The sequence below is a fragment of the Synechococcus sp. CCAP 1479/10 genome (assembly GCF_019038515.1).
Taxonomy (GTDB): Bacteria; Cyanobacteriota; Cyanobacteriia; order PCC-6307; family Cyanobiaceae; genus Cyanobium.
The window spans coordinates 1-111568 of record NZ_JAFKRJ010000007.1; the positions used below are offsets into that span (position 1 = coordinate 1).

Consider the following 111568-nt stretch of genomic DNA (forward strand, 5'->3'; position numbering starts at 1 on the left):
CCCCCCCCCCCCCCCCCCCCCCCCCCCCCCCCCCCCCCCCCCCCCCCCCCCCCCCCCCCCCCCCCCCCCCCCCCCCCCCCCCCCCGCGCTCAGTCCTTCTCCAGGACGGCCCGGGCCGCATCCAGCTGGGCGCGGGCTTCCGGGCTCACCTCGGGATAACGCAGGTGCAGGGAATCGAGGGTTTCGATGATGGCGGCCGCCACGGCGATGCGGGTGAACCACTTGTTGTCGGCGGGCACCACATACCAGGGGGCGTGACGGCTGGCGGTGTGCCGGATGGTTTCGTTGTAGGCGTCCATGTAGTCATCCCAGAAGGCCCGTTCCTTGATGTCGTTGGCGGAGAACTTCCAGTTCTTCTCGGGGCGGTCGAGGCGCGCGAGGAAGCGCTTGCGCTGCTCCTTCCTGGAGACGTTCAGGAAGAACTTCCGGACGATGATGCCATTGTTGTTCAGGTAGGTCTCGTAGTTTCTGATGTCCTGAAAACGCTCGTCCCAGATGCTCCTGGTGATGCGCTCCGCCGGAAGCGTCTGTCGGGCCAGCATCTCCGGATGCACCCGGACCACCAGCGTTTCTTCGTAATAGCTGCGGTTGAAGATGCCGATCCGGCCCCGTTCAGGCAGGGCATTGTTGGATCGCCACAGGAAATCATGGTCCAGATCCACCGATGAAGGCGCCTTGAAGGAGGTCACCTGGCATCCCTGGGGATTGACCCCGCTCATCACATGCTTGATGGTGCCGTCCTTGCCCGCCGCATCCATCGCCTGGAAGATCAGCAGCAGGGCGTAGCGATCCTGGGCATAGAGAAGATCCTGGAAGTGCGCCAGCATCTGTACGCCCATGGAGAGTGCCTCCTGGGCGCGGGGTTTGTCTTCCTGATCCAGATGCAACGTATCGCCGGGATCAAAGTTCTTGAGATGGAAATCCTTCCCATCCTCAATCCGGAAGGGCCTGGCGAATGTTCTGGCGCGCTCGAGGAAGTCCTGTTTCTCCATTCCCTTCTCTCCTTGCCTCGTTTCCAGTGCTAAGTCGTCTGCATGCGGTCCCGGATCCGGTCGCCATCATTCGTAAACCATTCGCGGACCATTCACATCCCATCCGCAAACAGGCAGCGATCTGCCAGGCCCGATCCTTCACCCTAGCCACGGTGTGTGGAGCCGTCAGCCGTGAAGAACAAACCTTATCCCGATGGTTTTTCAGGGTCGCTGATTACACTGAAGGCGGAGAACAGACCGGCGTTCTGACGGCCCTTTCCCTGATACTTCGGTCGACCGCCCATGCCCGCTTCGCTGGTCAGTTATTCGAAGATCCTGGAGATCGTCGGCGATATTCTCCGGGTCGAGGTGCCGGCCGACGCCAGCCACCGCGAAGGGGCGCCCCGGTTCAACGATCTGGCCGTGGTGCAGAACCGCAATGGCACTTCCTCGCTGGCCCAGGTGATCGCCCTGAAGCAGGATTCTGTGTCGCTGCAGGTGTTCCGTGGCACCAAAGGGGTGGCCACCGACTCGGCGGTGCATTTCCTCGGCCATCCGATGCAGGCCACCTACTCCGGCAACATCCTCGGGCGGGTGTTTCGGGGCACCGGTGAGCCGATCGATGGGGGGCCTGGCCTTGAGGAGGATCCCAAGGTCCCGATCGGAGGTCCATCCGTCAACCCGATGTGCCGGATTCTGGCCTCCAAGATGATCCGCACCAACGTGCCGATGATCGACGTATTCAACTGTCTGGTGGAGAGCCAGAAGATTCCGATCTTTTCGGTGTCGGGGGAGCCTTTCAACGCCTTTCTGGCCCGCATCGGGATCCAGGCCGACGCCGATGTGGTCGTGTTCGGCGGCCTGGGGCTGATCTTCGACGATTACTACGCCTTCCGGAAGACCTTCGAGGATGCCGGCGTCTTCGCCCGCACGGTGATGTTCGTCAACCTGGCCTCCGATCCGATCGTTGAGCGCCTGCTGATTCCGGACATGGCCCTGGCGGTGGCCGAACGGTTCGCCGTGGAAGAGGGCAAGCGGGTGCTGGTGCTGCTCACCGACATGACCTCCTTCGCCGATGCCCTCAAGGAGATCAGCATCGCCATGGATCAGGTCCCGGCCAACCGGGGCTATCCGGGTGATCTCTATTCCCAGCTGGCCCGCCGTTACGAGAAAGCGGCCGACTATGCCAAGGGCGGATCGGTGACCCTGCTCACGGTCACCACCATGCCAGGGGATGACATCACCCACCCCGTGCCGGACAACACGGGTTACATCACCGAAGGCCAGTTCTATCTGCATGACGGCGTCCTCGATCCTTTCGGCTCCCTGTCCCGCCTCAAGCAGAACGTGATCGGCAAGGTCACCCGCGAGGACCACAACCAGATCATGAACACCTGCATCCGCCTCTACTCGGGGGCACGGGATGCGGAGCAGAAGCAGGCCATGGCGTTCGAGCTGTCCGAGTACGACCAGCGGCTGATCCGATTCGGAGGACTGTTCAAGGCCAGGTTCATGGACATCAACGTGGATATCCCCCTGGAGGAGGCCCTGGACCTGGCCTGGACCACCCTGGCCGAGTGCTTCCAGCCCAGTGAACTGTTGATGAAGCAGGACCTGCTGGACAAGTACTTCCCAGGCAACAGGCCGACGCCCCCTCCCACCGCGTAAGTCCCATGGCCAGGCTCTCGCTCACCAAGGCCTCCCTGACCAAGGAGAAGTCCCTGCTGCGGACCTTTCAGGACGTCCTGCCGTCCCTGGACATGAAGCGCCGCCAGATCGGCGCGGAACGGGAGAAGGCCCGCCGCCTGCTGGCCGAGGCCCTGGCGAAGGCGGCGGCGCTCGAGCCGGACGTGGCAGCCCGGCTGCCGATGGTCGCCAACACGGCGATCGATCTCTCCAATCTGGTGACCATCGCCGCGCTGGAGATCGGCGAAGAGAACCTGATGGGTACCCGGCTGCCGGTCCTCCAGAGCCTTTCGTTCAAGGTCAGCCCCTATGGCCTGCTCACCAAGCCGTTCTGGGTCGACGCGCTGGTGGTTGTTCTCCAGCAGGCCATGGAGCAGACGATTCGCATCCAGGTGGCCCATCGCCGCGTCGAACGTCTTGAGCGGGCCGAGCGGATCGTGACACAACGCTATAACTTGTTTGACAAGGTGCTGATTCCAAGGGCCAAAAGGACGATTCGCAACATCTCAATTTATCTGGCGGATGCGGAACGGGCGGGTGTGGTCAATTCCAAGATTGCCAAACGCAAGAAGGAGCGCCAGACACCATGACGATCGTTGCCCTGGCCAAGGTTTCTGTCTTCGGTCTTGCGGCCCAGAAGCAGGTGGTGCTGGAAGGACTGCAGGCCCTTGGATGTCTGCATCTGATTGATCTGGGACCAACGGCGGCCCCGGCTGAGTTCACCTCGTCCCAACCGGCCGTTGAGGCCCGCGAAGCCCTGCGCTACCTGATGGATGTGCGCCAGCGCCGCTACCCGTTGAAGGTGGATCCCACGTTCCGGCTCGATGCCGTGGTGGCGAAGGCACTGGAGAACCGCTCCCGCAAGCGGGCTGCCGAGGACAGAATTCTTGCCCTGCGCCACCATCTCGCCGAACTGGCCCCGTGGGGGAACTTCCGGCTGCCCGAACTGGCGGACCTCGGCGGCCAGCGGCTGTGGTTCTATCGGGTCCCCCATGGCAAGCTCGCGGCCTTCCAGCAGGCGCTCGATGGGCTGGCACTGCCGTGGCAGCGGGTCCACGCCAGCCCCCGGCACGGTTATGTCGTGCTCATCGCCGAACAGGAGCCCGACCAGAACCTCCTGCCGGTGGGGCGGGCCCATGTGGGTTCCGAGTCTCCCGAGGCGTTGAGGGCCGAACTGGACCAGGCCCATGTCGCTCTCGATGACATCGAAGCGGAGCATGTGGCCCTCAGCCGCTGGATCTTCCTGCTCTCCAGGCACCTGGTCCGGGCCGATGAACAGGTGGCCCTGGGTCAGGCCGGCCAGAAGACCGCTGATCTGGGCCATATCTTTCAGGTGCAGGGCTGGATGCCGCGCCAGGACCTTCCCCGGCTCACCTGCTTCGCCGAGGGGATGGGGCTGGCCACCTGGGCGGAAAGTCCGACCTCAGAGGACTCCCCTCCCACCTTGATGACGAATCCGGATGTGCTGGCGGGCGGCGAAGATCTCGTCACGTTCTACGAAACACCGGGGTATCGCGACTGGGATCCGTCGGTGGTGGTGTTCTTCTCCTTCGCCATCTTCTTCGCCATGATCCTGGCGGATGCGGGCTATGCCCTGGTGCTGGGTGTGCTGCTTGCCGTCTTCTGGAAAGGCATGGGGTCCAGGCCGTCCTCGCGCCGTTTCCGCGTCCTGGCGGCGGTCGGTCTGCTGTTCTCGCTCCTCTACGGGATCCTGGCCGGAAGTTATTTCGGAGCGTCCCCTCCCGCCGGTTCCCTTCTGGCCCATCTTCATGTGTTGAATCTGGACGATTTCGACACGATGATGAAGGTCTCGCTGGTGGTGGGTGCCCTGCACTTGATCCTGGCCAATGGAATCGTGGCGGTCCGTGGTGCTTCCATCGCTGAGCGGGCCAAGCCCATCGGCTGGATCGCGATCATTCTTGCGGGCCTCAGTCTCTACCTGGGGGCGGGCACACCTTTGGGCCGGGATCTGGGCCTGGGCCTCGGCAGCGGCGGGCTGCTCACCATTCTGTTGCTGAGCAGCGAGCTGCCCCTGGATTCCTTCGGTTCTGTGCTGCTGCGATTGTTTGATGGGCTGTCCTCACTGGCGGAACTCTCCAAACTTTTCGGCGACGTGATGAGTTACCTGCGGTTGTTTGCCCTAGGCTTGGCCAGTGCCTCTCTGGCCCTGACGTTCAATCAGCTGGCGGCTGAAGTTTATCGCTCCGATGTGCCCCTTGGGGTCGTCATTGCGCTGCTGATCCTGCTTCTGGGTCATGGCATCAATCTGTTGCTTGCCATCATCAGCGGCTTCGTCCACGGTCTGCGGCTCAACTTCATCGAGTTCTTCAACTGGAGCCTTGACGAGGAAGGCTACCCCTTCGCACCCTTCAGTAAAAAGGAGACGGCCTTATGAACAACGACACATCCATTCTGGTCCTTGGCTGGATCGGTATCTATGCGCCGGTTGCGTTGGCGGCGATCGGTGCCTCCATCGGTTGCACCACGGCAGGGCAGGCGGCGATCGGCGCCATGATGGAGGTCAGCAGCGGCTACGGACGTTTCGTCGGTCTGTCGGCGCTGCCTTCATCGATGTCGATCTACGGCATCGTCGTGATGTTCATCCTCAACCGACCGGTGACTCCGGCCAATTCCGGTGGCCTTTTCGGCATCGGCCTGCTGTCGGGTCTGGCGTTCCTGATGGCGGCGATCTACCAGGGACTGTGCTGCGCTTCCGCCATTTCCGGGTCCAAGGCCAAGCCCGAGATCTTCGGCCTGTCCCTGGCGCCGGCCGCCATCGTGGAGGGCTTCGCCGTCTTTGCCTTCGTCTTCGCCCTGGTGGCGGCCGGGGGCATTCCCAAATAGGGCCTCTGCGGCGCCTCTCTGGCGCTGGCGCCTGGGTTCCTTTCCTTTCTCCGCTCTCCTTTCCCTTCTCCGTTCTTCCTCCCCAGCCGGGCAGTTCCCATGGCCAACCCGAAGAAGCTCCGGCACGACACACCCCTGGCGGTGGCCTCCGGCGTGGAAGACCTGATCACGCGCCTGCGGGACCAGGGCGTCGAGCAGGGCCGCACGGAGGCCGACGCCCTGTTGAAGGAGGCCCAGGCCAAGGCCGCAGCCCTGCTGGCCCAGGCGGAGGAGCAGGCCCGGCAGATCGTCGATCGGGCCAGGACCGAGGCCGCCTCCCTCCAGACCGCGGGGCAGCAGGCCCTGGAACTGGCTTTCCGCGACGCCAACCTGGCCCTCAAGGCCCAGCTCAGTGACCGTTTCACCGGTGAGGTGCGCCAGCTCGTCGGGGAGGAGCAGGAGAAGCAGGAGACCCTGGAGCGGATGATCCTGGAGATCGTCGGCACGCTCCGCCCGGAAGCCGACCAATCCCAGCAGGTGGAGGTGCTGCTGCCTCGGCGGATCGCCGGCCTGGCCGAACTCAGCCAGCATCCCGAGGAGCTGGAGCAGGGCATCCTCAGCCGCTTCGTGCGCCTCACCGCCCGGGGCCTGCTGCGGGAGGGGGTCAGCTTCGGCGTTTCGAAGGGCCCCCAGGCCGGACTGAAGCTGAAGCTGGTCGACCGGGATGTGGTGCTGGATCTGACCGATGCGGCGATCGCCCAGACCCTGCTGGCCCACCTGCAGCCCCGGTTCCGGGCCCTGCTGGAGGGGGTGGTGAAGTGAGCGCCCGATGAAGTACGTCGTCCTGATGGCCAGCCTGCCGCCCCTGGGGTCGCTGTTTGAGGCCGCGACGCCACCGATTTCCAGGCTCAAGCTGGAACACCGCCTGGGACTGCTGGAGGCCCCTGATCGCCACACCCTCGAGCAGATCGCCAATCTGATCGCCTGGTCGTCCCAGCCCCTGGAGCGCAGTGATGCGGCGTTCATCCAGGAGGCCCATGGCTTCCTGACCTCCAACCGCAACCCCACCCTGCGGAGCCTGGTGACGCAGCGCCTGGACATGCGCACGATCGTGGCGGCCCTGCGCCGCCGTCGCCACGGCGAAGCCCAGCCGCCCAGCGGTGAGATCTGGGGGTTCGGTGAATGGGTGGGAATGATCGAGCGCAACTGGAGTGCCCCGACATTCCAAATGGAGGCGATCTTTCCCTGGCTCAGGCAGGCTCACGACCTGTTGGAGAAGGACGACCTGATCGGCTTTGAGAAGTTGCAGTTCTCCGTCGTCTGGGCGATGTTGAATCGCCTTGCCGCGGGCCATGAGTTTGATTTTGAAGCCTTGATCATCTATCTGGCGCGCTGGAGTCTGGTCAGCCGTTGGTCATGCTACAAAGGAGAAGCGGCCGTCGCCCGTTTTCGTGAGCTGGTGGATGCGGGGCTCGGAAATCACAAAGAACTCTTTTCAGGTGCATCTCAATGAACAGCAGCCCTGAGAGCAACATTGAGTCTTTCCCTGACTACAACCCTGCCAGCGTTGTGGCCGTTCAGGATGATCTCGTCACGATCCAGATGGCCGAGGACAAGCCACGGCCCCTGCTCAAGAATGAGGTGATCTATATCTGCCTGCAGAACCGTGGTGGCGAACGCCAGGAAAAGCTGAAGGCTGAGGTGCTGCGGGTGCGGGGCCGCCTGGCCGATGCCCAGGTGTTCGAGAGCACCAAGGGGGTCGGCATCGGCGATCCGGTCGAGCAGACGGGCGAGCAGCTCTCCGTCACCCTTGGCCCCGGTCTGCTGGGCCAGGTCTATGACGGGCTGCAGAATCCGCTGGCCCAGCTCGCCGCCGGCTACGGCACGTTTCTGCCCCGGGGGGCTGAGGTGTCGCCGCTCGACACCGAGAGGAAGTGGACGTTCCAGCCGGCGGCCCGGATCGGGGACACCCTCCACGCCGGGGATGGGATCGGCACCGTCCAGGAAGGCCGGTTCACCCACAAGATCATGGTTCCCTTCGACCAGCAGGGGACCGTCACCCTCGACTGGATCCAACAGGGAAGTTTCACGATCGACACCGCCGTGGCCCGGATCACCGAGGCCTCCGGGGCGACGCGGTCGCTGACGTTGACGCAGCCGTGGCCGGTGCGCCGCCCCCTGCCCCAGGCGCTGCTGGAGGCCCACCGCTGCGAGCGGCTCTACCCCCAGGAGCCGATGATCACCACCCAGCGCATCATCGACACGTTTCTGCCCATCGCCCGGGGCGGCACCGGCTGCATTCCGGGGCCCTTCGGCGCCGGCAAGACCGTGCTCCAGAACCTGATTTCGCGCCACTCCGATGTGGACATCGTGCTGGTGGTGGCCTGCGGGGAGCGGGCCGGGGAGGTGGTGGAAACGATCACCGAATTCCCCAAGCTGTCCGATCCAAAAACCGGCGGTTCGCTGATGGACCGCACCATCATCATCTGCAACACCTCATCGATGCCGGTGGCGGCCAGGGAGGCCTCGATCTACACCGGGCTCACCCTGGGCGAGTACTACCGCCAGATGGGCTACAACGTGCTGCTGATCGCCGACTCCACCTCCCGCTGGGCCCAGGCGATGCGAGAAACCTCCGGGCGGCTGGAGGAGATTCCCGGCGAAGAGGCCTTCCCCGCCTATCTCGATTCCTCGATCAAAAGTGTCTATGAGCGGGCCGGCATCATCCGCACCAACGACGGCTCCATCGGCAGCCTCACCATGATCGGAACGGTGTCGCCGGCGGGGGGAAACTTCGAGGAGCCGGTCACCCAGTGCACCCTGGGAACGGTGAAGGCCTTCCTGGGGCTGAGTGCGGAGCGGGCCTACAAGCGTTTCTATCCGGCCGTCGACATCCTGCTCTCCTGGTCGCGCTATTTCCAGCAGCTCGAGGGCTGGTTCTCCCAGCATCTCTCCCCGGACTGGGTGGGGCGCGTCGCCGCCATGAACGCCCTGCTCAAGGAGGGCGACCGGGTCAGCCAGATGATCCAGGTGACGGGGGAAGAGGGGGTGAGTCTGGAGGATTTCGTCGTCTTCCAGAAGGCCCAGTTCCTCGACATGGTGTACCTCCAGCAGGATGCCTTCGATGCCGTCGACTCCACCACGCCCCTGGAGCGCCAGAAGACCTCCTTCGATCTGGTCTTCGACCTGCTGCACCGTGACCGCGCCTTCCCCGACAAGACAGCCGCCCGGGACCACTACACCCGGCTCACGGGTCTGTACCGCAACCTGAACTACGCCGCCACCGGCTCCCCCACCTACGCCGGCTATCTGCAGCAGATCCAGGCCCTCGCCGCTCTGCCCGCAGTGGCGGCCGCTCAGCCCGGGGAGGCTGCCGTCCCGGCTGGTCCATCAGCCTGAGCCGGGCCCCGGCGTGAAGCCTTGAGGGTCAGGGGCCAGTGGATGCGCCGCCCCAGCGCCGTCTCCCCCCAGGCGGCCGCCAGGGCCGGACGTAACCGCTCCAGGGGATCGTGGCCCAGGGCGGCCCGATAGCGGGCGCTGGCCGACCAGCTTGCGCCGTAGCCGAGCAACTGCTCCAGGGTCCAGGTGGCTTCCATGGCGAAGGGCGGGGTCTCCAGGCTCTCGAAGGGCAGCACCAGGTCGCGGTAGCCGCTCTCCACCAGCGCCTTCTCGGGGGGCCAGTAGGGACCGACGATGTCGGCGTAGAAGTGCTGCAGGAGCGCATCGGGCCCTTCCCCCTCCAGCTCGGGGATGCCGTAGCTCCAGACGGCCAGCACGCCGCCGGGGCGCAGCACCCGCTCCACCTCACTGAAGAACCGGGGCCGATCGAACCAGTGCGCCGCCTGGGCCACGGTGACCAGATCGAGGCTGTCCGCCTCCAGGCCGGAGTTCTCCGCCTCCGCCAGCCGGTAGTGCACACCGGGATGGGGACGGGCGGCGGCCAGCTGGGAGGCGCTGGCATCGGTGGCCACCACCTCGGTGAAGTGGGCGGCCAGGCCGATGGCGGCCTGGCCCGTTCCGGTGGCGCAGTCCCAGGCCCGCTGGCGGGCGGGGGTCATCCCGGCCAGCCAGGCGAACAGGGGCGCCGGATAGGTGGGCCGGTAGTGGGCGTAGGCCCCGGCCACCGAGCCGAAGTGATCGGTGAAGCCCCCGCTCATGCCACCCCCCGGCGATGCCGCCTCGCCAGCAGCAGGCAGCCCACCAGGGCGGTGACGGTGCTGGCCGCCAGCAGGACCAGCACCCGTCCGGATCCGACCGGCCCGGCCGCGCCGAATCCCAGCCGCACGAGGCTGCCGGCGAGTCCGGTTCCCCCCAGCGCCAGCCCTGCCCCCAGCCCGCTCCGTCCCATCGGCAGGACCGTCAGGGAGGTGGCCGTCAGGCTGGTGACCACGAGGCTGTGGAGCACCCCGAGCAGGGCGAGCTGCGGCAGGCCGGGCCCCCGGGGCAGCAGGAGGCCCACCACCAGGACCCCGGCCAGCAGCAGGATCCCCCCCGCCAGGGAGGGCAGCCGCCCCCATCGGCCCACGGCCCGGGCGGTGAGCGGCGCGCCGATTGCCGAGCACAGCAGCAGCACCGATCCCGGGCCCCAGGTTTCCGGTCCGGGCGCAGCCGATCGGGCCAGGCGGGGGAGCAGGTCGAGCAGGATCTGGCCCAGGCCACCCACCGCCAGGGCGAGGCCCAGCAGCAGGGCGGCCTGGACCAGGTCGGCGGGGCCGAGGGGGGTGGCGAGCCGTTGGCGGCCGCCGGGGCCCTGGCCGTTGCGGAAGCTCAGGGAGGCAGATGACCGGCCCGACCGCAGCACCGTCAGGCCCAGGGCCAGCACCAGAGCGCCCAACAGGAAGGTGGCAGCGGGGCCCAGCCGCAGGGCCAGGCGGGCCAGGTCGCCGGAGAAGGCACCGATCAGCCCCTGGCTCACGGTCAGAACCGCCACGGCCAGCGGCAGGGAGCGCAGCGGAACCGCTTCGTTCAGCTGGGCCAGATTGGGACTGGAGGCCCACTGCACGGCCACCACCCAGAGCACCATCAGCCAGGGCAGGCCTGGGCTGAACCAGGGGGATCCCTGCTGGAGCAGGGCCGCCGTGGTGAGGAAGATCAGGCCGGCCAAGGTCACCGCCACGGTGATCGGCAGCAGCCGGCCGCGGGCCTGGCCGCCGTGGCGATCGGAGAGGGCCCCGCTGAGCGGTTCGACCACCAAGCCGAGGAAGCCGCCCAGCAGGGCGAAGACCGCCAGCAGGTCGGTGAAGCCGAAGCGCTGCAGCAGCACGGGCTGGTAGGTGCTGTAGACGATCCACCCCAGCTGCAGGCAGGCCTGCAGGGCCACCACACCCCCGACGAGGCCCCAGGGGATCGGGGGAGCCTCAGGCCGGGCCGAAGCCCCGGGCTTGAATGGCTGCACAGGTGTCAACAGCAAGGCCGTCTGCGCCCATACCTAGCGGCAGCGGAGGCGGATGGCCGCGGGCGTCAACGCCTGCCTGATGCGACTCCCTGCTTGAGGCGACGGGCGACGGACTTCAGATCCTGCATCAGGCAGGAGATCCTGGTCTTCGTCGTCAAGGCGATGGGGTCGTCATAGCCGAGGGCCTCGCGCAATCTGTGCAGCGATTGTGAGTGCGTGGCTTCCCGAAAGATCGCTGTGGTGAAGGGGTGGCGCTTCATGAGCCGTGGGCGTTCGGCTTTGCGGCCACTGGCCCCGGAGCCCATCTCGGCGCGTGAAATCTGGATCGGATGTTCCGCCGCTTCCAGGCGGGATGCGGCGGCGTCACCAAGTACAGCGGAACGGATCCGGTCCCTTTCGCGCTGCTCATGCAGGGCGAGGGTCTCGATGTGCAGGTTGATGAGGGGGTGGCTGTGGTGGCTCCACGCCAGCCAGCTGTTGAAGTAAAAGTCTGCGTAGTCATCGAGGCGTTCAAAGGCGTTCGCCATCGAGGAGAAGGAGCGGCGCATGGCGAGCCATGTGTCGAAAGGGTCGCGATGGGTGAAAAAACAGGTATGGGGAATCTGGCGGTCGTCAAGCATCTCAACCAGGCTTGGCGCGGCTGAGCCATCAGGGAAATGCTGGAATCTCCAGCCCTCGCCAAAGCTGTGGTCGCGGATCATCAGGACGGAAGCCTCCTGATGGGCGAGGAAGCTGTCGACGAGCAAGTTAAGTCGTCGTTTGTACTCCTGAAGGGCCTCTTCTCTGGTGAACAACTCCAGGGCGCGAACCCGATGCAAGGGGTCTTCTGGGAAATACGTTGTCGGTGAATTGTAGGAATAGGGGTTGGTTTCGCCGGTGAGCCAGGCGTTCTCATCCAGGGCTTTGGCGATGTAGTGAAAGAGGTAGGTGCCTGCGGAACAGGGAAGATTGGCGACCAGGACAATCCGTTTGTCCATGCTCTCTTTCTGATGGCTCGCGATCATAGGCCGCAAAAAGCCCCCGCTGATGGGCGGGGGCTGGGAAGGGTTCGGATGGGGAAGCGGCTCAGACCTTGCGGCTGTAGAACTCCACCACCAGCAGTTCGTTGATCTCAAGGGCGACCCATTCGCGCTCGATGCGGCCGCCCACCTTGGCGGTCATCTTGGCCTTGTCGAACTCGAGGTGGGGCGGGATGTTGGCCAGGCCGGGGAAGGCCAGGTTGGCTTCGGCCAGGGCCTTGCTGCACTTGCGCTCGCGGATGGCGACCACGTCGCCGGCCCTGCACTGGTAGCTGGGGATGTCCACCACCCGGCCGTTCACGGTGACGTGGCCATGGTTCACCAGCTGGCGGGCGCCGGGGACGGTCGGGCCGAGGCCGAGGCGGAAACAGATGTTGTCGAGGCGGTTCTCGAGCAGCTTGAGCAGGTTGGTTCCGGTGGAACCCTCCTGGGCACGGGCTTTCTTCACGTAGCGCACCAGCTGACGTTCGGAAATGCCGTAGTTGAAACGCAGTTTCTGCTTTTCTTCGAGACGGATCGCGTATTCGGAGCGCTTGCGACGGGCTTGGCCGTGCTGACCGGGGGGATAAGACCGTTTAGCGGCCTTACGGGTGAGACCGGGAAGGTCCCCCAAGCGCCGCGTGATCCTCAGGCGAGGGCCGCGGTAGCGAGACATAAGGGAAGGTGACGGAGGTGGATGGTGCGACCCGGAGGCCGGATGGCGTGGTTCACGCTTGCGGCATGCTGGGGAAACCCGGATGCACGCGCGTGCTGCGCCAACCACCCACCCTAGGCGGCGACGGTCCCGGCCTCCTCCAGGGCGCCCTACCGGCTCCTCCGGCCTCACCCCTGTCGGCCGCCGTGGCTGCCCTGCTGCTGGCCCTGATCGGCGCCTACCGGCGCTGGATCTCCCCCCTGCTGGGCCCCCGCTGCCGCTTCATCCCCAGCTGCAGCGCCTATGGGCTGGAGGCGATCGGCCGCCACGGGCCCTGGCGCGGCGGCTGGCTGACCGTCAAGCGAGTCTGCCGCTGCCATCCCTTCACCCCCTGCGGCTGCGACCCGGTCCCGGACTGATGCAGGAGCTGCTGCTGTTCACGCGCCAGGGTTGCTGCCTGTGCGAAGGCCTGGAGGAGAAGCTGGGGGCCCTGGACCCCCCCCAGCCCCTGCAGCTGATCGACGTGGACACCGATCCGGCCCTGCAGGGTCGCTATGGGCTGGCCGTGCCCGTACTTGCGGTGGCGGCCGCTGACGACGGCCCCCTGCGGGAGCTTCCCCGGGTGTCCCCCCGGCTGGCAGGAGCCCAGCTGCAGGCCTGGCTGATCAAGCAGGGGGTCCGCTGAGGGCCACGCTATGACAGGCGCCAGCTTCGTCCCGCCGGACGCCGCCGGCGCCGCCATGTCCCCGCTGCTTCAGCCGCTCCTGCATCAGGTGGGCCTGCCGCCGCTGCCTGACCCCACCGGCGCCCTGGCCCAGGCGGTGGTCAGCGGCGTCAGCTGCGATTCCCGCCGCGTCGGCCCCGGCACCCTGTTCGTGGGCCTGCCCGGCACGGCGGTGGATGGCGGCAGCTTCTGGCCCGAGGTGCTGGCCGCCGGCGCGGTGGCGGCGGTGATCGGTCCGGCGGCGGCTGCTGTCCAGCCCCCGGCCCCCGGCGATCCGGTGCTGGTGGTGGAGCCGCCCCTGGCCCTCTGGGCCGGCCGGCTGGCGGCGGAATTCTGGGGCCAGCCCAGCCGGCGCCTGGCCCTGATCGGTGTCACCGGCACGAACGGCAAGACCACCACCACGTACCTGATCGAGCATCTGGCGGCGGCGTCGGGCCACCCGTCCGCCCTGTTCGGCACCCTGCAGAACCGCTGGCCGGGGTACAGCGCTACAGCCACCCACACCACCGCCTTCGCCGATCTGCTGCAGGCCGATCTGGCCCAGGCCGCGGCGGCAGGCAGCAGCATCGCCGCCATGGAGGTGAGCTCCCACGCCCTCGATCAGCGGCGGGTGGCCGGTTGCCGCTTCGCCGGGGCGGTGTTCACCAACCTCACCCAGGACCACCTCGACTACCACCCGTCGATGGAGGCCTACTTCGAGGCGAAGGCGCAGCTGTTCGCCTCGGATCTGCTCGACGGCGGCGCCGTGGTCAACGTCGATGACCCCTGGGGGGGCCGCCTGGCCGAGCGTCTGGTGACGGCCGACCGGGGATCCGGCGCCGGCCCCTGCTGGCGCAGTTCCCTGGAGGATCCGGCGGTGGAGCTGCACATCAGCGATCTGGTGATGGGCGCCGACGGGGTGAGCGGCCGCCTGCACAGCCCGCTCGGGGACGGGACCTTCCGCTCGCCCCTGGTGGGACGCTTCAACCTGATGAACCTGCTGGAGGCGGTGGGGGCCCTGCTGCAGCAGGGTCTGGCCCTGCCGCCGCTGCTCGACGGCCTGGCCAGCTTCCGGGGTGTGCCGGGACGCATGGAGCGGGTCGGCGGGCCGGCGGGGGTGCCCCTGCCATCGGTGCTGGTGGATTACGCCCACACCCCCGACGGCCTCGCCAATGCCCTGGCGGCCTGCCGGCCCTTCATCCAGGGGCGACTGATCTGCGTGTTCGGCTGCGGCGGTGACCGGGACCGCACCAAGCGGCCCCTGATGGCGGCGATCGCCGCCCGCCTGGCCGACGCGGTGGTGGTGACCTCGGACAACCCCCGCACCGAGGACCCCCAGCGGATTCTCGATGACGTGGTGGCGGGGATCCCAGCCGGCACCGAGCTGGTGGTGGAAGGGGACCGGGCCGCGGCGATCGCCGCCGCCATCGCCGCGGCGGCGCCGGAGGACCTGGTGCTGATCGCCGGCAAGGGGCACGAGGACTACCAGATCCTTGGCACCACCAAGGTGCATTTCGATGATAGGGAGGAGGCCGCCCGGGCCCTGATGGCCCGCGCCGGCGGCTGAGCCGGGGGGACGGCGGGGGATAGTGAGGCGTCCTCAGGCCATTCCCAGCCATGTCTGCTCCCGTTCCGATGCCGAAGCGGTTCCTGGCGGAACTGCTCGGCACCTTCTGGCTCGTGTTCGGCGGCTGCGGCAGTGCGGTCCTGGCGGCCGTGTTCCCCTACGGCCAGGGGGACACCAATCCGCTGGGTCTGGGATTCGTCGGGGTGGCGCTGGCCTTCGGCCTGACCCTGCTGACGATGGCCTACGCCATCGGCCATGTCTCTGGGTGCCATATCAATCCGGCGGTGAGCTTCGGCCTCTGGGCCAGCGGCCGCTTCCCCAGCTCGGCCCTGTTGCCCTATGTCGTCGCCCAGGTGCTCGGCGGTGTCCTGGCCGGCGGGCTCCTCTACGGCATCGCCAGCGGCCGCAAGGGGTTTGAGCTGATCGGCAGCAACCCCCTCGCCACCAACGGCTTCGGTGCCCATTCCCCGGGGGGCTACGGCTTCTGGGCGGCCCTGATCATCGAGGTGCTGCTGACCTTCTTCTTCCTGCTGGTGATCCTGGGCGCCACCCACCGGGACGCGATCAAGGACTTCGCCGGGGTCCCGATCGGCCTGTCACTGGTGCTCATCCACCTGATCAGCATTCCCGTCACCAACACGTCGGTGAATCCGGCCCGCAGCACCGGCGTGGCCCTCTGGGTGGGGGGTGAGGCCATCGGTCAGCTGTGGCTGTTCTGGGTCGCCCCGATCGTGGGCGCGCTCCTGGCGGGCTGGGTGCAGCGCCATCTGCTCGAGGCGGGCGAGCACTGATCGGCGTCCGCTTCCCGGCGCCCTCGCCTCGGCGCCCTCCCCCTTGGCGCCGGGATGGACCCTGTCAGGAAAAGGGGATCGATGGTGTGGGGGATGTCGGAAGATTTCCGGAGGAATCAATGCCGCTCTGCAACGGCGTTGATACCTTGATCCGGAATCGAGCGCCGTCTCTAGTCTGATGCCGACAAATCTGGCTCTGGTGGCGAGTGTCGTCATCCCCTTTCTGTTCAAGTTCGCCGGTGCCGTTGCCCTCTGGATTGCCGGTGGCTGGTGCATCAGATTTGCCCTTCGCATCCTCAAGAGAGGGCTGTCCGCCGGCACCCTTGACCCCACGGTCATCGGCTATCTGATCAACATTCTTGGGGCGGTCCTCCGGGTCATCCTGGTGGTCGCGATCCTGGGCTTCTTCGGCATCCAGACCGCCAGTTTCGCCGCCCTTCTGGCCGGTGCCGGTGTGGCCATCGGCGCCGCCTGGAGCGGCATGCTGAGCAACTTCGCGGCAGGGGTGTTCCTGCAGGTCTTCCGTCCGTTCAGTGTCGGCGACTTCATCACCGCCGGCGGCGTGACAGGAACGGTGGAGGAGATCGGCATGTTCGTCACCACCATCCAGGCGTTGGATTGCGTACGTAACATTGTCCCCAACGGCAAGCTGTTCTCCGACACCATCCAGAACTTCTCCTCCCACCCCTACCGGAGGGTCGATCTGGTCGCCCAGCTCGACAACAGCGCCGACGTGGGCAAGGCCATCGCCCTGCTGAAGGAAGGGATCAAGGCCGTTCCCAACCAGGATCCCAACACCCCGGCCGACATCGAAGTGCTCGAGTTCAGCGAGCGGGGCCCCCGGCTGGCAGTGCGTCCCTACACCCACACCGACCACTACTGGCAGGTTTACTTCGATACCAACCGCATGATCGTGGAGGTCCTTGGCAAACATGGATTCCCGGTGCCGCGGATCCCTGTCGGCATGGCCCAGGGCGGGAACTGAGTTCCCACGCCCGGGACTCTCCAGAGCTGAACTTCCGTAGGGCCGCCTTTCAGCCCACCGAAAGCTGAGCCAGCTGATCCAGCAGCCGCTCCACCTCGTCAGCGGTGCTGACCAGGTGGGTGCAGGCCCGCACGCAGCGGGGGGATTCCAGGGTTCGCAGCCAGGTACCCCGATCCCCCAGCCGCTTCACGACGGCGGCCGGATCCAGGGGTCCTCCCCCGGGATCGGCCATCGTGAAGCTCACCAGCCCCGCCGGCGGAGGCACCGTCAGCAGGGTGCGGACCCCGCCAATCCGCTGCAGGCCTTCCCAGAGCTGGCGGCTGCGCTCCCGGATTGCACCCAGTCGCTCGTCGGCATCGCCCTCGGCCTCCAGCAGCTTCAACGAGCTGTCCAGCCCGGCGAACAGGGGGGTGCAGGAGGTGGCCACCTCGAAGCGGCGGGCGTCGCGGTGGTAGCCGCCGGCGCCGGGGCCGTCGTGCTCCAGGGTGCGCCAGCCGATGAGGGTGGGGCTGCTCGCCTCCAGCAGCCGCTCGGAGACCGCCACCGCACCCAGCCCTTCCGGGCCGCAGCACCACTTGTGGCCGGTGCAGGCATAAATGTCGGCGGCGGCCGCCGCCTCGGCCACCGGCAGGCTTCCCAGGGACTGGGCCGCATCCACCAGCAGCCAGGGATGTCGGGTATGGCCGGCCAGCTGGGACGCCACCGCCGCGATCGGCATCGTCTGGCCGGTGTTCCAGAGCAGGTGGGAGAGCACCACCAGCCGGGTGCGGGGGGTGAGGGCCGCCTCCAGCCGCTCGCCCACCGCCGCGGCTGTGGCGGCGGCGTCACCGGTGAGATCGGCCACCGCCAGGGAGGTGATCCGCAGCTGGTGGCGCCGGGCCAGCTCCTCGAGGGCGGCCACCACGCCGTAGTGCTCGGCATCGCTGACGAGCAGCTCATCACCCGGCTCCCAGGGCAGGCCCCAGAGGGGCAGCACGCACCCCGAGGTGACGTTCTCGGTGAAGGCCACCCGCTCCGGCACCACGCCGAACCAGGCCGCCAGACGCTGCCGCAGCCCCGCCACCGTGCGGTTCACGTAGGGCCAGACGCTGTCGCTGAAGGGGCCCAGCTCCTGGATGGTGGCGAAGGCCTCGCTGATCGCCGCCAGCGACGGGGTGGGCAGGGGGCCCTGGCCGCCGTAGTTGAAGTAGGTCTTGTTGGCCAGGGCGGGCATCAGGGCCCGCAGGGGCATGGCGGTCTCGGCGGGCAAGGGCAGGGGTGGAGGCGCCGGTGAAGCATGGCAGTGGACGCTTCACGCTGGAAGCTCCAGCGAACCCATCGGAGGCTCACCCTTGGGCTGCTTGTCGGCCTTCCAACGCCCGGCGATCGACTTCTCAACGTTGAAAAATTCAACGCTGAATTGATTTACGCAGAAAGGTTCAACGCTGACAGCTCCAGAGGAAACAATCAGCGGAACGATTCAGCCCGGAGAGACTTCCGTTCTTCGTCTCAGTTGCTGGAGATCACCTGGCCCACCACCACGGCTGCCACGGCCGAGAACAGGGTGATGCCGAGGGCCGTCAGGGGGCTCTGGCCCTGGGCCACCGCCAGGGTGGTGATCACGCCGGCACCGAGGCTGGCCACGGCGAGCTGGGAGGTGAGTTCGCTGCCGGAGCGGGGGCTGGGGCTCGGGGTCACGGCGGCTTCGTCACGATTGATGGCCTGACGCTACGGGCGATGAATCGTTCATCACCGCCAGCACGGCGAAGCTGTTACCAGGCGTGGTTGTTCTTCATGAAGCCGTTACATCGGGCCCCATCGATGCATTGAAAGTCTTCCACTTTCGTGGTGATTCGCCTCAGGAAGCCCGCCCGGCCCCTGAGGCCGGCCGTGCCCGGCCGCTGCTGGCCCAGCTGCGCAGGGCCTCCAGCTGCTCCCGGGCCGTGCGCGAGAGGGGCACCACCTGACTGGCCGCCGCGATCAGGTCGGCTTCCCCGAGCTCGCGGCCCTCGCCGAAGGCCAGGTGCATGGCCTCGATCACGGTCTGCTCCAGTTCGGCGCCGGAGAAATCGGCGGTGCGGTCCACCAGCACCTCCAGGGGGATGGCATGGCGGGGCCGCCGCCGCCGCAGCTGCAGGTCCAGGATCGCCCGGCGTTCCTCGGCATCGGGCAGCTCCAGCAGGAAGATCTCGTCGAAGCGGCCCTTGCGCAGCAGTTCCGCCGGCAGCCGCTCCACGGCGTTGGCGGTGGCCACCACGAACACGGCGCTGCTTTTCTCCGCCATCCAGGTGAGCAGGCTGGCCAGCACCCGCTGGCTGGTGCCGCCGTCGCTGCGGCCATCGCCACCGCCGAAGCCCTTGTCGATCTCGTCGATCCAGAGCACACAGGGGGCCATGGCCTCGGCCCGCTGGATCATCTCCCGGGTGCGCGCCTCGCTGGCCCCCACCAGGCCCGCGAAGAGGCGGCCCACATCGAGCCGCAGCAGGGGCATGGCCCAGCTGTGGGCGATCGCCTTGGCGGTGAGCGACTTGCCGGTGCCCTGGGGGCCGATCAGCAGCACCCCCCGGGGCAGGGGCAGGCCGTAGCGCTGGGCCTCCTCGCTGAAGGCGCGGTGGCGCTGCTCCAGCCAGTGCTTCAGGGTCTCCAGCCCGCCGATGTCGGCCGGGGTGGCTTCGGTGGGGCAGTACTCCAGCAGTTCGCTGCGGGCGATGGCCTGGCGCTTCTCCTCCAGCACCTCCGCCAGATCCTCGATGCCCAGCTGCCCCCGCCGGGCCAGGGCCCGGGCCGCCAGCTGGCGCACCCGCTGCTCGCTCAGCCCGTGGCAGGCGGCGGTGAGCTGCTCGAGCACCCCCGGCTGCAGGGGCTGACCGCTGGCCTCGGCGATGGCCCGCAGCAGGCGGCCGATCTCCCCGGCCTCGGGCAGGGGCAGCTCCAGCAGGGTGACGCTGTCCTCCAGCTCCCGCGGCAGCTGCCATTCCGGGGCGCTGATCACCAGGGTGTGGGGCACCTGGCGCAGGTCCGCGGCCAGGTTGCGCAGGCGCCGGCAGACGCCGGGATCGTCGGCGTAGCGGTGGAAGTCCTTCAGCAGCAGGATCGCCCCCTGCTCGGCCGGCAGCCCGTCGAGGGCGCCGAGGGCCGCCATCGGCTGACGCACGGCCTGCCCCTCCAGGCCCGGGCTCCCGCTCAGCCCGCCGATGAAGTCCCAGCGCAGCAGGGTGCGGCCCCCCAGCCGCTGGGCGGCCCGCTCCAGCAGACCCTCCACCCGCTCCTCTTCGAGGCTGCGGATCCAGAGGATCGGCGTGCGGGAGCGGATCAGAAGATCCAGCTGATCGCCCAGGTCGTGGACCATGGCTCAGCGCAGGGAGCGGAGCGCCGCCCAGCGGGGGTCACCGTCCCCCTCGCCGCTGGCGTCGCCGGTGGGCAGCGGCGGGCCGGGGCAGTCGGGGCCGCAGCGGTTCACCAGGGGCAGCTGCAGGCTGAGCTGCTCGAACAGCCAGCGCTCCGGATCGAAGCTGCCCCCCGGATCGAGGCACTCCACCGGATCCTCGGCCGCGAACACCACCTCCTCCTCCTCGGGGCCGGCCACGGCGATCTCCAGCAGCTCCCGGGTGGTCGCGCTCAAGGCGTGGTTGTAGGTCTGCAGGCAGCGGTCGCAGCAGAGGGTGACGATCGTCTCGGCCGTGCCCTCCACCTCCAGCACCGTGCCGTGGTGAAGGGCACGCACCCGGCCGCGCACGGGGGTGAGGCTGGCCAGGCCGGCGATGGCCTGGTCGACCGGCCAGGTGCGGCCCTCGCCCAGCAGCCGCAACTCCTGCAGGGGCAGCGGCTGCACCCGGGTCATTTCTTGGTCTTGGGCTCGAAGGGCAGGCGGCCGCCAGCGCTGCCGCCGCCGGCCGTGGCGGTGGCCGGCTGCTGGGCGAGCTGCTTGTCGAGGATCGCCTGCAGGTTGTCGGGCAGGGCCTCACGGGTGAGCAGGAAGGTCTGGACCCCCTGGAACACGTTGGCCACCACCATGTAAAGCAACACGCCGGCGGGCAGCGGGAAGAACAGGAACATGGCCGTGATCATCACCGGCGTGATCTTGTTGGCCGTCGCCTGCTGGGGGTTGGCGGGCATGCCCATGCCCGAGAGCAGCTGGGAGGCGAACAGGGTGGCGCCGAAGGCCCCCACCAGGATGGCGATGTCCCAGTTGACGGCGCCATCGGTGTAGAAGCCCACCTGGCCCAGGGCCTTGATGAACAGGAAGCCGCTGCGGGCCGCCAGGCCGGGGATCCGGGCCTCGACGGTGGCGTCGCCGGGGGCCAGGGCCGTGATCCTGCCCTGGTCGTCCACCGTCACCACGCTCTCGCCCTTGGTCACCACCCAGCTGGGGGTGAAGCTGTCGCCGTGCTCCACGGTGCCCAGCAGGGAGGCGAAGCTGGTGCCGTCCTTGCCGTGCAGCTCCACCTGGGTGCTGTCACCGACACCGAGCTTGGTGCCGCCCTCGAGGCTGGCGATCACCGGCACGTGCTCGGTCTCGCTGATGAAGATCGAGTGGCTGGCGCTGTTGAAGGGCTTGGCCTCCACCGCGGCGATCTCCTCGGCCGGGAGCACCTTGAGGTTGATCGCGTAGGGGACGTCTGCGAAGGGGGACCCCCGCAGGGTGGCGAACAGGGCGAAGAGGATCGGCATCTGCACCAGCAGGGGCAGACAGCCCGAGAGGGGGCTGCCGAACTCCTTCATCAGACCGCCCAGCTCCTCCTGCTGCTTCTGGGGGTTGTTGGCGTACTTGGCCTTGATCTCCGCCTGGCGCTGCTGCATCACGGGCTGGGCGATGCGCATGCGCCGGGCGCTGCGGATCGAGCCGGCGCTCAACGGGAACAGGGCGAGGCGGATGACCACGGTGAGGGCCACGATCGCGAGCCCATAGCTCGGAACCAATCCGTAGAAGAAATCGAGGATCGGGAGCAGCAGGTTGTCGGAGATGTAGCCGATCACGGCAGGGGTGCGCTGGGGTGGTGGATCTCGGCTGCCAGTGTGCCCGACCGGGGCGACCGGATGGGGGTCCGGTGGTCAGGCGCTTTCACGGGCCGGGGGGGCGAAGCCGGCGGCACCGGTGGCTCCGGAGGCGCGGGAGGCGGCCTTGCCGCGGCTCTCGCGCTGCTCCTCGATGAAGGCCTCGAGCTCCCGGAAGCGCGGCACCGCACGCATTTCGAGCTTGGCGCCGTCGTTGAGCACCACCACCATGTCGCCCCAGGCGCCGAAGCCCCGTGGCACCGAGCGCACCTCGCGGATCTGGCTGTAGACCACCTGGGTGCGGTCACGGCCGAGCCAGCCGCCGCTGACGCTGATGCGGCGGCTGGTGATGCGGAAGCGCAGCCACAGGGCCCGGACGATGGCTCCCACGGCAAAGGGGATGCCGATCAGGGTGAGGCCGAACAGCAGGTTGATGATCAGGTCGCCCCTGGCGGGGCCGCCCTCGTAGAAGACCGTCTCATTGATCTCGAGTTTGTTCTCCACCCTGTCCTCCGGGGTCATCGAGCAATCCTGCCTGGCGCAGCAGCTGGGCGCATTCTCCCAGCAGCTGGTCCTCGCTGCGCTCGAGGCAGCCGGGCTTGAGGGTGATCAGCAGCCACAGGGGCTGGCTCGGGGCCGGCGGATGACGCCGCAGATGGTCGTGGAAGAGGCGCCGCAGGCGGTTGCGACGCACCGCCAGCTTGCTCACCTTGCTGCTGACCACGATCCCGCAGCGCCAGGGGCTGGCGGTGGGGGGCGTGCTGGAGGTCCCGGAGAGGGGCGTACCGGGGGGCAACAGGGACGGCTCCGCCGCCAGGACCCGGAGCAGCAGCCCCGGTCCCTGGTAACGACGTCCCTGGCGGTACAGACGATCGAAGACCCGTCGGCCCTTCAGCCGGTGCTGCTGCGGCAGGGCCACGGACCTTCCCGGCCGGCCTCAGACCGCCAGGCGGGCGCGGCCGCGGCGACGGCGGGTGCGGATCACGCGACGGCCCGTGTGGGTGCGCATCCGCACCCGGAAGCCGGACACGCGCTTGCGCTTGCGGCTCGTTCCTTCAAGGGTGCGCTTCGTCATGCTGCTGCTTGCTCAGTGGGTCACCCTATCAGTTGGTGTTGTTGGGCACGATCTGGATCAGCCAGCTGCCCAGGTAGCCCGAGACCGGGATGTCGCCGGGGGCCTGGGCCAGGGCGTTGAACTGATACATGCCGGCGTTGAACGGGTTGAAGACGTTCATGTAGACACCGATCGTGTCCTTGTCGGACACGGGGGTTTCCGGAAAGATCTCGATGGATCGGCCGTTCTCCGACACCTCGATCGTGGCGGGGATCGTTTCCAGGCAGCGGGTTCTCTTGAGCATCCCGCCCTCACTCATCCGGCACAGCTTCACCTGCTTCGGATCGATCTTGGTGTCGAAGTGGCTGGGAACACTGATGCTCAGCTTGAGGATGGCCGTCTTGCGATCCTTCGGCCGCAGCATCAGGTAGTACTCCGCCCGCTGCATGCGGACAGTGTCGGTGGTGAAGAAGTAGAGCTTGCGGTAATCCTTGTTGTTCTCCCAGCGGAACTCCATCAGGCCGGGCGTGCCCTGGGCGATGGACGGGGAGGTGGCGACAGGGGAGAGGACGGTGGCGGTGGCGACGGCCAGCGCTCCGAGGCCGGCGGTGCCCAGACGGCCGATCAAGGCCAGGGGCTGGGACCGCTCGCGCGGGAAGGACGGCATGGCTGGGAGGAACTTCATGCTGAAAGTCTCAACACGCCCGTGCGTCTGCCGCGCCTTCAGTGGTCGGCGGGGGAGCTGGCTGGGGCCGAAGGCTGGCCCGCATCAGCCCGGTCGGGCCTCAGCCGCGCCGCCTCCCGCAGATAGGGGTGGACCTCCTCCCGGCCTGCATCCAGCCAGGCGTGGGCCAGGAGCCGGATACAGCGGGGCAGGTCTCCGGCCACCGCCATCTGCTGGCAATCCAGCAGGGCGACCCGGCCCCAGTCGGCCCGGCGCCGGGCGATGGCGGCCGGGAAGCAGGCGTCCAGATCGGCGGTGACGGAGAAGGTCACCGACAGCACCCGGTCCCCCGCCAGGTCGTTGCGCTGCAGCAACTCCTCGATCAGCTCCGCCACGGCCTCCGCGATCGCTTCGCCGGTGTTGGCGCTGGCGGTGGTGGCTCCCCGCAGGGCCCTCAGCTCGAGACCAGGCTTCATGACGTCAGGGGCGATGGAGCCAGAGGGGCTGGCCGCTCCAGGCCAGTTCCAGGCTCAGGGACTGGGAGAGCTGCTGCATCAGTGTGCTGCCCGGCAGCAGCCCGAGCAGCTTCCTGGGCGGTTTGCCGAAGCTGACCGTCCGGGCCTTCTCCGGATCCAGCCCCGCCAGCTCTGCCGCCAGGCGGCGGGCGCTCTCCTCGTCCCCCAGGACATCCACCAGGCCGAGCTCCAGGGCCTGGGCGCCGCTGAACACCCGCCCGTCGGCGAAGGCGCGCACCGTGTCCGGCTCCAGGCCCCGGCCGGCGGCGACCGCGGCCACGAACTGGCCGTAGCTGGCGTCGATCAGCTCCTGCAGCAGCTGCCGTTCCGCCTCGGAGAGGGCGCGGTCGGGAGAAAGGATGTCCTTGTAGAGGCCGCTCTTGACGGTTTCAAAGCGGATGCCGATCCGCTTCAGCAGCCGCGACAGATCATTGCCCCGCAGGATCACGCCGATCGAGCCGGTGATGGTGCCGGGATTGGCGACGATCTTCTCCGCCGCCACACCCACATAGACGCCGCCGGAGGCGGAGATGTTGCCGAAGCTGGCCACCACCCGGCAGCCCTTCTCCCGCAGCCGCATCAGGGCCGCATGGATCTCCTGGCTGTCGCCGACGGTGCCGCCGGGAGTGTCGATGCGCAGCAGCAGGGCGGGGCACTCCCGCTGCTGCACCTGCTCGATGGCCTTCAACACCCGGACACGGGTGCCCCCGGCGATCGGCCCCTCGATGGCGATGCGCGCCAGGGTTCGTCGGGACTTGCGGCACCAGGGCCAGGGCATTGTGGAGATGCGCGGTGGCTGGATCTTAAAAAGAAGGCCCGGACGGGCCTGTTCGCCGCCCTCCGCCCCTCCACCGCCGCCCCAGGACTCACGCCCCATGCCCCGGACCCTGCGCTGGGTGTTGATGCTCCTGCCCTTCGCCCTCTGGGGCACCGCGATGGCGGCGATGAAGCCGCTGCTGGGTGGGGCATCGCCGGCGATGCTGGCCAGTCTGCGGCTGCTGCCGGCCGGGGTGGTGCTGCTGCTGGCGGCCCGCCTGCTGGGGCGTTCCTGGCGGGTCGATCCCGTGGATTGGCCCTGGCTGCTGCTGTTCGCCGCCGTCGACGGCAGCCTGTTCCAGGGGCTCCTGGCCCGGGGGCTGGGCGAGACCGGGGCGGGCCTGGGTTCGGTGCTGATCGACTCCCAGCCCCTGCTGGTGGCCCTGCTGGCCCGCACCCTGTTCGGCGAGGCGATCAACCCGGTGGGCTGGCTGGGCCTGCTGATCGGCCTGCTGGGGATCCTCTGCCTGGGACTGCCGGGGGAGGTGCTGCGCCACTGGTGGCTGCAGGGGCCCCCGGCCCTGCATGGGCAGGCCTGGAGCCACGGCGAGGCCTGGATGCTGGGGGCGGCGGCGGCGATGGCGCTGGGCACCGTGCTCTGCCGCTTTGCCACCCGCCGCAGCGATCCGGTCGCCGTCACCGGCTGGCACATGCTCCTGGGCGGTGTGCCCCTGCTGCTGGTGGCCGGCGGGGAGGCGCTGCTCCGCCCGGAGACGGTGAGCTTCTGGCCCCACTGGAGCCCGCTGGAGTGGGGCCTGATGGCCTACGCGGCCCTGCTCGGCAGTGCCCTGGCCTATGGCCTGTTTTTCTGGTTCGCCAGCAGCGGCGACCTCACCGGCTTCACCGCCCTCACCTTCCTGACGCCGGTGTTCGCGGTGCTCTGCGGGGTGCTGCTGCTGGACGAGCGGCTGGGGCCGCTGCAGTGGCTGGGGGCGTCCCTGGCCCTGCTTTCGGTGCTGCTGATCAACCAGCGCGGCCGGCTCTGGCAGCCGGGCGGGCGGACGGAGCCGGTGCCGCCATGACCCGCACGGTTCTCTTCGTTCACCAGAACTTCCCCGGCCAGTACCGGCACCTGGCGCCGGCCCTGCAGGCCCGCGGCGACCGGGTGGTGGCCATCGGCGGCCCCACCAGCCAGCCCCTGCCCGCCATCCCCCTGCACCGCTACGACCCCCTGCCCGCCGGGGGGGTGCCGCCCTGCCACCCCTGGTCGGCCGATTTCCAGACCAAGATCCTGCGGGCCGAGGCGGTGGCCCGTTGCCTGGAGTCGCTGCTGAAGGACGGTCTGCGGCCCGATCTGGTGGTGGGCCATCCGGGCTGGGGGGAGCTGCTGGTGGTGAAGGACCTGCTGCCGGCCGTGCCGGTCCTGCACCAGGTGGAGTTCATCTATCAGCTGGCGGGCGGCGATGTGGGATTCGACCCGGAGTTCGCCGACGCCGACTGGCGCCCCCGGGCCCGCCTGCGCCTGCGGCGGGCCACCCAGCTCCTGGCCCTCCAGGACCTGGACTGGGGTCTGGCTCCGACCCCCTGGCAGGCCAGCACCGTGCCGGCCCCGTACCGCCAGCGGCTGAGCGTGATCCATGAGGGCATCGACACCGCCGCGATCGCCCCCCAGGGCCCCGCCCGCCTGCAGCTGCAGCGCGCCGGCCTGAGCTTCGGGCCCGGCGATGAGGTGGTGAGCTTCGTGGCCCGCAATCTGGAGCCCTACCGGGGCTTCCACATCTTCATGCGCATGCTGCCCCGGCTCCAGCAACTCAGGCCCGGGGCCCATGTGGTGATCGTGGGCGGCGATGGGGTGAGCTACGGCGCCGCGCCCCCCGGCGGCGGCAGCTGGAAGGAGGCGATGCTGCGGGAGCTGGGCGATGCCCTCGACCGGCGCCGGGTCCATTTCGTCGGCCGCGTGCCCCACCCGGTGCTGCACGAGCTGTTCCGGGTCACGGCCTGCCACGTCTATCTCACCGTTCCCTTCGTGCTCAGCTGGAGCCTGCTGGAAGCGATGAGCTGTGGTGCCCTGGTGATCGGCTCGGCCACCGCCCCGGTGCAGGACGTGATCGAGGACGGCCGCAACGGTCTGCTGGTGGATTTCTTCGATCACCGGGCCCTGGCCGAGCGGCTGGCGGCGGTGCTGGCCGACCCCGCCGGCCACGCCGGGCTGCGCAGGGAGGCCCGGCGGACGGTGGTGGAAGGGTTCGATCTGCGCCGGGTCTGTCTGCCCCGGCAGCTGGAGCTCGTGGATCGGCTGATGGCCGGATCGGCGACACAGGACGGAACGGCTGGGGAGCGATAGGTTCCCTCCGATTCGCCCAGCCTGTTTGCCCGCCCTGCCCCGCCGCCAGCGCCGCCGGTTGCTGCTGATCACCCTGGTCCTTGGCCTGGCGCTGTTCGCCTGGCAGCTGGGGACGACGGGGCTGGTGGATGAGACGCCGCCGCTGTTCGCGGCCTCGGCGCGGGCGATGGCGGAGACGGGCGACTGGCTGATTCCCCGCGTCAACGGCCTGCCCCGCTACGACAAGCCGCCGCTGGTGTACTGGCTGATGGGGCTCGTCTATGCCCTGCCCGGCCAGGAGCAGTGGAACCCCCTCGGGACCTGGGCCGCCCGTTTCCCCTCCGCCCTGGCCGCCATCGGCGTGATGCTGGCCCTGGCGCACACCCTGCTGCGCTGGCCCCAGCCCCCGTTCCAGGCCGCCCCAGAGGCCGCCCCGGCCGCCGCCCCCGACGACGCCTCCCCTCCGGCGACGGAGCGTCCGGGCCTGACGGCCCTCACCGCCGCCCTGGCCTTCGGCCTCTCGCCCCTGGCGCTCGCCTGGGGGCGCACGGCGGTGAGCGATTCCCTGTTCAGCGGCCTGGTGGCCCTGGCCCTGCTGCTCTGCTGGCAGGCCTACGCCGACCCCGGCCGGCCCTGGTGGCTGCCGTGGCCCGTGCTCGGGCTGGCCGTGCTGGCCAAGGGGCCGGTGGCGGTGGTGCTCCTCGGCCTCACCCTGCTGCTGTTCGGCTGGCTTCAGGCCGACATCACCGGGCTGTGGCGGCGGCTGCGGCCGCTGCGGGGCCTGGCGCTCACGGCCCTGGTGGCGGCGCCCTGGTACCTGCTGGCGCTGTACAGCGAAGGGCAGCCCTTCTGGGACAGCTTCTTCGGTTACCACAACCTGCAGCGCTTCACCGAGGTGGTGAACCGCCACCTGCAGCCCTGGTGGTTCTTCGTGCCGGTGATGCTGGTGGCCAGCCTGCCCGTCTCGCCGCTGCTGCTCGTCGGCCTGGCCCGGGCCATCGGACCGCTGCGCCGCTCCTGGTGCCCCACCTGGCCCCAGCCCCCGGCGGCCTCCCTGGCCCGCTTCGCCGCCTGCTGGCTTCTGGCGGTGCTGCTGTTCTTCACCGCCGCCGCCACCAAGCTGCCCAGCTACTGGCTGCCGGCGACGCCCGCCGCTGCCCTGCTGATCGCCCTGGCGGCCCAGACGGGCTGGTCCGTCGATGGCGGAGAGGCTGGCGGCCGGCCCTGGGAGCGCTGGGCCTGGGGCCTCAGCCTGCTGCTGGTGAGCGGGTTGGGACTGGCGTTCCTGGCGGCTCCCCTCTGGCTGCCGCTGATCCAGGATCCGGAGATGCCGACGCTGGCGACGGAGCTCCGGGGCAGTCCCCTGGTGCCCGTGGTGGCCGCCTGCTGGCTGCTGGCCGCCCTGCTGGGCTGGATCACCCGGCGCCGCCGCCCACCCCTTCGCCTGCTGGCCCTGCAGCTGCCCCTGGTGCTGTTCGTGCCCGCGGCCCTGCTGCCGCTGTGGAGCGTGGGCGATCGCCTGCGGGGTGAGCCCGTGCGCCGCATGGCGGCGGCCCTGCAGCGCGAGGGCCGTCCGGGGGAACCCGTGGCGATGGTGGGCGTGCTCAAGCCCTCCCTGCATTACTACAGCCGGCGGGTGGTGATCTACGAGGGCATCGGCGTGGAGGGTCCCCTCAACCTGGCGGACCGGCTGCGCCGCGAGCGCCGGGTGGGCCAGCGGCCCAGCACGCCGGAGGACCAGCCCACCGTGCTGGTGGTGATCGATCAGACCACCGCCCGTGCCCCCTTCTGGCGCCATCTCGGCGCCAGCGAACTGGACAGCGCCGGCGTCTACCGGCTGTGGCGCCTGGATCGACGCCGCCTGGAGGACTCCGTCGCCATGCTGCGCCTGAAGGGGTTCGCCCCCGACTGGCAGGACCCCCGGCCGGAGCGTTACTGAGCCGCCGGCAGGTGGATGTGGAAACGGCTCCCCACCGCGATCTCGCTGTCGACGTCGATGGAGCCCCCCATCGCCTCCACCAGCAGCTTCACCACCGACAGCCCAAGGCCCGAGCCCCGTTCATGCTCGATGGCGTTGCGGCCGCGGTGGAAGCGATCGAACACCTTGGGGATGTCCTCCGGGGGGATGCCGATGCCCTGGTCCCGGACGCTGATGCACAGTTCCGCGTCGTTCCTCGTGAGCTCCAGGCAGATCGGTCGACCCGGCGGGGAGTACTTGTCGGCGTTCTCGATCAGGTTGAGCAGCACCTGCTGGAGGCGATCGGTCTCGGCCACCGCCCGGATCGGCCCCTCGGCGGCCTCCTCGGGAAGGGTGAGCAGCAGCGGGCGTGACAGCTGGCTGCGGGCGAGGTCGCAGGCGGTGGTGAGCACCTCATCCACCGCCACCGGGGTCAGCACCATCTGCAGCTGGCCGGACTCGCTGCGGGAGAGATCCAGCAGGTCGTTGAGCATGCGGGTGATGCGATGGGTCTCGGCCTCGGTGGTGGCGAGGGCGCGCATCTGCTCCGGATCCAGGTTCTGGCCGCGGCGCTGCAGCCGGCGTAGGTAGCCGCCGATGATCATCAGGGGGTTGCGCAGCTCATGGGAGACGAGTCCCACGAAGTGCCGCTGCTGGCTCCAGGCCAGGGCCAGCCGGTCGAGCAGTCCATTGAAGGACTGGGCCAGCTCCTCCACCTCCAGGGGAGCCTTCTCGAGCTTGAGATGGCTGCTGGCCAGGCTTTCGGTGGTGACACCGGCCGCCATGCGGTTGAGATCCCGCAGCGGCTGGAGCAGCCGGCGGGTGAGCACGGAGATCGCCACCAGGGTCAGCACCAGGCACAGGATCCACACCACGGCCAGCCCCAGCAGCATGTTGCGCAGGCTGGACACGTTGTCGCTGATGTCCTCGGCGACCCAGAGCTGGCTGCCGCCGGGGGACTGGTGCAGGGTGTAGGTGAGAAAACTGTTGCCCTCCGGATCCTTCACCAGGCGGCGATCCGTGCCGACCAGCAGGGGCGTGAACGATCGGACCGACCAGGTGCCGCCCTGCGCCGCCATCGCCTGCCCGACCAGGCCGGGCAGGGCCACCAGTTCAGCGGCAAGCGGCCTGGGCAGCAGCAGGGAGCCATCCCCGTGCCGCACCCAGAAGAAACGCTCTCGCGAACTGCGGCGCTCCAGCTCCCCGCCCAGGAGAGCGGCGTGGCTGGCGGACGGATCGGCGACGAGCCGGTCGAGCGCGTCGGCCAGGGAACCCGCCTCCTGCCGTTGGTCATGGTGCTGGTGATGCAGCAGACAGTCCCGGTTGATCAGGAGGGTGAAGGCGGAGGCGGCGCTGAAGCCCAGGAAGACGGACGTGAAGGCCGCCAGCCGGAGCTGGCCCAGCAGGCTTCCGAACATCCGGTGACGCCAGCCACGGGGAGGGGCCCCGGTCGGGGGGGCCATCGGTGGGTTGCTCGTCACAGGTGGCGGTTCTCGCTCCTCCTGGGCAGGAGCCGTTCCAGCAGGGCGGGCAGCCTGTCGAGAAGTTCGTGCTTGAGCACGTAGTCGTCGGCTCCGGCCTCCTGGGCCTGGCGGCGCCGTTCCGGGTCATTCAGGGAGGTGAAGATGACCACCGGCACGGTGCAGCCCCGGCTGCGCAGGTCCCCCAGGCATTCGATGCCGTCGCAGTCGTGCATCTGCACGTCGAGGAAGACGAGATCGATCCCCCCCTCGGCCAGCCTCGTCTCAAGGTCATGGCCGTTGGTCAGTGCCACCACCTCGCAGCCGGAGTCCGCCAGCTCCTCGGCCACCATGGCCCGGATGTTGGGGTCATCGTCGACGATCGAGACGGTGGGCCGAGCGGCGACTGCATCGTCGGAGGCTGTCCCGACCTGGGTGGCGATCGGGACGATCGCCTGCTGTACCGAACGTCCCTGGAGGGGGAGGGGGGAGTTCATCGCACCTGGAACCTCGCCTCATCTTGCCGCGATCCGGGCCGATCGGCAGCGCCGGGACCGGGCCGGAGCCTGCGGTCAGACCGCCACCGGCTGGGGACAGAGTTCGCCGTAGAGCCGCTCCAGCGCGTCGATGTTGCCGGTGAGGGTGTAGCGCTCCAGGGCCCTCTGGCGGGCCCGGCGCCCCAGCTCCGCCGTGAGCACGGGTTGGTCGCGCAGCACCGGCAGCAGGGTGCGCAGCTGGGTGGTGACGCCCTGGGTGCTGATCACGATGCCGGCCCCCCCCTCCAGCACCTCTCCGTCGGCTCCGGCATCGGTGGCCACGCAGGCGGTGCCGCAGGCCATGGCCTCCAGCAGGGCCAGGGAGAGCCCCTCCACCAGGGAGGGCAGCAGGAACACCTCGGCGAGCTGCAGGAGCGCCACCCGGCGGGCCCGGCTGGCCTCGTAGCCCCACCAGATCACATCAGGCTCCGTGCCGCTCTGCAGCGAGGAGCGCAGCGGCCCGTCCCCCACGATCACCAGCACGCATCCCTGGGGGCGCACCAGCCGCCAGGCCTTCAGCAGCGCCTCGACGTTCTTCTCGGTGGCCACCCGCCCCATGTAGAGGAAGACGCGGCGGCCGCCCACCCTGAGCCGCAGCTGGGCCAGGTCGGATTCGCCGCCTGGGGCGGCCGGCGCCCAGGTGTCGGTGTCGACCCCGTTGGGGATCACCGCCAGCCGCTCGCGCCGCACCCCCAGGCGCACCAGCACCTCGGCCTGCAGCTCGGAGAACACGATCACCCGGTCGAACTTCGCCAGGGAGGGGGCGTAGAGCTGGTAGGTGAGCTGCTGGGTGCCGGCGGTGAGGTTGCGCAGGCCGGCGTCGAAGGGGGGATGGAAGGTGGCGACCAGGGGCAGACCCAGCTGCTGGCAGAGGTCGGGCAGGCGGAAGTCGAGGGGGGAGAGGGTGAGGCTGGCGTGCACAAGATCGGGTCGCAGCCGCTCCAGGGACTCCCGCAACTCCCGCTGGGCCCCCGGGGAGGGGATCGTGTACATCTGCGACTTCACCAGGTAGGGCAGGGCCACCTCGGGGTTGGCCTCCGGCCCGTCCGGGGGATCGAGCTCGCCTGCCCCCGCTTCCGGCCGTCCCAGGGAGGGGGTGGGGGTGTCGAAGTGAATGAAGCTCACCGCGTGGCCCCGCTGCCGCAGGGCTTCGGTGGTGCTGAGGCCGTAGGTGACGTTGCCGCAGAACGGAGACTTCTTGCCCAGCCAGGCAATGTGCATCACCTGTATGGCCCCACGCAACAGCGGAATTTAGCAGCGCTGCGAAGGCCCTCAGCTGCTGCGACAGGGGCGGGCGCTCAGCTGCTGCGCCAGGGGCGTTCGCTCAGGGCGGCGACGGCGGCGATGGCCGCCAGCCCCCAGAGCACAGGCAGCAGCCCGTAGCGGCTCACCACGGTGCCCGCCAGCACCAGGGGCAGGCTGAGGGCGATGTTGATCAGGTTGTTCTGCAGGCCGAACACCCGGCCGCGCTGGTTTTCCGGGGTGTCCTCCTGGATCGTGGTCTGGGCGGGGATCGCCAGCAGGGCCGCACCCACCCCCAGCAGGCCGCAGAGCAGCAGGGTGAAGACGAGGTTGCCCCGCAGCTGGCCCAGCAGCACCAGGCACCAGGCGATGGTCCCGAGCCCCGCACTGGCCAGCCCCCGGCGGCTGAAGCGTTCCCCCAGCTGGGCCATGGCCAGGGCCCCCAGGGCCAGTCCCACCCCGCTCATCGCCAGCAGCACGCCGAAGCGGGTGGGACCCAGCCCGCCGATCGCCGCCGCCAGGCTGATCGCCAGCACGTAGAGGGCCGCCAGCAGGCTGTAGAGCAGCACCAGCTGGATCATGGCGCTGCGCACCTTGGGTCGCTCCCGCAGCACCTGCACCCCTTCGCCGATCTCCTCCCAGACGGAGATGGAGCGAGGCTCCCGCGGCGGTTCCTGGATCTCGATCCCGGCGATGGCCAAGGCCGCGGCGCCGTAGCAGAGCGGTAGCAACACGAATTCTCCGCCCGGGATGCCCACCTGGGCCAGCAGGGTGCGCAGCAGCCGCAGGATCGGGTCGCCGAGGGCGAAACCGACGATGGTGGCGGCCATGCTGGTGGCCTGGTACACCGAATTCGCGGCGAGCAGCTGCGGATAGCTCACCAGCAGGGGAATGGCCGCCTGCTCGGCCGGCGCGAAGAACTGGGTGAGCACCGACTCGAAGAAGGTCATGGCCACCAGGGCCCAGTAGCCCCAGCTCAGCCCCAGCCACATCGGCCCCGGCAGCAGGCACAGGGGGGCCAGCATCACCAGGCCGGCGCGCAGGCCGTTGGAGGCCACCATCACGGTGCGCTTCGGCCAGCGGTCGGCCCAGACGCCCGCCACCGTCCCCAGCAGCATCGCCGGCACGGTGTTGGCCACGTAGATGCCGGTGGCCAGCAGGGTGATCATCTGGGCCCGGGTCTCGAAGCTCATCCGGAAGGCGGCGGCCGCCTCGGCGAGGGCCGCGTTGTTCTGCGGCGTGTCCGTCACCCAGTACTGGGCGATCAGGAACACCATCAGCACGATGTAGAACTTGTCCGCCAGCTGGGAGAACACCTGGCCGATCCAGAGGCGCCGGAATCCCGGCAGGGCCAGGACGGCGGCCAGTCCCCTCTCGGTCTTGCCGCTCGGGCTCATGCTGGCTCGGACGGATGGGAGGGCATGGGGTCGCAGGCGGTCCGCAGCAGTCTGAAGGCTCGCGGTCGCTGACCGAGATGCTCGCCGCACCAGGCCTCCACCAGATCCAGCAGGTGCAGCCACACCGCTTCCGGTCCCATCAGCTGGCCGTCACGGCGGCGCGGTGGGGCGGGGCGTGTCAGCCGCTGCAGCAGGGCCAGTTCGGAAGGGTTGAGCATCACCCTGGCCCCCGGGATCGCGCCGATCGCCAGCCCCTCGCTGGGCAGCAGGCTGCAGCGCCAGGACCAGTCCCCGATCGGCGGCACCAGCGCGGCGCCGCTGCGGACGCAGTGCTGCAGGGGCAGGGCGAAGCCCCCCAGGGCCAGCAGGTGGATGCTGCCCTGCACGGCCACCGCCAGGGCCTCCACCCGCTCGGACCGTTCCGTCACCACCGCCTCCAGGCGCCCCAGCTGGAGCAGCAGGTCGGCGAGCACCCCCGGGGCGGGCGTCTCGGCGGGCACGAGCTTGAGGCAGAGCTCGGCCAGGGCCTGGGCCGCGGCCAGGGTCTCCAGGCGCTGGGCCAGGCCGCTGTAGTTGCGAAGCACCCGCAGCTGCCGCACCCGCCGCAGGCCGCCGCGGCCCCCCACCTGCAGGACCAGATGGGCCAGGGGCACCGCCGCCGCCAGGCTGCTCTTCGGCCGTCGCGCCCCCGGCACCGCCAGCCGGGTGAGCCCTTCGGCCTCGCTCAGCAGGGTGAGCAGCCGGTCGTGCTCCCCCAGGGGGCGGCAGGTGAGGGCGAGGCCCTCCAGGTGCTGTTCAGGCACCGGCGCGCAGCGCCTGCATCAGGGCCACGCCCCGGCTCGTGCCCAGCCGACCGGCTCCTGCCGCCACCAGGGCGAGGGCCTGGTCGAGATCGGCGATGCCACCGGCGGCCTTCACCGCCGCCCGGCCCCTGGCCAGGGCCACCAGCCGGGCCACCTGCTCCGGGGTCACCGCTGGGCCGAAGCCGCTGCCGGTCTTGAGATGGCGCACCCCGGCATCGATGCTGATCTCCACCAGCAGCTCAAGGGCCTCGGGGTCGAGACGGCCCATCTCCAGGATCACCTTGACCGGCAGGCCCAGGTCGGTGATGGCCGCCAGGTCGTCGAGCACGGCGGTGCCGTCGCCATCGGCCAGGGCCCCGAAATCGGGCACCACGTCCAGCTCGTCGGCACCGGCGGCGGCGGCCCACTCCGCCTCGGCCCGCTTGATCGCCGCCGGGATGGCCCCGAAGGGGAAACCCACCACGGCGACCAGCTTCACCGCCCCGTCGACCGGCAGCCGCTCACGGGCCACCGGCAGCCAGCGGGAGGCCAGGCACACCCCGGCGAAGCCGAAGTGGCGGGCCTCATCGCAGCAGCGGAGGATGGCCTCCCGGCCCTGGTGGGGGTCCAGGAGGGCGTGGTCGATCAGGGGGGCGAGGTCGGGCCGTTCGGGCTCCCGCTCAGGTGTCACGGGCCTGGATGACGCCGAAGCCGCCATGGTTGCGGCGGTAGACCACCTGGATCTGGCCCGTGGCCGCGTCCCGGAACACGTAGAAATCGTGATCGATCACATCCAGCTGATGCAGGGCCTCCTCCAGGTCCATCGCCGGCATGGCGAAGTACTTGCGGCGTACGCCGCGGTGGGGCACGGCGGGCTCGAGGCCATCGGTGAGGGAGCCCCCGGGGTCGGGCAGCGTGGCAGCCCCGGCTTCCTCGGCCGCGGCGGAGCGGTGCACCGGACCCTGGGTGCGCTCCTGGAGACGGTCCTTGTAGCGGGTCAGCTGGCGGCTCAGCTTGGTGGCCACCAGATCGATGCTGGCGTAGAGGTTCTCGCTGCGTTCCTGGGCCCGGATCACCACCCCGTTGGCGAAGACCGTGACTTCCGCCGTCTGCTGCGGCACACGGGGATTGCGGGCCACCGACAGATGCACGTCGGCTTCCTTGACGATGCCATCGAAGTGGCTGATGGCGCGATTGAGCTTGGCTTCGGTGTACTCCCTGATCGCCGGTGTGACGTCGAGATTGCGGCCGTGGATCAGCAGTTTCATTCGGGTGCCTGCCTCCAGAGGAATTCTGGCTCTGGGACAACCTCAAGCTAGGAACGCCGTTGCATGGCCCCCAACACTCCCGCAATTCTTTTTGAAGCCCCGGCTCCGGTGCCCTTCCCGCTGGCCTGGGAGTGGCAGCGCCAACTGCAGCGGCGCCGGCTCGACGATCCCGCCGTGCCCGACGCCCTGCTGCTGCTCCAGCACACCCCCTGCTACACCCTGGGCCGGGGGGCCAGCCTGGAGCACCTCGGCTTCGATCCGGCCGATCCGCCCCTGCCGCTGCACCGCATCGACCGTGGCGGCGAGGTGACCCACCACCTGCCCGGCCAGCTGGTGCTCTACCCGGTGCTCGATCTCCAGCGCCACGGCGGCGACCTGCACCTCTATCTGCGGGCCCTCGAGGACGTGGTGCTGGCGGTGCTGCAGGAGCTGGGGCTGGAGGGGGAGCGCATCGAGGGGCTCACCGGGGTCTGGCTGGAGGGCCGCAAGCTGGCGGCGATCGGGGTCGGCGCCCGCCGCTGGATCAGCCAGCACGGCCTGGCCCTGAATGTCGACTGCTCCCTGGAGGGCTTCGGCGCGATCGTCCCCTGCGGGCTCAGCGACCGGCCGGTGGGACGGCTGGTGGACTGGCGGCCTTCCCTCACCCCCGAACGGGTGGCGCCGCTGCTGCTGGCGGCCTTTTCCCGCCGCTTCGCACTGGACCTGCGACCGCCGGGGCCACAGGAGGGACTGGCTGGCCTGGGGGAGGGGGGAGACCGGTCGGGACTGGGAGAATCCTGATTTCCCGTTGCTCCACACCGGCCGCCCATGAACGCCAGAGCCGAGATCCACTGGGGCGGCAGCCCACGGGACCGCCGTGCCCTTGAAGGTCGCGCTGACTGGAGCTGGCTCGAGGGGCTCGAGGGCCTCTGGCCGGAACTGGAGCGGCTGCATGGCCCCCGGGTGGCCCTGGAAGCCCCCCACGGCCGCCATCCGGAGACGCTCCGCTACGACGAGCTGCGCCAGGCGATCGACCGGGCGGCGGCGGCCTTTGCCGATCTGGGGGTGGGGCCCGGCGATGTGGTGGCCCTGTTCGCGGAGAACGGTCCCCGCTGGCTGGTGGCCGACCAGGGGCTGATGCGGGCCGGGGCGGCCGATGCCGTGCGCGGCAGCGCGGCGCCGGCCGAGGAGCTGCGCTACATCCTCGAGGACGCCGGCGCGGTGGGGGCGGTGCTGGAGTCGGCCGCCCTTCTCGAGCGGCTGGCCCTCGACGGGCCGGCCCTGCAGCGGCTGCGCTTCATCGTGCTGCTGGAGGGGGAGGCCCCGGCCGTTCCCCTGCCGCTGCCCTGCCTCACCTGGGACGACCTGCTGAAGCGCGGCGCCGCCAGCCCCCTGCCGCCCGTCCCCACGGGAGGGCCCGGGCGGCTGGCCACGCTTCTGTACACCTCCGGCACCACCGGCCAGCCCAAGGGGGTGCCCCTCAGCCACGCCAACGTCCTGCACCAGCTGGGCACCCTGGGGGTGGCGGTGTCGCCGAGCCCCGGCGATCACGTGCTGTCGGTGCTGCCGATCTGGCATGCCTACGAGCGCACCGCCGAGTACTTCCTGCTCAGCTGCGGCTGCCGCCAGACCTACACCACCCTCAAGCAGCTGCGTTCCGACCTGCAGAAGGTCCGGCCCCAGTACCTGATCAGCGTGCCGCGGCTGTGGGAGGCCCTGCTCTCGGGCTTCGAGGACGCCCTGGCCGCCATGCCCGCCTCCCGCCAGCGCCTGCTGCGCCGGGCCCTCGCCGTCAGCCGGGCCTTCCACCGGCGGCGGCGGGTGGCCCTCGATCTCACCCTGAAGCAGGAAACGGCGGCCGACCGGCTTCTGGCCGCCGGCGGCGCCCTGCTGCTCTGGCCGCTGCATGGGGCGGCCGGCACCCTGCTGTGGCCGAAGGTGCGCGGCCAGCTGGTGGGGGGTCGGCTGCGCACCGCCATCAGCGGCGGCGGGGCCCTGGCCATCCACGTGGACGGCTTCTTTGAGGCCGTCGGCATCGAGCTGCTGGTGGGCTACGGCCTCACCGAGACCAGCCCGGTGCTCGCCTGCCGCCGGCCCTGGAGCAACCGCCGCGGCAGCGCCGGCCAGCCCCTGCCGGACACCGCCCTGAAGGTGGTGGATCCCGTCACCAGGGCCTCGCTACCGGTGGGCGAGCGGGGGCTGGTGCTGGCCAGGGGGCCCCAGGTGATGGGGGGCTACCACAACAAGCCCGAGGCCTCGGCGAAGGTGCTGGATGGCGAGGGCTGGTTTGACACCGGCGACCTGGGTCTGCTGCTGGCCGATGGAACCCTGGTGCTGACCGGCCGCGCCAAGGACACGATCGTGCTCAGCAGTGGCGAGAACATCGAGCCCGGCCCCCTGGAGGAGGCCCTGGTGGCCTCGCCGCTGGTGGAGCAGGTGATGCTGGTGGGCCAGGACCGCAAGCAGCTCGGGGCCCTGGTGGTGCCGAAGGCGGAGGTGCTGCAGGCGTTCGCGGCCGAGGCCAATCTCCCCTGCCCCGGGCCCGGGGAGCCCGGTGCCGGCGCCGATCCGGCCCTGCTGCGGGCCCTCTGCCGCGAGTGCAACCGCCTGCTGGCGGCCCGGCCGGGCTCCCGGGCCGACGAGCGCCTCGGCGGTGTGGCCCTGGTGGAGCCCTTCAGCATCGACAACGGCTTGCTCACCCAGACCCTCAAGCAGCGCCGGGATCGGATCGCCGAGCGGGACCGCGGCGCCATCGCTGCGCTCTACGGCGAGAGCTGACCCCATGGTTGACCGGATCCCCCGTCGCCTGACAGCCTGAGCCCTGCACCTGAAGTCCCATGGCCGACGGCAACAGCCTCAACATCAAGCGATCGATCACGGTGCGTGCCGTGGTGACGCCGCGCTGGAAGGAGGATGCCGAGCGGGAGCTCAGCAATGCGCTCACCAATTTCGACCAGCAGCTGGCCCAGCTGGAGCAGGAGGGGCAGCGGCTGGTCGATGAGATCCGTCGTCAGAGCGCCAATCCCCTCGATCCCCGCGTGCAGGAACAGGTGGGTTCGGTGCAGCAGCAGGTGGCGGCCAAGCGCGCCGAGTTTGAGGAGCAGAAGCGCCAGGTGCTCGACCAGCAGCGCCAGGTGCGGGAGCTGGAGATGGAGCAGGTGGTGGAGCAGGGCCAGATCGAGAGCTTCTGCGACGTCCAGGTGGGCGACAACCTGGTGCAGAAGCTGCAGGTGGCGGTGCTGGTGCGGGATGGGGTGATTGAGGCGATCGAGGGGGGCTGATCCTTCCGCCACCTAAAATCCCCCCCATCACAGAGGCAGTCCCCCGTTGGCCACCCACGAAATCTTCATGCCGGCCCTCAGCTCCACCATGACGGAGGGCAAGATCGTGGAGTGGCTCAAGAAACCCGGTGAGCGGGTCGAGCGGGGCGAGTCGGTGCTCGTGGTCGAGTCCGACAAGGCGGACATGGATGTGGAGGCCTTCCAGGAGGGGTTCCTGGCGGCCGTGCTGATGGAGGCGGGCAGCACCGCCCCGGTGGGCGAAACGATCGGCCTGATCGTGGAAACCGAAGCGGAGATCGCGGCGGCCAAGGCCGCGGCCCCGGCCCCTGCCGCGGCTGCACCCACCCCTGCAGCGGCCGCACCAGCACCCGCTCCAGCTGCGGCCGCCCCCACCCCAGCCGCGCCCGCACCGGCACCGGCCCCCGTGGCCGCGCCCGCCCCGGCGCCGGTGGCGGTTCCCGCCGCCGCCAGCGACGGCCGGGTGGTGGCCACCCCCCGGGCCCGCAAGCTGGCGGCCCAGCTCGGTGTCGCCCTGGCCTCCGTGCGGGGCAGCGGCCCCAACGGCCGGATCCAGGCCGAGGACGTGGAGCAGGCCACCGGCCAGCCCGTCAGCGTGCCGCGGGTGGCCGAAGGCACCGCTCCGGCCATGGCCGCCCCGGCCGGCAATGGCGCAGCGGCCGCCCCTGCCGCCCCCGCCGGTCAGTCCTTCGGCCGTGCCGGCGAGACGGTGGCCTTCAACACCCTGCAGCAGGCGGTCGTCCGCAACATGAACGCCAGCCTGGCGGTCCCCTGCTTCCACGTCGGCTACACGATCACCACCGACCGGCTCGACGCCTTCTACAAGCAGGTGAAGGCCAAGGGCGTCACGATGACGGCCCTGCTGGCCAAGGCCGTGGGCGTCACCCTGGCCCGCCATCCCCAGGTGAATGCCTCCGCCAGCGACGCCGGCATGGCCTACCCCGCCTCCGTCAACGTGGCCGTGGCCGTCGCCATGGATGACGGCGGCCTGATCACGCCGGTTCTGGCTGCCGCCGACCGCACCGACCTCTATTCCCTCTCCCGCAACTGGGCCGATCTGGTGGCCCGCTCCCGCTCCAAGCAGCTCAAGCCGGAGGAGTACACCACCGGCACCTTCACCCTCTCCAACCTGGGCATGTTCGGGGTCGATCGCTTCGACGCGATCCTTCCCCCGGGCACCGGCGCCATCCTGGCGGTGGCCGCTTCCCGGCCTGTCGTCGCGGCCCTCAAGGATGGTTCGATCGCCGTGCGGCGCCAGATGCAGGTGAACCTCACCGCCGATCACCGCGTCATCTACGGCACCCATGCCGCCGCCTTCCTCAAGGATCTCGCCGACCTGATCGAGAACCGGCCCGAAAGCCTGGCCCTCTAGGACGTCTCCCTTCCGCGTGGTCACTCCCGCCGTGCCGGATCCCGCCGACCTGCGCCTGTCGAGCTACGACTTCGCCCTGCCGCAGGAGCGGATCGCCCAGCGGCCGGTGGAGCCCCGGCACGCCGCCCGGCTGCTGGTGGTGGACCCGGCGGGGGCCGGGCCTGCCCCCCAGGCCCGCCACCTCAGCGCCTGGGATCTGCAGCACGAGCTCAGGCCCGGCGACCTGCTGGTGGTGAACGACACCCGGGTGCTGCGGGCCCGGCTGGAGGCACGGCGGCCCGGCGGCGGTGCGGTGGAGCTGCTGGTGCTCGAGCCCTGGCCGGGCGGGGCGGGGCAGTGGCTGTGCCTGGCGCGGCCCGCCAAGAAGCTGCGGCCCGGTGACCGCCTGGAGGTGGTAGCCGAGGGCCAGCCGCCCCTGATGGTTGCGGTGGTGGGCAGCGATCCCTCCACCGGCGGCCGCATCGTGCAGTTCCCGCCGGACTGCGCCGATGCGGCCGCCCTCGAGCCCCTGCTGGTGCAGTACGGCGCCATCCCCCTGCCGCCCTACATCCACGAACACGACGCCAGCGACAACGAGCGCTACCAGACCCGCTATGCCGCCCGTCCCGGCGCCGTGGCCGCCCCCACCGCCGGCCTGCACCTCAGCGACGAGCTGCTCTCTGCGATCAGGGGGCGTGGTGTCGGGGTGGCCACCACCACCCTGCACGTGGGCCTGGGCACGTTCCGGCCGATCGAAACGGAAGACCTCAGCGCTCTGGAGCTCCACAGCGAATGGGTGGAAGTGAGCCCGGCGCTGGTGGAGGCGGTGGCGGCCTGCCGGGCAGCCGGTGGCCGGGTGATCGCCATCGGCACCACCTCGGTGCGCAGCCTGGAGGCCGTGGCCCAGCTGCACGGCGGCGAGCTCCGGCCCCACACCGGCCCGGTCAACCTGGTGATCCAGCCCGGCTACCGCTTTGCCGTGGTGCAGGGCCTGCTCACCAACTTCCACCTGCCGAAGAGCTCGCTGCTGCTGCTGGTGAGTGCCCTGATCGGCCGCGAGCGCCTGCTGGCCCTCTACGGCGAGGCGATCGAGCGCCAGTACCGCTTCTTCTCCTACGGCGATGCCATGTGGATCGCGCCGGAGGCGGTGCTGCCAGGGGCCAGGCCAGCCTGAAAAAAAAGCCCCCGGGGATCCCCGGAGGCTGGTGGTTGGAGCCGGAGCCTGATCAGGCGGCGGCCAGGTTCGCGGCCACGAAGTCCCAGTTGACCAGCTTGTCGAGGTAGGTGGTCATGTAGTCGGGACGGCGGTTCTGGTAGTCGAGGTAGTAGGCGTGCTCCCAGACATCCATGGTGAGCAGAGCCTTCTGCCCATGGGCGAGGGGCAGATCGGCGTTGGCGGTCTTGGTGATCTTCAGGGTGTCGCCATCGAGGACCAGCCAGGCCCAGCCGCTGCCGAACTGGGTGGCACCGGCCGCCTTGAACTGCTCCACGAAGGCGTCGAAGCTGCCGAAGTCGGCGGCGATCTTCTCGGCCAGGGCGCCGGTGGGGGCGCCGCCGCCACCGGGCTTGATGCACTGCCAGTAGAAGCTGTGGTTCCAGACCTGGGCGGCGTTGTTGAACACGCCCGCCTTGGAGGCATCACCGGCGACGGCCAGGATCACCTCTTCGAGGCTCTTGCCCTCGAGCTCGCCACCCTCGATCAGCTTGTTGAGGTTGGTGACGTAGGCGGCGTGGTGCTTGCCGTGGTGGAACTCGAGGGTCTGCCGGGAAATGTGGGGCTCGAGTGCGTCGAGGCCGTAGGGCAGTTCGGGCAGCTGGTGAGCCATGGGAGAGGGTTGGGGTTACGCGGCATTGTAACGATCGTCACCCGAATCCAGGCTGCCCGGGGCAGGGGGTCAGCCCTTGATCTCCAGCAGTTCCACCTCGAACACCAGGGTGGCGTTGGGGGGAATCACGCCACCGGCGCCACGCTCGCCGTAGGCCAGATCGGAGGGGATGACCAGCTTGCGCTTGCCGCCCACCTTCATGCCGGCGACGCCCTCGTCCCAGCCCCGGATCACCCGGCCGGCGCCGAGGGGGAAGGAGAAGGGGCCGCGGCCGTAGCTGCTGTCGAACTCCTTGCCGTTGGTGAGGGTGCCGCGGTAGTTGACCACCACGGTCTGGCCGCTTTTGGCCTCGGCGCCTTCGCCCAGGGCCAGGTCGGTGATGCGCAGGCCGCTGGGGGTGGTGCGTTCGGTGGGGGAGACGAGCTCGCCGCCCAGGGCCGCGGCCCCACTGGAGGCCAGATCGGCGCTGGAGGAATCGGGGGCCATGGTGAACAGGGTGGGGTTGGGGACGTCGGGGTCGAGTTCGAGCGGGGCCGCCACCGCCTGCTTCGCCGCCGGTGCTGTGGCGGGGCTCGCCTGCGGCGCGGTGGCGGGGCCGGAACGGGCCAGGGCCTGCTGGACGCCGGTCTCGGCGGGGGCCGGTGCGGCGGCCTCCACCTGGGAGGGCGACACGAGCTGGCTGACGAAGGCCAGCATCAGACAGGCCACGCAGACGAACGAACTGATCAGGATGTCGCGCATGCGGAAGGACCCGGATGGGGGGATTCTGCCAGTGCGATCAGTCGTTCCCTTCGCCGTTCGCCTGCCGCTGCCGCAGGGCCTGCTCCAGCCGGTCGATGCGACCGCGCAGTTCGTCGAGTTCACGCTGCCGGGCCAGGCCCAGGTCCTGCAGCAGCTGGTCACGGTTGCGCTCCAGCTGGCGTTCGGCCTGCTGTTCCACCTCCGGCGTCTCGCCCCGCAGGGCGCGCATGACGTCCTCCACCAGGGCGGAGGCGTGGCTGGGGTCGAGGCGGCCGCTGCTCACCCATTCCTGGCTGACGTACTTGAGCCGGTCGGCCACCAGCGAGGTGGTGCCGAGGCCGCGCAGCAGCAGCATCTGCAGCAGATTGCCCTGGTCCATGAAAGAGGTTTCCTTGGGGAAACGGCGTGACTCTTCTCTGACCTTGGCGCCTCCTGCGCCCGGCGACCATGGGCAATGACCGGCGTGCCGGCTGGGTCGCCGCCGCAGCCGGTGGGCTGCTGGCGGGGGCGGCCCTGCCGCCGGTGGGCTGGCCCTGGCTGCTCTGGCCCGCCGTGGTGCTGCTCTGGTCCCTGACGGAGAGTCGCACCGGCAGCGTCTCGGCGCCGCGGCGGTTCCGGCGCGGCGGGCTGTGGGGGCTGGCGGCGGTGCTGGTGAGCCATCGCTGGCTGCTCTGGCTCCACCCCCTCGACTGGATCGGGGTGCCGGGCCCCCTGAGCCTGCCCATCTGCCTGGCGCTGTGGCTGGCCATCGGCCTGGCCGGTGCCCTGCTGGTGGGGGCCTGGACGGCCCTGGTGGGTCGGCTTGATCCCGCACGACCCAGCACGGCCCTGCTGGCGGCGGCCCTCTGGGGCCTGGCGGAGGTGCTTCTGGCCAAGGGTCCCCTGTTCTGGCTGGGGCTGGGGGCGGCGGCCCTGCCGGGGGACCGGGCCCTGGCCGGCCTGGCGGCCGTCGGGGGAGCCGGGTTCCTGGCGGCGCTGCAGCTGCTGATCGGCTGGGGCCTCTGGAGGGCGCTGCGGGGCCTGCCCGCCCAGCGTGCCCGCTGGCTGCTGGTCACGCTGGCCCTGGTGGCCACCTGCCACCTGGCCGGTCTGGCCCTGCTGGCCCAGGCCGGGGCCGAGGGCGGCGATGGTGATGGCCGTGGCGATGGCAGCGGCGATGGCGGCAGGACCGAGCGCTGGCTGGTGCTGCAGCCCGCCATCCCCACCCGGGAGAAGTTCGAGGCCGACCAGCAGCGCCGGCTGCTGCAGCGGCTGGCCTTCGCCCAGCGCCAGGCGGCCGCGGCCGAACCACCGGTGCAGGGGGTGCTGCTGCCCGAAGGATCCCTGGCCCTCGGCCAGCTCCTGCCGGAGGCGGCGCCGGTGGAGGTGCTCAGCGGCGGCTTCCGCCGCGAGGGCCTGGAGCTGCGCAGCAGCCTGCTGCGCTTCGAGCCCGACCAGCGCCAGGCCGGCGGCTGGGTGGACAAGCACCGGGTCGTGCCCCTGGGCGAATGGGTGCCCCTGGCGAGCCTGTGGCGCTGGAGCGGTCTTTCGGCGGTGGGGGGCATTGAACCGGGGACAGCCTCCCGGCTGCTGTCGCGGCCGGGGGGGGATGTGGCCGTGGCCATCTGCTACGAGCTCTCCGACGGGGCGGCCCTGGCCGCCGCCACCAGGGAGGGGGCCCGCTGGCTGCTGGCCAGCGCCAACCTCGATCCCTACCCCCTGCAGTTGCAGGGGCAGTTCGCCGCCCTGGCCCAGCTGCGCGCCATCGAGACCGGCCGCTGGCTGGTGAGTTCCGCTAACACCGGCCCGAGCCTGCTGGTGGACGCCGGCGGACAGGTGCTGGAGACGCTGCCCCCGGGCCGCCCCGCCACCGGCCTGCTCACCGTGCAGCAGCGCTCAACGCTCACCCCCTACGACCGCTGGGGCGAGAAGCCCCTGATCGGCCTCGCCCTGCTGGCGGGGGCCTGGCGCTGGCTCAGCCGGGCGCCGGGCTGATCCGGGCCGTCGCCGGTTCCGGGGCCGCGGCGGCGAACTCGATGCCCTGCGACTGGAAGGCCTGCAGGATCCCGAGGTTGATGGCCTGCTGCAGGTCGAGGTAGACCACGACGCTGCTGTCGGGGACGAAGAACACGTACTGGAACTCCAGGGCGCCGTCGGCGAAGCGCAGGAAGTGGCAGCGATCGAAGGCTGCCGGCGGATGGGCGCGGATCACCTCCTCCACCAGCCCCGCGATGGAGGCGGCTTTCTCGGCCGCCATCCGATCCGACAGGCGCAGGGTCTGGGCGACCCGGCGCCGGGGCAGATCACCGAAGTTGCGGATCGTCTTCTGGAGGAGTTCCTCGTTGCCGATCACGATCCGCTCGCCGCTGAGGCTGCGGATCGAGGAGGAGCGGATCCCCACCCGCTCCACCGGTCCGAGCACATCGCCGAAGCCGATCAGATCGCCGATCTGGAAGGGCTTGTCGATGACGATGGTGAGGTAGTTGATGAAGTGGCTCAACGGCCCCCGCAGGGCCAGGCCGACGCCGATGCCGGCCCCCGCCAGGGAGGCGTAGACGGCCCCGAGCGGCACCCCCTGCTGCTGCAGGAACACCAGGGTGCCCAGCCCCCAGAACAGGGCCCGGATCATCGGGGCCAGGGCCCGGAGGGTGCTGGTCTGCTCCTCCCGCCCCAGGCGCTGCAGGGACCGTTCCAGCAGCAGCAGCAGGCTGCGGTTGAGCAGCCGCACCACCAGCACCGTCGCCACCAGCAGGGCCGCCCCCTCCACCAGCCGGTCCGGTCCGGGGTCGAAGCGCAGCAGCGCCCAGTCCCTCACCAGGGACCGCCAGCCCCAGACCACCATGGCCAGGTAGCCGAGCGAGGCCAGGCTGTGCAGCAGCAGGGGCGTGATCGCGCCATCGGCTCCAGGGCCAGCGGCGGCCTCCGGCGGGCGTTCCAGGCGCAGCAGCCGGCGCCGCAGCAGCCGCACCACCAGCCAGACGGCCGCCGAGCCCAGCAGCACGCGGGCGAGTGCCATGGCCAGGGCGAATCCCGGGGGGCTCATCGCTTGAACGGAAAGGGGATCACCCTTGCATGGGCCCTCGGCGGCATGGGCCCCACGGGGCGGGCTTCAGGTGAGGACCGGCTGGGGGGGCTGGCCGGCGGGCCGGGACACCAGGATCTTGCGCAGGGCCAGGCGAGCCGGCCCATCTGGCTCGGCGCCGGATTCAGGGGCGACCAGCTCCGCTGCTGGCTCCGATCCGTCCAGCTCGCCATCCTGGGGGTCGAGCAGCTCGATCACGGCCTGGCGCACCCCCGACAGGCGCCGCTCCAGCCTGAGGCGCGCCCGCTGCTCCTGCTCCAGGTCCTGAAGGAGTGCCCGGCGCTCGTGCTCCGCGGCCTCCTGGAGCTCGGCTTCCCGGGCAGCAGCGGCCTCGGCGGCCTCCTGGAGACGCTGCTCCACGGCCTCCTCGCGTCGACGGTCCCGCTCCCGTTCGGCCTCCTCCAGGGCCGCCTGCTCCGCTTCGGCGATGGCCAGCTGCTGCCGGATGGCCTCGTGGAAGCGCTCCACCTCCGCTTCGGCCTGGCGCCGGCCCTCGAGGGCCTCGGCCAGCTCGGCGGCGAGCCGCTCCCGTTCCAGCCGGGCGTCCTCCAGCTGGGCCGCCACCTCGTGGGCGCGGGTGGCGGCGGCGGTCTCCAGGTGGCGCCGGAAGCGGCGCTCCTGCTCCAGTTCCTCGCGCAGGGCATCGACTTCGCCGGTGGTGGCGGCGATCAGGCTCTGGGCCTGGGCGGTGAGGGCCTCGACCGCCTGGATGAAGGAGCTGGACATCGGCGTGCGGGGGGAAGGACGCTGGCCTTGCTCTAAGTCTGCGGGGGGCGGCCTGTCGGTAGCGAAGCGCTCCACCATGGGTGGGGGCCGCTGGCCTCAGTCGGCGCCGGTCCGTGATCGGCGCAGCAGCACCGAGGGGGCGATGCCGTAGCGGCGTTGGAAGCCGGCGGCGAAGGATGACAGCTGCCGGAAGCCATGGCGGCGGGCGATGACGGCCACGGTCTCCCCGGGCTGGGCCCGCTGCAGATCACGGTGCACGGCCTCCAGTCTCTGCCGCTTCACCCATTGCATGGGGCTGCAGCCGAAGCGCCGTTGAAACAGATACTGCAGGTTGCGCCGGGAGTAGGCACTGCGCCGACTGAGCTCGGTGGCGGTGATCGGGGTGTGCAGGTGGGCCTGGATCCACTGCAGGAGTTCGTCGAAGGGGCGATCCCGATGCGGGTCGGCGAGAGAGCCATCGATCCCCCGGACCGCTTCCGGGCACACCAGGGCGGCCACCAGGCGATAGAGCAGATCCTCGAGCTGGGGGGCGGCGAGTCCGCCCACCGGCCCCAGCAGTGGCGCGTCCAGCATCCGCAGCGCCAGGTGGAGGTGGCGCAGGAGTTCGGCCTGCTGGCCCGGTTGGCTGCCATCCACCACCAGGGGGCTTTCGAAGCGCGGCCGATGGCGGCCGGGATCCCTGCCGCTGCCGGCGAGGGTGGAGGCCGTTGCGGCGAGCCTGCGGCGATCGAGGCAGATCATCACTTCCTCGAAGGTTCCGGTGCTGGCCGTGAAGGCGGCACCGGGGAGGTAGGCGGCCATCGGACCCCCCTGCAGCCGCAGCGTCTGTCCATCCGTTCCCACCTGGCCCTCCCCCGCCAGCGGCAGGGTCAGGGTGGCGAGGTCGCCGTCGTCGAAGCTGATCTCCAGGGGGGAGTGGCGGCTGCAGGACACCGCCACGTCGCCGACGTGGATCACGCCGCTGCGATGGAAGAAGCCCCGCTCCTGCGGCCCCTCGAGGAAGGCGCTCAGGGGGAAGGTCTGGGCCACCCGCGCCAGCAGGGCGTCGGAATCGGTCACCTCCACCGCCCGGGACTCCAGCAGCGTCAGCGGCACCGTGCCGGTGGGTTCAGCGGGCGGCATCAGGGCTGCGCGGGGGCCAGCGAGCTGAAGCTACCGCCGGCCGTCATTCGTTGACGATCGAGGCCGTGACTTCGACCGAGGCATCGCCGCACTGCACGATCCGGCCGGTGGGATTGGCCACCAGGCTGCCGAGCACGAGCTGGGGGTCCGCCGGGCGGATCTGGCCGGGCTGGATGTTCATGCAGATGATCGTGGTGATCCTCGGGTTCTGGGTGGGGGTGAGGAAGGCGGCTCCCACATAGGCATTGAGCTGGCCCACCTTGGCGGTCTGGGCCGGAATCACATAGCTGTAGGCCGCTTCAGTGGTGGTGCGGACGGCGTAGTCGAAGGACGCCGGCAGGGTGATGCCGAAATCCTGCTGAATGTTCGAAACCGTGGCCCGGAAGGCGCCGTTCTTCTGGTAGTAGGTGCGCTGCGCTTCCATCATCCGGGCCACGGCATTGAGCGCCGCCGTCTGATCAGGGCTCGCCTGCGGCTGCGCCCCGGCGCCGGGGCAGGCCATGGCGATGCCGAGGCCCAGGGTGGCGAGCAGCGCCGAGCTGGCGTGGCGGAACAGGGGGGAGGTCATGGGCGGGGTTCCGATCTTCTGGCTCGCCACCGTGCCACGTGGCCCGCCTTTCCTGACAGGATCCATGCCGCACTGTTGCGCCGCTGCGACAGTCTTGCCGACCTGCGTTCATTGGCGGCCGGGCCGCCGATGGTGATGGGGTGCGCTGTGCCAATCCGCTGTGCCAACGAGTGTGTCGAAGGTGATCGATGCGACCCTGAATCGCTCATTGACGCCTCCAAAATGCGGGCCGTGAGCCATCCGCAGGGCCCAGCGAATCCGTGCTTGTTCGAATCCTTGCTCGTGCATCGTCCTGAGGCCTGGAGCTTTCCGGTGCTGGCCGCCCTGCTGATCCTGGCTCTGGGGGTGGTGCTGCTGTGGCCCGCTCCCGCCCCGGCGGCGGACCCATGCCCGCCGACGATGGCCCCCATCCCCGGCGGTCGCTACCGCATCGGCGCGGCGGGCCGCCTGCCGGAGGAGGCGCCGTCCGAGGCGCCGGTGCGGCTGCAGCCCTTCTGCATCGCCCGCACGGAGGTGACCAACCGTGAGTTCGCCGCCTTCGTGGCCGCCACCGGCTACCGCACCCAGGCGGAGCAGCCCCTGCCCCAGGAGCAGTTCCCGGAGCTGTCCGCCGCCGAGCGCCGCCCCGGCTCGGTGGTGTTCCGGCCGCCGTCCCCCGGAGAGCCCCTGGCGGAGCTCAGCTGGTGGCAGTGGGTGCCCGGGGCCGACTGGCGCCACCCCGAGGGCCCCGGCAGTTCCATCGACGGCCGTCTCGACCATCCGGTGGTGCAGGTGTCGCTGGCGGATGCGGAGGCCTACGCGGCCTGGGCCGGCGCCGCCCTCCCCAGCGAGGTCCAGTGGGAATTCGCCGCCCGGGGTGGCCTGCGGGATCGGGCCTTCAGCTGGGGCAACACCTGGCGGCCAGGCCAGGCCAACACCTGGCAGGGGGAGTTCCCCGTCAGCAACACCGCCGACGATGGCTTCACCGGCACCGCTCCGGTGGGCCGCTTCCCCCCCAATGGCTACGGGCTCCACGACATGACCGGCAATGTCTGGGAGTGGACGGCGGACTGGTACCGGCCAGGCCACGATCGCCTCGCCGGCCAGGACGATCCGGTGCTGGCCGACCCGGCCGCCAGCAGCGACCCGCGGGAGCCCGGGGTGGCCAAGCACGTCATCAAGGGGGGCTCCTTCCTGTGCGCCCCGAACTACTGCAGCCGCTACCGGCCGGCGGCACGGGAGGCCGAGAGCCCCGACACCGGCACCTCCCACATCGGTTTCCGACTCGTTTCCCCCGCCCTGACGACCCATGGCTGAACGTCCCCTGTCCCGCCTGAGCGTCGCGCTCGGCCGCCTGCTGCGGCGCCTGGTGCCGGCGTGCCTGGCCCTGGCCCTGGTGGGCTGGTCGTTCAGGGCCGTGCCGGCCCTGGCCCAGCGGATCACCGGCACGCCCGGAGCCCCGAATGCCACCACCACGATCTCCGGCACCCAGCTGCCCGCCCCGGCGCCCCCCTTCGGCGGGGTGATCAAGGATGGGGCGCTGCAGTCGAAGCCCTGGTGGGCGCCCCGGATCACTCCGCCCCAGAGCGCGCCCAACGTGCTGCTGATCATCACCGACGACGCCGGATTCGGCGTGCCGAGCACCTTCGGCGGCGTGATCCCCACCCCGGCGATGGAGCGCGTTGCCAAGGCGGGTCTCCGGTACAACCGCATGTTCTCCACGGCGCTGTGCTCCCCCACCCGCGCCGCCCTGATCACCGGCCGCAACCACCACTCCGCCGGCTTCGGGGTGATCTCGGAGCAGTCGACGGGCTTCCCCGGCTACAACAGCATCATCGAGCGCGACAAGGCCACGATCGGCCGCCTGCTCAAGGACAACGGCTATTCCACCGCCTGGTTCGGCAAGGACCACAACGTGCCCGCCTTCCAGTCCAGCCAGAGCGGCCCGTTTGATCAATGGCCCACGGGCATGGGCTTCGAGTACTTCTACGGCTTCGTGGGTGGGGACGCCAACCAGTGGCAGCCCAACCTGTTCCGCAACACCACCCAGATCTATCCCTTCGAGGGCAAGGAGCCCGGCACCTGGAACCTGGTCACGGAGATGGCCGATGACGCCATCGACTACATGGCGCGGATGCATCAGATCAACCCCAGCAAGCCGCTGTTCATCAAGTACGCCCCCGGGGCCACCCATGCCCCCCACCACCCCACCAAGGAGTGGGTGGACCGGATCCACGCCATGCATCTCTTTGATGACGGCTACGAGAAACTGAGGGAGCGCATCTTCGCCAACCAGAAGAAACTCGGCGTGATCCCGAAAGACGCCAAGCTCGACCCCTGGCCCGCCGATGTGATCACGCCCTGGGACAAATTGAGCCCGGAGGCCCAGAAACTGTTCATCCGCCAGGTGGAGGTGTTCGCCGCCTACGCCGCCTACAGCGACTACGAAATCGGCCGGGTGATCCAGCAGTTCGATGACCTCGGCAAGCTCGACAACACGCTGATCATCTACATCAACGGCGACAACGGCACCAGCGCCGAAGGCGGTCCCCTGGGCACCCCCAACGAAGTGGCCTTCTTCAACGGCCTCAACAAGCTGCCCGTCGAGGTGCAGATGAAGTTCTACGACGTATGGGGCACCGATCTCACCTACAACCACATGTCGGCGGGCTGGAGCTGGGCCTTCGACACCCCGTTCAGCTGGTTCAAGCAGAACGCCTCCCGCCTGGGCGGCGTCAACCAGAACATGGTGGTGTCGTGGCCGGCGCGCATCAAGGACAGGGGCGGCCTGCGTGAGCAGTTCGTGCACGTCATCGACGTGGTGCCCACGATCCTGGAGGCGGCGGGCTTACGGGCACCCGAGGTGGTGGATGGCATTCCCCAGAAGCCGATCGAGGGCACGAGCTTCGTTTACACCTTCGATGGCAAGAATGCCAAGGCGCCCTCCAGGCACGAGCGCCAGTACTTCGAGATGATGGGCCAGTGGGCCCTCTACGACAAGGGCTGGCTGCTGAGCACCAAGGTGAACCGGGCCCCCTGGGACGCCTTCGGCCCGGCCAACCCCGATCCGCTCAACAACCAGACGCTGGAGCTCTACAACCTCAACACTGATTTCAGCCAGACCACCGACCTGGCGTCCCAGAACCCCGGCAAGCTGAAGGAGATGAAGGCGGCCTTCATCGCCGAGGCCAACAAGTACCAGGTGTTCCCCCTGGATGCCTCGGTGGCGGCGCGGATTGTGGCGCCCCGGCCCAACATCACCGCCGGCCGCAGCGAGTTCGTCTACACCCATCCGATGGTGGGGCTGCCCCAGGGCGCTTCGCCTGTGCTGCTCAACACCTCCTACACCGTCAGCGCCGACATCGAGGTGCCGGCCGGCGGCGCCGAGGGCATGCTGCTCACCTCCGGCGGCCGCTTCGGCGGCTACGGCTTCTATCTGAAGAACAGCAAGCCCGTGTGGGTCTGGAACATGGTGGATCTGGAGCGCCTCAAGTGGGAGGGCACCGAGCCCCTCACCCCTGGCAAGCACAAGGTGGAGTTCGACTTCGTCTATGACGGCAAGGGGGCCGGCACCCTGGCCTTCAACGACTTCAGTGGCGTCGGCCGCCCGGGCACCGGCACCCTCAAGGTGGACGGCAAGGCGGTGGCCACCAAAACCATGGCCAAGACCCTGCCGATGATCCTGCAGTGGGACGAAAGCTTCGACGTGGGCTCCGACACCCTCACCGGCGTCAACGACGCCGACTACCAGCCGCCGTTCCGCTTCACCGGCACCCTCGACAAGCTCACCCTCAAGCTGGATCGGCCCAAGCTGTCGCCGGAGGAGATCAAGGCCCTGGAGGCGGCGATGCGCACGAAGGCGGCCAGTGAGTGACCCAGACGCCCAGGCTCCTGTGGTGCCTCAATCCGAGGTTTCTCAGGGCCTGGTGGGGCAGAGCCGCCGCCATTGCCCCAGGGCCTCTCCGGCGGCGAAGTACTTGCGCAGGCCCATCGCCGCGTCGTAGCGCTGCTTCTGCGGCGAGCCGGCCCAGGTGGCGGCGGGGCAGGGCTGGGGAGCGGCTCCAGCCTTGGGCGGCTGTTCGGCCGCATCCACCCCCAGCCGCAGCCGGAACAGGCCTTCCTGGCCGTACTGCTGGCGGAAGGCCTCCCGATCGATCGGTGCCAGGGAGCTGTTGTTGGGTTCCACGATCCCCTGCGCTTGGCCGATGGACGGGACGAGCAGGGCCAGTCCCGCCGCGAGGCCTGCGGCCTGACGTCGCCGCCATGGGGCCCGGGGGGAACGGGTGGTCAAGGGGCAGCGGGCAGGGGATCCGGCCATCCTGTCGGCTGCACTGGCGCCGGCCATTTCCGGCTCAGCCAGCTTGCCCACAGCACCAAGGCCCCCCAGGGGCCCGATCAAAAAACCCCCAGGGGAGCCCAGGATCAAAGAAATGGAGCCAAGCGGACTCGAACCGCTGACCCCCTGCATGCCATGCAGGTGCTCTACCAGCTGAGCTATGGCCCCATTGGTGCGCCGGTTTCCCGGTGCTTGAGGAGCTTACAACGTGGTGGTGCGGGCCCGGTCCCTTCAGACCTGACGCCAGACCGCCACCAGGCGGCCCTGCACGCTCACCTGGTCGGCGGGCAGGAGGATCGGTGCGTAGGCGGGGTTGGCGGCCTCCAGCCGCACCTGGGCCCCCTGGCGGTGGAAGTGCTTGAGGGTGGTGCCGCTGCCGGGCACCAGGGCGCTCACGATCGTGCCCTCCCGCAGCCGGGAGGGGTCGGCGACGGGCTCCATCAGCACCACGTCGCCATCGGCGATGTGGGCGTCCACCATCGAGTCGCCGTTGACGGTGAGGGCGAACAGGCCGCGGGTGTCGAGCACCGGGGCCAGATCGAGGTGCTCCTGCACGTCGTCGAAGGTTTCCACCAGGCCGCCGGCCGCCACGGCCCCGAGCACGGGGATGCCCGCGGGGGCGTGGCCCAGGAGCTGGAGCGTGCGGGCCTGGCCCTCCTGCCAGGTGATCCAGCCCTTCTGCTGCAGGTGGCGCAGGCGGCTCTGGATCGGCGCCGGCGACCGAAGGCCCATGGCCTCCATCATCTGGCGGATCGAGGGGCTGTGGCGGTGGCTGCCGATGTAGTCGGCGAGCCAGTCGTAGAGCTGCCGCTGGGCCTCGGTGAGCTCCTGGTGGGTGGCGACCACGGGCAGTACGGATGAACCACTCCCTTTCTGCCATCCCGCGCGCGGTTTGTCCAGGGCCGGGCCTGCCGCTGCCCTCCGGAGCCCGCCGGTGGCGCCCTCAGTCGCTGACGCCCCCCAGCAGGGTGGCGAGCAGGGCCTGCTGCACGTGCAGGCGGTTCTCCGCCTGGTCGAACACCCGGCTGGCGGCCCCCTCAATCACACCGGCGCTGATCTCCTCACCCCGGTGGGCGGGGAGACAGTGCAGCACGATCGCCCGCGGATCGGCCTCGGCCAGCAGGTCCTCGTCGAGGCACCAGCCGCTGAAGGCCTGCTCCCGCTGGGCCTGCTCCTCCTCCTGGCCCATGGAGGCCCAGACATCGGTGTAGAGGACATGGGCCCCCCGGGCCGTCGCCACGGGGTCCTGCAGCACCGTGATCGAGCTCCGCCCGCCGCTGAGGGCCCGGGCCTGCTCCACCACCGCCGGGCTGGGGGCGAAACCGTCGGGGCTGCCGATGCGCACGTCCATCCCCAGCAGGGCCCCGACGAGCATCAGCGAGTGGGCCATGTTGTTGCCATCGCCCACGTAGGCCAGGGTGAGGCCGTGCAGGTCGGTGGGGCCGTGGCCGAAGCTCTCCTGGATCGTCAGGGCATCGGCCAGGGCCTGGCAGGGGTGCTCCAGGTCGGTGAGGGCGTTGATCACCGGGATCGAGGCCCAGTGGGCGTAGTCGACCAGGTCCTCCTGGGCGAAGGTGCGGATCGCAAGGGCATCGCAGTAGCGGCTCAGCACCCGGGCCGTGTCGGCGATCGGCTCGCCCCGGCCCACCTGGGTGACCGCCGGGTTGAGGTCGATCGTCTGGCCGCCCAGCCGGGCCATGGCGACGATGAAGCTCACCCTCGTGCGGGTAGAGGCCTTGGAGAAGATCAGCCCCAGCACCCGGCCGGCCAGGTCGATACGCCGCTCACCCACCTTCAGCTGGCGGGCCAGCTCCAGCAGGGCGAGGGTCTGGGGACCGTCGAGGTCGGCCGAGGAGAGCAGGTCGCCGCCCTTGAGGGCGGCGAGCGGGGCTGAGGGGGACACCATGGCCCACGTCCCAAAGAACCCTTATGCGAGATCGACCCCCCCCACGTCAAGGGGGACAGGGGCGCAGGCCGTGGCGCGCGGGCTGCGCCGGGCTGGTGCGGGGCAGCAGGATGAACGAGGTTGCCTGCCAGGCTCCCGGCGCTTCCCAGCAGGCCAGCTGCGGGTTGGCGGCGCCCAGTTCCTCCATCCATTCCCGGCTGCCGTGGAACGCCAGCAGCGGCTGCCGCAGGGGCCCGGGGTCCGCTGGGTCCCGTTCCGTCAGATCCCGCAGCTGGCCGGGCCGGAAGTAGGTGCCCATCAGGGCATCGGTGCGCCAGCCCGTGCTCCAGCAACCACCGGCGCAGAGGCCGGTGCTGTTCACGAAGGCCGCCATGGTCTGATAGTTCTCCAGTGGTGTCTGTTTCTCCGCCAGCATCCGCTGGCCGGTCCGCAGCTGCAGCAGCAGCACGGTCGCCAGCAGAACGGCCAGCGCGGTGCGGCGGAAGCGGCCCAGACCGGCACTGAGCTCCCAGCCCGTCCCCACCAGGTAGGCCACGGCCGGCAGCACCACGATGGTGTAGCGGGCCTGGCTCATGGGCTTGATCGGATCGATCACCAGCATCAGCGCCAGGAACAGGCCGATCACCAGCAGCAGGTAGCGGGCCTCCCCCAGGGCCTGGGGCAGCTGGTGGGTCAGCCCCACGAGGAAGCGGCGCAGGTTCCGCCAGGAGCCGAAGGCGCAGCCGATCCCCACGGCCAGGCCGACCAGGCCCAGGACGGCCAGGTCTCTCTGGTCCAGGTCCAGCACGGGAAGCAGGCCGCGGCTGAACTGCTCCAGGGTGCCGATGATCGGCGTCACCTCGATCCAGTCGATCCGGTCGAACTTGGCGCTGATCGAACTGGTCAGCCCATGGCCGAGGGGCGGGAGCAGCAGCAGCAGCCCCAGGCCGAGCGCGTCCCGCCGTCGCCGCAGCACCCGTCCATCAGCGGCGCTCACCGCCAGCACCACCAGCACGAACAGCAGCGAGAAGTAGTGCGTCAGGGTCAGCAGCACGCAGGCCAGAGCGAAGCCCCAGCGCAGGGCGGCCTCGTGGCGTCCCGGCCGCTGGCGCAGCAGCAGGGCCGTGCCCAGCATCAGCGTCGACAGCGCCAGTGAGAGGGCGTAACTGCGCGCCTCCTGGGCATAGAAGAGGAAGGAGGGGCTGGTGCCCAGGAAAGCCACCGTGGCCAGACGGCGACCGCTGCCGCGTCCGGAACTGCCCAGGGCCGCCGTCACCAGGCCGAGGGCCGCGATCAGAAAGCTGAGGCTGCGGGTGGCGCTCTCCCCGCCGCCGAAGACCCCGATCCAGAGCTTCAGCAGGACCTGGTAGAGGGGGGGATGGGTATCGGGGAGCAGCCAGTCCCGGAACAGCACAGCCCAGTCGGCGCTGCTGGCAGCCACCGACCAGATCTCATCGGACCAGTAGGAATAGGCCGTGGTCAGCCCCTGTCCGGCTGCCCAGAGGCAACCCAGGATCAGGACGGCGGTCAGAAGTCGCCGGGGAGGGCGCTGGAACGGTCGGGAGGGGGGTGGGGTCGCCGACGGCTCTCTCCCCACCTGCATCACACGGCTGAACGGATACCAGTGGCGGGACTTTAGGGCTGATTCACACCTCCCACATCAAGGGCAGGGGCGCAGGCCGTGGCGCGCCGGCTGCGCCGGGCTGCTGCGGGGCAGCAGGATGAACACGGTGGCTTTCCAGGCGCCTGGTGCCTCCCAGCAGGCCATCTCGGGGTTGTTGGCCATGGGGCCCTTCAGCTTCGGGTAAGCCCTGCGAAATCCGAGCAGCGGACGATCCAGCCGCGTCTGGGCCAGCGGGCTACCGGGATCGAACGGCATCAGCTGGCGGGAGCTGAAATAGGTGTGCGTGAGCGCCTCCGGGAACCAGCCGGTGGACCAGCATCCCTTGCCCGGGCCACAGAGGTCGCTTTCGGCCACGAAGCTGGCCAGGAGCTTGTAGTTCTCCAGGGGCGCTCGCTTGACGGCCAGGTGCTGGGTGCCGATTCGCAGCTGCAGCAGCAGCACAGCGCAGAGCAGGCTGGCCAGGGCGACGCGGCGAATCCGGCCCAGGCTGATGCTGAGCTCCCAGCCGATTCCCACGAGGTAGGCCAGGGCCGGCAGCACCACGATGTAATACCGGCTCTGCGACATCGGCCGGAACGGATCGATCGCCAGCATCAGTCCCACGAAGGCGAGGATCACCGTCAGGAGGAAGCGGGCTTCCCCCAAGGCGGCTGCCTTGCGGCTGGCGGCTCCGGGCTTGAGCAGGGGAAGGGTGGCGGCTCCGATGCCGCCGACGAGGCCGATCAGGATCAGCAGGCCTCGCGGACCCTGTCGGGGATCGAGCAGCGGCAGCGTTCCCGCAAGGAACTGGGTGATCGTGCCGCTGATCGGCGTGACCTCAATCCAGTTGACGCGGGTGAGATTCTCCGCGGGGGAGCTCAACAATCCGTGGCTGAGTGGCCACAGCATCAGGAGCAGCAGCAGGGGGATCGCATGGCTCCGCGATCGGAAGACCGATCCCTCGGCCGTGACCACCGCCAGCACCACCACCACGAAGATCAGGGAGAAGTAGTGCGTCAGGGACAGGAGCAGCGCGGAGATCGCGAACCCCCAGCGCAGGGCGGCCCCATGGCGCCCCTTCCGCTGACGCAGCAGCAGGGCCGCGCCCAGCATCAGCGTGGAGAGCAGCATCGAGAGCGCGTAACTGCGCGTCTCCTGGGCATAGAAGAGAAAGGCGGGGCTGGTGCCCAGGAAGGCCACCGTGAACAGGCGCCGGCCTGCACCGCGCCCTGAACTGCCCAGGGCCGCCGCCACCAGGCCCAGGGCGGCGATCAGAAAGCTGAGGCTGCGGGTGGTGGGCTCCCCGGTGCCGAAGACTCCGATCCAGAGCTTCAGCAGGGCCTGGTAGAGGGGGGGATGGAGGTCGGGGAGCAGCCAGTCATGGAGCAGCCCACCCCAGTCGGCCCGACTGGCGGCCACCGACCAGAGCTCATCCGACCAGTAGGAGTAGGCCGTTTTCAGACCCTGGCCCGCCATCGCCAGGCAGAACAGGATCAGCAGCCCCGTCAGGGCCGCCGCAAAAAGGGGTCGCGTCCGGTGGGGTTTGCTGGGGGGCCAAGGATCGGCGTGGTCCTTCACCCGGCCCTGCCGCAGGACTCCAAGGGGAATCTACGGTCCGTCACGGTATCCGGCCCGCCGGACAGCAGAGCCCCTTAGGCGGCGGCCCCCTCCAGCACCGCCGCATCGGGCAGCTGGCTGGAGGCCAGCAGCTGCTTGAGTTCGTCGCCCTCAATCACCTCCTTTTCGAGGATCTTGTGGGAGATGGTCTCCAGCAGCTCGCGGTTGTGGTGCAGGATCGCCAGGGCCCGGTCATGGGCCCGATCCACCAGACCGCGCACCTCCTTGTCGATCTCCAGGGCGGTGGCGTCGCTCACGGCCCGGCGGGGGTTCGAGTTACCCCCCAGGAAGCGGCTGCCACCCTGTTTGTCGTAGGCGAGGGGGCCGAGGGTTTCGCTCATGCCGTAGGTGCCGATCATCTGCTCGGCGATGTCGGTGGCCCGCTGCAGGTCGTTGGCGGCGCCGGTGGTGACCTCACCGAAGACCACCTCCTCGGCGGACCGCCCGCCCAGCAGCGTGGCGATCTGGCCTTCGAGATCCTCCTTGGAGTTCAGGAACCGCTCCTCGGTGGGCAGCTGCAGGGTGTAGCCGAGGGCCGCCATGCCGCGGGGCACGATCGAGATCTTCGCCACCTTGCTGCCGCCGGGCATCAGGTGGCCCACGATCGCGTGGCCCACCTCGTGGTACGCCACCACCTTCTTCTCGTCGGGTTGCAGCACCCGGCTCTTCTTCTCGAGGCCCGCCACCACCCGTTCGATGGCTTCGTTGAGGTCGGCCTGCTCCACGGTGGTGCGGTAGGCCCGGGCCGCCAGCAGGGCCGCCTCGTTCACCAGGTTGGCCAGGTCGGCGCCGGCGAAGCCGCTGGTGGCCTGGGCGATCTTGTCGAGGTCGACGCCTTCGGCCAGCTTCACCTTCTTGCCGTAGATGTCGAGGATCATCTTGCGGCCGGAGAGGTCGGGACGGTCTACCAGCACCTGGCGGTCGAAGCGGCCTGGCCGCAGCAGGGCGGCATCGAGCGTTTCCGGCTGGTTTGTGGCCGCCAGCACGATCACCGGCTTGTCCTGGGCGGTGAAGCCGTCCATCTCGGTGAGCAGCTGGTTGAGGGTCTGCTCCCGCTCGTCGTTGCCTCCCACCACGCCCATGGAGCCCGAGCGGCTTTTGCCGATGGCATCGAGTTCGTCAATGAAGATGATGCAGGGGGCTTTCTTCTTGGCTTCCTCGAACAGGTCGCGCACGCGGGCGGCGCCGGCGCCCACGAACAGCTCCACGAATTCGGAGCCGGAGATGATGAAGAAGGGCACGCTGGCTTCACCGGCCACGGCCTTGGAGAGCAGGGTCTTGCCGGTGCCGGGGGGGCCGACCAGCAGCACGCCCTTGGGGATGCGGGCGCCGATGTCCATGTAGCGCTGGGGCGTCTTGAGGAAGTCGACAATCTCGGTGAGCTCGGTCTTGGCTTCGTCGACGCCGGCCACATCGGCGAAGGTGACGCGCGACTCCTCATCGGGCACGTAGACCTTGGCCTTCGATTTGGTGAAGCTCAGGGCCCCCTGGGCGCCACCGCCCATGCCGCTGCGGCGGGCGAAGAACTGCAGCACCAGGATGAAGATCAGCGGCGGCACCACCCAGCTCAGGGCCGTGGTGATGAAGCTGGGCCGCTTCGGCGGCGCCGCGGCGAACTCGACCCCGTGCTGCTCCAGTCGCTGGGGCAGCTCCATGTCGAAGATCGGGGTGGTGGAGAGCACCGTGGGGGCGCCTTCCTCGGGGGGCTTGGTGAGCTCGTAGCGGATCTGGTCCTGGGTGATGTAGGCCCGCTTGACGTTGTCGTCGTTCACCTGGTCGATGAACAGGGAGTAGGGCACCCGGGGCACCTGGGTGGCGGGGTTGGGCAGGAAGTTGCTGAACAGCAGCAGCACACCGAAGCCGATCAGGAGCAGGTTGACGATGCCGAAACGCCGGGTGGGGCGATTGTCGTCCTGACGGATGGCCATGCTGCGCGCAACGTCGAATGGGCCCAAGCTAGGTCTGGTCGTCACCCGCCGTTCCCACCCCCGGTCGGGAGAACCGAACGCCCCGCCCTCGGCTTCCCACCCCCCATGTGCGGCCGCTACTCCCTGGCCACCCGCCTCGACCAGCTGCTGCCCCGGCTGAAGGGCCCGCTGCCCCCGGGGCTGGAGGACCATTACGCCCCCCGGACCCAGGTGCGGCCGGGGGAGCCCGTGCTGCTGCAGCGCCAGGAGCACGGCCGCCTGGAGGTGGCCCTGGCCCTGTGGGGGCTGGTGCCGGACTGGTGCCCTGACCCGGCGGGTCGCCGCCGACCCATCAACGCCCGCAGCGAGACGGTGGGGGAGAAACCCTTCTTCCGCGGCGCCTGGCGCCACCGCCGGGCCCTGATCCCCGCCGATGGCTTCTACGAATGGCAGACGAGGACGGTGGACGGCCGTGCCGTGAAGCGGCCCTGGCTGTTCCGTCGCCGGGATCGGCGCCCCTTCTGGCTCGGCGGGCTCTGGGACCGCTGGCTGGGGGCGGACGGAGGGGAGCTCGAGACCTGCGTCGTGCTCACCACCGCCCCCAACGACCTGCTGGCCCGGGTGCACGACCGCATGCCGGTGGTGATCCCCGACGGGCTGGAGGAGGCCTGGCTGGAGACCGTCGATGGCCCGGCCCTGCGGGCCCTGGAACCCCTGATGGCCCCCTGGGACCCGGCGCCGTGGGAGGCGGTGAAGCTGGAGATGGGGCAGCCGGCCACCGTTCAGCTCGATCTGCTGGCCTCCGCCGCCGCCGGCGACCCGCCGGGTCGCTAGAGAGGGAAGGCCCTGATGCCGGTCCCATGAGCCTCGACCAGCTGGATGCGTTTCTGGCCCACGCCAGGACCGATGCCGCCCTCGATCGCCGCCTCCACGACCCGGCCGACCCCCCCGATCTGGCGGCGTTCCTGGCCCTGGCCCGCGGCGCCGGTTTCGCCGTCGATGAGGCCGATGTGATCGCCGCCCAGCAACGGGCCGAGGCCGGCCTCAGCGACGAGGAGCTGCAGGCCCGGGCGGGGGCCGAGGCCCGGCGCCTGCGCCACTTCATTCCCGGCTGATCCCCATGGCCGAGCCCGTCGCCAGCTATCCCCGGCCCCCGGCACTGCTGACCTGCAGCCAGCACGTGCGGGTGGAGGCCCTGGGGCGGGTGCTGTGCGACACCCATCGCAGCCTGCGGGTGCTCGAAACCTTCCATCCCCCCGTCTTCTATCTCTCTCCGGAGGATGTGGATCTGACCCTGCTGGAGTCCGCGGTCGGCTCCAGCTTCTGCGAATGGAAGGGCGTGGCCCGCTACTTCGACCTGGTGGCACCGGACGGCGCGGGCGGGCAGCGCCGCCTGCGAAGGGCGCTGTGGAGTTACCCCTCACCCACCCCGGCCTTCGAGGCCCTGGCCGGCTGGCTGGCCTGCTACCCGGCGCTGATGGACGGCTGCTGGGTGGATGGGGAGCGGGTGGTCCCCCAGCCCGGCGGCTTCTACGGCGGCTGGATCACCAGCGCCGTGGAGGGCCCGTTCAAGGGGGATCCGCGGCATCCGGAGCTGCGCTGAGTACGGACCTCGCCCCTGCCCCCGTCGGGGGTCGCCAGTGGAGCAGCAGGTCGAGGCGGTTGGAGGAGCGCTGCCATGCATCGACATAGCCAGGCAGCCGCAGCATCTCCACGTTCACCCGGTCGGTGTCCAGCATGGTTGGGTTCAGATGTTCGGCCAGGAAGACATCCGTGCAGTGGAACTGGCGGATGCGCTCAGAGAGCAGGGCGGCGGCCAGGGCGAAGGTGCCGACTCCGGAGGTGGCCAGATGAATGGCGTGGCGCAGAAGCTGGAAATCCTCTTCGACGGATCCGCAGACAAGGTCATGGATGGGGAACAACGAGAGCACGGCATCCAGCAGCGGGTGGGTGGTGCCTGGTTCCGTCACGATGATGGCCCTGCGGTGCCGTTCGCTGAGCTCTCGATAGAAGTGGAGAGGGTTGGTGATGTAGTACCGATTCTCCAGGTTCGCCACATCTCCACCACGCAGATGAATCACCAGCGTGCTCTCCAGTTGGGCGCCTGAAAACGTTCCCGGTGGAGGTCTGCGGATGTGCGGGAGCAGATGGGTGCGGGCGATGCGGTGCGCCTGCCGGTGGATGTACTGACGGCCGAGAAGGCAGTCACGACGAGGCTTATCGCCCTTCGCAAAGGCCATGCGTTGATGGCCTGAGCGGGAGAAACCGTACTCCATGTAGTGAAAGAAGAGGCCAGACAGATGCGTCCGGGCTGCCGCAGAGGTGTCGCTACGAAAGTCAAGGCTGAACGCCTTCACGATGTTGCGCAGCGGGCCGGACTGGATGAAGTCCTCGTCCACCTGCACCGATCCCCGGAAGGCTTCGGCATGGGCGATCACCACGATCAGCTGCTGGATGTTGTTCCCGGTTCTTCCGTACCATTGGGCCAGCGTGAAGGTCGCGGCTCCGGAGGGAAGGCTCAGGCGCAGTTTCCTCCGTTGCAGCCGAAGCCGGCGCAGCAGGCCCCAGGTCTGCTGCGCCGCTCTCCACCCCACCACATGTCGTTTCGCCCGACGCTTCAGGTCTGACCAGCGCAGCGGGCGGATGGCGGGCATGGCGTCGGCGACATCTCGTGGGGGCTCAGCAGCTGAGGTGCTGACTTTGCCCCTCAGGTTGGCCCGTCCACAGCACCCTGCCAGAGGAGGTCCCGGCCCAGCCAGCCGATGGCCGCGTCCGCCAGGGACCAGCCGTCCTCCAGGTTCTCCAGGCCCAGGTCCCCGAGGGCGGTGCGGGCGGCGTGGCCGCCGAGCAGCTTCGGTGCGATCACCGCGGCCAGCTGCTGCACGCAGTCCTGGCGCAGGGCCGCCGCCGCCAGCGCGGGCCCGCACTCCCACAGCACCCGGTTGCAGCCCCGCCGGGCCAGGGCGATCGCCAGCGCCGCCGGTTCGCAGGCCTCCAGGGCCAGGCGTTCCACCCCCAGCCGATCGAACCGGTCGCGGCGATCCTGGGGCGCCTCCGGTCCGTGGACCAGCAGCGTCGCCGCCGGGGCCGGATCCCAGAGTTGAGCCGCCGCCGGCAGATCCAGGCCGCGGCTGAGCACCACCCGCAGCGGTTCGGGCGTGCGCCGCCCCCGGCTGGTGAGCAGGGGGTCGTCGGCCCGCACCGTGCCGCCACCCACGATCACCGCATCGCAGCGGGCCCGCAGGCGGTGCACCCAGTCCCGGGCCCCCGGACCGCTGATCCACTGGCTGACGCCGTTGGGCAGCGCCGTGCGGCCATCCAGGCTCATGGCCCACTTGAGGATCCCCAGGGGCCGGGCGGTGGCGATCCGGTGCAGAAAGGGCCGGTTGAGCCGGCGCGCCTCGGCTTCCATCACCCCTTCGATCACCTCCAGGCCCGCCGCCCGCAGCCGGGCGATGCCGCCGCCGGCCACCCGGGGGTTGGGGTCGGCCATGGCCAGCACCACCCGGCCGATGCCGGCGGCGAGCACCGCCTCGCTGCAGGGGGGGGTGCGGCCGTGGTGGCAGCAGGGTTCCAGGGTCACGACCAGGGTGCCGCCCCGGGCCCGCTCCCCCGCCTGGGCCAGGGCCCCCACCTCCGCATGGGCCTCACCAGCGCGCGCATGGAATCCCTCCCCCACCAGCTGCCCGCCTGGGTCGAGCACCACGGCGCCCACCAGGGGATTGGGGCTGGTGCGGCCCTCGGCGAGGGCGGCCAGCTGCAGGGCCCGGGCCATCCATGGATGCCAGGGGGAACCGGGGCTCATGGGGCGGGGGCGTCCGGCAGGCTGCGCCATTCGGCCACCACGTAGGGGGGCACCGCCAGTTCACTGAACACCCGCGGCAGCCGCAGCCGCAGGGGCCGGTTGCGCTCCAGATCGGCCAGCAGCGGAGCCAGGTCGAACTCGGCCGCGGCGGCGCGGTTGTCCCGGGCCAGGGCGGCACTGGCCAGGGTGACGTCCTCCAGGTCCCAGCGCAGCCGGCCGCTGCGCACCTCCAGGGCGGTGGGATGGTCGAGGCGCACCTTGCCGGGGTAGCCCACGATCCGCAGCCGCAGCGGTCCACCCGGCGGCCCTTCCCGGTAGGCGACCACCTGCCAGCTCTGGTCGTCGAGGTCGCGCAGGCTCTCCAGGCTGCGCACCACCGGCGTGCCCTCGGCGTCCGGGTGGGCATGGACCTGGGCCAGGGCCGCCGACGGGGCGATGGCCAGGATCAGGGCCAGCAGGGGGGCCAGCAGGGGGGCCAGCAGCAGAACCTCGATCCGCCCGAAGGTCCGCTGGCTCATGGCTGGCGCTCGGCGCCGGGGATCGGCTGCCAGCCGGTGTGGGTGGCCCAGAGGGCCCAGATCGCCATGGCCCGCAGGTAGTGGCAGGCCCGGAAGGTGCCGGCGGCGGTGATCGCCTCCGGGGTGCGGAACTGCAGGCCCCCCTCGTACACCTGACGCACGACGGCGCCGGTGATGGCGAAGGCGGTGCCGCTCTGGTCCATCAGCCGGTAGTAGGCGGCCAGGCCGAAGTTGATGCCGGTCCAGACCTCCAGCGGATGGGTGCCCTTCGGATCGAGGGGGGTGCCGTCGCGGCGCAGGCCGTTGGCCACCCCGAGGCGGCCCCCCTCGAAGGACTCGAAGCAGGCCTCGCGGATCGCGTTCAGGGCCGAGCGGGCCCGCTCGTCGGCCACCACCGGCGGCAGCCCCAGCAGGCGGGAGTAGAAGTCGCCGCAGAGCTGGTCGGCCATCACCACCGGGGTGCCGCTGCCGGCATCGATGGCGTAGTACTCGCCGTTCCAGAGCAGGGCATCGAAATGGCGGCGGGACTGCTCCAGCCAGCCGCCGAAGCGCCGCTGCTCCTCGGCGGTGTCCAGACCGAGCTCCAGCTGCAGTTGCTGGCCGATGGCCAGGGCCGCCTCCAGGGCGGCGATCCAGAGGGCACCGCAGTAGGCGCTCACCCCCTGCAGGGGCCAGTCGTCGAAGGTCTGGTCCGGGGCACCGCCGTTGTCGGGCAGGCCGTCGTCGTTGACGTCGAACTGCTTGAGGTAGTCAAGGGCGGTCACCGCCGCCGGCCAGCAGTCCGCCAGGAAGGTGATGTCCCGGCCGCTGGGGGCCAGCCGGTAGGTGCGCCAGACCTGCAGCACGAAGTCGCTGGCCAGGTCCTTCCAGAGGTTGCAGTCCTGGTAGGCGGTGTAGTTGGTGGCGTCGAAGGGGCGCTCGTTCGGGGCCCCGAGGTCGTGGGGGGTGGCGCCGGCCACCTTGCGGGCCGCCTCCACCCGGCCCCGCCCCTGGGTGAAGTACCAGCCGATCGGCCGCGGCGTGGCATCGGCGGCGGGGATGGCGCGGGCGAAGCTGCGCAGCACGGCCTTGTCGAGTTCGGGCCAGAGCTGCAGCAGGGCGAAGGAGCCGTACAGCCGCACGTCGAGGCTTTCGTACCAGGCGTAGTCGAGGCACTCGAGCACCCCGAAGCGTCCCACCGGATCGCCGGGGCTGGCGGCCGTCCAGAGGCTGCCGCCGCTGGCCAGGTCGTAGAGCTCGTTGAGCAGGGCCATGCGCAGCGGCTCCGCCAGGTCGTGGCGCTCCACCACCGGCGCCTGCCAGGCCTCGATCGCGGCCTGCCAGTCGCGCCATTCGGCCAGGGCTTCGCCGGCGATGGCGGCGGCGTTGTCGCCTTCGGCGGAGAAGAAGTCGGTGAAGCGGCGCAGGGCCCGGGTGCCGGTGGCGAAGGCCGTCACCGGCAGGTCCCAGCTGATCACCACCGGGATCTCGAGCGAGGCCCCGGGCTCCAGCCGGAAGCGCACCGCCAGGGCGGCGCTGAGGGGATCGTCGCCGGTGCTGCGGCGGTCGTTGTCGCTGTCGGGGATCGAGCCGTCGCGGCTGAAGGGTTCCCAGAGTTCCGCCCCGTCGCCGCTGGGATCCCAGCGGCTGCAGCGGAACACCTCCAGCCCCGGGTGGTTCAGGGCCGCCTCGTCGGGCACCGCCAGACACCATTGCCCTTCCCCTTCGGCCAGGGGCTGGGAGCGCTCCCCCTCCAGCAGCAGCCCCTTGAGGCCGGCCGCGTCGACCCAGCGGTTGCGCTGCCCCTTGCCGCGGCCGATCGCCGGCACGTAGTTGTGCTCCGGGCTGCCGTCATCCCGGAAGTGGACCTCCGCCGCCGGGTCGGTGTTGGTGAACCAGCCGACGGTGTTGCGCCAGCTCAGCAGCAGGGACAGATCCAGCGGCTGATTCGTTGGGTTGCTGAACGTCCAGGCGAAGACGGCGACCGGGTAGCTGGTGCGCTGATAGTCGCCGGGAAGGATCGGGCTGAAGGCCTCGCAACGCACGTCGGCGCTGAACACCGCGGCGTAGTGGTGGGAGCTGATCGGGTAGCGCACCGCCACGGTGCCGCTCGGCTGCTCCGGCGTGGCGGCGGGGTACCAGTTCCAGGCGGCCAGCGGCGGGCCGGCGTCGGGGCGGGAAGCGTCAGAGACGGGGGTGGTGGCCAGGGCATGGGCCCGCCGCCCGTCGCCGTCCTGCTCGAAGAGGGCGAACTGGCAGTCGGGCAGCACGCCGAACCAGTGCTCGCCTCCGTCGAGGTGCCAGAGGTTGAAGGCGCCGTCGATGCCCCGCCCCAGGCAGCCGGCGCCGAAGCCTCCCAGGGGCATGCCGTGGTTGGGGCCGTCGTCGAGGTTGCTGGCGTAACGCACCGTGTAGGGCTGGCTCCAGCCCTGGCCGAAGGGCCGCGACCAGCTGGCCTCGGGGGGCTGCCAGGGACTCCTGCCGCGCCGCAGGTTGTGGAGAGCGGAGAGGCCGAAGGGCGCCATGGGGCCAGACGAGGTGGGCCCAGCTTGTCAGAGCTGGCCCCTCAGCGAGTGCCCATCCAGATCGCCATTACCCTGCCTGCAATCGTCGGAGCGGCGTGAACTCTCTTGTGCGGCTTTTCGGCACGGGCATCCTGCCGCCGCAGCGCTCCAGGGCCTATCGGCCCGAGATCGACGGCCTGCGGGCCGTGGCCGTCCTTGCGGTGCTGATCAACCACCTCGATCCCCGCTGGTTGCCGGGTGGCTTCCTCGGCGTCGACATCTTCTTCGTGATCTCGGGCTATGTGGTCACCTCGTCGCTGCTGGCGCGGCGGGATGGCAGTCGCTGGCAGTTCCTGCGCCGCTTCTACGGCCGCCGGATCCGACGCCTGATGCCGGCGCTGGTGGTGAACATCGCCGTCGTCTCGGCCCTGTTCTCGATGCTGGTCTCGCCGCTCGATGATTTCTTCGCGCCGGTGATGCGGACCGGCACCGCCGCCCTGTTCGGGGTCTCCAATCTCTACCTGCTCCGTCAGGGCTCGAACTACTTCGCCACCGACAACCACTTCAACGCCTTCATGCACACCTGGTCGCTGGGGGTGGAGGAGCAGTTCTATCTGGTCTGGCCGACGGTTCTGCTGCTCTGCGGTCTGGGGGTGGCCGGGGCCGGCAGCGGCGCCCTGCGGCGGCTCAAGCTGGCCAGCCTGCTGCTGCTGGCCCTGTCCCTGGCCCTCTATGTGGGGCTGAGCCTAGGCGGCAACGCCGAAAGGGCCTTCTTCCTCACCACCGCCCGGTTCTGGGAACTGACGGCGGGTTGCGTGGCCTACCTGCTCCATCGCGGCAGCGGCAGCGCCCGCGACCTGGGCCAGAAGCTGGCCCTGCCCCGCTGGCGTCAGCCCCTGGCCCTGCTGGCCCTGGTGGCGTCGCTGGCCCTGCTGCTGCTGCCGGAGGCCTGGAGCCTGGGCACCACCGTTGGGATCACGGCGCTGACGGCGCTGCTGCTGCTGCTCCTCCAGCCGGCCGGGGGCATCGGCCGCTGGCTGTGCCATCCCGCCTGCCTGGCCATCGGCATGGTCTCCTACTCGCTCTATCTCTGGCACTGGCCGGTGATCGTGCTGGCCCGCTGGACGGTGGGGTTCAACGCCGTCACCCTGCTGCCGGTGCTGGTGCTGATCACCCTGTGCACGGCCCTCTCCTATCGGCTGGAGTGCCTGTTCCGCTACGGCCACCCCGCCATCCCCGGCCTTTTCTATCCGGCCATGACCGTGCTGGTGGCCGTCTTCAGTGCGGGGCTGCAGGGACCGCTGCTGGGCCGGATCTTCGTCGGTGAGCGCCGCCACGCCGTCGGCACCACGGCCAACATGAAGCGCATCGGCGGCACGACCGTCGACACGGTCCACTGCTTCCAGGAGCCCACCGATCCGGTGGCCAGGGGCGATGGTCCCGACCCCTGCCTGGCCCTGGGGCCGAAGGGTAAGGACCTCCCCACCCTCTTCTTCCTGGGGGACAGCCACACCCACGTGCTGATTCCCCTCGGGGAGAAGCTGCTGGCCAGCGGCCGCTTCAACGTGTCCTTCATGGCCCGGGGCGGCTGCCCGGTGCCCTTCTTTCCCCGCTGGGCGGAGGGCGCCCCGGAGCAGACCCGCTACCGCCGCTGCCGCCCCTACGCCGACAACGAGGAGCGCCGGGTGCTGGCCCGCCTGCGGCCTGGAGACCGGGTCGTGCTGGTGTCGAATCTGGCCGGCCACCTGGAGGGAATCCAGGGGGAGACCCGCTTGAACGCCGAGGCCTCCTATGCCGCCGCGCTGCGGCGATTCGATGCCGAGGTGCGTCGCCGTGGGGCGGACGTGGTGGTGTTCGGCCCCCTGCCCACGTTCCCCCAGCTGAAGATCGGCGGTCCGCTCACCCTCTGCCAGACGGAGTGGTTCCGTCCCGCCTGGTCCCTCGGTTCCCAGTGCCAGCCGGTGCTGCGGCCGCGCCGGCAGGAGCTGGCCGCGATCGCTCCGGCCCAGCGCCTGCAGGAGCGCACCATCCGCGACCTGGCCGGCACGCGCCTGTTCACCCCCTTCGACAGCATCTGCCCGCCGACCCAGGCCGTCTGCTCCAGCGTCCGGGCCGGGACGCCGCTTTACAGCGACGAGACCCACCTCACCAACGCGGGTGCCCTGCTGCTCTATCCCCGCCTGATGGCCTTCCTCGAGGGTCAGGCGGACGGGGCGCCGCCACCCAGCTGATCGCTCCCCAGCTGATCGCTGCCCAGCTCCTGCTCGATCAGGGCATCGAGGGTCACGGCGCTGCGCACCAGGGACTGGTAGCGCTGCACCACCCGCCGGTTGCGCTCCAGCCAGCTGCCGGCGTCCCCACCGCCCCCGAGTGGGTGGCCGCCCGGGCCTGAGCGGTCGTCATCCAGCAGCTCGAGATCACTCTGGTGGGCCAGCAGGGCGACCACCAGGCTGTGGATCCGCTGGCGTCGATCGCTCATGGGCAGGGGGGTGGGCCGGCACGTCCGGGAGCATCATGGCCAGAAGTGGCACAGGGGCACGGCTGGAGGGTTCGCTGCTGGAGGTGCTGGGCACCGATGCCGCCGGCCTGGCGGGTCTCTCCCGCCACTGGCAGGACCGGATCCGGCAGGCCGATCTGGTGGCGGCCCCCCGGCGTCTCCTGGCGGACCTCGAGGCCTGGCGGGGTGAGGCCCCCGCGCCGGAGCTGCTGGCCAGCGACCGGCCCGCCGACCTGCTGCCCCGGCTGGAGCGGGCCCTCGCCGCTGATGAACGGGTGGTGCTGCTCGCCAGCGGCGACCCCCTCTGGTTCGGCATCGGCCGTCTGCTGCTGCAGCACCTTCCGGCCGAACGCCTCCGCTTCCATCCGGCCCCCACCTCCCTGCAGCTCGCCTTTGCCCGCCTGGGGCGGCCCTGGCAGGACGCCTCCTGGATCAGCCTCCATGGCCGTGACCCCGAGCCGCTGGCGGCCCGCTTGCAGCAGCGTCCCGCCGCCCTGGCGGTGCTGACCGATCCGGCCCGGGGCGGCGCCGACGCGGTGCGCCGGATCCTGCGGGCGTCGGGGCTGGAGGCCGCCTATGAGCTCTGGCTGGGGGAGCGCCTGGGCCATCCGGCGGAGCGGCTGCAGCGGCTGGCGCCCGACGACCCCCTGCCGCCCGATCTCGATCCCCTGCACCTGGTGCTGCTGATCGCGCTCCAGCCCCCCGTGCCGGCGCCGGAGGCCCTGCCGCTGTTCGGCCTGGCCGACGGTCTCTGGCTGCAGCACCCCGACCAGCCGGGGCTGATGACCAAACGGGAGGTGCGCATCCAGCTGCTGGCCGATCTGGAGCTGCCCGAGACAGGGGTGCTCTGGGACATCGGCGCCGGGGTGGGGTCGGTGGGGCTGGAGGCGCTGCGCCTGCGCCCCGCCCTGGAGCTGTGGGCGGTGGAGCGCCGGCCCGGGGCCGCCGGACTGATCGGCGCCAACGCGGACCGGCTGGGGGTGCGGCCTACGGCGGTGCTGGAGGGGGAGGCCCCGGCCGCCCTGGGCCCCCTGCCCGATCCCGACCGGGTGCTGATCGGCGGCGGCGGCCGGGACCGGCGCGAGGTGCTGGAGGCGGTGCTGGACCGGCTGCGGCCCGGCGGGGTGGTGGTTCTGCCCCTGGCCACGGTCGAAGCCCTGGCCCAGCTCAGGCCCCAGCTGGAGCAGGCCGGCCTGGCGGTGACGGTCAGCCAGATCCAGGCCTGGCGCGGCGCCCCCCTGGCGGAGGGCACCCGCCTGGCGCCCCTCAATCCCGTGCTGGTGCTGAAGGGGTCGCGCCCGGCAGCGGGGTGATCCGCACCGGGGTGCCCACGCTGATGCCGAGCACGGCGGCCTGGCCGGCGGCCAGTTCCAACACTCCGTCCATCGGCGTGTCGGGGCCGTAGCTGCGGCAGGGCAGGTTCATGCAGGGGGGCACGTCCGTCTCCAGGGCCGCCACGCGACCGTCTCGGATGAACAGCATGTCCAGGGGTTCGGGCGTGCGGTGCATCCAGAACCGGGTCACCGCCGGAGGGTCGTAGGGGAACCACATGCCACGCAGGTGGGGCAGGGGCGGGCGCATCTGCAGCCCCATGGCGTACTGGCGCTCACCCCGGGGCACCTCCAGCTGGATGCAGCGCGCCGGCGGCGGCCCTTCCAGGCACCACTGGGCGGTGATGGGCAGGAACTGGGGCGGGCTCTGGCTCAGGCCCGGCCCGCAGCCGAGCAGCCCGACGACACCGGCGATGGTCAGGCTCCGGAGCAGGGAACGGCTCATGGCACGGGCCCCACGGGGGGACGCCCGTCACTGAGGCAGTAGCCCCGCCCCCGCACGGTGTGGATCAGCCGTGGTTCCCCGTCCTGCTCCAGTTTCTGGCGCAGATAGCGCACGTAGACCTCGATCACGTTGCTGGCACCTCCGCCCTGGTCGGCCCAGATCTCCTCCAGGATCTGCTCCCGGCTCACGACCGTTCCCTTCTGACGCAGCAGCAGCAGCAGCAGCTGGTACTCCCTGGCCGTCAGGCTGAGCTGGCGCTGACCGCGCCACCCCTGGCAGGCCACCTGATCGATGCGCAGATCCGCCACCTTCAGCAGCGTGGACACCGGCATGGGGGCCTGGCGCTGGGCGAAGCCCAGGTGCAGCCGCAGCCGGGTGAGCAGATCGCTCGTGCCCAGGCTGGGCAGCCAGAAATCATCGGCGCCCCACTCCAGGCAATGGCTGCGGCTCTCGACGCTGTCGCTGGTGATGCCGAGCAGCAGCGGGCGGGCCCCCAGCCGGCGGCGCAGCTCCGGGATCCGCGCTTCGCTGCCGGGCGACAGGACCACCGCCGCCGGCAGCTCCTCCCCGGACTCCTGCAGCTGCGGCCGGTAACCGGACACCTCCAGCCGCGGCGCGAGGCCGGCGGCCTCCGGGCCCACCAGCAGCACCACGGTCGGTGGTGGGGGCGTGGTCGACGGTGGCGTGGTCACAGGGGGGCGTCGGCGTGGCTGCTGGAGGGCTTGGCCACGTGGGGCAGTCCCCAGCCCAGCTTGTTGCGCAGCACCTGGAAGAACTCGTGGTCGGCCAGCCGCACGAAGCGCACCGGATGCTCGCTGCGGCGCACCAGCACCCGGTCCTCGGGCCAGATGTAACAGCCGGCGCTGCCGTCGACCACCATCATCAGCCGCTCCGGGGTGGCGGGGAACACGGTCACCGGCTCCTGGTCGCTGAAGACCAGGGCCCGGGAGGCGAGGGAATGGGCGGCGATCGGTGTCAGCTGCAGCACCGGACAGTCGGGGGTGATCACCGGCCCTCCGGCGCTGAGGGCGTAGGCGGTGGAGCCGGTGGGGGAGGAGAGGATCACCCCGTCGGCGGCGATGTCCACGGGGGCGTGGCGGCCGATGGCGATCTCGAAGTGGCACATGCTGGTGAGCGGCTCCCGGTGCAGGGCCATCTCGTTGAGACAGAGCACCTCCCAGCGCCGCTGCTCGCCCCGCATCACGCTCACCACCATCATGGAGCGCTCCTCCACGGTCCATTCCCCGGCCACCACCTGGGCCAGGGCCTGGTCCAGGTCCTTGAGGTAGGCCTCCGCCAGGAAACCGAGGTGGCCGGTGTTGATCGTCAGGATCGGCACGCCGATCGGGGCGGTCTGGCGGGCGGCGGAGAGAACGGTGCCGTCCCCCCCCAGCACCAGGGCCAGGGCCATCTCCTCATCGAAGCTGGCGGGCACGCAGGCGGCGTAGCCCCGGGAGCGCAGGTGCTGGTCGGGATTGGCGAAACCCACCACGCCACCGGAGCTGCTCACCCGTGCGACCTCCAGCCCGGCGGCGGTCAGCCGGTTCTCGATCAGGTCGGCGGTGCTGATCGCCAGATCCTTGCCGTCATTGACGATCAGTCCGACCCGGGGCACCGATCGCAGGCTGAATGGCAGACAGACTCTAGGAGGACGCGGAACGGCAGCCACGGCTGCAGGGGACGGGCGAAACCAGGTTGGGGAGATGGCCTTTCGGCCTCCCTGGCCGTCGTCGCCGAACAGGGCCTGCAGGCCGAGTTGCCAGTGCCCGGATGGTTTAAGACAAAGCGACAGCGTTAACATCCGGGCACTTCGTCCCGTCGGCTGCTGCCGGTGAAGCTTCTTTACATCGGTGGTCTCGAGCACAGCGGGACCACCCTCACCGAGCAGTTGCTGAGCAGCCATTCCCGCAGCCTCAGCCTGGGAGAGATCGCTTCCTTCTTCTCTCCCTCCCACATGAAGGCCTATCTCCGTGCCTGGGGAGATCATGACGACGTGCGTCGCTGTTCCTGTGGCAGTGACTGGGAGAATTGTTCCTTCTGGGGACAGCTCACCCATCTCAATGGCCTGAATTCAGACCTTCCTCTGGACGAGAAATATGCCCAGCTGATCAGATTCATCCGACGCCAGCTTGGTGATGACGTGCTGGTGACGGATTCTTCCAAGTCCGTGGAAGCCCTGGGCGCCCTGCGCAGTGCCCTGCGGCGCGAAGCCGCCAGCCAGGATCGTTTCGGGCTCATCCTCGTGACCAAGGATGTGCGCAGCTTCACGGCTTCGATGAAGCGCAAGAGTGGCAGCAAGGGGATGCTTTCCGCTTTCCGTTCGATGAACTACTGGACCCATGCCAATACCAAGTGGTTGAAGGTTCTGGCCGCCGACCCTTCGATCCCCCATCGCATCAACCTCTACGAACACCTCTGTCTCGATACGCTGGGTCAGGTCAACGCGCTGCTGGCGATGGTTGAAGAAGCCCCCCTCCCCAGCCTGGACATCGCCAACACGCGATCGCACATCGCCATGGGGAACAAGGACTTCCTGATGCGCAATCGCAGCCATGTCCGCTACGACCAGCGCTGGTTCACCGATGACGCCATTCTTCTGGCCTATCTCATCAACGGCCCGGCCAGGCGTCTCAACCACCGTTTCTATCGAATGGGCCAGCAGCTCGCCGCAGACCTGCCCAAGAAGTCACCGATCTGAGGAGGCTGAAACAGGAGGGGCGATCGACCAGGGTGCACGGCCGATGTCAGACATCGGGGATCAGAACTGCTCCAGGAAGCGCAGATCGCTGTTGAACAGCCGGCGGATGTCGTCGATGCCGTGGCGCACCATGCAGAACCGCTCCACCCCCAGGCCGGCGGCGAAGCCGCTCCAGCGCTCCGGATCGATGCCCAGGCCCTCCAGCACAGCAGGATCCACCATGCCGCAGCCCATCACCTCCAGCCAGCGGCCCCGCCACTGCACGTCCACCTCGGCGGAGGGCTCGGTGAAGGGGAAATAGCTGGCCCGGAACCGCACCGGCAGATCACCGAAGAACTGCTGCAGGAAGGTGGTGACCGTGCCGCGCAGGTGGCTGAAATCCAGCCCTTCGTCGAGGGCGAGCACCTCCACCTGGTGGAACACCGGCGAGTGGGTGGCATCCACCGCATCGCGCCGGTAGACCCGCCCGGGGGCGATCACCCGCACCGGCGGGGGGTTGGCCTCGAGGTGGCGGATCTGCACGGGTGAGGTGTGGGTGCGCAGCAGCCGGTCGCCCCCCAGGTAGAAGGTGTCCTGCATGTCCCGGGCCGGGTGGTGCTCCGGGATGTTGAGGGCGGTGAAGTTGTAGTGGTCGGTTTCGATCTCGGGCCCCTCGGAAACCCGGTAGCCGAGGCCGGCGAAGATGTCGACGATCTCCTCGATCGTGCTCTGCAGCGGATGGCGGTGGCCCGGCGGCACGTAGCTGCAGCCCGCCGTCACATCGATCCGCTCCCGTTCCAGCCGCTCCGCCATGGCGGCGCTGCGGACGGCCTCGAGCCTGGCGCCCAGCAGCTGCTGCACCTGGTCCTTGAGGAGGTTGGCCCGCTGGCCCACCAGGGGGCGCTCCTCACCGGGGAGGCGGCCCATGGCACCGAGCACCCCGGAGAGCCGTCCCTTCTTGCCCAGCAGGCCCACCCGCAGCTCCTCAAGGGCCGTGGCGTCCCCGGCGGCGGCGATGGCGGCGGCGGCCTCCGCCTCCAGGCGCTCCAGCTGGTCGGTGAGCTGCTGCAGGCTGACGGTGGTGCTCACGGCACGGATCGGGGGGAGGAAGCGACTGTAGGCAGCAGCGTCTAGCTTGCCGGCAGTCCACGCGGTCGAGGCCGATGGCACCGCTCCGGATCCTGATCAGCAACGACGACGGGGTGTTCGCCGACGGCATCCAGGCCCTGGCGGCCGAGGCCGTCGGTCGCGGCCACACCGTCACCGTGGTCTGCCCGGACCGGGAGCGCTCCGCCACCGGCCACGGACTCACCCTCCAGACCCCGTTGCGGGCGGAGCGGGCCGACGAACTCTTCGCGGCGGGCGTCACCGCCTGGGCCTGCAGCGGCACCCCCTCCGACTGCGTCAAGCTGGCCCTGTTCCGGCTGCTGGAGCAGCCGCCGGACCTGGTGCTCTCCGGCATCAACCACGGCCCCAACCTCGGCACCGACGTGCTCTATTCGGGCACCGTCTCGGCGGCGATGGAGGGCACGATCGAGGGACTGCCGGCCCTGGCGGTGAGCAGCGCCGACTTCCACTGGCGTCGCTTCGAGGCGGCGGCGGCCCTGGCCCTTGATGTGGCCGAGCGGATGCTGGCCAGCAGCTGGCCCGAGGGGCTGCTGCTCAATCTCAACGTCCCGCCCCGGCCCGCCGCAGACCTCGCCCCGCTGCGCTGGTGCCGCACGGCCGTGCGGCGCTACATCGATCAGTTCGAGAAACGCACCGATCCCCGTGGCCGCACCTACTACTGGCTGGCCGGCGAAGTGGTCGACGATCTCGATGGCACCGGCGCCGGTCCGGCCGAATGGCCCACCGATGTGGCCTGGGTGCAGCAGGGCGGACCGTCCCTGACGCCCCTGCAGCCCGAACTCTTCTGGCGGGGCTCCGTCGCCTCATTGCCGGCCGTGGAGGCCTTGGGCGATCAGGTCTTGCGATAGATCCGCTGCAGCAGCCACAAGCTGAGGATCAGGGCGATCAGGTGGGCGAACAGCACCTGGGTGTTGCTCAGCACCGAAAGCATCTCGATCGAGGTGATCGGCAGCCCCACCACCCGGCCGCCGCTGCCTGGGGTCCCCTGCATCTGGGCCCCGAAGAAGCCCGGCACCTGCTGGGAGGCCTGCACGAACAGGCTGCCGGCCAGGGCCTGATAGCCCACCGCCGCGAGGGTGAGCCCGCCCAGGTCGGCCAATAGACCGCGTTTCACCAGGCGCGTGGTTTCGCCCTTGCTGGGGCGTGCCGGGCTGGCCAGGGCGCGGCCGCAGCGCACCACCAGCCAGGATTGCCACAGACTCCAGAGCAGAACCAGGAATGACAGGGTTGTGAGGGAAAGGCCGGGGCCCAGCCCCAGGGCACGGGAGGAGTTGGCCGCCATCTGGCCGCCGATGTTGTTAAAGATCAGCACCCCCACCACCACCACTCCGAGGGCGAGCTGGACCCAGAAGCGCACCCAGCCCATGCGGCGCAGGGCATCGGCCATGCGCTGCAGATCCAGCGTGTCGACCATGGGGAGAAGGGCGAAGGCCCCAAACTTGGCATGGGAGGATCCAGCCGGCGAGGGCCGAGGCCGTTGATCCCGCTTCACGACCCCTCCAGCGCCCTGCGCCCCACCGCCGTCGCCCTGGGCAGCTTTGATGGCCTGCATCGGGGTCACCGGAGCGTGATCGCCGCCGTCACCGCGCCCATGGCCGCAGGCCAGGAGCGGGCTGTGCCCACGGTGGTCAGCTTCTGGCCCCATCCCCGCGAGGTGCTCCACGGCGAGACGCGGCTGCGGCTCGATCTCCCGGAGGAGAAGCTGGAACTGCTTGAACCCCTTGGCATCGAGCAGCTGGTGCTGGTGCCCTTCACCCGCGAGCTGGCGGCGCTGACCCCGGAGCCCTTCGTGCGCCAGGTGCTGGCCGAACGGCTCCAGGCCCGCAGGATCGCGGTGGGCACCAACTTCCGCTTCGGCGTCGATCGCCGCGGGGACGTGGACGACCTGGCCCGCATCGGCGCCAGCTTCGGCATCGACGTGCAGGTGGTGCCGATGCTGTGGGATGGGGCCGAGCGGGTGAGCAGCAGTCGCATCCGGCGGGCCCTGGCGGCCGGCGACATCGACGAGGCGGCGCGGCTGCTGGAGCGTCCCTACCGCTTCAGCGGCCAGGTGGTGAGCGGTCGGGGCCTGGGGCGCCAGCTGGGCTGGCCCACCGCCAACCTGGCGGTGGACGGCCGCAAGTTCCTGCCGCTGGAAGGGGTCTATGCGGCCCTGGCCTGGCGCGACGGCGGCGAGGGACCGATGGCGGCGGTGATGAACCTGGGCCCCCAGCCCACCGTCGATCCCCTGGCCCCATCGGCGGTGGAGGTGCACCTGCTGGAGCGCCGGCTGGAGCTGGTGGGGGCCCATCTGACCGTGCAGCCCCTGCGGCTGCTGCGGCGCCAGCAGGCGTTCGCCAGCCTGGAGGCCCTCAGCCGTCAGATCCGGCTGGATGCCGATCGGGCCGGGGACCTCTGCCGGACACTCGGACCCCCTGGGGAGGCGTCCACCTAGGGGCAGGACATCAGCTATCAGCTCCGACCGTCGGTCCGGGCTTCTGCCGCCCATGGCCCGAGCTCCCGCCGCCGTCTCTCCTCCCGCCGGAAGGAGCCGTCCCATACCCTGGAGGCCTCACCCGCCCCGGTCCGGTGACGCCCCAGCCTCCAGTCCCGTCGCCGCCGCTGTCCGGCCGTGAGCGTGGTTCCACCCACCGTGCCGCCAGCGAGCGTGCCGCCATCGAGCGGCTGCTTGATGCCAACCTCGACCGGGCCCGGGAGGGGCTGCGGGTGCTGGAGGACTGGGCCCGCTTCGCCCTCGACCGTCCCGACCTGGTGGCCCGTACCAAGGACCTGCGCCAGCGCCTGGGGCGGCTGCACCGGACCTCCTACAAGCTGGCCCGGCACACCGCCAGCGACCCGGCCACGGGCCTGGCCCATCCGGCCCAGGCCGAACGGCAGGACGGCGCCAGTGTGCTGGCCGCCAACGCCGGACGGGTGCAGGAGGCCCTGCGGGTGCTGGAGGAGTTCGGCCGGCTTGAGGACCCGGAGCTGGCGGCCGAGGCGGCGTCGATCCGCTACGCCCTCTACGACGTGGAGGTGGATCTGCTCCAGGCCGGCCGTGACGGCGACGGGCGCCGGGCCCTGCTGCGCCGCTGCCATCTGTACCTGGTGACCAGCCCGGTGGACGGCCTGGAGGCCGTGGTGGCCGCCGCCCTGGCGGCGGGGCTGCGGCTGGTGCAGTACCGCGCCAAACCCGACGCCCCCCTGGATGACCGGAGTCGCTTCGCCCAGGCCAGCGCCCTGCGCCAGCTCTGCCACCGCCATGGCGCCCTGTTCCTGGTCAACGACCGCATCGACCTGGCCCTGGCGGTGGGGGCCGACGGCGTCCACCTCGGCCAGGGCGACCTGCCGCCCTCGGTGGCCCGCCGTCTGCTGGGGCCCGACCGGCTGATCGGCCGCAGCACCCACCGGCTCGAGGACCTGCGCCAGGCGGTCGCCGATGGCTGCGACTACGTGGGGGTGGGGCCCGTCAACGCCACGCCCACCAAGCCCGGCCGCGAGCCGGTGGGGCTGGCCTACGTGACCCAGGCGGCGGCGGAGTGCCCCCTGCCTTTCTTCGCCATCGGCGGCATCGATCCGGGCAACCTGGCCGCCGTGCGCCGTGCCGGGGCGGATCGGGTGGCGGTGGTGCGGGCCATCACGGCCGCCGACGACCCCGGCGCCGCGGTCGCCGCCCTGCTGGCGGGGCTGGAGGCTGAGGCATGACGGGTGGCATGACGGGAGACCTGCTGCTGCGGGTCAACGGGGAAGCGCGCCGCTGCCCCGCGGGTCTGTGTCTCGATGCCGTGCTCGTGGCGCTCGGCTACCAGCCGCGTCTGGTGGTGGTGGAGTTCAACGGTGAGATCCTGCCCAGGGATCGCTGGCCAGCCCAGGCTGTGGTGGAATCCGATGTGCTGGAAGTGGTCACCATCGTGGGGGGCGGTTCCTAGATTCCTGCCATCGCAACGTCGTACCCCATGGGTTCCCGCTTGTTCCGGCGCCTGGCCGGTCTGATGGTCGTGCCCGTGCTGGTGGCCGGCCTGGTGATCGCCTCCCCGCCGCCGGCCCAGGCCGCCAGCGGCGGTCGCATCGGTGGTGGCAGCTTCCGTTCGGCGCCCTCCATGCCCCGCAGCTATGGCGGCGGCGGTGGCTACGGGGGCGGCAGCTTCGGCGGCGGAGGCTACCGGGGCGGCGGCATCGGCTTCCCCTTCATCGTGCCGATCTTCGGTTTCGGCGGCGGCGGCCTGTTCGGTTTCCTGATCCTGATGGCCGTGGCCGGCGTGGTGGTCAACGCCCTGCGCGGCGGTGGCGGCGGGCCCGCGCTGGCGGGTTCCGGTTCCGAGCTGGCCTACAGGCCACGCCCGGACGGGCCGGTCTCGATCGCCCAGGTCCAGGTGGGCCTGCTGGCGTCCGCCCGCGATCTCCAGGACGATCTGCGCCGGCTGGCCGGTTCGTCGGACACCTCCAGCAGCAGCGGCCTGCAGCGGGTGCTGCAGGAAACCAGCCTCTCCCTGCTGCGCCATCCCGATCTCTGGGTGTACGCCAACGGCGAAGTGGGCCAGGTGCCGTTCGCCAGCGCCGAATCCACCTTCAACCGGCTCTCCATGCAGGAGCGCAGCAAGCTGGAACGAGAGCTCACCGCCAACGTGGCCGGGCGCCGCTTCAGTGAGCCCGCCCCCGTGGCCCCCGGTGCCAGCGATGCCGCCAGCGATTTCATCGTCGTCACCCTGCTGGTGGCCAGCCGGCGCAACCTGGCGATCAAGGGGGCCGGCACCGCCGACGACCTGCGCGATTCGCTCCAGAAGCTCGGTGCGGTCGGCGCGGACGATCTGCTGGCCATCGAGGTGATCTGGCAGCCGGAAGGGGCCGGCGAGGTGCTCACCACCGAGCAGGTGATCACGGCCTACCCCAACCTGCAGCATCTCTGAACCTGCGGCCTTGCCGGCCGGCCTGCGGTCCCCCACACTGCGCGGCAGAAGCCGCAGGCGCCGATGCCTCCCCATCGGATCAGCTGGATCAACTCCCCGGTGCTGCTTGAGGCCATCGAGCGTTACGAGCAGGGCCGGCTGCCGCGCCCCCTGGCCCTCTGGCTCCAGACCGTGCTGGAGCTGGAGGCTCCTCCGGCGGGTCCCCTGCGTCCCGGCGGCTGATCAGCCGGCCCGGTCCAGCTGCAGGATCCGCAGGGCGGCCATGGCGGCCCCGTAGCCGTTGTCGATGTTCACCACGGTGAGCCCGGGGGCACAGCTGGCCAGCATGCCCATCAGGGCCGCCTGGCCGCCGGCGCTCACCCCATAGCCCACCGCCACCGGCACCCCGATCACCGGCTGGGGCAGCAGGCCGGCCAGCACGGTGGGCAGGGCTCCCTCCATCCCGGCGCAGGCGATTAGCACCCGGGCCTGGCGCAGCCCCTCCAGCTGCCCCAGGAGCCGGTGCAGTCCGGCCACGCCCACGTCGAGCACCAGGTCGCTGGCCACCCCGTGGCAGGCCAGGGCCAGGCGCGCCTCGGCCGCCACCGTGAGGTCGCTGCTGCCGCCGCCGAGCACCGCCACCCGCCCGAGGGCCGGATCCGGCGGCGGCGGTGCGGGCCAGGTGAGGCAGCGGGCCAGCGGATGGTGGACGGGGGCTTCCCCGTCCCCGAGGGCCCCAAGGGCGTCCAAGCGCTCCTGGAGCCGCCGCTCCACCGCCGCGGCCTTCTCCGCCGACACGCGGGTCACCAGGGCCAGCTCCCCGGCCCGGCGCATCTCCAGCATCACGGCGGCGATCTGCTCGACGCTCTTGTGCTCGCCCCAGACCGCCTCCACCATGCCGAGCCGCCCGCGGCGGCCCAGGTCGAGCCGGGCGTCCTCGCTCAACGCCCCTCCTCTTCCGCCGGCGGCGTCAGAGCCACCCACTCCAGTTCGCCGGCGTGGACCAGGGGAAAGGGGTTGGCGGCCCCGGCCAGCCCCCGGGCCTCAGGATCGCGGGACAGGGCCCGCCGGGCCGCGACCTCGAACCGACCCTGCACCGCATCGATCTCGCTGGCCGGGATGGCCAGCCACTGGCGGCGGCTGCGCCAGCGGATCAGCAGCAGACCTTCCTCCCGTTCCGCGTCCCAGAGCAGCTCCCGGCCCAGGAAGCCGTCCTGGCGTTGCAGCCACGGTCCCCAGCTCTCCTCCTCCGCCTGCAGCCAGGCCCCCCGGGCGTCGGCGGGCACCTTCACCCTCAGGTGCTCCACCACCGGCCCCTGGGGCTGGGCGAGGGCGGCCGGGGTGGCGGCCTGGGCCGTGGCGGGAAGGCCGACCAGCACGAGAGTGAGCAGGAAGAACGCGGCCAGCAAGGTAGCCAGCCAGCGGTTCGGTCGACGGGTCACGGCCGGTGCAGCAGCGCCACCGCATGGCAGGCAATGCCCTCCTGGCGGCCCGTGGGCCCGAGTCCCTCGTTGGTGGTCGCCTTGACCCCCACCTGGTCGGGGGCCAGGCCCATGCGGCCGGCGATCGCCTCCCGCATGGCGGCGATGTGGGGTTTGAGCCGGGGCCGCTCCGCCACCACGACCGTGTCGACGTTCAGCACCAGCCAGCCCCGCTCCGCCACCAGCGCCACCACCTGCTCCAGCAGCACCAGGCTGTCGGCGCCACGCCAGCGCTCGTCCTCCGGCGGAAAGTGGGTGCCGATGTCCCCCAGGCTGAGGGCCCCCAGCAGGGCATCCATCAGGGCGTGCACGAGTACGTCGGCGTCGCTGTGGCCGTCCAGCCCCAGGCCGTCGGGGTGCTCCAGGCGCACGCCGCCCAGGATCAGGGGACGGCCGGGGACGAGCCGGTGGATGTCGTAGCCGTTGCCGATGCGCAGCTGCATGGGGGGCGGTGGGGGCGGATCCAGTGTCGCCGGTGCGGGGCGATGGCGCGCTTCAGGTTTCCTGCTCCGCCTGCCACTGGGCCAGCAGGTCGGCGCGGCGCTCGCGGGTGCGGGCCACCTGCTGCTCCTGGCGCCAGCGGGCGATGGCGCCGTGGTCGCCGCTGCGCAGCACCTCCGGCACCGCCATGCCGCGGAACTCCGCCGGCCGGGTGTAGTGGGGGTGCTCCAGCAGCAGGCTGCTGTGGCTCTCGGCCTCGAGGCAGTCCGGCGAGCCGACGGTGCCGGGCAGCAGCCGCACCACGCCGCTGATCACCACCAGGGCCGGCAGTTCGCCGCCGGTGAGCACGAAATCGCCCAGGGACACCTCCTCGTCCGCCAGGGGCCGGATGCGCTCGTCGAAGCCCTCGTAGTGGCCGCAGAGCAGCACCAGCTGGTCGTGCTCGGAGGCCCAGCGGCGCAGGTCGCGCTGGTGCAGCGGCTGGCCCTGGGGGCTCATCAGCAGCACGCGGCGGCGCGGCAGCACCGGGATCGCCTCGAAGGCGGCGTAGACCGGCTCGGGCTTGAGCACCATGCCGGCACCGCCGCCGTAGGGCACGTCGTCCACCTTGCGGTAGCGATCGGTGGCGTGGTCGCGGGGATTGTGGGTGTGGACCTCGGCGATGCCGGCGGCGAAGGCACGGCCGATCACCCCCAGCCCCAGCAGGGGCGTGAAGGCGTCCGGCACCAGGCTCACCACGTCGAAGCGCATGGGGAGCTCAGCCGGCGGGTCGGCTGACCCGCCGGATCTCGGAGCTGAAGCTGGCCCGGCCCGGGCGGCCGTCGGGGTGGTGCTCCACGCTGCTGCGCAGGCGCAGGTTGGCCTTGGTGAACCAGATCCGCTCCCGCACCGACGCCCCGGCCCGCTCGCTGGTCAGCTCCAGGCTCCCATCCGGCCACAGCTGCCAGTGCCCCGTGCTGGCGGCCCCGTCCGGGGCACTGCCCTGGAAGCCGCCGTCGGGACGGAACAGCAGCCGGTGGCGGCCACCGCCGGGTGGGGTGATCTCCAGCCCTCCCGGCTCGCCGCTCTGCTCAGGGGCCAGGTAGGTGACCGTCAGTTCGCCCCGCTCGGAGCTGTGCCAGCTGGCCTCGTCCGCCTCGGCCTCCCGCGCCGCCTCTGCCGCCTCCTCGAGGCTGAAGCAGCTGCGCAGGGACAGCCAGTCGCCGGCGCAGAAGGCCAGGAACGCCGCGATCGTCTCGGGAGGGAAGGGGGCGGCGGGCGGCTCGGTCGCGCTGGTCACGGATGGGGCGGCGGGAGATCGGGGCTGGTGGGCCCCGTTTGGGATCCTCGCAAACCCCCCGCTGCAGGGGTGCGGTGTGGGGGCTGCGGAGCGCCGGCGGCCTCAGTCGCCCCGGTAGCCCAGCTCGGCCAGCCGGCCCGGATGGCTGCGCCAGTTGGGCACCACCTTGACGAACAGCTCGAGGTACACCGGACCGTCGAACACCTTCTGCATCTGCAGCCGCGCCCCCTGGCCGATCGCCTTGAGCATCTGCCCCCCCTTGCCGATCAGGATGCCCTTCTGGCTGCTGCGCTCCACCAGCACGGTGGCGAGCACGGCCGTGCGCACCTTGCCCTTCGCCTCCTCCTCCACGATCCGCTCGATCCGCACCGCCACTGAGTGGGGCACCTCCTCCCGGGTGAGGGTCAGCACCTGCTCCCGGATCAGCTCCGCCAGCAGCAGCTGTTCGGGCTGGTCGCTGACCGTGTCGGCCGGGTAGAGCAGGGGACCCGGCGGCAGGTCGGCCGCCAGGGCCTCCACCAGGGCCTGGCAGCCATCGCCGTTGAGGGCGCTGCAGGCGTGCAGGGGCCAGTTCACGGGGTGATCGCCACCCTCCGCCATCAGCTCCCGGTAGGTGGCGGCCAGATCCTCGGCGTCGGCGCCGACCCGGTCGCTCTTGTTGAGGGCCACATGCACCGGCACGCGGCTGTGGCGGAGCAGGTCGACGATGAACCCGTCCCCCCGGCCGGCCGGCTGGCTGGCATCCACCAGCAGCAGCACCACATCCACCTCGCCGATGGCACCCCGGGCGCTCTGGACGAGGCGTTCCCCCAGCAGGTGATGGGGTTTGTGGATCCCCGGGGTGTCCAGCAGGATCAGCTGGGCGGCGGGGGTGGTGAGGATGGCCCGCAGCCGGTTGCGGGTGGTCTGGGCCACGGGGGAGGTGATGGCCACCTTCTGGCCCACCAGCTGGTTGAGCAGGGTGGATTTGCCCACGTTCGGGCGTCCGATCAGGGCCACGAAGCCGGAACGGAAGGGCGCCCCTTCGCTGCTGCCGTCGTCGGGCTGGGCATCGCCGGGGCTGGCGGTCGGGGCGCTCGGGTCCATAGCCTCAACACTGCCAGTCCGCGGGCCCCGCCGCCCGTCCGCCGCCATGACCGATGACGCCCCGCTGACCGAGACCCCCTTGAACGGGGCCCCCCTGGCGCCGAGCTTCCCCCAGGCGATGGAGATCGCGGCCCAGTGGATCGGCCTCTGGGAAGCCGGGGAACTCAGCGATGAGGTGCTGGCCGATCGGGTGGGGGAGCTGGTGGCGAGCCGGGACGGGGCCCGTGGCTTTTTCGTGGTCGGCCTCACCGGCGAGGCGCCCCTGCTCGACCGGCTGCCGGAACCCCTGGTGGTCGCCCTGCGGCAGGCGGGTCCGGGGGTGGTGGATCTCACCGCGCGCAATCTGGCCATGAGCACGGCGATGGTGCTGCACCACCGGCGTTCGGGGGACCGGGAGCACCAGGCCGGCTCGGAGCGCGTCCAGCTGCGCAGCACCGAGCTGCTGCGCCAGCTGGAGCCGGTGGCCGTGAAGCAGCGCCTCGAGACCCTGCTGGCGGCCGCCGCGGAGGACGGTGCAACCGAGGCGGTGGTGGCGGAGGACAGGGCCTTCCTCGACCGCTGGGGGTACGACGCCGAACAGCGTCAGGCAATCGCCGCCGCCATCGAGGCCGTGGCTGACTGAGCCACGAACCCGGCCAACATCCTGGCTTCGGCCTCAGAACTTCAGGTAGAGCAGCGTCATGGCCTGAAGGGCGTCGAAAGTGACGCCATCGGGCAGGAAGACGTAGTTGACGTTGAACCCGAGGGTCACGTTCTGGGTGATGTTCAGATCGACGCCGCCGGTGAGCATGGCGTTCGTCTGGCCGGTGGAATAGGTGTTGGTGGCGATACCGCCCCCCAAGTAGGGGGAGACCACGGAGCGACGGAACAGATCCAGGGTGAGGGGCAACTGGAAGGAGGTCTGGCCGTTGTAGCGGCCCAGCACATCACGGTTGCCGAAGATCACACTGGGACGCAGGGAGACCGCCAGGGTTTCATTGAGTTTGTACCCGATCCGACCGGTGAACACCCCGCTGTTGGGCAGGTCACTGCCGAAATTGACGCCCCCACCGATGCCGTAGATGCCCACGTTCTCGATCGGTTTGCCCTGACGCGGCACGATCGCCAGCTCGGCGGGATCCCGGTTGGCCGGAGGCGGGAGGTAGTCGGCAGGAAGGGTGGCCGCGTCGGTGACGGGTTCCCAGCCGGCCGCCGCGGGCTCCGGGGCGATGGGGACCCAGGGAGCCGGTGGCGCCGGCAGCGACTGGGCCCGACCCGGATCGGCAGCCAGGGCCAGGGCCAGCCAGGCCAGACCGACCAGGGGGGCGCCGCCGGAGTGGAGCCGGATCCGCTTCACTGGGCCACCACGGCGCCGGCTGGACCGGCCGGGGCCGGGGTGGGGGCGGGAGCTTCCGCCACAGGGGCCACCGTGGCAGCGGCCGGGGGCGGCGGCGGGGCGATCGGGGCGCTGCTGGCCACCGGCGAGACCCGCACAGGGGCGGGGGTGGCCCTGTCCTCAGCCGGGAGCGGCTGCAGGTTCACCACCGTGGGGGTGACGGTCCCGGGGGCCTGGGCCGGCTGGCGGCTGGACCACTCCTTGATGTCCTCGATCACCGCGGGATCGTCCGGCTGGCTGAGCACATCGACGCTGCCGTCGGCCTGGATCGCAAGGGGCACCTGGGTGGGCTTGCTGACCCGGGTCGAGGGCACATGGATGACCCGGGCCTGCTGGAGCTTGGCCGTCTTGGTGGGCGTGGGGGTCGGCAGGGTGCGGATCGCCTGGCGCATCGGTTCCCTCAGGTTCTGGGGAATGGGAGCCATCGGATCGCCGCTGCTGGCCCAGCGGGCCCGCTCCGCCCGGGCCACGGTCGGCATGGCGGGCAGGCCAAGGTCCTGGATGGTGAGCACACCACCGAGGAGCTCGGAATTCGAGAAGTTGCGCTGCAGCAGGGTCTGGGCGCTGCCCAGGCCGGTGGTGCCGAGGGGAGGCCCATCGATGCGGAAGGACGCCGGGCGGGACGGGGCCTTGGCCAACTGGACCGGGGCGGTACTCCGGCGGGCGACCGCCGGACGGCGACCGGGATCGGGCCGGGCGCGCGACACGTTGGAGGGACCGCTGAGATCGAGGCTGCGTGCGAGGGGGGCATCCAGCAGCGAACCGATCTTTTCGGAGGCCGAACTCAGCACATGGCCGGTGGTGGTGCCCAGGTCGTCGAGGGGCGAGGAGGTGTCGGGCGCTGGGGTGGTGGCCGTTGCTTCCGGCGCTGAGGCGATTGCTTCGTCCGTCCCCTTCGGATCAGCCGGCTGGGGGATGGTCATGTCCTTGACCCGCGACTGCCAGCGGTCGTGGGCATCGATGGCCAGCAGCGGCAGCCAGATGGACTGGCTCAGCAGGGCCCAGGCGATGGCTTTGGGGCTGATGGTGGGTTCGCGGTACATGGGAGGGCTCGAGAAGCGGTTGTCAGCGGAAGTTGTTGTTGTTTCTGTTGCCGTTGAATGTATCTCGGAAGAAATAATAGGAGCTGGCGGCCTGACTGAGGGGAACGATGACCTGATTGATGACGTCGAGGGCCTCGGCGTAGAAGGTGCGATTGACGATGATCGTGTCCCTGTCCCGGAGCGGGGGATTCAGCCCCTTGGAGACGCCGATCCCATCCCGGTAGCTGTAGACCTCCCGGGTGGTGGTGCCGTTGCGGTTGAGGCGGACGAGCTCGATGTCGTTCTTGTTGGCCCGCCAGTTCTCCGCACCACCGGCCCGGAAGATGGCCTCGGCCAGGGGGGTGTTGGCGGGAAGGCTGAGGTTGCCGGGGCTGCGGACCTCGCCGATCACCGAGACATTGATGGTGGCCGGGGCCAGGTTGGTGGCGCCGATCTGGAGGATTTCCTCGGGGATCAGATCCTCCGTGCGGGCGACCACGATCGTGTCGCCGTCGAACAGGATCGGGTTCTGCCGCTGGTTGCCGACCTGGAAGACCTGGGCCAGGTCCAGAACGGTCTGCTTCTGACTGCCGTCGGGCCCGGCCAGACGCCGCAGCAGCACCTTGCGGATGTCGGCGTTCAGGGTGACGCCGCCGGCGGTCTGGATCGCGGAAACAGGTGTGGAGAAGGAGGCCAGGGGGTAGAGGCCAGGACGGCCCACCTCGCCGATGATGGTCACCTTCACGGGGCGGGGCGAAACGAGGCTCAGGATCAGCTCAGGCCGCACCAGCTGCTTCGCGTAGAGCGAGGTGAGCCAGCGGGTGGCCTGGCCGATGGTCAGGCCGGTGAGCTGCACCGATCCCAGCAGCGACAGGGTCGAAGTGCCGTCGGGAAGGATGGAGACCGCACCGCCGATGGCGGAGGCGGAAGGGTCGGTGAAGGTGAGTTGCAGACCATCCCCGGGGCCGAGGACGTAAAGATCGTTGTAGACCTCCGTGACCGTGAGGGGCAGAGGGGCCGAGGAGGCGGGGCCAGCCAGGGGAGCGGCGCTCACGGCCGCGGCACCGCGCCAGGGGGAATGGGGCGCCACCCCCTGGGGCACCGAGGCCTTCAGGCCTGTCGGAGCCACCATCGCACCGACCAGACCCAGTGCGCTCAGGGAGGAAAGACGCCGCCGGATCGTGGGGCGAAGGCTCCTGCCACGGGAGGTTCTGTCAGATGCTGCAGATCCCTGACCTGCGGCAGATTCCCGGCGTGCCGACTGGCCTGCAGATCCCTGGCGTACAGATGTTCTGGGAGGAGAAGCCACCGAAGGACATTAATCGGATTACCACCATAGACGCCCGAGTCAAGGGGGCATTCTTTGCTGGTTGCCATTATCATCGGCTCAACTTTCCCTGCGGTTCATAACGTGACAACGACGGGTGTTCCTCCTGAGACCTTTCCGGGTGGAACCACGCGCCCGCTGTCCCTTCCTGCCGCGGGTGGTCCGGGTCCAGGCGCTTTCGATCCGTCGCAGCAGAGCCCCCTCAGCCCCATCGGCGAGGGCCAGTCCGGCGGCGGCGGCCTGGGGGGCCTCGTACGGACGGTCAAGCGCCGTCAGTCCATCTTTCTGATCACCTTCGCGGTGGTGACCGGCGTTCTGGCGATCAACACGCTGCGTCAGCGCATCTTCTCCCCCGTCTACCAGGGGGGGTTCCAGATGCAGATCAGCAACCCCTTCGACAACCCTGGCGGCGGCGGCGGCGGCGGTTCCGTTGAGACGATCGCCCGCAGCGAGATCAAGACCGATGTGCCCAGTCTCATCGTTCTGATGCGCAGCCCCCTGCTGCTCGGGCCGGTCGCCCAGCGTCAGGGCGTGCCGCTCCGGGCCCTGGAGAGCAACCTTTCCATCAACCAGGAGTCGGCCCGGGTCGACAACGTCCTCAACGTGTCGCTGCGCTGGCCCGATCCAGCCAAGGGCAAGGCGATCCTGCGCCAGCTCGCCAAGGATTACACCGCCTTCTCCCTGACCCAGCGCCAGGCGGCGGTCAACTCCGGCGTCCGCTTCCTCGACGAGCAGGCCCCCGCGATCGAGGAACGGGTCACCAAGCTCTCCCAGGAGATGCTCAGGTTCCGGGAACGCAACAATTTCGTTGACCCGGCCACGGCGGCCAGCCAGATCCTCGGGGCCCGCGAAGGTCTGGTCAACCAGCTGCGCACCCTTCAGAACGAGCAGGTGCAGCTCGACAGCCAGCTGAAATCGATCCAGACCGGCAAGCTGCAGTTCACCCCCAGCGGTGCCCCCACCGCCCTTGAGCAGCTGGGTCGGAACAGCGTTCTGGTGCCGGGCAGGGGGGGATCTTCCGGAGCCGAGGCTGCCAGCGGCACCAAGACGCCCCTTGACCTCCTCAACCAGTTTGAACAGGAACTGGCCACCGCCAAGGGCACGTTCAAGGACAACTCTCCGATCGTTCAGTCCCTGATCGCCCGCCGCAACCAGTTGCTCCCCGTTGTGCAGCGGCAGGCTGCCGACGCCGTCAAGGCCCGGCTGCTTTCCAACGTGGCCCAGCAGGATGAGATCAACCGTCAGATCCTTCTGCTGAGCGAGAACTTCCGGAACAATCCCCAGAAGATGTCGGAGTTCGAGAACATCAACCAGCGGCTCTCGATCGCCAGGGAGCAGTACTCCTCCTACATCCAGGCCAGGGAGCGTTACCGGCTCGAGATGGCCCGTTCCATTTCCCCCTGGGAAGTGATCGGACCTCCCGATTTCGGCGGCAGTCCGGTGGAGCCCAACATCCAGCGCAACCTGCTGAGGGCGATCATGATCGGTCTCCTGGCCGGTCTCGGCGCCGCCATCCTCCGCGAGCGGACCGACAACGTCTTCCACACCCCCATGGAGGTGGAGAAGGACCTGCAGCTGCCGGTTCTGGGTCTGATCCCCTACCTGCCCCTCGAGCCCGGTGTCGACATCGCCACCAGCATCTCCAAGATGTCCTCGAGCGAGCGCTTCGCCATCAAGGAGTCGCTGCGCAGCCTGTTCACCACCTTCCGACTGCTCCGCGCCGACAGCAGCATCCGCATGGTGGGCATCACCTCCTCCACCCAGGGGGAAGGCAAGTCCACCGCGGTCGCGGTGTTTTCCCGCACCCTGGCCGACCTCGGCCTCAAGGTGCTCGTCATCGACTCCGACATGCGGCTGCCGATGCAGGCCCGCTACCTGGGTGTGGAGCAGGGCGACGGCCTTTCCACCCTGCTCTCGGATTCAACGCGCAAACCGACGGATTTCATCCACTCCATCGCCGAGAACATGGACGTGCTTCCGGCCGGCCCGAAGCCGCCCGATCCGGCCAAGCTGCTCAACTCAACCCGCTGCAAGGAAGTCATGGACGAGATCCGTGCCCTTCCCGGCTACGACATCATCGTCGTGGATGCGCCTCCCTGCCTGATGCTGGCCGATCCGATCCTGCTGGGAGAGAAGCTCGACGGCATCCTCTTCCTGGTCGGCCTCGGCAAGGTGAGTCGTGAGCTGGCTCCCCAGGCCAGCCGTCGCATCCGGGCCTCCGGGGTGGATGTGCTCGGCATCATCTGCAACCAGGTCAATTTCCCCAGCCGCCTCAACGATTACGGCTACGAATACGGCTACTACTACCACTACGCCTACGCCTCGGCGTCGGGTTACGCCAAGAGCGCCAGCGAACCTTCCACCGGTGGATTCGGCAGTTATGTGCAGCGCTATCGCGACAGCTACATGAAGGGTGCCGCGACCAATTCCTACATCTCCGCCCGCTACAACGAGGGCGAATCCGACGTCAAGACCTACTACCGCGAGGACGAGGATCAGGGGTCTGCGCCCGTCGCCTCCAATGGCGGCCTCGGACCCAGCGCCGGCTCCTCCAGTTCCCTGCCTCCCGCCGAGAGGGTTTCCTCCCGTCGCCACCGTCCCTCCAGTGATGGTGGTGGCGGCCCGATGGGCTGGCTGCGCAAGCGCTTCGGGAACAGGGGCTGAGGGTTCGTTTCAGCTCAGGGTTCGCTGCAGGTGAGGGCCCGTTTCAGGGGCCCTTCCCCCCGCCAAGGAGGGGCTCCACCGGCCCCGTCTCCAAACCCTCGCCCATGGCTGGGCGGGTGCAGAGCAGCATTTCGAGCATCACCAGGTGGTCATAGATGGGCATGGCCATCGGGTGGCAGCGACGCACCCAGGCCAGGGCCGCCAGCGGATCGATGCCGCGCAGTCGGGCCGTCAGGCCAACCGCCAGAAGGGGGGAGCGTTCGTACCCCGCCATGCAGTGCAGATAGATGGGAGCGGCCTGGTTCACCAGCGCTTCCGCCCTCGCCAGGGCCAGGGCCAGTCGCTCCTGGCGCAGCGGCTCCTGCTGCCTGTGGTCGGGCAGGGAGACCCGGTCGCTGCTCCAGCCGGGGGGAACGATCAGGGCGCTTTCCTCCTCCGGATAGCAGCAGCTGAAGCGGCTGCGGATCCCGGCCTCCTCCAGCTGTTGCCAATGCCTGGCCGTGCGCGGCATGGGACCGATCGCCAGCTGACCGTTGAGCACCCAGCTGCAGGGCAGGGAGCGGTCGGGCATCGGCGGCAGGGGCCGGTCCTGCCTCAGGCTCTGGAGAAACCGCCGCAGGGGGCCCATCATCGGCGTGCCCTCGACGGGTGGCGCTTGTCGGTTGCGCTCACGTCCGGGTTCGCAGCACCGGCTCCACCAGGGCCAGCACCTGCTGCCAGAGGCGGTCGGAAGGGGGCTTTCCCTTGGGCCCACGCAGGCTGATCAGGGTGCAGGCATAGGTGCGATGGGGCTGGAGCCCGATCACCTTCTCGATGGCGGACTCCCTGCCGGCCGCCAGACGATCGGCGAGGGTGGTGAGCTGTTCACGGGTGACCCCGAAGGGCTTCTCCGGGCCAGGGCCTGACATCAGGCAGGTCTGGAGGGTGGGGCGGTCCTTGGTCAGTCCCCTTGCCGTCGGGACCGGGCTGCCGATCAGGCGGCGCTGGATGAGATTCAGGCTGGCCTGGTCCCGCCCGATGACACTGGTCTGGAAGTTGAAACGCTGGCGCACCGTGCCGCCCATCAGGGTCAGCTCGAACCCCTCCTGCAGGGGCAGGACCACCGGCGCCGTGGTGGCCAGTTCGTAGCTGCGCTTCGCCGGCCAGGGGGGGGCGAGGCTGGGGGCCGTCTCCGTCAGCAGCTGGGCCCCGCGCAGCGCCGCTTCCAGCTGCTCAGCCGGCAGGGCACGCGGTGCCGCGGGCCAGCGCGGCAGCAGGATCGCCTGGGTCGCCAGAAGGGCCGCAACGACGGCGAAGGTGCCGTACCAGCGGACCAGAAGGGGAGGGGTGATCACGCTCCTTCCCCCGGTTGCGGCGGGGCGGGCAGGGGGGGAAGTTCCCGCTCGAGCAGCCGCATGTAGACCATGCCGAAGATCATCACCGCCACTCCGGAAAAGACCAGGGAGCCGGTGCTCTCGTGGAAGAAATCGAACAGCCAGCTGCCCTTGCCTTGGCCGTTGCCCGCGAACACCGCCAGCAGTGCGATGCGGAAGGTGTTGCAGACCAGGCCGATCACCGGCGCCATCAGCAGCACCACGGCACGGCTGGTCCAGGAGCGGATCGGAAAGGCCAGCAGGAAGATGACGCCCACGCACAGGATCTGGGCCATCAGGTCCACCCCGTTGCAGGGGCCGAGCACCCGTACGCCGCCGCCTGGCAGCAGCACGCTGCGGGCGTTCACCGTGACGTCGAGTCCGAGCACGCTCAGCCAGAGACCGGAGAGGCTCGCGGTGAGCAGGCTGATGGGGGCTTCCGGCAGGGTCCGCATCAGCAGGGCGAAGCTTGGAAGCAGCATCAGGCAGAGCAGCGGATCGCGGAAACGGCCCAGGCTGGCCGGTTTCTCCGCCATCAGACCCAGGCTGAGGCCGCCGATCGGCGCCAGGGCGAACAGCAGACCGTCCCAGTGCAGGATCAGCGCCGAGCGGGCCAGGACCCAGACCAGCAGCAGGCTGCCGATGACCAGTCCCCAGGCGCCTGGCCTGGGCCGGAGGTCCTCGAACTGGTCCTCCATGCAGATCACCGCCCCCCCCCACACCAGCACCGCGAACACGGTGATGTGCTCGCTCTGGCTGCTCTGGAAGACGGCGATGTTCTGGACCGCCACCGCAGCGGCCAGGGCCAGCCAGAGGTTGCGGGGCGTGGGCGGGGGAACGGCCGGGATCGCGGCCCGCCAGCCCGGAGGAATCCTCTGAAGGAGGCCGCTGAAGAGTCGCTCGATGGTGTTGCTCATCGGGCCAGGGCGTCGAGCAGAGGGGAGGCCGGGAGACCCTCTTCAGGATCGTATTCCGGGACCAGGCGCCGCAGCAGCTGGCTCGAGGCGGCTTCGTCCCACTGGGCGAGCGCCTCATGCAGCTGCTGGATCAGGGGCCCCAGCTGTTCGCTGTCCCGATGGGGTTCGGTGGCCCTGCGGATCAGCGGGTGCTGGGTGGGCTGGTCGGCGGCGCTGATCAGGAGCTCCTCGTAGAGCTTTTCCCCCGGTCGCAGGCCGGTGTACTGGATGGCGATGTCCCCGTCGCTGTTGTGCTCGTCGCGCACCCGCAGCCCGGACAGCTCGATCATCTGGCGGGCCAGGTCGGCGATCCGGACCGGTTCGCCCATGTCGAGCAGGAAGAGATCGCCGCCCATGGCCATGCCGGTGGCCTGCAGCACCAGCTGGACGGCCTCCGGGATGGTCATGAAGTAGCGGGTGATGGCCGGATGGGTGACGGTGACCGGCCCACCTCGGGAGATCTGCTGATGGAACAGGGGGATCACCGAGCCGGAGGAGCCCAGCACGTTGCCGAACCGGACCATCGAGAGGATCGGGCCACCGTCCTCGATCTCGGCAGCAGCGGCCTGAATCAGCAGTTCGCAGATGCGCTTGCTCGCTCCCATGACATTGGTGGGGCGAACGGCCTTGTCGGTGGAGATCAGGGTGAGCCGGCTCACGCCCGAGGCCCGGGTGGCGGCGATCACGGCCTCGGTGGCGCCGATGTTGTTGGCGATGCCGGCGCAGAGGTTGGCCTCAACGAGGGGAACGTGCTTGTAGGCGGCGGCATGGAAGATCGTGTCGACCCGGTGCTGACGGCAGATCAGGGTGAGGCGGGCCGCGTCACAGGCATCGCCGAGGACGGCATGGAGCTCGACGCCGCAGGGTTTGGAGCCCAGCTCCCGCTCGATGGCGTAGAGGGCGAATTCGTTGCGCTCGACCAGCAGCAGCCTGGCGGCGCCCAGGCCCACGACCTGGCGGCACAGCTCGCTGCCGATCGAGCCACCGGCGCCCGTCACCAGCACCACCTTCCCCTCGACGCCGGCCTTGAGCAGCACCGGGTCGGGGTTGGAGGGTTCGCGGCCAAGAAGATCCTCGATCGCCACCGGCTGCAGGTCGGAGACGATCCTCTGGCCGGTGGCCATCTGGGCCAGCGAGGGGACCGAGAGGACTTCCAGTCCCCGGTGGGTGAGCTGATCCACCAGCAGGCGTTTGCGCCGCCGCGACATGGTGGGCATCGCCAGCAGGACCTTGCGGACGCCGTGACGCTCGATCAGACGGGGCAGCCGCAGGGGCGAGTGGATGGCCATGTTCTGGAGGGTCCGGCCCTGCAGGCCCTCGGCGTCATCAAGGAAGCCGACGATGCGGAAGCGGGGGTCGTTGCGCAGGGCCAGCAGCAGACCCATGCCGGAGGCACCGGCGCCGTAGATGAGGGTGCCATCACCCTGGGAGCCGCCGGGGGAGTGGTTCTCCCGTTGATCGAGGTGATGGACCAGGACGTCACGCAGCACGATGCGGCTGGCGATGGCCCCGCCGGTGAACAGCAGCCAGTAGAGAATCCAGAAGGATCTTGGTGGCTGGGCACCGCCGATCAGGGTGCTGCTCAACAGCAGGATCAGCACCATCGCGCCGGAGCGGGGCACCAGCCCGTAGAGGGAGTGGCTGCCGGCGTAGCGGGTGAGCCCCCGATACCAGCCCGAGACCACCAGGACGGGCAGGCCGGTGATGACGGCCAGGGGCAGCAGCAGGATCGTGGAGGGCATGAAGCCCTTCAGGGTGGTGGCGTCCGGCAGACGCAGGATGAAGGCGCCGAGATAGGAGGCGACGATCATCAGACCATCGAAGACCACAAGCAGCAGCCGGCGGGCCAGCAGCTGCTTCTGCACGTAACGAAGAAATGAGAGCTGGGGAATCAATCGTTCAGTTCGGCGGTGATCGACGAATCAGGGAATGCAGTGGGGATGCAGTGGGAATGCAACGGTGAAAAAAAGCTGCGGCGAAGAGAAGGAAGCGACGTCTGAATGGCTGCCCACCAGTGTTGACTTACCTCGATGACTTGCCCGTGCAACGCTTCCGCTCAAGCGAACAGGAGGCCAGCAGATGCATGAGAGGGGTGATTGGCGCCGACTGGACGGAGCAAGGCTAGGCAATCACATGGAGATCGTCATTCTCACACACCAATAGTGTGATGCCGGAATGGATCATGGCCGTGGCAATACCTGCACCTTTTGACGTTACTGCCCATTCAGGGGGAGAAGGGGACGGCCTGGTGCCGATCGAGCCACAGGCCCAGAGCCAGCTCCAGCAGCAGCAGGCCGAGCTCCAGGGGCAGGCCCTGGAGGAGCAGGGCCGCCCCCAGCAGGGCGGTGGCGCCGATGTAAAGCAGGGCCACCCGGGCATGGGGCCAGCCGGCCTGATGCAGGCGCTGATAAAGGTGCAGGCGGTGGGCCTGGAAGATGGGTTGCCCCGCGGCCAGCCGGCGCAGGACGCAGAGGCAGGCGTCCCCCAGCAGCGGGAAGCCCGCCAGCAGCAGACCCAGGGCCAGGGCTGGCGTGGCCTGCTGCAGCACCATCCCGGCGATGACCGCCCCCAGGAAGGTGCTGCCCACATCCCCCATGAACACCTTTGCCGGGCTCCAGTTCCAGGCCAGGAAGCTCAGCAGGGCTCCGATCAGCGGCACCAGGGCGTGGCCGCCATCAGGGGCCATGGCCAGGAAGGCCACGATCAGCAGCACCGCGGCGCAGCCGGCGACGAGGCCGTCGAGCCCGTCGCTGAAGTTGACGAAGTTGATCACCGCCGTGGCCGCGAACACCGCCACCGGCACCAGCCACCAGGGCAAGGCCAGGGGTGAGATCGCCACCAGCGCCAGGGCCGTGGCGATCTGCACGCCGTAGCGCCAGGCGGCCGGCAGACCGAGGCGGTCGTCCAGCAGGCCCACCAGGGCCAGCGGCAGACAGATCAGGGGAACCCAGGCCGGCCAGCCCTCCCCGGCGAACGGAGCCAGTCCGCTGCCAACGAGCACGAAGGCCAGCCCCCCGCCCCTGGGGGTGGGTCGCTGATGGGAGCTGCGGGCGTTGGGCTGATCCACCAGCCGGCGCCGCAGCAGGGGCAGGAGCCGGTGCAGCAGCAGCGCGCCGAGGCCGGCGCCCAGCAGCAGGAAGGCCAGGCCGTGCAGGGGGGTCATGGCACCAGCGGCAGCACGGGAAAGGGTTCGGGGGATCCCCCGAGAAGGTGGTGGGCCGGCGTGAAGCCGGCCAGGTCGGCGCCCATGCGCAGCACCGCCTCAAAGCGCTTCGGGGAGAGCAGCAGCAGCGGCGAGGCGAGGGACAGGAACAGGCGCGGCGGCAACGCCAGCAGGCGGCAGCGGCGGGCCCGATCCCCCCGGTCGGTCGCGTCCTGCAGGCGCCGGAGCATGGCCGCGTAGCTCAGGGTGTCGTCGCCGCCGAGGGGGAGGTGCACCGGCTGGGACGGGTCGAAGCCGTCCTCGGCCAGGCGGTCGGCCAGGTGCAGGGCCACGGCGGCCAGCTGGCGGCAGTGGATGGGCTGGCGCAGCCCTCCTTCGCCGGGCAGGGGCAGCAGGGGCAGGCGGCGCAGCAGCTGGCGCAGCCGGCTGAGGTTGCGATCACCCAGGGGGCCGGCCTGGCCGTAGATGAGGGTGGGGGCCAGGATCCGCAGGGGGCGGGCGTGGGCGGCGCAGGTCCGGCTCAGCGACTCCTCCGCCTGCCGCAGCCGCCGCACCAGATCGCGGTCAAAGCGGTTGGCGGCGAAGCGCTTGGTGATCACCGAGGAGGAGGAGCAGGCGATCACCCCCTGCAGCCGGCCGAAGCCGGCCGGGTCGCGGCCGGCGAACCGCTCCAGCCAGGGGGCGAACGACCAGATCGGGGCAAAGCTGACCAGCAGCCCCGCCGGCACCTCGGCCCCGGCACCGGTGTCCTCGAGGTCGCAGCGCAGGAACGGCGGTGCCTCGCCACCGCCGCTGCCGCCGCTGGCCGGGGGCAGCGGCGGCCGGCGCCCCGCCACCACCAGCTCCCGCCCTGCCGCCAGAGGGATCAGGGCCTGGCCGCTCGGGCTGGTGGCCCCGAAGAGCGTGATCGGCGCAGGCATGGGGGGGACCAAGGGGATCAGACGCAGTCGTTGCCGTCGAGGCGGCCATCCCATCCGGTGAGGCGCCAGAGGGAGGCGCGCAGCTGGTCGCGCCGGAGGCGAAACTCGGATTCGGGCCGCAGATCACCGGTCTCGGCTTCGGAGCCGACCACCCGCCAACCGGTGCCGGCATAGACGATCCGGGCGATCGCCAGGGTGCGCTCCATGTGGGTCGGGGCGGTCACGATCGTGACCTGGCCGGGTTTCGGCCACGTCTCCAGCAGCTTGGCCAGATGGGTGACCAGGCCCACCGTGTCGCAGGCCGGCAGCAGTCGCACGATCCTGGAGGTGTCTTTTGGCCAGAGTTGGCGATCCTTCAGGTGGTTGGTGGTGATGGCCTGGTACTCGGCGTTGCCCTGGAGCACCAGATAGGCGCCCGGCCGGTCCCGCCAGAGCAGCATGGCGGACTGGCTGCGCCAGGGATCCTCGATGAAGGCGGAGATGACGTCCGGGCCCGTGGCGGGGGCCTTCGGGACGTTCGTGACGGCCTGCCGCGACGGCCGGGGGGAGGCGCCCCGTGTCCCCTGCCAGGCGGGAGCGAAGAACCAGGCGAGGCCGCCGGCGACACCCAGGGCCAGGACCCCCAGCCGGGTCTTCCGGTTCCACCAGAGCCGCTGCAGCAGGGAGCCCTCCCTCTGCCGCGGCTTTTTCCTGCGGACCCGTTGCCGCCGCGGTTCCCGGTCGTCCCCAGGTGGCCTCTCCTCCTCGGGCAAGGGAATCGCTGCGCAGGCCTGGCCAAGCTTATCGGTCCCGTCTGGGGGGTCTCGGCCCCTGCCCGGCCCCGGGCCGGCGACTCCAGAGGCGCCGGAAGTAGCGCAGGCCGAAGGGGAGCCCCCAGAGCCACCCGAAGGACCGGCGATAGGCCAGGGTGACCTCCTGAAGCCGCCGGCCGGTCTGCTGGCCGCTGGCCCCCGCTTCCCCCATGTGGACCAGTTCCAGATCCAGGCCCCTGGCCGACAGGTCCCGGCTGGTGCTGAGGCGCAGGAAGTAGTCGAGGTCGGCGGAGAGCCGGAAGGGTTCGGCGTAATGGTCGAGGCGCTGCCGGGCCCCGGGGCCGATCAGGGTGGCCTGGTGGGGAGGGGTGGACCCCAGGAACAGGCTGAGGCGGAAGGCCCTGCAGCTGGAGAAGGCGGTGCGCCGTCCCAGCCGGGTGGCCCCGTCCGGCCCCTTGCCCGCATAGCGGCCGCTGCAGACCACCAGATCCGGCGGCTGCCCCCCGCGGGGCCCCCGCTGCGTCGCCTCCATGGCCTCCTCGAGCACGGTGCGGGAGGGCGCCCAGTCGTCACTGCCCCAGAACAGCAGCCAGTCCTCCGGGGGCGCTTCCCGGAAGCCCTGGTTCATGGCCCCGAAGATGCCGGGGAGCGACGGATCCTGGGGTTGCCAGCGGAAGCGGTGGTCCCGGTGGCAGAGGGCCTCCAGCCAGGCCCGGTGCTCCGCTCCGCTGGGCCCGTCGATGAACAGCACCTTCCAGTGGGGCCAGCTCTGGCGCTGCAGGGAGTTCACCAGCCGCGGCAGCAGCTGGTGGGAATCGAGGGTGGGAACGATCAGGCTGAGCCCGGTGGCGGCGCCTGGTGGCGGTGTGGCGCTCACCCCTGCCGGCGGATCAGCACGTCGCCGAGCACGAGCAGGTCCATGCGGGTGCGCAGGAAGCAGTCGAGGGCCTGGGTGGGGGTGCAGACGATCGGTTCGTTCTCGTTGAACGAGGTGTTGAGCACCATCGGTACGCCCGTGAGGTCGGCGAAGGCTCGGATCAGGCGGTAGTAGCGGCCGTTGTCGGCGGCATTGACGGTCTGGAGCCGGCCGCTGCCGTCCACGTGGGTGACGGCCGGGATGCGGGGGCGCTGCTCCTCGCGGATCGGGTACACCTGCATCATGAAAGGGACCTCCCCGTCGAGGCTGAACCACTCGCCCACCGCCTCGGCCAGCACCGAAGGGGCGAAGGGGCGGAACGATTCCCGGCGCTTGATCTTCAGGTTGAGGATGTCCTTCATGTCGGCGCGGCGCGGGTCCCCGAGGATCGAGCGGTGGCCCAGCGCCCTGGGTCCCCACTCCATGCGGCCGTCGAACCAGCCGATCACCAGCCCCTCGGCGATCGCCGCCGCCACCTGCTCGCACAGGACCCCCTCCTCCGGCCGCTCCAGGCTGCATCCGGCCTGCTCCAGGGCTGTGCGGGTGTCCGCTCTGGCCAGCAGTTCCTCCACTTCACCGGGGGCCGGCTGACTGCCCAGGTAGGCATGGCGCATCGGCGTGGAACGGGGCTGGCCCAGGCCGTGCCAGACCTCAAGGGCGGCGCCGAGGGCTCCCCCCGCATCGCCGGCGGCCGCCTGGACGTAGACGCGCCGGAAGGGGGTGGCCAGGGTCACCTTGCCGTTGGCCACCGAGTTGGCGCCGCAGCCCCCGGCGATGCAGAGCTGGTCGCTGGGGTGGTTTCGGTGCAGGGCCCGGAGCAGGTGGAAGAAGGCCTCCTCATACATCGCCTGGGCCGAGCGGGCGATGTCCATGTGGTGCTGCTCCAGCGGCTGATCCGCGCGGCGGGCGGGGCCGAGCAGGGCTTCCAGCTCCGGACTCCAGTGGCTGCCCACCACCGGGGCGCCGTTGCTCCATTGGTGCGGCAGCTTCTGGGTGGCATGGAGGAAGTAGCGCAGATCCAGGCGGTAGGTGCCGTCGTCCTGCAGCCGCACGATGCGGCGCATCGCCTCCATCCGGGTGGGCTGGCCGTAGGGCGCCAGTCCCATCACCTTGTATTCGTCGCCGTAGTTGGGGAAGCCCAGGTACTGGGTGATGGCCGTGTAGAAGGCGCCCAGGGAATGGGGGAACCAGATCTGGCCATCGAGGCTGAGCTGGTTCCCCTGGCCATACCCCCAGGCACCGCTGGCGAAGTCACCGAAGCCGTCCACCGAGATCACCGCCGCCTCCTCGAAGGGGGAGGCGAAGAAGGCCGAGGCCAGGTGGGCCCGGTGGTGCTCCACGAAGTGCAGCTGGGCCCTGATCGCCGCCCCGGGGAAGGCCTGGGCCAGCTGCTGGCCCAGATCGGCCCGTTCCCGCTTGTTGCGCCAGCGGGCGACCAGGAAGCGGGGATCGGGACGGTGCCCCAGGGTGTAGGCCACCTTTCGCCAGCGGTGGGCCCCCGGCTGGGAATTGATGGCGACGTGGTCGAGGTCGGCGGGGCCCACGCCGGCATCGGCCAGGCACCAGGCGATGGCCTCCGATGGGAACCCGGCCCAGTGCTTGATGCGGCGGAAGCGCTCCTCCTCGGCGGCGGCGACGATCACCCCATCCCGCACCAGGGCGGCGGCCGCATCGGCGTGGAAGGCATTGATGCCCAGGATGAGCGTCATGGAGCTGCGGAACCGGATGGCGGGTGGAGGACGGTCTGGAGGGGAGCGGTCCCGCAATGGGGGGTGGGCGGAACCCTGTCCGGGCCAGAGGCGCTGGGGCCGTCCCGATGGTTCCCACCACCCGGTCGGCCTCGACATCCCCGGTCGGACGGCCGGATCAAGGGATGGACCGGATCAAAGGATGGAGATGGGCAGCGGATGACACCGCGGAGACGAGGTCCGCCGGCGGCGGGATTCTAGGCGACCTTTCCGGAGCCATCCCGGCCATCGCCTCCGGCCACGCCGGGAACCGGCTCACGGGCGGGGAGCCGGCGAGAGGCTGAGGCCGAGGTGCACCTCCAGCCAGTGCTGGAGCACCATCAGGCTCCAGCGCCGGTACCAGGGCGCCAGATCGATCCCCCGGGGTGTCGAGGGCAGCCGCAGGGCCAGGGGCGAGGCCGGGTCGTCCAGCCACAGCTGGAACGGGAAGCGGAACCCCTGCTTGGGGCGGTTCAGGAACCAGTCGGGCAGTTCCGGCACGCTGCGGGCCAGCAGCTGTTTGCCCTCCGCCAGCCGCAGGGCGGCGGGGATCGGGGCCAGCCGGCGCTGCAGCTGGGCATCCACCAGGGGCAGGCGCAGCTCCAGCCCGGCGGCCATCGCCATCACGTCGCTGTCCGGCAGCAGCTGGTTGCGCAGGTAGCGGCTGCCCTCCAGCCAGGCGACCCCCTCGCGGCCCCCCGGCGCAACGCCGCCGTCGCCAAGGCTGTTCCCGATCCCGCCGCGACCCGCCGTCGGCACCGCGGCAGCGGGCTCGGGACGGAGCCCCCAGTGCGCCAGCAGACGCTGGGTTTCGGCGGGGGAGAACAGCCCCCGGAAGCAGCCGTAGGCCTCCGCCAGGGAGGCGGGCGCTTCCAGGAGTCCGCTGATCCGCTGCAGCCGGGCGCCACGCCCCTGGGGCAGCCGCTGCAGCAGCCATGCCGCCGGCGGCCCGGCGGGGCCGATCAGGCTCCGCCAGCGCCGCAGTTTCGGCACCATCCGGAAGCTGGGGTAGCCACCGAACAGCTCATCCCCGCCGAGCCCGGAGAGGGCCACCTTCAGCCCGTGCTCCGTCGCCAGCCGGGCCACGCACCAGGTGTTGTACCCGTCGATGGAGGGCTGGTCCTGGCTGGCCAGGAAGGCCGGCAGCCACTGGCGGGCCTGGTCGGCCGTGAGGTTCAGGGGCGTGTGATGGGCGCCGAAGTGGGCGGCGATGCGGGCCGCCGGCCCGGATTCATCGAAGCCGCCGGCGCCCGGGGTCGCGAAGCCGATCGTGAAGGTGTGCAGGCCCCGGGGGGCGAGCGCCAGCAGGGAGGCGGAATCGAGCCCGGCGCTGAGGAACAGCCCCACCGGCACATCGCTGACCATGTGGGCCGCCACCGAATCCTCGAGGGCCGAGCGGGTGAGGGCCACCGCCTCGGCCGCCGTCATGGCGCCGGCGCCGGTGGCGCCCACAAGGCTCTCCGGCAGGGCCCCCCAGGGCTGCACCGTCAGCCGACCCTGGCGCCAGGTGGCGGCGTGGCCGCAGGGAAGGCGCTCCACCCCCGCCACCAGGGTGTCGGGCTCGCTCACCGATCCGGTGGCCAGGTAGCGCCCCAGGGCCTGGCGGTTCAGGTTGGGCGGCTGGCCGTCGGCGGCCAGCAGGGCCCGCAGCTCCGAGGCGAAGGCGAGGCTGCCCCCCGGGCCGCTGCGCAGATAGAGGGGCTTGATGCCGTGGGGATCGCGGGCGAGCAGGGCGCTGCGCTCCCGGGTGTCGTAGAGGCAGAAGGCGAACATGCCCCGCAGCGCCCCCAGCCCGTCCAAGCCCCGGCTGACCAGCCAGGCCAGCAGCACCTCCGTGTCGCCGCTGCCCCGGAAGCGCTGCCCCTCCGCCTCGAGCCGGCGGCGCAGCTCGGCATGGTTGTAGATCTCGCCGTTGAACACCAGCTGCCAGCGGCCGCAGGCGGAGGCCATCGGCTGGTGGCCCAAAGGCGAGAGATCCAGGATCGCCAGGCGCCGGTGCACCAGGCAGGCCCCGGCGTCCTGCCAGACGCCGGCATCATCCGGGCCCCGGTGGGCGAGACGCGGGCCGACCCGGGCGGCGAAGTCGCCCGGGTCCCTGCCCAGCTGGCCCGCGATGCCGCACATCGGCCCTAGGCCTCCCGCAGGAAGGGGATCCGGCCGGGGGGGGCGATCGCCTCCAGGTGGGCGAGGAAGGTGCGCCGGGCCGCCTGGGGGCTCGCCTGCTCCCGCACCCACGTGAGCGCGCCGGTGGAGAGGCGTTTGCGCCGGTCCCGGTCGGCGCCGATCGCCGCGATCGCCGCCGCCATGGCGGCGGGATCACTGGCCACCAGCTGGCCGGTGCGGTCGTCGATCACGTAGTCCTCCGGGCCGCCGCAGCGGGTGCTGACGACCGGAACGCCGCAGGCCATCGCCTCCAGGGCCGCGATGCACAGCCCTTCCTGGTGGGAGGGGATCACGAACACATCCAGGGTCTGCAGCAGCTCCGCCAGGGCGGCGGGGCCCAGAGAGGGGAGGCAGCGCACCCGCTCGGCCAGTCCCATCGCCACCAGGGGGCCGCGCAGGCGATCGACGTCCTGTTCGCCGGCCAGTACGAGTTCGACGGGGTGGCCGGCGGCGACGAGGCGGGCCACGGCCTCCAGCAGCAGGGTGATGTGCTTGCGGGGATCGCCGTAGCGCCCGGCGAAGCCGACGCGCCAGGGCACCAGCCGTTCGGGGGCGGGACGGAAGACAGCGGGATTGACCGGCATCCGCATCACGCCGTCCATGGGGCGGTGGGCCAGCGCCTCCAGGGCCCTGGCCGTGTAGCCGCTCAACGCCAGGATCCGCCCGCGGGGGGCCCGCAGCACCTGGCGCTCCAGCCGCTGCAGCACCGGTCCGTTGAGCATCCGGTCGAGCAGCCGTCGGGGCCGGGAGAAGCCCCTGACGCGGTCGACGCGATCCTCCTTCCAGGGGGTGGCCACCCAGGCCAGGAAGGGAATCCCCAGGCGGGCGAAGGGGGTGGCGCAGAGGGGATTCCCCGTCACCGAAAGGTGCAGGTCGCAGCCGGCCACCAGCTCCCGCCAGGCCCGCCGCGGCAGGTAGTGGGTGAACTCCAGCTCCGGCAGCCAGGCCCCCAGGCCATGGCCCTCATGGTCGCCGTAGACGCGGCGCTGCATCTGGCCTGGCTTTCGGCCGCTGGGGACCGCATGCAGCGGCACCGACAGACGCGGATGGGTGCTCCAGGGGGCATACCAGGCGAAGACGGGCTCGATGTCGAGGTCCTCGAGCATCCGGGTGACCGCGGTGGTCATGGCGGGCACGCCGCCGTCCACCGGTTCGATGGTGCTGACCAGGGCCCGGGGCCGCCTCATTGCCTGAGCCAGCCGAACAGATCGCGGTTGTCGCGGACCCAGCGGATCAGGTGGCGCACGCCGGCATCGACGCTGATCTCCGGCGTCCAGCCCAGCTGCTCGGCGGCCTTGCTGACGTCACAGATGAACACCGGCTGGTCGCCCGGCCGGGACTGGCCGCTGAGGGGCGAGAGCGTGATGGCCAGCTCCTCCTCCAGGAAGCGCAGCAGATCCCGCAGGCAGAGGGTGTTGACGGGGCCGCCGCCGATGTTGAAGGCCTGGCCGCTGATGCGGTCGCGGCTGTGCCACGCGGCTTCGTAGGCCCGGGCCAGGTCGCGCACATCGAGCACGTCCCGGGTCTGCCAGCCGTCGCCGTAGAGGGTGATCGGCCGCTCCAGCAGGGCGGCGATGCTGAACCAGGCCACCCAGCCCTGGTCCTCGATGCCGAACTGGCGGGTGCCGTAGATGCAGGACTGGCGGAAGGCGCAGGTGTGCAGGTCGTAGATGCGGGCGTAGTCGATCGTGTACTGGTCGGCGACCCCCTTGGAGCAGCCGTAGGGGGAGTGGAAATCCAGGGGCTGGGTTTCCGGCACGCCGGAGGGGAGATCGCGGAAGCGATAGCCGTGGGGGGTCATCTCCACCGGCACCGATTCCATGCCGCCGTAGACCTTGTTGGTGGAGGCATAGAGCACGAAACTCTCGGGCGAATGGAGCCGCACGGCCTCCATCACGTTGAACGTGCCCAGGGCGTTGATCTCGAAATCCTCCCGGGGGTTGGTGTAGGAGGTGGTCACCGCCACCTGGGCCGCCAGGTGCAGCAACATGGAGGGCCGGACGGCGGCCACCACCTCGGCGAGGGCGTCCGCCTGGCGGATGTCGACCCGGTGGAAGGCGATGGCGGGATGCTGATCGAGCAGCCAGCGAAGGTTGTCCTCGGTGCCCCGGCGGGAGAGGTTGTCGAGGATCGCCACCTCCCACCCCAGGGAAGCGAAGTGCTGGGCGGCGTTGACGCCGATGAAACCGGCGCCGCCGGTGATCAGGATCGAGGGCATCGAGAAGAGCGAGACGGGGGAATCGACGGGTGACTCGAAGCGGGCAGACCGGCGGTCAGGGCGGACCTTAGGGCAACCTCCAGATCCTGCAGGGTCCTGTGGGCATTCAAGGGGGAGTCGAGAGGCTGCAGCGGCCCTCCAGGAGCATCAGATGGAGCAGCAGTTCGGCATACATGCGCTGCTGGGCGTAGGCCCAGCCGCGCCAGCCCTCCAGCACCCCCCCCTTCCAGACCAGGCAGAACAGCAGGGCCGCGAAGGGGGCCAGGGGGGTGTGCTTCCGCAGCCGATCCGCCACCGACAGCTGGCGCCAGGGGGTGGTCCGCAGCTTGGCCGCCTCGATCGCCAGGTAGGAGCCCTGGGAGGCCAGCCAGCGCTGCAGGGGCTTGCGGTCGTCGTGGAAGATCGGCTGCCGCAGCCGTCCAACGGGTCCCGACAGGACGATCCGGTGGCCGTGGCCGTCGTTGCGGTAGCGGCCCAGGCCACGGCGATAGAGGCTGGTGCGCGGGGGCAGCATGCCGCTGCGCAGGGGCCGGCCGCCGATGCAGTAGCGGAACGGGATGGCATAGCCGGCCATCGCGGTGGCGGCCGGATCCCTGATCACCGCCTGGATTTCGGCGGCCAGCGGCGGCGGGATCAGGTAGTCCGCATCCAGGCTCAGCACCCAGGGGGAGCTGATCTGGTCGAGGCCGAAGTTGCACTGATCGGCGAAGCTGTCGAACGGCCGGTGCAGCACCCGGACGGACCCATGGCCGGCGAGGATCGTGAGGGTCGCGTCGCTGCTGCCGCTGTCGATCACCAGGATGGAATCCAGCCAGCCCAGATGGTCGAGGGTGCGGCCGATGTTGGCCTCTTCGTTGTGGGTGAGGATCAGGGCGGTGAGGAGCGCGGCAGGGGGCTCGGACAGACTCATGCCTGGGGCTGGGAGTGCTGCTCCAGGAAGATCTGCCGCTGGCGCTGCTGCTCCTGCCACAGGGCCCATTGCTCCTGCTGCTGGGACACCAGGGTGGGGATGGCCAGGAAGGAACCCAGGCAAAGGCTCATCAGGATGAGCACGAAGGGGTCGCCGTAGAGCTGGGCCGCCGAGAAGAACGCCGGCACGTTGGCCAGGGCGAAGGACATCAGCCCCATCAGCAGGGCGGAGGTGGACTGGGGCAGCTGCTTCAGCAGACGGAAGTTGCGCAGCAGCACCAGGGCCAGCAGCACGAAGATCACCCCGAGCACCACGATGCCCGGGATGCCGAGTTCGAGGATGAGGCGGCCGCCGCCCCCTTCGGAGACGAAGCCCACGCTCTGGATGGCATCGCGGGCGGCATTCCTGATCAGGCCGCCGGTGCTGGCCCCGGCACCCACCCCCATGCCGATGCCGTCGGAGATCTCGATGGCCCTCAGGGTGGCGCCGATGCCCTGGGAATCGAAGCGCTCGACCAGGTCCTGCTGGATGGTCAGGGAGCGGTTGGTGTACTCGCCGAAGTTCTCGCCGAGATTCTCCGAGAGGATGAAGGCATAGAGGGGATAGGCGATCCCGGCAACCCCGAGCACACTGGTGATGACCCGCTCCTTGGAGGCGGGGCTGGCCCGGCGGCTGAAGAGCAGCAGATAGATGGCCACGAAGGCCAGGATCAGCACCTGGGCCTTGCGTCGGCCGGTGAGGATCGTCAGGAAGGCGAAGCCCGCGGCCAGCAGCAGCAGCCCGAACTGGTTGGTGGATTTCTGGCTGGCGATGCCCATCGACGCGGCGATGCAGGCCGCCGCCGACAGCTGCCAGGAGGCGATCTCACTGGTGCGCCAGAAGCCGGAGGCCCCCTGGGCGGAGAAGCCGTGGCGGAACGTGATCAGCAGGCCCTCACCCACCTCCTGGAGGGTGGGATGGTCGACCCCCTGGAAGCTGAGATAGACGGTGAAGGCCATCACCGTCGACCCGATCAGGTAGAGCGTCAGCAGGCGCTTGAGGAACGGCAGGGAGCAGCCCACCTGGAAGCCCACCCAGAGACCGAAGGCCGGGGCCAGGAAGAAGGCGGCCCCGATGGCGGTGAGGCGGATGTCGGAGAAGCGGGCGAAGCTGTTGAGGCTCTGCAGGGCGATCAGGGTGAAGTAGACGGTCACCCAGGCGTCGAACTGCGGCACGGTCCAGAACATCGCCCGCAGATTGAAGCGACCGGCCCGCTCGAGCAGCACCACGCCGCACAGGGCAAAGCCGATCAGCACGAGGCCGACCATCCAGCCGGGCTGGTCCGGGGTGATCTTGCGCAGGGGATCCTGCACGAAGCCGATCAGCAGGGTGACCATCAGGCCGGCCCGCCAGTCGCCGTCGAGCAGCACGGCGGCCAGGGCGCCGAAGAGCACGATCAGCAGCAGGATGGTCATCGGCCGGCGGAAGAGGTCAGCACCTGGCGGTAAGCGTCACGCAGCTGAAGGGCGATCGTGCTCCAGGAAAATTCCATCTGAGCCAGGTTAAGGGCGGACGCCCGCATTGACAGGGACGGCCGCACCAGGGCGGTGGCCAGGGCCTGGGCGAGGGCTTCGGGGTCGCTGCCGCAGACCAGGCCGGCACCGCAGCGGTCCACATCGGCGGCCACGGCCACCTCCGGGGACAGGATCACCGGGGTGCCGGCGGCCAGGGCCTCCACGGCGGCGATGCCGAAGTTCTCCGCCGCCGACGGCAGCACGTACCAGTCAGCCGCCTGCAGCGCCCGCCACTTGGCCTCCCCCTCCACGAACCCCAGCCAGCGGCAGCGGGTTTCGAGGCCCAGCCGACGGCTGCGCTCCTGCAGGCCGGCGACGTACCGCGGCTCGCCGTCGCCGGCGATGGCCAGCTCCCACGGGGCGTCGGGCTGGCGCCGCTGCAGCAGGGCCAGGGCGTCCAGCAGGTTCTCCAGCCGCTTCTTGGGGTGCAGCCGCGACAGGAACAGGAACCGGACCGGTGCGGCGCCGTCCCGGCCGGCCGCCGCCGCGGCCCCTGGTTCGGGGCCACGCACCCCCAGGGGCAGCACCAGGGTGGGGGGAGCCAGGCCGAGGGCGGCGGCCTCATCCCGTTCGGCGCCGGTGGTGAAGTGCAGGGCGGCCGCCCGCTGCAGGTTGCGGTGTTCGATCAGGCGCAGCATCAGACGTTTGCGGCCGCGGCTCTGGGCCAGGCTCCACGGGCTCAGCTGGCCGATGCTGCGCAGGATGTAGGGAACGCCGGCCCAGCGGGCCTGGGCCATGGCACTGGTGGACGGGTAGGAGAACAGGGCATGGACGTGGAGCAGGTCGTAGTCCTTCAGGTGGCGGGCCAGCCAGAGGCTGAGACCGGGACTGACGGCGAACTCCCGCAGGGCGGCCACCGGCGGACTCCAGCGGGGAAAGGCCAGCACCGGCACCCCCTGGTGGTGCTGCCAGCGGCCGGTGACCAGATCGGGGTGCAGCCCGGGGCCATGGTCGTTGGTGGTGAGGATGGCGGCGTCCACCTCCCGGAGCCGCAGGGCCGCCACCATCTCGATCACGGCCCGGCTGGGGCCGCCCCGCAGCGGGCTGATCGAGGGGATGACATGCAGAACCTTCATGGCGCCGGCCGAGCCGCCAGGAAGCCGTCGAAGGCCGCCCCCCAGGCCGCGGCCACCGCCGGGGCGGCATAGGCGGCGATGGCCTCACGGTTGTGGCGATGGCGCTCCCGGAACCAGCCGACCCGGCGCCGCAGCTCCACCAGGGCGTCGAGGATGGCCGCGCTGCTCTCGATGTCGCAGTAGATCCCCTTCTCCAGGTCCTCGACGATCCCCTGCAGCGGGTTGCCCGCCGGTCCGGCCACCAGCACCGGCGTGGCGTGGGGCAGGTATTCGAAGAACTTGGAGGGCAGGTTGTCGTTGTGGCGGGGGCCGATCAGCACCAGCAGGCCATCGGCCGCCTCCGCCAGCTGGTGGGAGCGCTCGTTGCTCACCGCGGCATGGACCTGCACGATCTGGCGCAGGCGGGGGTCGCTGCGGATGGCCGCGCGCGCCGCTTCGTAGAGATAGCCGTAGAGCTGGATCTGGAGCCCACCTTGCTCCTCGGGCCGCCAGCGCCGCGCCGCCTCGAGCAGCGGCTCGATCGGCCGCCAGGGCCCCAGGTTGCCGGGGTGGAACAGCGTCAGGGTCGCGGGGTCTGGAGGGGCAGCCGGCGGAGCTTCGCCGGGTTCGAAGCAGTCGGGGAGGAACCGGGCCGGCGTGGCGCCCAGCAGCCCCTGCTCCCGGTAGCGCTCCAGGGTGAGGGGTGAGGCGAACACGGCCCCCGCGGCGGCGGCCAGCACGGCCCGCTGGCGCTCGGGGTGGGCCGGATGGAAGTGGCCCTTCTCCCGGTGGCCGAAGGGATCGTCGTAGATGGCGATGAAGGGTCTGCCGAGCCGCCCGGCCACCTCGAGAGCCACCTCGAGCACACGGAAATCCGGGCAGATGCCGGCCACCACATCGCAGGGGAGGCGCGCCGCCGTCTCCAGGGCGGTGGCCCTGAGGCCCTCGAGGGCATGGGTCTGGGGGTCGTGGTGACCCAGCCGCTCCAGCCACCGGTGGATCAGCTGGCGCAGGCCGAACCAGAGGCGGAGCGGGGTGCCGGGCCGGCGCCGGTTCCTGCGGATGGCGCAGCGCTGGGAGCGGGACACCCGCCGGCTGTAGTGGCAGAAGCGCTCCTGGCCGGGGAAGGGCTCCGGGGTGACGGCATCGAGTCGGGGGTCGGGGCCGACGACGTGGAACTCCCAGCCGGCCGCCGGCAGATGGGGCAGGAGCTTGGCGTAGCGGCGGGCCTGGACGCCGCCGCCCCCGGGCGGCTGGAGGGAGAGGATCAGGGCCCTGGGCATCTCAGGGGCGCTCCAGCAGGGCCAGCCCCGCCAAGATCCCGTCGGCGGCCGTCTCCACACTGAAGTGGCTGTTGACGAGCTCCCGCGCCGTCTCCCCCATCCGGGCGGCGGCGGCCGGATCGGCCGCCATCCGCCCCATGGCCGCGGCCAGGGCCGCCGGCTGGCCGACGGGGCTCACCAGGCCCGTGCGGCCCTCGAAGACCAGATCCTCGGCACAGCCCACCTGGTCGCTCACGATCGCCGGCAGCCCGCAGGCCATGGCCTCGTTCACCACCAGCCCCCAGGTCTCGCCGTGGTCGGAGGGCAGCACCAGGGCGTCGGCCACCGCATAGGCCGAGGGCATCCCCGACTGGTTCAGGAAGCCGGCGAAGCTCACCGGCAGGGCGTGCCGGCTGGCCAGGTCCCTGCAGGCCTCCTCCAGGGGGCCGGTGCCCACGATCAACAGATGCACCGGATGGGACAGGGGCTCCATCACCAGTTGCCGCAGCGCTTCGAGCAGGTCGAGCGGACGTTTCTTGGGCTGGAGCTTGCCGGCGAACAGAAAACAGAAGGTCTCCCTGGGGATGGCCCAGTCCTGGCGCAGCTCATCCCGGCGGGGGCGCAGGGCTGCGGCCCGCTCGCCGAAGTAGCCGTTGTCGATGAAGTGGGGCGAGGGCACCAGCCGGCTCTGGGGCACACCGAACTGGCGGTACCAGCGGGCATTGGCCGTGCCCACGGGAAGGCCCACCGACACCCCGCGGAACAGGATCCAGTAGGTGAGGTTCAGGGGCCAGGGCCTGGGACGGAAGGCATTGGAGTCCATCCGCAGCAGCACCGGCAGGCCCTGCAGCCGGGCGGCGATGAACAGCTGCACCATGCCCAGGAAGTGCCAGCCGGTCAGCAGCAGGGCATCGGGTCGCTGCCGGGCCGGGCCGAAGCCCAGTTCCCCCAGGGGCCGGGTCAGCCAGACGCCCCGGTAGCCGGAGGTGATCCCGCGTCCCCGGCCACTGGCGGCGCGGTGCCAGGGGTAGCCCTCCAGCAGCGGCACGTCCCACTCGAAGGAGACGCCGAACCCCAGGCCCTGGGTGCGGGCGTCCGGAAGGGTGAGGTAGAGCACGTCCGTGGCCACGCCGGGGTCGGCGGCGAGGGCCTGGAACAGGGGCGTCTGGTACTGCACCGGGTGGCTGCCGGCGATCAGCAGCCGCCGCCGGCGGCTGGGCAGCAGGGCCGGCCCCTTGCGCTGCAGGCGCAGGGCCCAGAGCAGGCCGCGCCCTTCGGCGATGAGGGTGGGGGGGATCCACCAGGGATGGCGCAGGTGGTGGCGGCTGCGCACCGACCCCAGCCAACCGCCCAGGCAGGCCCCCAGGGCCGCCGGCAGGGGCTGGGTGCGCAGCTGGAAGTAGTAGCGCCCCACGGCATGGTCGGGCTTGACGGTGGTGAGGTGCTTGCCGTAGCTGCGGGTGCCGCCCCGCTCGGCCCGGAGGTGGTGGATCAGGGCACCTGGCACGTACTGGATCGGATGGCCGGCCTGGCGCCAGCGGAAGGCGAATTCAGCCTCGAAGCGGTAGGCCACCCGCACGAAGTTCTGGTCGAATCCCCCCAGTTCCAGGGCCAGCTGGCGGGGGATGGCCACGTTGCCCCCCATGAATTCCTCCACGGAGCGGGGCCGCAGGCTGTTGAACAGGAACGGCCCCTCCTCCGGGTCGCTCTCGCCCCGGTGCCAGGGCTGCAGCACCCGCCCGGCCAGCATGGCGTCGGGGTCAGCGGCACCGGCCCGTTCGTGGGCGTTGAGCAGCTCCGGGTCCGGCAGGATGTCGTCGTCGAGGAACAGCACCCGATCGCCGCGGGCCTCCTGCAGGGCCACGTTCATGGCGCCGGTGATCGAGGGAGTCGGCAAGCGCAGCCACTTGATCCGTCCCTCCGCCTGCCAGGCGCCCAGCCGCGCTTCGCTGTCCGGGTCGTGGCGGGGCGTCTGGTCGACGACGAGCAGCTCGAACGGAGGTGGATCCAGCGCCAGCAGGGCGGCGACGCTGTCGATCAGCACCTGATCGCGGCCGAAGGTGGGAATCGCGACGCTGAGGGTCATGGCAAGGCGGCCAGCTTGAGCCTGGCCTTGAGGTGCCAGGGGTTGAGGGCCAGGGCCTGGCGCAGGTACTGACGGGCCAGGTCCGGGCGCTCGCGGCTGAGGCAGGCGCCGATGAAGTAGGCCCCATCGGCCTGCCGGCGTGGTTGGGCCCGCAGGCCCCGGCAGCGTTCGCTCAGGGCCTCGGCCTCCTCCAGGACGGGCGCCTCCGGCTGCCCGCTGCGGCGGGCCCGGGTGGCCGCCACGATCAGGGCATGGAAGGCCTCCTGCTCCCGGCGCCGGGAGCCGCTGATCGAGCCGGGGGAGAGGGTGGCCTCGTAGAGCACCTCCGGCACCACCAGGTGACCGCCGAGCTCCACCATGCGGCTCCAGAGATCGATGTCCTGGGCGAAATAGAACATCGGCCGATAGCCTCCGGCACGCTCATAGGCGCTGCGCCGCATCATCACCGAGCCGTGGATGGCCGGCCCGGTCAGCCCATCGGCCAGCTCCCCGGGATCCGGCGCGTTCACGCGGACCGTGGCCCCTTCCGGCACCACCAGCCGCACATGGGTGGAGCAGAGGCTGGCTTCCGGGTTCTGCTCGAGGCAGCGCACCTGCCGCAGCAGCCGG

At 70.5% G+C, this 111568-nt stretch carries 110 protein-coding genes and 1 tRNA gene (1 of these 111 cut by a window edge); 37 read left to right on the plus strand and 74 right to left on the minus strand.

Annotated features, from left to right (window positions below):
- Positions 1 to 89: 89 nt before the first annotated feature.
- Positions 90 to 992: a polyphosphate kinase 2 family protein gene (locus KUG39_RS03090; protein ID WP_216912875.1), complete on the minus strand. Its 903-nt coding sequence runs from the start codon at positions 990 to 992 to the stop codon at positions 90 to 92.
- 282 nt (positions 993 to 1274) lie between these two features.
- Here KUG39_RS03090 and KUG39_RS03095 point away from each other — a divergent pair, with 282 nt between their 5' ends.
- The 7 genes from KUG39_RS03095 to KUG39_RS03125 all read left to right on the plus strand — a co-directional run bounded on the left by KUG39_RS03095 (position 1275) and on the right by KUG39_RS03125 (position 8879).
- Complete coding sequence (locus tag KUG39_RS03095) at positions 1275 to 2639, plus strand: V-type ATP synthase subunit B (RefSeq protein WP_216912876.1); 1365 nt, start codon at positions 1275 to 1277, stop codon at positions 2637 to 2639.
- A 5-nt stretch (positions 2640 to 2644) separates the two neighbouring features.
- Positions 2645 to 3247, plus strand: coding sequence for a V-type ATP synthase subunit D (locus KUG39_RS03100; RefSeq protein WP_216912878.1), 603 nt, complete (start codon positions 2645 to 2647; stop codon positions 3245 to 3247).
- A complete protein-coding gene (locus KUG39_RS03105) occupies positions 3244 to 5052 on the plus strand; it encodes a V-type ATP synthase subunit I (RefSeq protein ID WP_216912880.1) in 1809 nt (602 codons plus the stop codon). Before KUG39_RS03100 ends, KUG39_RS03105 begins: the two co-directional genes overlap by 4 nt.
- The gene (locus tag KUG39_RS03110) at positions 5049 to 5501 is read left to right on the plus strand and encodes an ATP synthase subunit C (RefSeq protein WP_094585394.1); all 453 of its coding nucleotides are present in this window, start codon (positions 5049 to 5051) and stop codon (positions 5499 to 5501) included. Before KUG39_RS03105 ends, KUG39_RS03110 begins: the two co-directional genes overlap by 4 nt.
- A gap of 99 nt (positions 5502 to 5600) precedes the next feature.
- A complete protein-coding gene (locus KUG39_RS03115; RefSeq protein WP_286192906.1) occupies positions 5601 to 6302 on the plus strand; it encodes a hypothetical protein in 702 nt (233 codons plus the stop codon).
- 7 nt (positions 6303 to 6309) lie between these two features.
- Positions 6310 to 6993 carry a DUF2764 family protein gene (locus tag KUG39_RS03120; RefSeq protein WP_216912882.1) on the plus strand — a complete coding sequence of 228 codons (684 nt, stop codon included), beginning with the start codon at positions 6310 to 6312 and terminating at the stop codon, positions 6991 to 6993.
- Positions 6990 to 8879: a V-type ATP synthase subunit A gene (locus KUG39_RS03125; protein WP_216912884.1), complete on the plus strand. Its 1890-nt coding sequence runs from the start codon at positions 6990 to 6992 to the stop codon at positions 8877 to 8879. The genes KUG39_RS03120 and KUG39_RS03125 overlap by 4 nt, the downstream gene beginning before the upstream one ends.
- On the opposite strand, the gene KUG39_RS03130 is transcribed toward KUG39_RS03125, so the two are convergent.
- The 4 genes from KUG39_RS03130 to rpsD form a co-directional block, all read right to left on the minus strand.
- On the minus strand, positions 8837 to 9637 hold the full coding sequence (locus tag KUG39_RS03130; protein ID WP_216912886.1) for a class I SAM-dependent methyltransferase: 801 nt from the start codon (positions 9635 to 9637) through the stop codon (positions 8837 to 8839). The two genes, KUG39_RS03125 and KUG39_RS03130, sit on opposite strands and share 43 nt — an antisense overlap.
- Positions 9634 to 10875, minus strand: a complete 1242-nt coding sequence (locus KUG39_RS03135) for a hypothetical protein (RefSeq protein WP_216918206.1) — start codon at positions 10873 to 10875, stop codon at positions 9634 to 9636. Before KUG39_RS03135 ends, KUG39_RS03130 begins: the two co-directional genes overlap by 4 nt.
- A gap of 65 nt (positions 10876 to 10940) precedes the next feature.
- Positions 10941 to 11852: a hypothetical protein gene (locus tag KUG39_RS03140; RefSeq protein WP_216912890.1), complete on the minus strand. Its 912-nt coding sequence runs from the start codon at positions 11850 to 11852 to the stop codon at positions 10941 to 10943.
- Positions 11853 to 11940: 88 nt separating this feature from the next.
- Positions 11941 to 12549, minus strand: a complete 609-nt coding sequence (gene rpsD, locus KUG39_RS03145; RefSeq protein WP_094585400.1) for a 30S ribosomal protein S4 — start codon at positions 12547 to 12549, stop codon at positions 11941 to 11943.
- 92 nt (positions 12550 to 12641) lie between these two features.
- Here rpsD and yidD point away from each other — a divergent pair, with 92 nt between their 5' ends.
- From yidD to KUG39_RS03170, 5 genes are all read left to right on the plus strand, one after another.
- Positions 12642 to 12947 carry a membrane protein insertion efficiency factor YidD gene (gene yidD / locus KUG39_RS03150; protein WP_502988630.1) on the plus strand — a complete coding sequence of 102 codons (306 nt, stop codon included), beginning with the start codon at positions 12642 to 12644 and terminating at the stop codon, positions 12945 to 12947.
- Positions 12947 to 13213 carry a glutaredoxin family protein gene (locus KUG39_RS03155; RefSeq protein WP_190610992.1) on the plus strand — a complete coding sequence of 89 codons (267 nt, stop codon included), beginning with the start codon at positions 12947 to 12949 and terminating at the stop codon, positions 13211 to 13213. Before yidD ends, KUG39_RS03155 begins: the two co-directional genes overlap by 1 nt.
- A 55-nt stretch (positions 13214 to 13268) precedes the next feature.
- Entirely contained in the window at positions 13269 to 14798 is a 1530-nt protein-coding gene (locus KUG39_RS03160; protein ID WP_216912927.1) for a UDP-N-acetylmuramoyl-L-alanyl-D-glutamate--2,6-diaminopimelate ligase, read from the plus strand.
- Positions 14799 to 14866: 68 nt separating this feature from the next.
- Entirely contained in the window at positions 14867 to 15589 is a 723-nt protein-coding gene (gene aqpZ, locus KUG39_RS03165) for an aquaporin Z (RefSeq protein ID WP_094585402.1), read from the plus strand.
- Positions 15590 to 15767: 178 nt separating this feature from the next.
- On the plus strand, positions 15768 to 16574 hold the full coding sequence (locus tag KUG39_RS03170) for a mechanosensitive ion channel family protein (protein WP_094585403.1): 807 nt from the start codon (positions 15768 to 15770) through the stop codon (positions 16572 to 16574).
- A 49-nt stretch (positions 16575 to 16623) separates the two neighbouring features.
- Here KUG39_RS03170 and KUG39_RS03175 read toward each other — a convergent pair whose 3' ends face one another.
- The 11 genes from KUG39_RS03175 to sppA all read right to left on the minus strand — a co-directional run bounded on the left by KUG39_RS03175 (position 16624) and on the right by sppA (position 24559).
- Positions 16624 to 17787, minus strand: coding sequence for an aminotransferase class V-fold PLP-dependent enzyme (locus KUG39_RS03175; protein WP_216912929.1), 1164 nt, complete (start codon positions 17785 to 17787; stop codon positions 16624 to 16626).
- 275 nt (positions 17788 to 18062) lie between these two features.
- A complete protein-coding gene (locus KUG39_RS03180; protein ID WP_094585404.1) occupies positions 18063 to 18251 on the minus strand; it encodes a hypothetical protein in 189 nt (62 codons plus the stop codon).
- Between the two features lie 160 nt (positions 18252 to 18411).
- Positions 18412 to 19902, minus strand: coding sequence for a Ycf46 family AAA ATPase (locus tag KUG39_RS03185; RefSeq protein WP_216912892.1), 1491 nt, complete (start codon positions 19900 to 19902; stop codon positions 18412 to 18414).
- A gap of 3 nt (positions 19903 to 19905) precedes the next feature.
- Positions 19906 to 20394, minus strand: coding sequence for a YceD family protein (locus tag KUG39_RS03190; RefSeq protein ID WP_216912894.1), 489 nt, complete (start codon positions 20392 to 20394; stop codon positions 19906 to 19908).
- Entirely contained in the window at positions 20391 to 21530 is a 1140-nt protein-coding gene (gene yidC / locus KUG39_RS03195; RefSeq protein WP_216912899.1) for a membrane protein insertase YidC, read from the minus strand. The genes KUG39_RS03190 and yidC overlap by 4 nt, the downstream gene beginning before the upstream one ends.
- Positions 21531 to 21605: 75 nt before the next feature.
- Positions 21606 to 22070, minus strand: a complete 465-nt coding sequence (locus KUG39_RS03200) for a PH domain-containing protein (RefSeq protein ID WP_216912901.1) — start codon at positions 22068 to 22070, stop codon at positions 21606 to 21608.
- Positions 22027 to 22467: a ribonuclease P protein component gene (gene rnpA / locus KUG39_RS03205; RefSeq protein ID WP_094585409.1), complete on the minus strand. Its 441-nt coding sequence runs from the start codon at positions 22465 to 22467 to the stop codon at positions 22027 to 22029. Before rnpA ends, KUG39_RS03200 begins: the two co-directional genes overlap by 44 nt.
- A gap of 18 nt (positions 22468 to 22485) precedes the next feature.
- A complete protein-coding gene (gene rpmH / locus KUG39_RS03210) occupies positions 22486 to 22623 on the minus strand; it encodes a 50S ribosomal protein L34 (protein ID WP_015108935.1) in 138 nt (45 codons plus the stop codon).
- Between the two features lie 28 nt (positions 22624 to 22651).
- On the minus strand, positions 22652 to 23269 hold the full coding sequence (locus KUG39_RS03215) for a DUF2808 domain-containing protein (protein WP_216912903.1): 618 nt from the start codon (positions 23267 to 23269) through the stop codon (positions 22652 to 22654).
- Between the two features lie 56 nt (positions 23270 to 23325).
- Positions 23326 to 23742: a chorismate mutase gene (gene aroH / locus KUG39_RS03220; RefSeq protein ID WP_094585411.1), complete on the minus strand. Its 417-nt coding sequence runs from the start codon at positions 23740 to 23742 to the stop codon at positions 23326 to 23328.
- Between the two features lie 4 nt (positions 23743 to 23746).
- The gene (gene sppA / locus KUG39_RS03225) at positions 23747 to 24559 is read right to left on the minus strand and encodes a signal peptide peptidase SppA (RefSeq protein ID WP_216912905.1); all 813 of its coding nucleotides are present in this window, start codon (positions 24557 to 24559) and stop codon (positions 23747 to 23749) included.
- Positions 24560 to 24656: 97 nt separating this feature from the next.
- On the opposite strand from sppA, the gene KUG39_RS03230 reads away from it, so the two are divergent.
- Genes KUG39_RS03230 through KUG39_RS03240 form a run of 3 tightly spaced genes read left to right on the plus strand, consistent with a single transcriptional unit; the run spans position 24657 to position 28799 of the window.
- A complete protein-coding gene (locus KUG39_RS03230; RefSeq protein WP_216912907.1) occupies positions 24657 to 25619 on the plus strand; it encodes a DMT family transporter in 963 nt (320 codons plus the stop codon).
- Complete coding sequence (locus KUG39_RS03235; protein ID WP_216912909.1) at positions 25616 to 26881, plus strand: glycosyltransferase; 1266 nt, start codon at positions 25616 to 25618, stop codon at positions 26879 to 26881. The genes KUG39_RS03230 and KUG39_RS03235 overlap by 4 nt, the downstream gene beginning before the upstream one ends.
- Before the next feature lie 25 nt (positions 26882 to 26906).
- Positions 26907 to 28799, plus strand: coding sequence for an ArnT family glycosyltransferase (locus tag KUG39_RS03240; RefSeq protein ID WP_216912911.1), 1893 nt, complete (start codon positions 26907 to 26909; stop codon positions 28797 to 28799).
- On the opposite strand, the gene KUG39_RS03245 is transcribed toward KUG39_RS03240, so the two are convergent.
- The 7 genes from KUG39_RS03245 to hpf form a co-directional block, all read right to left on the minus strand.
- A complete protein-coding gene (locus tag KUG39_RS03245) occupies positions 28793 to 30280 on the minus strand; it encodes a sensor histidine kinase (protein ID WP_216918208.1) in 1488 nt (495 codons plus the stop codon). The two genes, KUG39_RS03240 and KUG39_RS03245, sit on opposite strands and share 7 nt — an antisense overlap.
- A 14-nt stretch (positions 30281 to 30294) precedes the next feature.
- The gene (locus KUG39_RS03250) at positions 30295 to 30774 is read right to left on the minus strand and encodes a response regulator transcription factor (RefSeq protein WP_216912915.1); all 480 of its coding nucleotides are present in this window, start codon (positions 30772 to 30774) and stop codon (positions 30295 to 30297) included.
- Between the two features lie 75 nt (positions 30775 to 30849).
- The gene (locus tag KUG39_RS03255) at positions 30850 to 32037 is read right to left on the minus strand and encodes a glycosyltransferase family 4 protein (protein WP_094585418.1); all 1188 of its coding nucleotides are present in this window, start codon (positions 32035 to 32037) and stop codon (positions 30850 to 30852) included.
- Positions 32038 to 32111: 74 nt separating this feature from the next.
- Complete coding sequence (locus KUG39_RS03260) at positions 32112 to 33452, minus strand: MFS transporter (RefSeq protein ID WP_094585419.1); 1341 nt, start codon at positions 33450 to 33452, stop codon at positions 32112 to 32114.
- A complete protein-coding gene (recO, locus tag KUG39_RS03265) occupies positions 33449 to 34255 on the minus strand; it encodes a DNA repair protein RecO (protein ID WP_190611009.1) in 807 nt (268 codons plus the stop codon). The genes KUG39_RS03260 and recO overlap by 4 nt, the downstream gene beginning before the upstream one ends.
- The gene (deoC, locus tag KUG39_RS03270) at positions 34248 to 34952 is read right to left on the minus strand and encodes a deoxyribose-phosphate aldolase (RefSeq protein ID WP_216912917.1); all 705 of its coding nucleotides are present in this window, start codon (positions 34950 to 34952) and stop codon (positions 34248 to 34250) included. Before deoC ends, recO begins: the two co-directional genes overlap by 8 nt.
- Positions 34915 to 35502 carry a ribosome hibernation-promoting factor, HPF/YfiA family gene (gene hpf, locus KUG39_RS03275; RefSeq protein WP_094585422.1) on the minus strand — a complete coding sequence of 196 codons (588 nt, stop codon included), beginning with the start codon at positions 35500 to 35502 and terminating at the stop codon, positions 34915 to 34917. The genes deoC and hpf overlap by 38 nt, the downstream gene beginning before the upstream one ends.
- Before the next feature lie 63 nt (positions 35503 to 35565).
- On the opposite strand from hpf, the gene lipB reads away from it, so the two are divergent.
- Genes lipB through queA form a run of 5 tightly spaced genes read left to right on the plus strand, consistent with a single transcriptional unit; the run spans position 35566 to position 41305 of the window.
- Positions 35566 to 36282: a lipoyl(octanoyl) transferase LipB gene (lipB, locus tag KUG39_RS03280; protein ID WP_216912919.1), complete on the plus strand. Its 717-nt coding sequence runs from the start codon at positions 35566 to 35568 to the stop codon at positions 36280 to 36282.
- Positions 36283 to 36309: 27 nt separating this feature from the next.
- On the plus strand, positions 36310 to 38259 hold the full coding sequence (locus tag KUG39_RS03285; protein ID WP_216912921.1) for an AMP-binding protein: 1950 nt from the start codon (positions 36310 to 36312) through the stop codon (positions 38257 to 38259).
- 59 nt (positions 38260 to 38318) lie between these two features.
- Positions 38319 to 38762: a YlqD family protein gene (locus KUG39_RS03290; RefSeq protein ID WP_094585425.1), complete on the plus strand. Its 444-nt coding sequence runs from the start codon at positions 38319 to 38321 to the stop codon at positions 38760 to 38762.
- Between the two features lie 46 nt (positions 38763 to 38808).
- Positions 38809 to 40152: a dihydrolipoamide acetyltransferase family protein gene (locus KUG39_RS03295; RefSeq protein WP_216918210.1), complete on the plus strand. Its 1344-nt coding sequence runs from the start codon at positions 38809 to 38811 to the stop codon at positions 40150 to 40152.
- A 31-nt stretch (positions 40153 to 40183) separates the two neighbouring features.
- Positions 40184 to 41305 (plus strand): tRNA preQ1(34) S-adenosylmethionine ribosyltransferase-isomerase QueA, encoded by a 1122-nt coding sequence (gene queA, locus KUG39_RS03300; protein ID WP_216913021.1) that lies wholly within the window; start codon positions 40184 to 40186, stop codon positions 41303 to 41305.
- A gap of 52 nt (positions 41306 to 41357) precedes the next feature.
- Here queA and KUG39_RS03305 read toward each other — a convergent pair whose 3' ends face one another.
- The 3 genes from KUG39_RS03305 to KUG39_RS03315 form a co-directional block, all read right to left on the minus strand.
- Positions 41358 to 41957, minus strand: coding sequence for a superoxide dismutase (locus KUG39_RS03305; protein ID WP_216912933.1), 600 nt, complete (start codon positions 41955 to 41957; stop codon positions 41358 to 41360).
- Positions 41958 to 42026: 69 nt separating this feature from the next.
- Positions 42027 to 42698: an FKBP-type peptidyl-prolyl cis-trans isomerase gene (locus KUG39_RS17225; protein ID WP_286192911.1), complete on the minus strand. Its 672-nt coding sequence runs from the start codon at positions 42696 to 42698 to the stop codon at positions 42027 to 42029.
- A 37-nt stretch (positions 42699 to 42735) separates the two neighbouring features.
- On the minus strand, positions 42736 to 43077 hold the full coding sequence (locus KUG39_RS03315; RefSeq protein WP_094585428.1) for a phasin family protein: 342 nt from the start codon (positions 43075 to 43077) through the stop codon (positions 42736 to 42738).
- 68 nt (positions 43078 to 43145) lie between these two features.
- On the opposite strand from KUG39_RS03315, the gene KUG39_RS03320 reads away from it, so the two are divergent.
- Positions 43146 to 44672, plus strand: a complete 1527-nt coding sequence (locus KUG39_RS03320) for an apolipoprotein N-acyltransferase (protein ID WP_216912935.1) — start codon at positions 43146 to 43148, stop codon at positions 44670 to 44672.
- On the opposite strand, the gene KUG39_RS03325 is transcribed toward KUG39_RS03320, so the two are convergent.
- The 4 genes from KUG39_RS03325 to KUG39_RS03340 all read right to left on the minus strand — a co-directional run bounded on the left by KUG39_RS03325 (position 44653) and on the right by KUG39_RS03340 (position 48175).
- Positions 44653 to 45720 (minus strand): mechanosensitive ion channel family protein, encoded by a 1068-nt coding sequence (locus KUG39_RS03325; RefSeq protein WP_216912937.1) that lies wholly within the window; start codon positions 45718 to 45720, stop codon positions 44653 to 44655. The genes KUG39_RS03320 and KUG39_RS03325 overlap by 20 nt on opposite strands.
- Positions 45721 to 45786: 66 nt before the next feature.
- Positions 45787 to 46485 (minus strand): hypothetical protein, encoded by a 699-nt coding sequence (locus KUG39_RS03330; protein WP_190611024.1) that lies wholly within the window; start codon positions 46483 to 46485, stop codon positions 45787 to 45789.
- Between the two features lie 96 nt (positions 46486 to 46581).
- Positions 46582 to 47607, minus strand: a complete 1026-nt coding sequence (locus KUG39_RS03335; RefSeq protein ID WP_216912939.1) for a helix-turn-helix domain-containing protein — start codon at positions 47605 to 47607, stop codon at positions 46582 to 46584.
- Positions 47608 to 47650: 43 nt separating this feature from the next.
- Entirely contained in the window at positions 47651 to 48175 is a 525-nt protein-coding gene (locus tag KUG39_RS03340) for a type IV pilin-like G/H family protein (protein WP_190611027.1), read from the minus strand.
- A 282-nt stretch (positions 48176 to 48457) separates the two neighbouring features.
- Here KUG39_RS03340 and KUG39_RS03345 point away from each other — a divergent pair, with 282 nt between their 5' ends.
- Both KUG39_RS03345 and KUG39_RS03350 read left to right on the plus strand, forming a co-directional pair.
- The gene (locus tag KUG39_RS03345) at positions 48458 to 49471 is read left to right on the plus strand and encodes a formylglycine-generating enzyme family protein (protein WP_502988631.1); all 1014 of its coding nucleotides are present in this window, start codon (positions 48458 to 48460) and stop codon (positions 49469 to 49471) included.
- Positions 49464 to 52028 carry an arylsulfatase gene (locus KUG39_RS03350; protein ID WP_216912941.1) on the plus strand — a complete coding sequence of 855 codons (2565 nt, stop codon included), beginning with the start codon at positions 49464 to 49466 and terminating at the stop codon, positions 52026 to 52028. Before KUG39_RS03345 ends, KUG39_RS03350 begins: the two co-directional genes overlap by 8 nt.
- 42 nt (positions 52029 to 52070) lie before the next feature.
- On the opposite strand, the gene KUG39_RS03355 is transcribed toward KUG39_RS03350, so the two are convergent.
- The 7 genes from KUG39_RS03355 to ftsH all read right to left on the minus strand — a co-directional run bounded on the left by KUG39_RS03355 (position 52071) and on the right by ftsH (position 59523).
- Entirely contained in the window at positions 52071 to 52445 is a 375-nt protein-coding gene (locus tag KUG39_RS03355) for a hypothetical protein (protein ID WP_216912943.1), read from the minus strand.
- Positions 52446 to 52585: 140 nt separating this feature from the next.
- Positions 52586 to 52658 (minus strand) — tRNA-Ala (locus tag KUG39_RS03360).
- 63 nt (positions 52659 to 52721) lie between these two features.
- Complete coding sequence (gene lexA, locus KUG39_RS03365) at positions 52722 to 53336, minus strand: transcriptional repressor LexA (protein ID WP_502690425.1); 615 nt, start codon at positions 53334 to 53336, stop codon at positions 52722 to 52724.
- 97 nt (positions 53337 to 53433) lie between these two features.
- A complete protein-coding gene (gene argF / locus KUG39_RS03370; protein ID WP_190611031.1) occupies positions 53434 to 54396 on the minus strand; it encodes an ornithine carbamoyltransferase in 963 nt (320 codons plus the stop codon).
- A 46-nt stretch (positions 54397 to 54442) separates the two neighbouring features.
- Positions 54443 to 55816 (minus strand): glycosyltransferase family protein, encoded by a 1374-nt coding sequence (locus KUG39_RS03375; protein WP_216912944.1) that lies wholly within the window; start codon positions 55814 to 55816, stop codon positions 54443 to 54445.
- 219 nt (positions 55817 to 56035) lie between these two features.
- Positions 56036 to 57556 (minus strand): glycosyltransferase family protein, encoded by a 1521-nt coding sequence (locus KUG39_RS03380; protein WP_216912946.1) that lies wholly within the window; start codon positions 57554 to 57556, stop codon positions 56036 to 56038.
- Positions 57557 to 57630: 74 nt separating this feature from the next.
- Positions 57631 to 59523 (minus strand): ATP-dependent zinc metalloprotease FtsH, encoded by a 1893-nt coding sequence (gene ftsH, locus KUG39_RS03385; RefSeq protein WP_216912948.1) that lies wholly within the window; start codon positions 59521 to 59523, stop codon positions 57631 to 57633.
- A 105-nt stretch (positions 59524 to 59628) separates the two neighbouring features.
- On the opposite strand from ftsH, the gene KUG39_RS03390 reads away from it, so the two are divergent.
- The 3 genes from KUG39_RS03390 to KUG39_RS03400 are packed head-to-tail and all read left to right on the plus strand — an operon-like array spanning position 59629 to position 61105.
- Positions 59629 to 60336 carry an SOS response-associated peptidase gene (locus KUG39_RS03390; RefSeq protein WP_216912950.1) on the plus strand — a complete coding sequence of 236 codons (708 nt, stop codon included), beginning with the start codon at positions 59629 to 59631 and terminating at the stop codon, positions 60334 to 60336.
- Positions 60337 to 60362: 26 nt separating this feature from the next.
- Positions 60363 to 60617 carry a Nif11-like leader peptide family RiPP precursor gene (locus tag KUG39_RS03395; RefSeq protein ID WP_094585441.1) on the plus strand — a complete coding sequence of 85 codons (255 nt, stop codon included), beginning with the start codon at positions 60363 to 60365 and terminating at the stop codon, positions 60615 to 60617.
- Positions 60618 to 60622: 5 nt separating this feature from the next.
- A complete protein-coding gene (locus KUG39_RS03400) occupies positions 60623 to 61105 on the plus strand; it encodes a DUF427 domain-containing protein (protein ID WP_216912952.1) in 483 nt (160 codons plus the stop codon).
- On the opposite strand, the gene KUG39_RS03405 is transcribed toward KUG39_RS03400, so the two are convergent.
- The 4 genes from KUG39_RS03405 to KUG39_RS03420 are packed head-to-tail and all read right to left on the minus strand — an operon-like array spanning position 61071 to position 66329.
- Complete coding sequence (locus KUG39_RS03405) at positions 61071 to 62156, minus strand: hypothetical protein (RefSeq protein WP_216912954.1); 1086 nt, start codon at positions 62154 to 62156, stop codon at positions 61071 to 61073. The two genes, KUG39_RS03400 and KUG39_RS03405, sit on opposite strands and share 35 nt — an antisense overlap.
- Before the next feature lie 53 nt (positions 62157 to 62209).
- Positions 62210 to 63307, minus strand: coding sequence for a bifunctional diaminohydroxyphosphoribosylaminopyrimidine deaminase/5-amino-6-(5-phosphoribosylamino)uracil reductase RibD (ribD, locus tag KUG39_RS03410; RefSeq protein WP_286192912.1), 1098 nt, complete (start codon positions 63305 to 63307; stop codon positions 62210 to 62212).
- A complete protein-coding gene (locus KUG39_RS03415) occupies positions 63304 to 63825 on the minus strand; it encodes a DUF3122 domain-containing protein (RefSeq protein ID WP_216912958.1) in 522 nt (173 codons plus the stop codon). The genes ribD and KUG39_RS03415 overlap by 4 nt, the downstream gene beginning before the upstream one ends.
- Positions 63822 to 66329: a GH116 family glycosyl hydrolase gene (locus KUG39_RS03420; RefSeq protein ID WP_216912960.1), complete on the minus strand. Its 2508-nt coding sequence runs from the start codon at positions 66327 to 66329 to the stop codon at positions 63822 to 63824. Before KUG39_RS03420 ends, KUG39_RS03415 begins: the two co-directional genes overlap by 4 nt.
- A gap of 95 nt (positions 66330 to 66424) precedes the next feature.
- Between KUG39_RS03420 and KUG39_RS03425 the strand changes: the two genes are divergently transcribed.
- On the plus strand, positions 66425 to 68539 hold the full coding sequence (locus tag KUG39_RS03425) for an acyltransferase family protein (RefSeq protein ID WP_216912962.1): 2115 nt from the start codon (positions 66425 to 66427) through the stop codon (positions 68537 to 68539).
- On the opposite strand, the gene KUG39_RS03430 is transcribed toward KUG39_RS03425, so the two are convergent.
- A complete protein-coding gene (locus tag KUG39_RS03430; RefSeq protein ID WP_094585448.1) occupies positions 68509 to 68787 on the minus strand; it encodes a DUF8678 family protein in 279 nt (92 codons plus the stop codon). The genes KUG39_RS03425 and KUG39_RS03430 overlap by 31 nt on opposite strands.
- Before the next feature lie 35 nt (positions 68788 to 68822).
- Here KUG39_RS03430 and cbiE point away from each other — a divergent pair, with 35 nt between their 5' ends.
- On the plus strand, positions 68823 to 70118 hold the full coding sequence (gene cbiE / locus KUG39_RS03435) for a precorrin-6y C5,15-methyltransferase (decarboxylating) subunit CbiE (RefSeq protein ID WP_286192913.1): 1296 nt from the start codon (positions 68823 to 68825) through the stop codon (positions 70116 to 70118).
- Here cbiE and KUG39_RS03440 read toward each other — a convergent pair.
- From KUG39_RS03440 to KUG39_RS03450, 3 genes are read right to left on the minus strand one after another with little or no spacing between them, the layout of a single operon-like run.
- Positions 70072 to 70581, minus strand: coding sequence for a DUF192 domain-containing protein (locus tag KUG39_RS03440; protein ID WP_190611047.1), 510 nt, complete (start codon positions 70579 to 70581; stop codon positions 70072 to 70074). The two genes, cbiE and KUG39_RS03440, sit on opposite strands and share 47 nt — an antisense overlap.
- Positions 70578 to 71234 (minus strand): winged helix-turn-helix transcriptional regulator, encoded by a 657-nt coding sequence (locus KUG39_RS03445; RefSeq protein ID WP_353617635.1) that lies wholly within the window; start codon positions 71232 to 71234, stop codon positions 70578 to 70580. The genes KUG39_RS03440 and KUG39_RS03445 overlap by 4 nt, the downstream gene beginning before the upstream one ends.
- A gap of 35 nt (positions 71235 to 71269) precedes the next feature.
- The gene (locus KUG39_RS03450) at positions 71270 to 72196 is read right to left on the minus strand and encodes an NAD(+) kinase (protein ID WP_216912966.1); all 927 of its coding nucleotides are present in this window, start codon (positions 72194 to 72196) and stop codon (positions 71270 to 71272) included.
- A gap of 216 nt (positions 72197 to 72412) precedes the next feature.
- Here KUG39_RS03450 and KUG39_RS03455 point away from each other — a divergent pair, with 216 nt between their 5' ends.
- Positions 72413 to 73279, plus strand: coding sequence for a sulfotransferase (locus KUG39_RS03455; RefSeq protein ID WP_216912968.1), 867 nt, complete (start codon positions 72413 to 72415; stop codon positions 73277 to 73279).
- Between the two features lie 60 nt (positions 73280 to 73339).
- On the opposite strand, the gene pheS is transcribed toward KUG39_RS03455, so the two are convergent.
- Positions 73340 to 74347, minus strand: a complete 1008-nt coding sequence (gene pheS, locus KUG39_RS03460; RefSeq protein ID WP_094585454.1) for a phenylalanine--tRNA ligase subunit alpha — start codon at positions 74345 to 74347, stop codon at positions 73340 to 73342.
- Positions 74348 to 74421: 74 nt separating this feature from the next.
- Between pheS and surE the strand changes: the two genes are divergently transcribed.
- Positions 74422 to 75234 (plus strand): 5'/3'-nucleotidase SurE, encoded by an 813-nt coding sequence (gene surE / locus KUG39_RS03465; protein ID WP_216912977.1) that lies wholly within the window; start codon positions 74422 to 74424, stop codon positions 75232 to 75234.
- Here surE and KUG39_RS03470 read toward each other — a convergent pair.
- Complete coding sequence (locus KUG39_RS03470) at positions 75219 to 75800, minus strand: DUF3611 family protein (RefSeq protein WP_094585456.1); 582 nt, start codon at positions 75798 to 75800, stop codon at positions 75219 to 75221. The genes surE and KUG39_RS03470 overlap by 16 nt on opposite strands.
- Positions 75801 to 75863: 63 nt before the next feature.
- On the opposite strand from KUG39_RS03470, the gene KUG39_RS03475 reads away from it, so the two are divergent.
- The 5 genes from KUG39_RS03475 (at position 75864) to KUG39_RS03495 (ending at position 79494) form a co-directional block, all read left to right on the plus strand.
- Positions 75864 to 76820, plus strand: coding sequence for a bifunctional riboflavin kinase/FAD synthetase (locus KUG39_RS03475; RefSeq protein ID WP_216912979.1), 957 nt, complete (start codon positions 75864 to 75866; stop codon positions 76818 to 76820).
- A 167-nt stretch (positions 76821 to 76987) separates the two neighbouring features.
- The gene (locus tag KUG39_RS03480; RefSeq protein WP_216913028.1) at positions 76988 to 78070 is read left to right on the plus strand and encodes a thiamine phosphate synthase; all 1083 of its coding nucleotides are present in this window, start codon (positions 76988 to 76990) and stop codon (positions 78068 to 78070) included.
- Positions 78071 to 78078: 8 nt separating this feature from the next.
- The gene (gene thiS / locus KUG39_RS03485) at positions 78079 to 78294 is read left to right on the plus strand and encodes a sulfur carrier protein ThiS (RefSeq protein WP_094585458.1); all 216 of its coding nucleotides are present in this window, start codon (positions 78079 to 78081) and stop codon (positions 78292 to 78294) included.
- Between the two features lie 27 nt (positions 78295 to 78321).
- On the plus strand, positions 78322 to 79272 hold the full coding sequence (locus tag KUG39_RS03490) for a DUF1517 domain-containing protein (RefSeq protein WP_216912981.1): 951 nt from the start codon (positions 78322 to 78324) through the stop codon (positions 79270 to 79272).
- Between the two features lie 63 nt (positions 79273 to 79335).
- Positions 79336 to 79494, plus strand: a complete 159-nt coding sequence (locus KUG39_RS03495; protein ID WP_094585460.1) for a hypothetical protein — start codon at positions 79336 to 79338, stop codon at positions 79492 to 79494.
- Here the strand turns inward: KUG39_RS03495 and larB are convergent, their stop codons facing one another.
- From larB to era, 6 genes are all read right to left on the minus strand, one after another.
- Complete coding sequence (gene larB, locus KUG39_RS03500) at positions 79495 to 80148, minus strand: nickel pincer cofactor biosynthesis protein LarB (RefSeq protein WP_502988632.1); 654 nt, start codon at positions 80146 to 80148, stop codon at positions 79495 to 79497.
- Positions 80149 to 80192: 44 nt separating this feature from the next.
- Positions 80193 to 80693, minus strand: coding sequence for a TIGR03792 family protein (locus KUG39_RS03505; RefSeq protein WP_353617324.1), 501 nt, complete (start codon positions 80691 to 80693; stop codon positions 80193 to 80195).
- The gene (gene ispF, locus KUG39_RS03510; protein WP_216912985.1) at positions 80690 to 81175 is read right to left on the minus strand and encodes a 2-C-methyl-D-erythritol 2,4-cyclodiphosphate synthase; all 486 of its coding nucleotides are present in this window, start codon (positions 81173 to 81175) and stop codon (positions 80690 to 80692) included. The genes KUG39_RS03505 and ispF overlap by 4 nt, the downstream gene beginning before the upstream one ends.
- Positions 81176 to 81227: 52 nt before the next feature.
- A complete protein-coding gene (gene trmD, locus KUG39_RS03515; protein WP_094585464.1) occupies positions 81228 to 81923 on the minus strand; it encodes a tRNA (guanosine(37)-N1)-methyltransferase TrmD in 696 nt (231 codons plus the stop codon).
- A gap of 7 nt (positions 81924 to 81930) precedes the next feature.
- Entirely contained in the window at positions 81931 to 82452 is a 522-nt protein-coding gene (locus KUG39_RS03520; protein ID WP_094585465.1) for a phycobiliprotein lyase, read from the minus strand.
- Between the two features lie 102 nt (positions 82453 to 82554).
- A complete protein-coding gene (gene era, locus KUG39_RS03525; RefSeq protein WP_216912987.1) occupies positions 82555 to 83538 on the minus strand; it encodes a GTPase Era in 984 nt (327 codons plus the stop codon).
- A 46-nt stretch (positions 83539 to 83584) separates the two neighbouring features.
- Here era and KUG39_RS03530 point away from each other — a divergent pair, with 46 nt between their 5' ends.
- The gene (locus KUG39_RS03530) at positions 83585 to 84160 is read left to right on the plus strand and encodes a sll1618 family protein (RefSeq protein WP_216912988.1); all 576 of its coding nucleotides are present in this window, start codon (positions 83585 to 83587) and stop codon (positions 84158 to 84160) included.
- A 33-nt stretch (positions 84161 to 84193) separates the two neighbouring features.
- Here the strand turns inward: KUG39_RS03530 and KUG39_RS03535 are convergent, their stop codons facing one another.
- The 3 genes from KUG39_RS03535 to KUG39_RS03545 are packed head-to-tail and all read right to left on the minus strand — an operon-like array spanning position 84194 to position 87067.
- Entirely contained in the window at positions 84194 to 84874 is a 681-nt protein-coding gene (locus tag KUG39_RS03535; RefSeq protein WP_216912990.1) for a porin family protein, read from the minus strand.
- The gene (locus KUG39_RS03540; RefSeq protein WP_094585468.1) at positions 84871 to 85956 is read right to left on the minus strand and encodes a hypothetical protein; all 1086 of its coding nucleotides are present in this window, start codon (positions 85954 to 85956) and stop codon (positions 84871 to 84873) included. Before KUG39_RS03540 ends, KUG39_RS03535 begins: the two co-directional genes overlap by 4 nt.
- 22 nt (positions 85957 to 85978) lie before the next feature.
- Positions 85979 to 87067, minus strand: a complete 1089-nt coding sequence (locus KUG39_RS03545; protein WP_094585469.1) for an SLBB domain-containing protein — start codon at positions 87065 to 87067, stop codon at positions 85979 to 85981.
- Positions 87068 to 87565: 498 nt separating this feature from the next.
- On the opposite strand from KUG39_RS03545, the gene KUG39_RS17535 reads away from it, so the two are divergent.
- Entirely contained in the window at positions 87566 to 89926 is a 2361-nt protein-coding gene (locus tag KUG39_RS17535) for a GumC family protein (RefSeq protein WP_216918212.1), read from the plus strand.
- A gap of 43 nt (positions 89927 to 89969) precedes the next feature.
- Here KUG39_RS17535 and KUG39_RS03555 read toward each other — a convergent pair whose 3' ends face one another.
- The 18 genes from KUG39_RS03555 to KUG39_RS03640 form a co-directional block, all read right to left on the minus strand.
- A complete protein-coding gene (locus KUG39_RS03555; protein WP_216913001.1) occupies positions 89970 to 90554 on the minus strand; it encodes a protein-tyrosine phosphatase family protein in 585 nt (194 codons plus the stop codon).
- Positions 90555 to 90594: 40 nt separating this feature from the next.
- Positions 90595 to 91260: a hypothetical protein gene (locus KUG39_RS03560; RefSeq protein WP_216913003.1), complete on the minus strand. Its 666-nt coding sequence runs from the start codon at positions 91258 to 91260 to the stop codon at positions 90595 to 90597.
- The gene (locus KUG39_RS03565) at positions 91257 to 92195 is read right to left on the minus strand and encodes an exosortase/archaeosortase family protein (RefSeq protein ID WP_094585473.1); all 939 of its coding nucleotides are present in this window, start codon (positions 92193 to 92195) and stop codon (positions 91257 to 91259) included. Before KUG39_RS03565 ends, KUG39_RS03560 begins: the two co-directional genes overlap by 4 nt.
- Positions 92192 to 94129 carry a polysaccharide biosynthesis protein gene (locus tag KUG39_RS03570; protein ID WP_216913005.1) on the minus strand — a complete coding sequence of 646 codons (1938 nt, stop codon included), beginning with the start codon at positions 94127 to 94129 and terminating at the stop codon, positions 92192 to 92194. Before KUG39_RS03570 ends, KUG39_RS03565 begins: the two co-directional genes overlap by 4 nt.
- A 329-nt stretch (positions 94130 to 94458) precedes the next feature.
- The gene (locus tag KUG39_RS03575; RefSeq protein ID WP_216913007.1) at positions 94459 to 95397 is read right to left on the minus strand and encodes an MraY family glycosyltransferase; all 939 of its coding nucleotides are present in this window, start codon (positions 95395 to 95397) and stop codon (positions 94459 to 94461) included.
- On the minus strand, positions 95394 to 96317 hold the full coding sequence (locus KUG39_RS03580) for an SDR family oxidoreductase (protein ID WP_216913009.1): 924 nt from the start codon (positions 96315 to 96317) through the stop codon (positions 95394 to 95396). Before KUG39_RS03580 ends, KUG39_RS03575 begins: the two co-directional genes overlap by 4 nt.
- 17 nt (positions 96318 to 96334) lie before the next feature.
- Positions 96335 to 97069, minus strand: a complete 735-nt coding sequence (locus KUG39_RS03585) for a YdcF family protein (RefSeq protein WP_094585477.1) — start codon at positions 97067 to 97069, stop codon at positions 96335 to 96337.
- Between the two features lie 28 nt (positions 97070 to 97097).
- Positions 97098 to 97946: a glycosyltransferase family 2 protein gene (locus tag KUG39_RS03590; protein WP_216913011.1), complete on the minus strand. Its 849-nt coding sequence runs from the start codon at positions 97944 to 97946 to the stop codon at positions 97098 to 97100.
- Positions 97943 to 99694, minus strand: coding sequence for a carbamoyltransferase family protein (locus KUG39_RS03595; RefSeq protein ID WP_216913013.1), 1752 nt, complete (start codon positions 99692 to 99694; stop codon positions 97943 to 97945). The genes KUG39_RS03590 and KUG39_RS03595 overlap by 4 nt, the downstream gene beginning before the upstream one ends.
- Before the next feature lie 294 nt (positions 99695 to 99988).
- A complete protein-coding gene (asnB, locus tag KUG39_RS03600) occupies positions 99989 to 101836 on the minus strand; it encodes an asparagine synthase (glutamine-hydrolyzing) (RefSeq protein ID WP_216913015.1) in 1848 nt (615 codons plus the stop codon).
- Between the two features lie 5 nt (positions 101837 to 101841).
- Positions 101842 to 103062 carry a glycosyltransferase family 4 protein gene (locus KUG39_RS03605; protein WP_216913017.1) on the minus strand — a complete coding sequence of 407 codons (1221 nt, stop codon included), beginning with the start codon at positions 103060 to 103062 and terminating at the stop codon, positions 101842 to 101844.
- Complete coding sequence (locus KUG39_RS03610; protein ID WP_094585482.1) at positions 103059 to 104093, minus strand: GDP-mannose 4,6-dehydratase; 1035 nt, start codon at positions 104091 to 104093, stop codon at positions 103059 to 103061. The genes KUG39_RS03605 and KUG39_RS03610 overlap by 4 nt, the downstream gene beginning before the upstream one ends.
- 106 nt (positions 104094 to 104199) lie before the next feature.
- Positions 104200 to 105003 (minus strand): glycosyltransferase family 2 protein, encoded by an 804-nt coding sequence (locus KUG39_RS03615; RefSeq protein ID WP_190611088.1) that lies wholly within the window; start codon positions 105001 to 105003, stop codon positions 104200 to 104202.
- Positions 105000 to 106457, minus strand: coding sequence for a hypothetical protein (locus tag KUG39_RS03620; protein WP_216913031.1), 1458 nt, complete (start codon positions 106455 to 106457; stop codon positions 105000 to 105002). The genes KUG39_RS03615 and KUG39_RS03620 overlap by 4 nt, the downstream gene beginning before the upstream one ends.
- Positions 106454 to 107632, minus strand: coding sequence for a glycosyltransferase (locus tag KUG39_RS03625; protein WP_216913032.1), 1179 nt, complete (start codon positions 107630 to 107632; stop codon positions 106454 to 106456). Before KUG39_RS03625 ends, KUG39_RS03620 begins: the two co-directional genes overlap by 4 nt.
- Positions 107629 to 108894 carry a glycosyltransferase family protein gene (locus KUG39_RS03630; protein WP_216913033.1) on the minus strand — a complete coding sequence of 422 codons (1266 nt, stop codon included), beginning with the start codon at positions 108892 to 108894 and terminating at the stop codon, positions 107629 to 107631. The genes KUG39_RS03625 and KUG39_RS03630 overlap by 4 nt, the downstream gene beginning before the upstream one ends.
- Position 108895: 1 nt before the next feature.
- Positions 108896 to 110959 carry a glycosyltransferase gene (locus tag KUG39_RS03635; RefSeq protein WP_216913034.1) on the minus strand — a complete coding sequence of 688 codons (2064 nt, stop codon included), beginning with the start codon at positions 110957 to 110959 and terminating at the stop codon, positions 108896 to 108898.
- Positions 110956 to 111568 carry the 3' portion of a glycosyltransferase family 2 protein gene (locus KUG39_RS03640; RefSeq protein ID WP_216913036.1) on the minus strand. The gene runs 323 nt beyond the window's last position, so the window shows 613 of its 936 coding nt (coding positions 324-936); the start codon falls outside the window, past its right edge; it ends in the stop codon at positions 110956 to 110958. The genes KUG39_RS03635 and KUG39_RS03640 overlap by 4 nt, the downstream gene beginning before the upstream one ends.

Coding starts and splice junctions, on each gene's coding strand:
- KUG39_RS03090 (WP_216912875.1), bottom strand. CDS start 992: ATGGAGAAACAGGACTTCCTCGAGCGCGCCAGAACATTCGCCAGGCCC.
- KUG39_RS03095 (WP_216912876.1), top strand. CDS start 1,275: ATGCCCGCTTCGCTGGTCAGTTATTCGAAGATCCTGGAGATCGTCGGC.
- KUG39_RS03100 (WP_216912878.1), top strand. CDS start 2,645: ATGGCCAGGCTCTCGCTCACCAAGGCCTCCCTGACCAAGGAGAAGTCC.
- KUG39_RS03105 (WP_216912880.1), top strand. CDS start 3,244: ATGACGATCGTTGCCCTGGCCAAGGTTTCTGTCTTCGGTCTTGCGGCC.
- KUG39_RS03110 (WP_094585394.1), top strand. CDS start 5,049: ATGAACAACGACACATCCATTCTGGTCCTTGGCTGGATCGGTATCTAT.
- KUG39_RS03115 (WP_286192906.1), top strand. CDS start 5,601: ATGGCCAACCCGAAGAAGCTCCGGCACGACACACCCCTGGCGGTGGCC.
- KUG39_RS03120 (WP_216912882.1), top strand. CDS start 6,310: ATGAAGTACGTCGTCCTGATGGCCAGCCTGCCGCCCCTGGGGTCGCTG.
- KUG39_RS03125 (WP_216912884.1), top strand. CDS start 6,990: ATGAACAGCAGCCCTGAGAGCAACATTGAGTCTTTCCCTGACTACAAC.
- KUG39_RS03130 (WP_216912886.1), bottom strand. CDS start 9,637: ATGAGCGGGGGCTTCACCGATCACTTCGGCTCGGTGGCCGGGGCCTAC.
- KUG39_RS03140 (WP_216912890.1), bottom strand. CDS start 11,852: ATGGACAAACGGATTGTCCTGGTCGCCAATCTTCCCTGTTCCGCAGGC.
- rpsD (WP_094585400.1), bottom strand. CDS start 12,549: ATGTCTCGCTACCGCGGCCCTCGCCTGAGGATCACGCGGCGCTTGGGG.
- KUG39_RS03155 (WP_190610992.1), top strand. CDS start 12,947: ATGCAGGAGCTGCTGCTGTTCACGCGCCAGGGTTGCTGCCTGTGCGAA.
- KUG39_RS03160 (WP_216912927.1), top strand. CDS start 13,269: ATGTCCCCGCTGCTTCAGCCGCTCCTGCATCAGGTGGGCCTGCCGCCG.
- aqpZ (WP_094585402.1), top strand. CDS start 14,867: ATGCCGAAGCGGTTCCTGGCGGAACTGCTCGGCACCTTCTGGCTCGTG.
- KUG39_RS03170 (WP_094585403.1), top strand. CDS start 15,768: ATGCCGACAAATCTGGCTCTGGTGGCGAGTGTCGTCATCCCCTTTCTG.
- KUG39_RS03175 (WP_216912929.1), bottom strand. CDS start 17,787: ATGCCCGCCCTGGCCAACAAGACCTACTTCAACTACGGCGGCCAGGGC.
- KUG39_RS03185 (WP_216912892.1), bottom strand. CDS start 19,902: ATGGTCCACGACCTGGGCGATCAGCTGGATCTTCTGATCCGCTCCCGC.
- KUG39_RS03190 (WP_216912894.1), bottom strand. CDS start 20,394: ATGACCCGGGTGCAGCCGCTGCCCCTGCAGGAGTTGCGGCTGCTGGGC.
- KUG39_RS03200 (WP_216912901.1), bottom strand. CDS start 22,070: ATGACCCCGGAGGACAGGGTGGAGAACAAACTCGAGATCAATGAGACG.
- rpmH (WP_015108935.1), bottom strand. CDS start 22,623: ATGACGAAGCGCACCCTTGAAGGAACGAGCCGCAAGCGCAAGCGCGTG.
- KUG39_RS03215 (WP_216912903.1), bottom strand. CDS start 23,269: ATGCCGTCCTTCCCGCGCGAGCGGTCCCAGCCCCTGGCCTTGATCGGC.
- aroH (WP_094585411.1), bottom strand. CDS start 23,742: ATGAAGCCTGGTCTCGAGCTGAGGGCCCTGCGGGGAGCCACCACCGCC.
- sppA (WP_216912905.1), bottom strand. CDS start 24,559: ATGCCCTGGCCCTGGTGCCGCAAGTCCCGACGAACCCTGGCGCGCATC.
- KUG39_RS03230 (WP_216912907.1), top strand. CDS start 24,657: ATGCCCCGGACCCTGCGCTGGGTGTTGATGCTCCTGCCCTTCGCCCTC.
- KUG39_RS03235 (WP_216912909.1), top strand. CDS start 25,616: ATGACCCGCACGGTTCTCTTCGTTCACCAGAACTTCCCCGGCCAGTAC.
- KUG39_RS03245 (WP_216918208.1), bottom strand. CDS start 30,280: ATGGCCCCCCCGACCGGGGCCCCTCCCCGTGGCTGGCGTCACCGGATG.
- KUG39_RS03250 (WP_216912915.1), bottom strand. CDS start 30,774: ATGAACTCCCCCCTCCCCCTCCAGGGACGTTCGGTACAGCAGGCGATC.
- KUG39_RS03260 (WP_094585419.1), bottom strand. CDS start 33,452: ATGAGCCCGAGCGGCAAGACCGAGAGGGGACTGGCCGCCGTCCTGGCC.
- deoC (WP_216912917.1), bottom strand. CDS start 34,952: ATGGCGGCTTCGGCGTCATCCAGGCCCGTGACACCTGAGCGGGAGCCC.
- hpf (WP_094585422.1), bottom strand. CDS start 35,502: ATGAAACTGCTGATCCACGGCCGCAATCTCGACGTCACACCGGCGATC.
- lipB (WP_216912919.1), top strand. CDS start 35,566: ATGGCCCCCAACACTCCCGCAATTCTTTTTGAAGCCCCGGCTCCGGTG.
- KUG39_RS03285 (WP_216912921.1), top strand. CDS start 36,310: ATGAACGCCAGAGCCGAGATCCACTGGGGCGGCAGCCCACGGGACCGC.
- KUG39_RS03290 (WP_094585425.1), top strand. CDS start 38,319: ATGGCCGACGGCAACAGCCTCAACATCAAGCGATCGATCACGGTGCGT.
- KUG39_RS03305 (WP_216912933.1), bottom strand. CDS start 41,957: ATGGCTCACCAGCTGCCCGAACTGCCCTACGGCCTCGACGCACTCGAG.
- KUG39_RS17225 (WP_286192911.1), bottom strand. CDS start 42,698: ATGCGCGACATCCTGATCAGTTCGTTCGTCTGCGTGGCCTGTCTGATG.
- KUG39_RS03315 (WP_094585428.1), bottom strand. CDS start 43,077: ATGGACCAGGGCAATCTGCTGCAGATGCTGCTGCTGCGCGGCCTCGGC.
- KUG39_RS03320 (WP_216912935.1), top strand. CDS start 43,146: ATGGGCAATGACCGGCGTGCCGGCTGGGTCGCCGCCGCAGCCGGTGGG.
- KUG39_RS03325 (WP_216912937.1), bottom strand. CDS start 45,720: ATGAGCCCCCCGGGATTCGCCCTGGCCATGGCACTCGCCCGCGTGCTG.
- KUG39_RS03330 (WP_190611024.1), bottom strand. CDS start 46,485: ATGTCCAGCTCCTTCATCCAGGCGGTCGAGGCCCTCACCGCCCAGGCC.
- KUG39_RS03335 (WP_216912939.1), bottom strand. CDS start 47,607: ATGCCGCCCGCTGAACCCACCGGCACGGTGCCGCTGACGCTGCTGGAG.
- KUG39_RS03340 (WP_190611027.1), bottom strand. CDS start 48,175: ATGACCTCCCCCCTGTTCCGCCACGCCAGCTCGGCGCTGCTCGCCACC.
- KUG39_RS03350 (WP_216912941.1), top strand. CDS start 49,464: ATGGCTGAACGTCCCCTGTCCCGCCTGAGCGTCGCGCTCGGCCGCCTG.
- argF (WP_190611031.1), bottom strand. CDS start 54,396: ATGGTGTCCCCCTCAGCCCCGCTCGCCGCCCTCAAGGGCGGCGACCTG.
- ftsH (WP_216912948.1), bottom strand. CDS start 59,523: ATGGCCATCCGTCAGGACGACAATCGCCCCACCCGGCGTTTCGGCATC.
- KUG39_RS03390 (WP_216912950.1), top strand. CDS start 59,629: ATGTGCGGCCGCTACTCCCTGGCCACCCGCCTCGACCAGCTGCTGCCC.
- KUG39_RS03395 (WP_094585441.1), top strand. CDS start 60,363: ATGAGCCTCGACCAGCTGGATGCGTTTCTGGCCCACGCCAGGACCGAT.
- KUG39_RS03400 (WP_216912952.1), top strand. CDS start 60,623: ATGGCCGAGCCCGTCGCCAGCTATCCCCGGCCCCCGGCACTGCTGACC.
- KUG39_RS03405 (WP_216912954.1), bottom strand. CDS start 62,156: ATGCCCGCCATCCGCCCGCTGCGCTGGTCAGACCTGAAGCGTCGGGCG.
- ribD (WP_286192912.1), bottom strand. CDS start 63,307: ATGAGCCCCGGTTCCCCCTGGCATCCATGGATGGCCCGGGCCCTGCAG.
- KUG39_RS03415 (WP_216912958.1), bottom strand. CDS start 63,825: ATGAGCCAGCGGACCTTCGGGCGGATCGAGGTTCTGCTGCTGGCCCCC.
- KUG39_RS03420 (WP_216912960.1), bottom strand. CDS start 66,329: ATGGCGCCCTTCGGCCTCTCCGCTCTCCACAACCTGCGGCGCGGCAGG.
- KUG39_RS03430 (WP_094585448.1), bottom strand. CDS start 68,787: ATGAGCGATCGACGCCAGCGGATCCACAGCCTGGTGGTCGCCCTGCTG.
- cbiE (WP_286192913.1), top strand. CDS start 68,823: ATGGCCAGAAGTGGCACAGGGGCACGGCTGGAGGGTTCGCTGCTGGAG.
- KUG39_RS03440 (WP_190611047.1), bottom strand. CDS start 70,581: ATGAGCCGTTCCCTGCTCCGGAGCCTGACCATCGCCGGTGTCGTCGGG.
- surE (WP_216912977.1), top strand. CDS start 74,422: ATGGCACCGCTCCGGATCCTGATCAGCAACGACGACGGGGTGTTCGCC.
- KUG39_RS03470 (WP_094585456.1), bottom strand. CDS start 75,800: ATGGTCGACACGCTGGATCTGCAGCGCATGGCCGATGCCCTGCGCCGC.
- thiS (WP_094585458.1), top strand. CDS start 78,079: ATGACGGGAGACCTGCTGCTGCGGGTCAACGGGGAAGCGCGCCGCTGC.
- KUG39_RS03490 (WP_216912981.1), top strand. CDS start 78,322: ATGGGTTCCCGCTTGTTCCGGCGCCTGGCCGGTCTGATGGTCGTGCCC.
- KUG39_RS03495 (WP_094585460.1), top strand. CDS start 79,336: ATGCCTCCCCATCGGATCAGCTGGATCAACTCCCCGGTGCTGCTTGAG.
- larB (WP_502988632.1), bottom strand. CDS start 80,148: ATGGTGGAGGCGGTCTGGGGCGAGCACAAGAGCGTCGAGCAGATCGCC.
- ispF (WP_216912985.1), bottom strand. CDS start 81,175: ATGCAGCTGCGCATCGGCAACGGCTACGACATCCACCGGCTCGTCCCC.
- trmD (WP_094585464.1), bottom strand. CDS start 81,923: ATGCGCTTCGACGTGGTGAGCCTGGTGCCGGACGCCTTCACGCCCCTG.
- era (WP_216912987.1), bottom strand. CDS start 83,538: ATGGACCCGAGCGCCCCGACCGCCAGCCCCGGCGATGCCCAGCCCGAC.
- KUG39_RS03530 (WP_216912988.1), top strand. CDS start 83,585: ATGACCGATGACGCCCCGCTGACCGAGACCCCCTTGAACGGGGCCCCC.
- KUG39_RS03540 (WP_094585468.1), bottom strand. CDS start 85,956: ATGTACCGCGAACCCACCATCAGCCCCAAAGCCATCGCCTGGGCCCTG.
- KUG39_RS03545 (WP_094585469.1), bottom strand. CDS start 87,067: ATGGTGGCTCCGACAGGCCTGAAGGCCTCGGTGCCCCAGGGGGTGGCG.
- KUG39_RS03555 (WP_216913001.1), bottom strand. CDS start 90,554: ATGGGCCCCCTGCGGCGGTTTCTCCAGAGCCTGAGGCAGGACCGGCCC.
- KUG39_RS03565 (WP_094585473.1), bottom strand. CDS start 92,195: ATGAGCAACACCATCGAGCGACTCTTCAGCGGCCTCCTTCAGAGGATT.
- KUG39_RS03575 (WP_216913007.1), bottom strand. CDS start 95,397: ATGACCCCCCTGCACGGCCTGGCCTTCCTGCTGCTGGGCGCCGGCCTC.
- KUG39_RS03580 (WP_216913009.1), bottom strand. CDS start 96,317: ATGCCTGCGCCGATCACGCTCTTCGGGGCCACCAGCCCGAGCGGCCAG.
- KUG39_RS03595 (WP_216913013.1), bottom strand. CDS start 99,694: ATGACGCTCATCCTGGGCATCAATGCCTTCCACGCCGATGCGGCCGCC.
- asnB (WP_216913015.1), bottom strand. CDS start 101,836: ATGTGCGGCATCGCGGGCCAGCTGGGCAGGGACCCGGGCGACTTCGCC.
- KUG39_RS03605 (WP_216913017.1), bottom strand. CDS start 103,062: ATGAGGCGGCCCCGGGCCCTGGTCAGCACCATCGAACCGGTGGACGGC.
- KUG39_RS03610 (WP_094585482.1), bottom strand. CDS start 104,093: ATGCCCTCGATCCTGATCACCGGCGGCGCCGGTTTCATCGGCGTCAAC.
- KUG39_RS03615 (WP_190611088.1), bottom strand. CDS start 105,003: ATGAGTCTGTCCGAGCCCCCTGCCGCGCTCCTCACCGCCCTGATCCTC.
- KUG39_RS03620 (WP_216913031.1), bottom strand. CDS start 106,457: ATGACCATCCTGCTGCTGATCGTGCTCTTCGGCGCCCTGGCCGCCGTG.
- KUG39_RS03625 (WP_216913032.1), bottom strand. CDS start 107,632: ATGAAGGTTCTGCATGTCATCCCCTCGATCAGCCCGCTGCGGGGCGGC.
- KUG39_RS03630 (WP_216913033.1), bottom strand. CDS start 108,894: ATGCCCAGGGCCCTGATCCTCTCCCTCCAGCCGCCCGGGGGCGGCGGC.
- KUG39_RS03635 (WP_216913034.1), bottom strand. CDS start 110,959: ATGACCCTCAGCGTCGCGATTCCCACCTTCGGCCGCGATCAGGTGCTG.